The sequence below is a fragment of the Roseovarius sp. PS-C2 genome (genome assembly GCF_018862045.1).
Lineage (GTDB): Bacteria > Pseudomonadota > Alphaproteobacteria > Rhodobacterales > Rhodobacteraceae > Roseovarius.
Window position 1 is genome coordinate 57672 of record NZ_JAHKSQ010000005.1, and the last position, 112960, is coordinate 170631.

The 112960-nt window shown below is 59.7% G+C and carries 111 protein-coding genes and 1 tRNA gene (2 of these 112 only partly in view); 45 read left to right on the top strand and 67 right to left on the bottom strand.

Going from position 1 to position 112960, the window contains the following annotated elements; translation table 11 throughout:
• Nucleotides 1-1049: the 5' portion of an NAD(P)-dependent oxidoreductase gene (locus tag KPG71_RS10535; RefSeq protein ID WP_216338045.1), read on the bottom strand. It extends 385 nt beyond the left edge of the window; only the first 1049 of its 1434 coding nucleotides appear in the window; the start codon lies at nt 1047-1049; its stop codon lies off the left edge, out of view.
• Between the two features lie 220 nt (nt 1050-1269).
• On the opposite strand from KPG71_RS10535, the gene KPG71_RS10540 reads away from it, so the two are divergent.
• The gene (locus tag KPG71_RS10540; RefSeq protein WP_216338046.1) at nt 1270-2073 is read left to right on the top strand and encodes an undecaprenyl-diphosphate phosphatase; all 804 of its coding nucleotides are present in this window, start codon (nt 1270-1272) and stop codon (nt 2071-2073) included.
• Here KPG71_RS10540 and KPG71_RS10545 read toward each other — a convergent pair.
• Nucleotides 2070-3053 (bottom strand): complex I NDUFA9 subunit family protein, encoded by a 984-nt coding sequence (locus KPG71_RS10545; protein WP_216338047.1) that lies wholly within the window; start codon nt 3051-3053, stop codon nt 2070-2072. The two genes, KPG71_RS10540 and KPG71_RS10545, sit on opposite strands and share 4 nt — an antisense overlap.
• A gap of 145 nt (nt 3054-3198) precedes the next feature.
• On the opposite strand from KPG71_RS10545, the gene KPG71_RS10550 reads away from it, so the two are divergent.
• A tRNA-Leu gene (locus KPG71_RS10550) sits at nt 3199-3285 on the top strand.
• Between the two features lie 137 nt (nt 3286-3422).
• On the opposite strand, the gene KPG71_RS10555 is transcribed toward KPG71_RS10550, so the two are convergent.
• Genes KPG71_RS10555 through KPG71_RS10565 form a run of 3 tightly spaced genes read right to left on the bottom strand, consistent with a single transcriptional unit; the run spans nt 3423 to nt 5855 of the window.
• Nucleotides 3423-4334 (bottom strand): U32 family peptidase, encoded by a 912-nt coding sequence (locus tag KPG71_RS10555; protein WP_216338048.1) that lies wholly within the window; start codon nt 4332-4334, stop codon nt 3423-3425.
• 4 nt (nt 4335-4338) lie between these two features.
• Entirely contained in the window at nt 4339-5358 is a 1020-nt protein-coding gene (locus KPG71_RS10560) for a peptidase U32 family protein (RefSeq protein ID WP_216338049.1), read from the bottom strand.
• The gene (locus KPG71_RS10565; protein WP_216338050.1) at nt 5355-5855 is read right to left on the bottom strand and encodes an SCP2 domain-containing protein; all 501 of its coding nucleotides are present in this window, start codon (nt 5853-5855) and stop codon (nt 5355-5357) included. The genes KPG71_RS10560 and KPG71_RS10565 overlap by 4 nt, the downstream gene beginning before the upstream one ends.
• Nucleotides 5856-6065: 210 nt before the next feature.
• Here KPG71_RS10565 and KPG71_RS10570 point away from each other — a divergent pair, with 210 nt between their 5' ends.
• The 10 genes from KPG71_RS10570 to KPG71_RS10615 all read left to right on the top strand — a co-directional run bounded on the left by KPG71_RS10570 (nt 6066) and on the right by KPG71_RS10615 (nt 15616).
• The gene (locus KPG71_RS10570; RefSeq protein WP_216338051.1) at nt 6066-6485 is read left to right on the top strand and encodes an Rrf2 family transcriptional regulator; all 420 of its coding nucleotides are present in this window, start codon (nt 6066-6068) and stop codon (nt 6483-6485) included.
• A gap of 87 nt (nt 6486-6572) precedes the next feature.
• Nucleotides 6573-7181 carry a TetR/AcrR family transcriptional regulator gene (locus KPG71_RS10575; RefSeq protein ID WP_216338052.1) on the top strand — a complete coding sequence of 203 codons (609 nt, stop codon included), beginning with the start codon at nt 6573-6575 and terminating at the stop codon, nt 7179-7181.
• Nucleotides 7178-8485, top strand: coding sequence for an efflux RND transporter periplasmic adaptor subunit (locus KPG71_RS10580; protein ID WP_216338053.1), 1308 nt, complete (start codon nt 7178-7180; stop codon nt 8483-8485). The genes KPG71_RS10575 and KPG71_RS10580 overlap by 4 nt, the downstream gene beginning before the upstream one ends.
• Entirely contained in the window at nt 8482-11571 is a 3090-nt protein-coding gene (locus tag KPG71_RS10585) for an efflux RND transporter permease subunit (protein ID WP_216338054.1), read from the top strand. The genes KPG71_RS10580 and KPG71_RS10585 overlap by 4 nt, the downstream gene beginning before the upstream one ends.
• A gap of 239 nt (nt 11572-11810) precedes the next feature.
• Nucleotides 11811-12422: a ribonuclease D gene (locus KPG71_RS10590; protein ID WP_216338055.1), complete on the top strand. Its 612-nt coding sequence runs from the start codon at nt 11811-11813 to the stop codon at nt 12420-12422.
• Between the two features lie 3 nt (nt 12423-12425).
• A complete protein-coding gene (locus tag KPG71_RS10595; RefSeq protein ID WP_216338056.1) occupies nt 12426-13040 on the top strand; it encodes a hypothetical protein in 615 nt (204 codons plus the stop codon).
• 15 nt (nt 13041-13055) lie between these two features.
• On the top strand, nt 13056-13538 hold the full coding sequence (locus KPG71_RS10600) for an LptA/OstA family protein (RefSeq protein WP_288938874.1): 483 nt from the start codon (nt 13056-13058) through the stop codon (nt 13536-13538).
• Nucleotides 13538-14296 carry an LPS export ABC transporter ATP-binding protein gene (lptB, locus tag KPG71_RS10605; RefSeq protein WP_216338057.1) on the top strand — a complete coding sequence of 253 codons (759 nt, stop codon included), beginning with the start codon at nt 13538-13540 and terminating at the stop codon, nt 14294-14296. The genes KPG71_RS10600 and lptB overlap by 1 nt, the downstream gene beginning before the upstream one ends.
• A 236-nt stretch (nt 14297-14532) precedes the next feature.
• Nucleotides 14533-15096: a ribosome-associated translation inhibitor RaiA gene (raiA, locus tag KPG71_RS10610; protein WP_073035015.1), complete on the top strand. Its 564-nt coding sequence runs from the start codon at nt 14533-14535 to the stop codon at nt 15094-15096.
• 55 nt (nt 15097-15151) lie between these two features.
• Nucleotides 15152-15616 carry a PTS sugar transporter subunit IIA gene (locus KPG71_RS10615; RefSeq protein WP_073035016.1) on the top strand — a complete coding sequence of 155 codons (465 nt, stop codon included), beginning with the start codon at nt 15152-15154 and terminating at the stop codon, nt 15614-15616.
• A gap of 10 nt (nt 15617-15626) precedes the next feature.
• Here KPG71_RS10615 and KPG71_RS10620 read toward each other — a convergent pair whose 3' ends face one another.
• From KPG71_RS10620 to KPG71_RS10645, 6 genes are all read right to left on the bottom strand, one after another.
• The gene (locus tag KPG71_RS10620; RefSeq protein WP_216338058.1) at nt 15627-17054 is read right to left on the bottom strand and encodes a sulfotransferase family 2 domain-containing protein; all 1428 of its coding nucleotides are present in this window, start codon (nt 17052-17054) and stop codon (nt 15627-15629) included.
• 5 nt (nt 17055-17059) lie between these two features.
• Entirely contained in the window at nt 17060-18760 is a 1701-nt protein-coding gene (locus tag KPG71_RS10625) for a beta-1,6-N-acetylglucosaminyltransferase (RefSeq protein WP_216338059.1), read from the bottom strand.
• Nucleotides 18761-18777: 17 nt separating this feature from the next.
• The gene (locus KPG71_RS10630; RefSeq protein ID WP_216338338.1) at nt 18778-19764 is read right to left on the bottom strand and encodes a glycosyltransferase family 2 protein; all 987 of its coding nucleotides are present in this window, start codon (nt 19762-19764) and stop codon (nt 18778-18780) included.
• A 145-nt stretch (nt 19765-19909) separates the two neighbouring features.
• Entirely contained in the window at nt 19910-20932 is a 1023-nt protein-coding gene (locus KPG71_RS10635; protein ID WP_216338339.1) for a glycosyltransferase family 2 protein, read from the bottom strand.
• A gap of 43 nt (nt 20933-20975) precedes the next feature.
• Nucleotides 20976-21959, bottom strand: coding sequence for a UDP-glucose 4-epimerase GalE (gene galE, locus KPG71_RS10640; RefSeq protein WP_216338060.1), 984 nt, complete (start codon nt 21957-21959; stop codon nt 20976-20978).
• A 17-nt stretch (nt 21960-21976) separates the two neighbouring features.
• The gene (locus KPG71_RS10645) at nt 21977-22828 is read right to left on the bottom strand and encodes a UTP--glucose-1-phosphate uridylyltransferase (RefSeq protein WP_253196217.1); all 852 of its coding nucleotides are present in this window, start codon (nt 22826-22828) and stop codon (nt 21977-21979) included.
• Between KPG71_RS10645 and KPG71_RS19770 the strand changes: the two genes are divergently transcribed.
• Nucleotides 22779-22907: a hypothetical protein gene (locus KPG71_RS19770; RefSeq protein WP_301182899.1), complete on the top strand. Its 129-nt coding sequence runs from the start codon at nt 22779-22781 to the stop codon at nt 22905-22907. The genes KPG71_RS10645 and KPG71_RS19770 overlap by 50 nt on opposite strands.
• A 115-nt stretch (nt 22908-23022) precedes the next feature.
• Here KPG71_RS19770 and KPG71_RS10650 read toward each other — a convergent pair whose 3' ends face one another.
• Entirely contained in the window at nt 23023-23823 is an 801-nt protein-coding gene (locus tag KPG71_RS10650) for a manno-octulosonate cytidylyltransferase (protein ID WP_216338062.1), read from the bottom strand.
• Nucleotides 23823-24620 carry a 3'(2'),5'-bisphosphate nucleotidase CysQ gene (gene cysQ, locus KPG71_RS10655; protein WP_216338063.1) on the bottom strand — a complete coding sequence of 266 codons (798 nt, stop codon included), beginning with the start codon at nt 24618-24620 and terminating at the stop codon, nt 23823-23825. Before cysQ ends, KPG71_RS10650 begins: the two co-directional genes overlap by 1 nt.
• A 139-nt stretch (nt 24621-24759) precedes the next feature.
• On the opposite strand from cysQ, the gene KPG71_RS10660 reads away from it, so the two are divergent.
• Nucleotides 24760-25581: an ABC transporter permease gene (locus tag KPG71_RS10660; protein ID WP_216338064.1), complete on the top strand. Its 822-nt coding sequence runs from the start codon at nt 24760-24762 to the stop codon at nt 25579-25581.
• A gap of 5 nt (nt 25582-25586) precedes the next feature.
• Here KPG71_RS10660 and KPG71_RS10665 read toward each other — a convergent pair whose 3' ends face one another.
• Nucleotides 25587-26195, bottom strand: coding sequence for an alpha-ketoglutarate-dependent dioxygenase AlkB (locus tag KPG71_RS10665; RefSeq protein WP_216338065.1), 609 nt, complete (start codon nt 26193-26195; stop codon nt 25587-25589).
• Between the two features lie 219 nt (nt 26196-26414).
• On the opposite strand from KPG71_RS10665, the gene dnaK reads away from it, so the two are divergent.
• The 3 genes from dnaK to radC all read left to right on the top strand — a co-directional run bounded on the left by dnaK (nt 26415) and on the right by radC (nt 30528).
• Nucleotides 26415-28334, top strand: coding sequence for a molecular chaperone DnaK (gene dnaK / locus KPG71_RS10670; RefSeq protein ID WP_216338066.1), 1920 nt, complete (start codon nt 26415-26417; stop codon nt 28332-28334).
• 75 nt (nt 28335-28409) lie between these two features.
• Nucleotides 28410-29573, top strand: a complete 1164-nt coding sequence (gene dnaJ, locus KPG71_RS10675; RefSeq protein ID WP_216338067.1) for a molecular chaperone DnaJ — start codon at nt 28410-28412, stop codon at nt 29571-29573.
• A gap of 190 nt (nt 29574-29763) precedes the next feature.
• Entirely contained in the window at nt 29764-30528 is a 765-nt protein-coding gene (radC, locus tag KPG71_RS10680; RefSeq protein ID WP_216338068.1) for a DNA repair protein RadC, read from the top strand.
• On the opposite strand, the gene KPG71_RS10685 is transcribed toward radC, so the two are convergent.
• The 3 genes from KPG71_RS10685 to secA form a co-directional block, all read right to left on the bottom strand.
• Nucleotides 30525-32084 (bottom strand): substrate-binding domain-containing protein, encoded by a 1560-nt coding sequence (locus tag KPG71_RS10685; RefSeq protein ID WP_216338069.1) that lies wholly within the window; start codon nt 32082-32084, stop codon nt 30525-30527. The genes radC and KPG71_RS10685 overlap by 4 nt on opposite strands.
• A gap of 24 nt (nt 32085-32108) precedes the next feature.
• Nucleotides 32109-33176 carry a hypothetical protein gene (locus KPG71_RS10690; RefSeq protein ID WP_216338070.1) on the bottom strand — a complete coding sequence of 356 codons (1068 nt, stop codon included), beginning with the start codon at nt 33174-33176 and terminating at the stop codon, nt 32109-32111.
• A gap of 110 nt (nt 33177-33286) precedes the next feature.
• A complete protein-coding gene (gene secA / locus KPG71_RS10695) occupies nt 33287-36001 on the bottom strand; it encodes a preprotein translocase subunit SecA (protein WP_216338071.1) in 2715 nt (904 codons plus the stop codon).
• Nucleotides 36002-36190: 189 nt separating this feature from the next.
• Here secA and KPG71_RS10700 point away from each other — a divergent pair, with 189 nt between their 5' ends.
• The 3 genes from KPG71_RS10700 to mutT are packed head-to-tail and all read left to right on the top strand — an operon-like array spanning nt 36191 to nt 38675.
• Nucleotides 36191-37048 (top strand): peptidylprolyl isomerase, encoded by an 858-nt coding sequence (locus KPG71_RS10700; protein ID WP_216338072.1) that lies wholly within the window; start codon nt 36191-36193, stop codon nt 37046-37048.
• Nucleotides 37049-37050: 2 nt separating this feature from the next.
• The gene (gene argJ, locus KPG71_RS10705; protein ID WP_216338073.1) at nt 37051-38280 is read left to right on the top strand and encodes a bifunctional glutamate N-acetyltransferase/amino-acid acetyltransferase ArgJ; all 1230 of its coding nucleotides are present in this window, start codon (nt 37051-37053) and stop codon (nt 38278-38280) included.
• Nucleotides 38277-38675 carry an 8-oxo-dGTP diphosphatase MutT gene (mutT, locus tag KPG71_RS10710; protein WP_216338074.1) on the top strand — a complete coding sequence of 133 codons (399 nt, stop codon included), beginning with the start codon at nt 38277-38279 and terminating at the stop codon, nt 38673-38675. The genes argJ and mutT overlap by 4 nt, the downstream gene beginning before the upstream one ends.
• A 50-nt stretch (nt 38676-38725) precedes the next feature.
• On the opposite strand, the gene infB is transcribed toward mutT, so the two are convergent.
• The 5 genes from infB to pip form a co-directional block, all read right to left on the bottom strand.
• On the bottom strand, nt 38726-41200 hold the full coding sequence (infB, locus tag KPG71_RS10715) for a translation initiation factor IF-2 (RefSeq protein WP_216338075.1): 2475 nt from the start codon (nt 41198-41200) through the stop codon (nt 38726-38728).
• Between the two features lie 5 nt (nt 41201-41205).
• Entirely contained in the window at nt 41206-41829 is a 624-nt protein-coding gene (locus KPG71_RS10720) for an RNA-binding protein (RefSeq protein ID WP_216338076.1), read from the bottom strand.
• Nucleotides 41830-41853: 24 nt separating this feature from the next.
• On the bottom strand, nt 41854-43482 hold the full coding sequence (gene nusA / locus KPG71_RS10725; RefSeq protein WP_216338077.1) for a transcription termination factor NusA: 1629 nt from the start codon (nt 43480-43482) through the stop codon (nt 41854-41856).
• 2 nt (nt 43483-43484) lie between these two features.
• Nucleotides 43485-44057 carry a ribosome maturation factor RimP gene (rimP, locus tag KPG71_RS10730; RefSeq protein WP_216338078.1) on the bottom strand — a complete coding sequence of 191 codons (573 nt, stop codon included), beginning with the start codon at nt 44055-44057 and terminating at the stop codon, nt 43485-43487.
• 256 nt (nt 44058-44313) lie between these two features.
• The gene (gene pip, locus KPG71_RS10735) at nt 44314-45288 is read right to left on the bottom strand and encodes a prolyl aminopeptidase (RefSeq protein WP_216338079.1); all 975 of its coding nucleotides are present in this window, start codon (nt 45286-45288) and stop codon (nt 44314-44316) included.
• A gap of 50 nt (nt 45289-45338) precedes the next feature.
• On the opposite strand from pip, the gene ubiG reads away from it, so the two are divergent.
• A complete protein-coding gene (ubiG, locus tag KPG71_RS10740) occupies nt 45339-46085 on the top strand; it encodes a bifunctional 2-polyprenyl-6-hydroxyphenol methylase/3-demethylubiquinol 3-O-methyltransferase UbiG (RefSeq protein WP_216338080.1) in 747 nt (248 codons plus the stop codon).
• Nucleotides 46086-46088: 3 nt separating this feature from the next.
• Here ubiG and KPG71_RS10745 read toward each other — a convergent pair whose 3' ends face one another.
• The 4 genes from KPG71_RS10745 to KPG71_RS10760 are packed head-to-tail and all read right to left on the bottom strand — an operon-like array spanning nt 46089 to nt 48413.
• Entirely contained in the window at nt 46089-46532 is a 444-nt protein-coding gene (locus KPG71_RS10745) for a MarR family winged helix-turn-helix transcriptional regulator (RefSeq protein ID WP_073035041.1), read from the bottom strand.
• On the bottom strand, nt 46529-47362 hold the full coding sequence (locus KPG71_RS10750) for a carbon-nitrogen hydrolase family protein (RefSeq protein ID WP_216338081.1): 834 nt from the start codon (nt 47360-47362) through the stop codon (nt 46529-46531). Before KPG71_RS10750 ends, KPG71_RS10745 begins: the two co-directional genes overlap by 4 nt.
• Nucleotides 47363-47367: 5 nt before the next feature.
• Nucleotides 47368-47625, bottom strand: a complete 258-nt coding sequence (grxC, locus tag KPG71_RS10755) for a glutaredoxin 3 (protein ID WP_216338082.1) — start codon at nt 47623-47625, stop codon at nt 47368-47370.
• A 35-nt stretch (nt 47626-47660) separates the two neighbouring features.
• Nucleotides 47661-48413, bottom strand: a complete 753-nt coding sequence (locus KPG71_RS10760) for a ComF family protein (protein ID WP_216338083.1) — start codon at nt 48411-48413, stop codon at nt 47661-47663.
• Between KPG71_RS10760 and KPG71_RS10765 the strand changes: the two genes are divergently transcribed.
• Entirely contained in the window at nt 48407-49222 is an 816-nt protein-coding gene (locus KPG71_RS10765) for a methyltransferase domain-containing protein (RefSeq protein WP_216338084.1), read from the top strand. The two genes, KPG71_RS10760 and KPG71_RS10765, sit on opposite strands and share 7 nt — an antisense overlap.
• Nucleotides 49223-49279: 57 nt before the next feature.
• Complete coding sequence (gene hemH / locus KPG71_RS10770; protein ID WP_216338085.1) at nt 49280-50341, top strand: ferrochelatase; 1062 nt, start codon at nt 49280-49282, stop codon at nt 50339-50341.
• Between the two features lie 77 nt (nt 50342-50418).
• On the opposite strand, the gene KPG71_RS10775 is transcribed toward hemH, so the two are convergent.
• Nucleotides 50419-50607 (bottom strand): hypothetical protein, encoded by a 189-nt coding sequence (locus KPG71_RS10775; RefSeq protein ID WP_216338086.1) that lies wholly within the window; start codon nt 50605-50607, stop codon nt 50419-50421.
• A 142-nt stretch (nt 50608-50749) separates the two neighbouring features.
• Nucleotides 50750-51352, bottom strand: a complete 603-nt coding sequence (locus KPG71_RS10780) for a L,D-transpeptidase (RefSeq protein WP_216338087.1) — start codon at nt 51350-51352, stop codon at nt 50750-50752.
• A 169-nt stretch (nt 51353-51521) separates the two neighbouring features.
• Here KPG71_RS10780 and KPG71_RS10785 point away from each other — a divergent pair, with 169 nt between their 5' ends.
• Nucleotides 51522-52034: a CAP domain-containing protein gene (locus KPG71_RS10785; protein WP_216338088.1), complete on the top strand. Its 513-nt coding sequence runs from the start codon at nt 51522-51524 to the stop codon at nt 52032-52034.
• Nucleotides 52035-52046: 12 nt separating this feature from the next.
• On the opposite strand, the gene KPG71_RS10790 is transcribed toward KPG71_RS10785, so the two are convergent.
• The 5 genes from KPG71_RS10790 to KPG71_RS10810 form a co-directional block, all read right to left on the bottom strand.
• Complete coding sequence (locus KPG71_RS10790; RefSeq protein ID WP_216338340.1) at nt 52047-52544, bottom strand: murein L,D-transpeptidase family protein; 498 nt, start codon at nt 52542-52544, stop codon at nt 52047-52049.
• A 76-nt stretch (nt 52545-52620) separates the two neighbouring features.
• Entirely contained in the window at nt 52621-53844 is a 1224-nt protein-coding gene (locus KPG71_RS10795) for a class I SAM-dependent RNA methyltransferase (RefSeq protein ID WP_216338341.1), read from the bottom strand.
• 17 nt (nt 53845-53861) lie between these two features.
• Nucleotides 53862-55010 carry a CCA tRNA nucleotidyltransferase gene (locus KPG71_RS10800; RefSeq protein WP_216338089.1) on the bottom strand — a complete coding sequence of 383 codons (1149 nt, stop codon included), beginning with the start codon at nt 55008-55010 and terminating at the stop codon, nt 53862-53864.
• Nucleotides 55007-55606, bottom strand: coding sequence for a CoA pyrophosphatase (locus KPG71_RS10805; RefSeq protein WP_216338090.1), 600 nt, complete (start codon nt 55604-55606; stop codon nt 55007-55009). Before KPG71_RS10805 ends, KPG71_RS10800 begins: the two co-directional genes overlap by 4 nt.
• On the bottom strand, nt 55599-56594 hold the full coding sequence (locus KPG71_RS10810; protein WP_216338091.1) for an Hsp33 family molecular chaperone HslO: 996 nt from the start codon (nt 56592-56594) through the stop codon (nt 55599-55601). The genes KPG71_RS10805 and KPG71_RS10810 overlap by 8 nt, the downstream gene beginning before the upstream one ends.
• Before the next feature lie 79 nt (nt 56595-56673).
• On the opposite strand from KPG71_RS10810, the gene KPG71_RS10815 reads away from it, so the two are divergent.
• Complete coding sequence (locus KPG71_RS10815) at nt 56674-57117, top strand: NUDIX hydrolase (RefSeq protein WP_216338092.1); 444 nt, start codon at nt 56674-56676, stop codon at nt 57115-57117.
• Here KPG71_RS10815 and KPG71_RS10820 read toward each other — a convergent pair.
• A complete protein-coding gene (locus KPG71_RS10820; protein ID WP_367397344.1) occupies nt 57092-58378 on the bottom strand; it encodes a PP2C family protein-serine/threonine phosphatase in 1287 nt (428 codons plus the stop codon). The two genes, KPG71_RS10815 and KPG71_RS10820, sit on opposite strands and share 26 nt — an antisense overlap.
• 142 nt (nt 58379-58520) lie before the next feature.
• Here KPG71_RS10820 and KPG71_RS10825 point away from each other — a divergent pair, with 142 nt between their 5' ends.
• The gene (locus KPG71_RS10825) at nt 58521-58853 is read left to right on the top strand and encodes an Hpt domain-containing protein (RefSeq protein WP_216338093.1); all 333 of its coding nucleotides are present in this window, start codon (nt 58521-58523) and stop codon (nt 58851-58853) included.
• Here KPG71_RS10825 and ilvA read toward each other — a convergent pair.
• The gene (gene ilvA / locus KPG71_RS10830; RefSeq protein ID WP_216338094.1) at nt 58850-60088 is read right to left on the bottom strand and encodes a threonine ammonia-lyase IlvA; all 1239 of its coding nucleotides are present in this window, start codon (nt 60086-60088) and stop codon (nt 58850-58852) included. The genes KPG71_RS10825 and ilvA overlap by 4 nt on opposite strands.
• Nucleotides 60089-60230: 142 nt before the next feature.
• Between ilvA and KPG71_RS10835 the strand changes: the two genes are divergently transcribed.
• Entirely contained in the window at nt 60231-61457 is a 1227-nt protein-coding gene (locus KPG71_RS10835) for an argininosuccinate synthase (RefSeq protein ID WP_216338095.1), read from the top strand.
• Nucleotides 61458-61546: 89 nt separating this feature from the next.
• Here KPG71_RS10835 and KPG71_RS10840 read toward each other — a convergent pair whose 3' ends face one another.
• Nucleotides 61547-62260: a sulfotransferase gene (locus KPG71_RS10840; RefSeq protein WP_216338096.1), complete on the bottom strand. Its 714-nt coding sequence runs from the start codon at nt 62258-62260 to the stop codon at nt 61547-61549.
• Nucleotides 62261-62298: 38 nt separating this feature from the next.
• A complete protein-coding gene (locus tag KPG71_RS10845) occupies nt 62299-63207 on the bottom strand; it encodes a D-amino acid aminotransferase (protein WP_216338097.1) in 909 nt (302 codons plus the stop codon).
• Between the two features lie 170 nt (nt 63208-63377).
• Between KPG71_RS10845 and msrA the strand changes: the two genes are divergently transcribed.
• A complete protein-coding gene (msrA, locus tag KPG71_RS10850) occupies nt 63378-64037 on the top strand; it encodes a peptide-methionine (S)-S-oxide reductase MsrA (RefSeq protein ID WP_216338098.1) in 660 nt (219 codons plus the stop codon).
• Nucleotides 64038-64074: 37 nt separating this feature from the next.
• On the opposite strand, the gene KPG71_RS10855 is transcribed toward msrA, so the two are convergent.
• On the bottom strand, nt 64075-66330 hold the full coding sequence (locus tag KPG71_RS10855; RefSeq protein ID WP_216338099.1) for an NADP-dependent malic enzyme: 2256 nt from the start codon (nt 66328-66330) through the stop codon (nt 64075-64077).
• Between the two features lie 169 nt (nt 66331-66499).
• Here KPG71_RS10855 and mutS point away from each other — a divergent pair, with 169 nt between their 5' ends.
• Nucleotides 66500-69112 carry a DNA mismatch repair protein MutS gene (gene mutS / locus KPG71_RS10860; RefSeq protein ID WP_216338343.1) on the top strand — a complete coding sequence of 871 codons (2613 nt, stop codon included), beginning with the start codon at nt 66500-66502 and terminating at the stop codon, nt 69110-69112.
• 25 nt (nt 69113-69137) lie between these two features.
• Here mutS and KPG71_RS10865 read toward each other — a convergent pair whose 3' ends face one another.
• The gene (locus KPG71_RS10865; RefSeq protein ID WP_216338100.1) at nt 69138-69698 is read right to left on the bottom strand and encodes a nucleotide exchange factor GrpE; all 561 of its coding nucleotides are present in this window, start codon (nt 69696-69698) and stop codon (nt 69138-69140) included.
• A 9-nt stretch (nt 69699-69707) separates the two neighbouring features.
• Nucleotides 69708-70772, bottom strand: coding sequence for a heat-inducible transcriptional repressor HrcA (gene hrcA, locus KPG71_RS10870; RefSeq protein ID WP_216338101.1), 1065 nt, complete (start codon nt 70770-70772; stop codon nt 69708-69710).
• Between the two features lie 118 nt (nt 70773-70890).
• Here hrcA and rph point away from each other — a divergent pair, with 118 nt between their 5' ends.
• From rph to KPG71_RS10890, 4 genes are read left to right on the top strand one after another with little or no spacing between them, the layout of a single operon-like run.
• Nucleotides 70891-71607 (top strand): ribonuclease PH, encoded by a 717-nt coding sequence (rph, locus tag KPG71_RS10875; RefSeq protein ID WP_216338102.1) that lies wholly within the window; start codon nt 70891-70893, stop codon nt 71605-71607.
• Complete coding sequence (gene rdgB, locus KPG71_RS10880) at nt 71600-72208, top strand: RdgB/HAM1 family non-canonical purine NTP pyrophosphatase (RefSeq protein WP_073035067.1); 609 nt, start codon at nt 71600-71602, stop codon at nt 72206-72208. The genes rph and rdgB overlap by 8 nt, the downstream gene beginning before the upstream one ends.
• Nucleotides 72201-73358: a radical SAM family heme chaperone HemW gene (hemW, locus tag KPG71_RS10885; RefSeq protein ID WP_216338103.1), complete on the top strand. Its 1158-nt coding sequence runs from the start codon at nt 72201-72203 to the stop codon at nt 73356-73358. The genes rdgB and hemW overlap by 8 nt, the downstream gene beginning before the upstream one ends.
• Before the next feature lie 3 nt (nt 73359-73361).
• The gene (locus KPG71_RS10890; RefSeq protein WP_216338104.1) at nt 73362-73715 is read left to right on the top strand and encodes a YbaN family protein; all 354 of its coding nucleotides are present in this window, start codon (nt 73362-73364) and stop codon (nt 73713-73715) included.
• On the opposite strand, the gene KPG71_RS10895 is transcribed toward KPG71_RS10890, so the two are convergent.
• The 7 genes from KPG71_RS10895 to hemJ form a co-directional block, all read right to left on the bottom strand.
• Entirely contained in the window at nt 73699-74610 is a 912-nt protein-coding gene (locus KPG71_RS10895; RefSeq protein ID WP_216338105.1) for a ParB/RepB/Spo0J family partition protein, read from the bottom strand. The two genes, KPG71_RS10890 and KPG71_RS10895, sit on opposite strands and share 17 nt — an antisense overlap.
• A gap of 16 nt (nt 74611-74626) precedes the next feature.
• Entirely contained in the window at nt 74627-75436 is an 810-nt protein-coding gene (locus KPG71_RS10900; protein WP_073035071.1) for a ParA family protein, read from the bottom strand.
• Nucleotides 75429-76040: a 16S rRNA (guanine(527)-N(7))-methyltransferase RsmG gene (rsmG, locus tag KPG71_RS10905; RefSeq protein ID WP_216338106.1), complete on the bottom strand. Its 612-nt coding sequence runs from the start codon at nt 76038-76040 to the stop codon at nt 75429-75431. Before rsmG ends, KPG71_RS10900 begins: the two co-directional genes overlap by 8 nt.
• Nucleotides 76037-77899, bottom strand: coding sequence for a tRNA uridine-5-carboxymethylaminomethyl(34) synthesis enzyme MnmG (mnmG, locus tag KPG71_RS10910; RefSeq protein ID WP_216338107.1), 1863 nt, complete (start codon nt 77897-77899; stop codon nt 76037-76039). The genes rsmG and mnmG overlap by 4 nt, the downstream gene beginning before the upstream one ends.
• Before the next feature lie 12 nt (nt 77900-77911).
• Nucleotides 77912-79198, bottom strand: coding sequence for a tRNA uridine-5-carboxymethylaminomethyl(34) synthesis GTPase MnmE (gene mnmE, locus KPG71_RS10915; protein WP_216338108.1), 1287 nt, complete (start codon nt 79196-79198; stop codon nt 77912-77914).
• 25 nt (nt 79199-79223) lie between these two features.
• Nucleotides 79224-80495, bottom strand: coding sequence for a transcription termination factor Rho (rho, locus tag KPG71_RS10920; RefSeq protein ID WP_216338109.1), 1272 nt, complete (start codon nt 80493-80495; stop codon nt 79224-79226).
• Between the two features lie 133 nt (nt 80496-80628).
• On the bottom strand, nt 80629-81078 hold the full coding sequence (gene hemJ, locus KPG71_RS10925; protein ID WP_216338110.1) for a protoporphyrinogen oxidase HemJ: 450 nt from the start codon (nt 81076-81078) through the stop codon (nt 80629-80631).
• Nucleotides 81079-81493: 415 nt separating this feature from the next.
• Between hemJ and KPG71_RS10930 the strand changes: the two genes are divergently transcribed.
• Genes KPG71_RS10930 through dnaQ form a run of 4 tightly spaced genes read left to right on the top strand, consistent with a single transcriptional unit; the run spans nt 81494 to nt 84240 of the window.
• Nucleotides 81494-82093, top strand: a complete 600-nt coding sequence (locus KPG71_RS10930; protein WP_216338344.1) for a Maf family nucleotide pyrophosphatase — start codon at nt 81494-81496, stop codon at nt 82091-82093.
• Nucleotides 82090-82923 carry a shikimate dehydrogenase gene (locus KPG71_RS10935; protein ID WP_216338111.1) on the top strand — a complete coding sequence of 278 codons (834 nt, stop codon included), beginning with the start codon at nt 82090-82092 and terminating at the stop codon, nt 82921-82923. The genes KPG71_RS10930 and KPG71_RS10935 overlap by 4 nt, the downstream gene beginning before the upstream one ends.
• Entirely contained in the window at nt 82920-83513 is a 594-nt protein-coding gene (gene coaE, locus KPG71_RS10940; protein WP_216338112.1) for a dephospho-CoA kinase, read from the top strand. The genes KPG71_RS10935 and coaE overlap by 4 nt, the downstream gene beginning before the upstream one ends.
• Nucleotides 83506-84240 (top strand): DNA polymerase III subunit epsilon, encoded by a 735-nt coding sequence (gene dnaQ, locus KPG71_RS10945; protein ID WP_216338113.1) that lies wholly within the window; start codon nt 83506-83508, stop codon nt 84238-84240. The genes coaE and dnaQ overlap by 8 nt, the downstream gene beginning before the upstream one ends.
• Nucleotide 84241: 1 nt before the next feature.
• Here dnaQ and secB read toward each other — a convergent pair whose 3' ends face one another.
• Complete coding sequence (gene secB / locus KPG71_RS10950; RefSeq protein WP_216338114.1) at nt 84242-84745, bottom strand: protein-export chaperone SecB; 504 nt, start codon at nt 84743-84745, stop codon at nt 84242-84244.
• Between the two features lie 59 nt (nt 84746-84804).
• Nucleotides 84805-85302 (bottom strand): FxsA family protein, encoded by a 498-nt coding sequence (locus tag KPG71_RS10955; protein ID WP_216338115.1) that lies wholly within the window; start codon nt 85300-85302, stop codon nt 84805-84807.
• A gap of 109 nt (nt 85303-85411) precedes the next feature.
• Between KPG71_RS10955 and KPG71_RS10960 the strand changes: the two genes are divergently transcribed.
• From KPG71_RS10960 to KPG71_RS10970, 3 genes are read left to right on the top strand one after another with little or no spacing between them, the layout of a single operon-like run.
• On the top strand, nt 85412-86074 hold the full coding sequence (locus tag KPG71_RS10960) for a Tim44/TimA family putative adaptor protein (protein WP_216338116.1): 663 nt from the start codon (nt 85412-85414) through the stop codon (nt 86072-86074).
• Nucleotides 86071-87111, top strand: coding sequence for a murein transglycosylase A (locus tag KPG71_RS10965; protein WP_216338117.1), 1041 nt, complete (start codon nt 86071-86073; stop codon nt 87109-87111). Before KPG71_RS10960 ends, KPG71_RS10965 begins: the two co-directional genes overlap by 4 nt.
• Nucleotides 87108-87689: a Smr/MutS family protein gene (locus KPG71_RS10970; protein ID WP_216338118.1), complete on the top strand. Its 582-nt coding sequence runs from the start codon at nt 87108-87110 to the stop codon at nt 87687-87689. Before KPG71_RS10965 ends, KPG71_RS10970 begins: the two co-directional genes overlap by 4 nt.
• Here KPG71_RS10970 and KPG71_RS10975 read toward each other — a convergent pair.
• From KPG71_RS10975 to KPG71_RS10990, 4 genes are all read right to left on the bottom strand, one after another.
• On the bottom strand, nt 87672-88895 hold the full coding sequence (locus KPG71_RS10975; RefSeq protein WP_216338119.1) for an MFS transporter: 1224 nt from the start codon (nt 88893-88895) through the stop codon (nt 87672-87674). The two genes, KPG71_RS10970 and KPG71_RS10975, sit on opposite strands and share 18 nt — an antisense overlap.
• 72 nt (nt 88896-88967) lie before the next feature.
• Nucleotides 88968-89588 (bottom strand): class I SAM-dependent methyltransferase, encoded by a 621-nt coding sequence (locus KPG71_RS10980; protein WP_216338120.1) that lies wholly within the window; start codon nt 89586-89588, stop codon nt 88968-88970.
• 1 nt (nt 89589) lies between these two features.
• Nucleotides 89590-90345 carry a CDP-diacylglycerol--serine O-phosphatidyltransferase gene (gene pssA, locus KPG71_RS10985; RefSeq protein ID WP_216338121.1) on the bottom strand — a complete coding sequence of 252 codons (756 nt, stop codon included), beginning with the start codon at nt 90343-90345 and terminating at the stop codon, nt 89590-89592.
• A gap of 5 nt (nt 90346-90350) precedes the next feature.
• Nucleotides 90351-91031, bottom strand: coding sequence for a phosphatidylserine decarboxylase (locus KPG71_RS10990; protein ID WP_216338122.1), 681 nt, complete (start codon nt 91029-91031; stop codon nt 90351-90353).
• A 399-nt stretch (nt 91032-91430) separates the two neighbouring features.
• Here KPG71_RS10990 and KPG71_RS10995 point away from each other — a divergent pair, with 399 nt between their 5' ends.
• A complete protein-coding gene (locus KPG71_RS10995; protein WP_216338123.1) occupies nt 91431-92918 on the top strand; it encodes an autotransporter domain-containing protein in 1488 nt (495 codons plus the stop codon).
• 76 nt (nt 92919-92994) lie between these two features.
• On the opposite strand, the gene hslU is transcribed toward KPG71_RS10995, so the two are convergent.
• The 11 genes from hslU to regB form a co-directional block, all read right to left on the bottom strand.
• Complete coding sequence (hslU, locus tag KPG71_RS11000; RefSeq protein ID WP_216338124.1) at nt 92995-94302, bottom strand: ATP-dependent protease ATPase subunit HslU; 1308 nt, start codon at nt 94300-94302, stop codon at nt 92995-92997.
• The gene (hslV, locus tag KPG71_RS11005) at nt 94299-94853 is read right to left on the bottom strand and encodes an ATP-dependent protease subunit HslV (protein ID WP_216338125.1); all 555 of its coding nucleotides are present in this window, start codon (nt 94851-94853) and stop codon (nt 94299-94301) included. Before hslV ends, hslU begins: the two co-directional genes overlap by 4 nt.
• 58 nt (nt 94854-94911) lie before the next feature.
• A complete protein-coding gene (locus tag KPG71_RS11010) occupies nt 94912-96060 on the bottom strand; it encodes an amidohydrolase (RefSeq protein ID WP_216338126.1) in 1149 nt (382 codons plus the stop codon).
• A gap of 79 nt (nt 96061-96139) precedes the next feature.
• A complete protein-coding gene (gene trxA / locus KPG71_RS11015) occupies nt 96140-96460 on the bottom strand; it encodes a thioredoxin (RefSeq protein WP_216338127.1) in 321 nt (106 codons plus the stop codon).
• Between the two features lie 59 nt (nt 96461-96519).
• The gene (gene addA / locus KPG71_RS11020; RefSeq protein WP_253196202.1) at nt 96520-99888 is read right to left on the bottom strand and encodes a double-strand break repair helicase AddA; all 3369 of its coding nucleotides are present in this window, start codon (nt 99886-99888) and stop codon (nt 96520-96522) included.
• Nucleotides 99888-102824, bottom strand: coding sequence for a double-strand break repair protein AddB (gene addB / locus KPG71_RS11025; RefSeq protein ID WP_216338128.1), 2937 nt, complete (start codon nt 102822-102824; stop codon nt 99888-99890). The genes addA and addB overlap by 1 nt, the downstream gene beginning before the upstream one ends.
• Nucleotides 102817-103509, bottom strand: coding sequence for a nucleotidyltransferase family protein (locus tag KPG71_RS11030; protein WP_216338129.1), 693 nt, complete (start codon nt 103507-103509; stop codon nt 102817-102819). Before KPG71_RS11030 ends, addB begins: the two co-directional genes overlap by 8 nt.
• Nucleotides 103485-104510, bottom strand: coding sequence for an aminoglycoside phosphotransferase family protein (locus KPG71_RS11035; protein ID WP_216338130.1), 1026 nt, complete (start codon nt 104508-104510; stop codon nt 103485-103487). The genes KPG71_RS11030 and KPG71_RS11035 overlap by 25 nt, the downstream gene beginning before the upstream one ends.
• Nucleotides 104503-104979, bottom strand: coding sequence for a tRNA (adenosine(37)-N6)-threonylcarbamoyltransferase complex ATPase subunit type 1 TsaE (tsaE, locus tag KPG71_RS11040; protein WP_216338131.1), 477 nt, complete (start codon nt 104977-104979; stop codon nt 104503-104505). Before tsaE ends, KPG71_RS11035 begins: the two co-directional genes overlap by 8 nt.
• Before the next feature lie 40 nt (nt 104980-105019).
• Nucleotides 105020-106540 (bottom strand): PAS-domain containing protein, encoded by a 1521-nt coding sequence (locus KPG71_RS11045; RefSeq protein WP_216338132.1) that lies wholly within the window; start codon nt 106538-106540, stop codon nt 105020-105022.
• 88 nt (nt 106541-106628) lie between these two features.
• Nucleotides 106629-108023, bottom strand: coding sequence for a sensor histidine kinase RegB (gene regB / locus KPG71_RS11050; protein WP_216338346.1), 1395 nt, complete (start codon nt 108021-108023; stop codon nt 106629-106631).
• Nucleotides 108024-108113: 90 nt separating this feature from the next.
• Here regB and KPG71_RS11055 point away from each other — a divergent pair, with 90 nt between their 5' ends.
• Both KPG71_RS11055 and KPG71_RS11060 read left to right on the top strand, forming a co-directional pair.
• Nucleotides 108114-108743: an SCO family protein gene (locus KPG71_RS11055; RefSeq protein WP_216338133.1), complete on the top strand. Its 630-nt coding sequence runs from the start codon at nt 108114-108116 to the stop codon at nt 108741-108743.
• An 82-nt stretch (nt 108744-108825) separates the two neighbouring features.
• Nucleotides 108826-109377: an ActR/PrrA/RegA family redox response regulator transcription factor gene (locus KPG71_RS11060; RefSeq protein WP_216338134.1), complete on the top strand. Its 552-nt coding sequence runs from the start codon at nt 108826-108828 to the stop codon at nt 109375-109377.
• 73 nt (nt 109378-109450) lie between these two features.
• On the opposite strand, the gene KPG71_RS11065 is transcribed toward KPG71_RS11060, so the two are convergent.
• A complete protein-coding gene (locus tag KPG71_RS11065; RefSeq protein WP_216338135.1) occupies nt 109451-109936 on the bottom strand; it encodes a GNAT family N-acetyltransferase in 486 nt (161 codons plus the stop codon).
• Nucleotides 109933-110526 (bottom strand): HD domain-containing protein, encoded by a 594-nt coding sequence (locus KPG71_RS11070; RefSeq protein ID WP_216338136.1) that lies wholly within the window; start codon nt 110524-110526, stop codon nt 109933-109935. The genes KPG71_RS11065 and KPG71_RS11070 overlap by 4 nt, the downstream gene beginning before the upstream one ends.
• A 93-nt stretch (nt 110527-110619) precedes the next feature.
• On the opposite strand from KPG71_RS11070, the gene ahcY reads away from it, so the two are divergent.
• Nucleotides 110620-112014, top strand: coding sequence for an adenosylhomocysteinase (ahcY, locus tag KPG71_RS11075; protein WP_216338137.1), 1395 nt, complete (start codon nt 110620-110622; stop codon nt 112012-112014).
• A 196-nt stretch (nt 112015-112210) separates the two neighbouring features.
• Nucleotides 112211-112552, top strand: a complete 342-nt coding sequence (locus KPG71_RS11080; RefSeq protein ID WP_216338138.1) for a DUF2853 family protein — start codon at nt 112211-112213, stop codon at nt 112550-112552.
• A gap of 221 nt (nt 112553-112773) precedes the next feature.
• Here the strand turns inward: KPG71_RS11080 and KPG71_RS11085 are convergent, their stop codons facing one another.
• Nucleotides 112774-112960 carry the end of an EVE domain-containing protein gene (locus tag KPG71_RS11085; RefSeq protein ID WP_216338139.1) on the bottom strand. 233 nt of this gene lie beyond the right edge of the window, so 187 of the gene's 420 nt are visible here — the last part of the coding sequence; its start codon lies beyond the right edge, outside the window; its stop codon occupies nt 112774-112776.

A 112960-nucleotide genomic window follows, 5' to 3' on the forward strand; every position in this document is an offset into this window, starting at 1 on the left:
GCGCTAAGCCATTCAAAAATAACGCCTTCTTCCTCGGCATTCTGCACTTCACGCTGACTGCCCGGCATGTTGTCCCGGTCCCGGCGATACAGACACTTGACCGATTTCGCCCCCTGCCGGATCGCCGTTCGGACACAATCCATAGCGGTATCGCCACCACCGATCACAACAACTTGTTTGCCTTCGGCATTCAACTCACCGCTGTCATACTCCGGCACCGTATCACCAAAGGACAGCCGGTTGCTGGCCGTCAGATAATCAATCGCCCGCACGATCCCCTTGGCACCGGCCCCCGGCCCTTGCAGATCGCGGCTTTTGTAAACACCCGTCGCGATCAGTATCACATTGTGTTTATTACGAATTTCCTCGAATTCGATGTCCTTGCCCACGTCGCAATTCAGCACGAATTCCACGCCGCCCTGCTCCAGTTGCTGGACCCGGCGCAACACCACATCCTTCTCCAGCTTGAAGCCCGGAATACCATAGGTCAGCAACCCGCCACCGCGGTCATAACGATCATAAACCGTCACCTGCACACCCTCGCGCCGCAGCACATCCGCAGCCGCCAGACCACCCGGACCCGCGCCGATTATCCCAACGGATTCAACACGTTCCCGCTTGGGCGTCACCGGCTTGACCCAGCCTTCCTCCCACGCAGTATCGGTGATGTATTTCTCGACCGCGCCAATGGTCACGGTGCCATGGCCCGATTGCTCGATCACGCAGTTGCCTTCGCACAAACGGTCCTGCGGGCAAATCCGGCCACAGATTTCCGGGAAGGTATTGGTCGCCTGACTGACCTCATACGCCTCTTGCAAACGCCCCTGAGCCGTCAGACGCAGCCAATCGGGAATGTTGTTGTGCAGCGGGCAATGCGACTGACAATAAGGCACACCGCACTGACTGCACCGGCTGGCCTGCTCCTTGGCCTTCTCGTCGGCGAACTCGGCGTAGATTTCGTGAAAATCCTCACGACGGTCATCTGCCGCCCGCTTTTCGGGCATGTCCCGCTGGACGGTCACGAATTTCAGCATCGGTTGCTTTGCCACGGCATGGCCTCCGGAATTGTCTTGCACCGCGCTTGTCTACTGGATTGTATGCGCAAAGAAAAGTCACAACGGTTGACCTAATATAAAAATTTTCCTCGCATCCCGATCTGTGCGTTCAGTAATTCTTCATAATTTCGATCCGATCCGGACCTAAATGCGGACTTCCCTCTGAATCTCAATGATTTATAGCTGAAGCACCGTTATTCGCAGGACTTGGCCGATGCCCCTCCTTCATTTGTTTCTTGTTGCCATTGTCCAGGGTCTGACCGAGTTTTTGCCGGTTTCTTCATCCGGTCACCTGATTCTACTACCCAACCTCACCGGCCTGAACGATCAGGGGCAGGTCATCGACGTTGCCGTTCACGTCGGCACCCTTTTCGCTGTCGTTCTGTATTTCTGGCAGGATGTCGGACAGGCCCTGAAGGGGTTGCCGCGTCTTCTGATCGGCCGCACCGATACCCAGGGCGCATGTCTGGCCCTGCTCCTTCTGATCGCTTCGGTTCCGGTGATCGGCTTCGGGCTGATCCTGCATCTGACGGAACTTGATTCCGAGATGCGTTCGATCAAGGTAATCGGCTGGGCCATGCTTATATTCGGGGTCGTTCTGTATTGGGCGGATCAGGTCGGCCCCCGCAAAAAGCAGGACAGCGACTGGAACCTTCAGGACGCCATGGTCATCGGTGTCTGGCAGGCCGTTGCGCTGATCCCCGGCACGTCACGCTCGGGCATCACCATCACCGGCGCGCGCTTCCTTGGCTATACACGGAAGGACGCGGCCAAGGTCTCGATGCTGATGTCGATCCCGACGATCTTTGCCAGCGGCGTCTTCCTGGGAACCGAAGCCGCCATGACGGCAAACATGGCGGCATTGCGCGATGGCCTGATTGCCGCGTTGCTGGCTTTTGTCGCGGCTCTTTTGGCCCTGTGCCTGATGATGCGCCTGCTGCGCAGTGTCAGCTTTACGCCCTATGTGATCTACCGGATCGTCCTCGGTGTGGTTCTGCTGGTGATCGCCTACAGTTAATTGACCCGCAGGTTAGAGGCCGATTCCTTGATCGCCTCGTACTGGCCCGCCGGTCGGAAACGCCACAGGTAATCGGGCATAATCGCCTCCATCGCGACGGGCTTGATACCCAGATCGGCGAACCCCCTGGCGCCTTCGGACGCAACATTGTCCACCCGCAGGCTGCGCACCTGATCGCGCGTGATCTGCGGCGGGATCAACCCCAGGGAAACCGTCTGAACAAGCTCCATCACACCAGCCATGAGGCTGGCAATGCCGAAGGGAATATTCATGATCAGGCGTCGACGACGAATAACGCTCAGCATTTGCTGCATCAGTTCGCGGAAGGTGTTCACATCCGGGCCGCCAAGCTCGTAAATACCCGGCGCGGCCTCACCGGTCACGCCCATTGCCGCAGCATTGGCCACGTCATCCACATAAACCGGCTGAAACTTCGTGTCAGCCCCGACGACAGGCAATACCGGGCTGAATCGGGTCATGCCTGCAAAGCGATTGAAGAACTCGTCCTCGGACCCGAAAATCACGGACGGACGCAGAATCACGGCTGTCGGGAAATGTTCGAGCACCGCAGCTTCGCCCCTGGCCTTGGTTTGCGCATAAATGCTGTCGGAATCGACATTCGCACCGATGGCCGAAATCTGCACCATGCGCTGCACACCCTCTTCGGCAGCGAGTCGCGCAATCCGTTCTGCGCCTTCATTCTGAACGGCGTCGAAGTTGTTCTTGCCCTTACGGTCGAACGTGCCCACACAGTTCACCACCGCATCGGCCCCCTGCATCACGGCACGAACACTGTTGTCGTCACGGATGTTGCAAAAGACCGGCTCGACCTGCCCGACAGCACCATAGGGTTTGACATGCATCGCTTCGTTCGTGCGGCGTACGGCGACACGGATGCGCCAGCCCTCCTTGGCCAGACGTCGCGCGATATAGCGACCGACGAATCCCGATCCGCCGTAGATGGTGACGAGTTTCGACATCTGAGGGTCTCCCGGCTTGAAAATACTGTCTCTTCCTAATCCCCTATGGCGTTTTGAACAAGGTGCTATGAGCAATGCGGCGATTTGACGAAAATCTCCGTTGACACCGCTAGCCGGCAGGTCTAAACGCCCCTCCACGACACCTGCCCAGGTGGCGGAATTGGTAGACGCGCTAGCTTCAGGTGCTAGTGTCCGTATGGACGTGGAGGTTCGAGTCCTCTCCTGGGCACCATTTCTTTTTTGCAGGAAATAAAGTGTCGGGCTTCATCTTGGATCGGGAACGGAATTCCAAACACCGCTTGAGCACATACGTGTTCTGAACGCGCGAGCTCGTGGCACACGCGCATCGATTCTCAGGCAATCTATTGCTCAGGCCGCCACAGCCTTGCGGTTGATATGACGATACCCGGCAACACCGTGCCAGAATCCATTACTGAACGCGGTGCCTGCGCACACTTCCGAAAGGCGAGCTCGGCCGTCATCCGCGTCCAGCCCTGCGTTCAGCACATCGTCGAACACCCGCGCGACGGCAACCATATCCACATCCTGCGGCAGCAGACGGGCATGGGTTATCCCAAGCGCCCTCATCTCGGGCAGTTCTGCCAGCAATTCGATATAACTTTCCGATTGGGTCTGGATTCCATTCACGCGCAGAATCGGCTGATCGTCACGGGTTGCCAATGGCATGCCATCGGGGTCGTCCTCGCAGATGAACTGGCAATTGTCCTTGGTCCTTCCATGTGCCCGCGCGTGATAGCAACGCGCCGATACTGCCAGCGGCGCGCGCCCGAAAACCTGCACTTCCACCCCGAGATCCAAATCGCGTGCCGCCATGGCGGCTATACCGACCGCCTCACCCGGCATTTCGGTGGGCAGGCAAACATGGGTCGCTCCCTGGTCTGCCATCCATGCGATCGTGGCTTCGTTATAGGCGTTCAGGAACGGCCCTACGCGATGCGCCCGGCCATCCCGTGCCAGAAGGCCCGCAGCATTGTTGATCTCAATTTCATGGTCTTCGCTTTCCATCAGATCAGCGGTTGCCTGACGCTCCCGTTTGAGCATCACCTCGGCCAGCGAGCACAACACCACGCGCTTCCCGCCGCGCTGCAACCGGTCGATGACCTGCGGAATCTCGCGCTCGAAGAACGGTGCGCGCTTTGAGCAAATCACCTCGCCCAGGTAGACCGTACCGACCGGCGCCTCATCTGCGATACGCGCATAGAAATCCCGCTTGCGCTCGACGGTCCAGTGATATGCCAGTGGCCCCAGTGTCAGTTCCATTGCCCTATCTCCATTTCTTGGTCTTGAACGCACCCTGCGTTTCCTTCTGCCCCTCGGTCAGCGCCACCAGGTCGGCCAGATCGGGCGTCGCGCCCGCGCGGATTGCATCCACCGCCTCACGGAAACTGCCCACCACCTTGCGGACATAGGATTTCGAGCGCTGCCGCCCTTCGATCTTGAAGGCGTGCACCCCCGCCTCCATCAGATCGGGCAGAAGGCGCGACAGGTTCAGGCTGACGGGCTCTTCAAAGGCATAATATCCTTCAGGCCGATGCGGCGCCGTGTAACGGCCCTTGCATATGGTAGGATAACCCGCCGTTTCACCCGGCGCGAAACTGTCGATAGTGACCCCGCCAAGACACGAGCGCAGCGCACCATCGGAATCTTCTTCATACGTCACCTTGGCCGCCGGAGAGCAGACACCATCCATGTTCGTCGATTCTCCGGTCATCCAGTTGGTCAGGCTGCACCGGCCCTCGACCATCAGGCCATGATTGCCGAAAATGAAGGTTTCGATCTCGCAGGGGATCTCCTGCTTGATCGCGCGAATTTCAGGAATGGTCAGGATGCGCGGTAGCACCACACGTTTGACCCCGAAATTGTGACAGTAGTATCGGATCGCTTCGGGGCTGGAGGCAGCGGCCTGCACCGACAGATGCAACCGCAGGCTTGGATGATTTGTAGCGATATGCTGCGCCACGCCCATATCAGCCACGATACAGGCATCCACTCCGACACGAGCCGCAATCGCCGCCGCATCTCGCCACAGATCGACCTTCCCGGCAGGGGGGTATGTATTGAGCGCCAACAGGACCTTGGCGCCCCGCTGATGTGCATAGGCGACCGAGGCCTCCAACTCTTCCGGGCTGAAATTCAGCCCCGGAAAGTTACGGGCATTCGTGGCATTGCGAAACCCGCAATAGACCGAATCCGCCCCGGCATCGACGGCAGTACGCAAAGCCGCGGGCGTGCCTGCCGGACACACCAACTCACCCGCTTCGGAAAACCGGCCTTCCGTTCTCATGTTCCGCTCCTCCGCCGCAATGCACCCAGAACCGCGCGTCCGGGCGGGCCGAACAGATCGGCTGTTTCCTGTGCAATCGAGCCGTCCACATCGTCCAGCGCATTGCGCAACGACACCACGGCCTCGGTATTGCCCGAGATTACGAGGTCACGCGAAAAGAAGGCTGCGTCGCCATCGTCCTCACCGTCGACAAGATTCAGGAGCAGCATGAACGGCCCCTCGATCTTGGCATCGTGATCAGGCAGCGGGTCACGCGGAACAGCACGGAAAACCGGTTGCTCCGGGTCTGGACGCAGATGCAGCGCAAAGGGGAGTTCACGCGCAACGATCAGGAAATCGGCCTGCTGATAAGGCGCGATGCGCGCGAACATCTCGGGGTGTCGACGGGCGATACGCCTTACGACACGCGCCAGAACCGGCTGTAACAATGCGCGCACCGGCGCAGTTGGAAGTGCCGGCCATCGGCGGGCCGGACGATGAGTCGTCGCATCTGTCATGATGGGGGTTCCGATCCGATTGAAGCAAGGCTGACCTGTCTCGGCACACAAGCGCATCGTATCGCTGTCCGTCCTGACATTGTCCGTCCTTTTATCCGCGCATCAACAGAGCGCATCAGGGCGGTGGAGAACTGCCCCACCGGGATATCCTCTGGCCTATTGCTCTGAATAAGTATTGTAAATACCAATTGAACCGACTAACCAGCGACCATGCGTCTCACCTCTTTTACGGATTTTGGCCTGCGTATGCTTATGCGCATGGCGGCAACCCCGCAGGTGGCCCTGTCCACTGCGGATTTCGCCAATGAATTTGGCCTGTCACGCAATCATCTGGCCAAGATTGTGCAGCACCTTTCCCGCGCAGGGCTGATTGAAACCCGACGGGGAGGCGGCGGCGGAGCCACCCTTGCGCACCCGCCGCAAGAGATATTCCTGGGCGATCTGATCAGGCTTCTGGAAAGAAATCATCCGCTGGTTGAATGCTTTGGGGCCGATGGCGGTGACTGTTCACTTGACGGACGCTGCCGCCTCAAGGCCCGATTTTGCGCAGCCGAAGCGGCGTTCCTGGATGAGCTGAACACCACGACACTGGCGGATATCGCACTCCCCTTTCTGCAAAAGAGAACCTGACCGGCAATTACCGTGCCGCAAGGCATTGCCTGTCTCCCCCAATATGTTAGTAATTAATCACTTACTTATGGTGAAGCAATGTCTAGAATGCGAAAACCCGCTGAGGAACGGCAAGCCGAGATCGTTGAAACTGCACTCCGATTGCTGACACACATACCTGTCGAAAAACTTTCGACAGGTGTGGTCGCACAAGAAGTCGGCATAACACAGGCCGCAATCTTTCGGCATTTCCCGACCAAGGATGCGCTCTGGCAAGCCGTACTTGAGGATATCGAGCGCCGCGCAGTCAATCTATGGAATGATGCCATTGCAAAGGGAACGTCCCCGCTGGAGCGATTGGCAGAACTGATTGCAGCTCAACTTGGCCTTATTGCGGCCTATCCCGCTATCCCCACGCTGATTTTCAACGCCGGCCAGATATCGGCCGAGGATACGCTGCGCCCCATTCACCGGCGTGTCATGTCGGGGTTGCGGCACCGCCTGCTGGTCGAAATCCGAAAGGCCGCACAGACAGGTCATATCCCTCCTGCGCCATCCGCCGAAGACTGCGCCGATCTGTTCCTGGGCCTTGTGCAGGGTACGGTGTTACGCTGGAAATTATCGGATCGCTCATTCGATTTAATTCAAGAGGGTCGACGCATCGCCACAATCCAGATCGGCCTGCTGACAGCCCACAAAGCCGGGGATGACAAATGAAGTTCTGGCGCCCACTCAAGATCCTTCCGCCGCTTGCCATCGGCATCGGCGTTGCCGTCTGGCTGATGTCCGGGGCCGAGCCCCCTCAGCGTAGCGCACAACAGGAACATTCGGTCACCGCCCGTACAATGACCGTAAAATCAACGCCCCTGGCGCCGGTGGTCCGTGGCTTTGGCACGGTGCGCGCCGCGCAAAGCTGGCAAGCGGTCGCCGAGGTATCGGGTGCCATCACGTTTCGGCATCCCGACCTTGAAACCGGAAATGTGATCCCCGCAGGCACCCGTGTTCTGGAGATCGACCCAAGCCGCTATGAAACGGCGCTACAACAGGCAAAGGCCGACCTGAACGCGTTGAAGGCCGAAAACGAACAGATCGACATTGAAGCGGCGAACACCAACAACATTCTCACCATCGAAACCGAACGGCTGGCCTTGGCGACCGCCGACCTGAACCGTGTACGCACCCTGACGGAACAGGGCACCACATCGCAGGCCCGGCTGGATGAGCAGGAGCGCACGACGCTTCAATTGCGCCGCACCGTGCAGGAGTTGGAAAACAATCTGGCCCTCGTCCCGGTTCAGAAGGCGCGGCTGGATGCGCGGATCGCCCGCGCCGAAGCCACGCTCGACCGAGCCGAACGCGATCTGAACATGACAAGTATCGCAACACCGTTCAACCTGCGCGTGGGCGCCGTGCATGTCGAACGATACCAGTTCGTGACAAGTGGCCAGCCCCTGGTTGCCGCCGATGGAATCGCACGGGCAGAGATCACGGCACACTTGCCGATCGAAAGTTTCCCAAGGCTTATGGGCGCAGCAGCAAATGCCGGGGTGCAGTTCGATGCCGACCATCTGCCGCAAGTATTGGAACGGATATCGGCCGAATTGAAACTGGTCTCCAACCCCGGCCAGGTCTGGAACGGCAGGGTTCTTCGAATTGAGAACGCTCTGGACCCACAGGCACGCTCGGTACCGGTGGTGATCGCGGTTGACGACCCCTACAAGGGCGCTCGCCCTCCGGCACACCTGCCGCTTGTCCCGAATATGTATGTCGAAGTGATCCTGACCGCCCCACCGGGAAACCCGAAAATCACCCTGCCCGCGCAGGCGGTTCACCAGGGCGATACCGTGTATATGCGCAATACGGATGGGCGGCTTGAACTACGGAACGTGACACTCGGTTGGCGACAGGCCGACCTGGCCGTAATCGAAGACGGCCTGACCGCCGGCGAGGAAGTGATCATTGACGATATCGTACCGGCTTTACCCGGCCTGCGTATCATTCCCGCGGAGACCAGGGAATGATCGCCTGGTTCGTTCGTCACCCGACTGCAGCCAATCTGCTGCTCATCCTGATCGCGACCGCCGGGATCATGGCGGCTCCAACGCTGAAACGTGAAACCTTCCCGGACTTTCGCAAGACCGAGGCGGAAATTTCAGTCGTGTATCGGGGCGCTACGGCTGGCGATGTCGAAGACGCGATTTGCAGGCGCGTTTGGGACGCGGTCGAAAGCGTGGAATATCTGGATGAGCTGACCTGCACGGCACAGGAAAACGCAGCGCGGGCTGTCGCCACGATGCAAACCGGTGGAAACGTGGGGCAATTTGTCAACGATCTGCGCACCGAGGTGTCCGCCGTTGATGATTTCCCGGTCGAGGCCGATCCACCCGTCGTGCGACAACTCAACCGTTCGGACGCCGTGGTTTCCGTGGCGGTCGCGGGAGATATGCCCCCGGCCTCACTGGAGCATTACGCTTCTGACTTGCAGAACCGTCTCGCCGCCCTTCCCGATGTGGCCAGCGTGACGATAACGGGCTTTGGTGAGCGGCAATACCGCATCACCGTACCCCGTGCAGTTCTGGAACAACACGGGCTGACCGCCGCAGGGCTTGCGGACCGCATCGGCGCCCAAAGCCTCGACCGGCCCCTTGGCAGCCTTGAAACGGATCGGCTCGATATCGCCCTGCGCTTTGCCGACGAACGCCGCACACCCCAAGCCCTTGCGCAGATCGTCATCTTGTCGAAAGCCAACGGTGCCGAACTGACCCTGGGCCAGATCGCGCAGATCGAGGAAACATTCAGCCCGGATGAGAAACTGGCAATCCTCGATGGGCAGCGCGCAGCCTTTTTGCAGGTCAATAAATCTCTCGGGGCCGACGCCCTGCGCGTATTCGACGATGTTCAGACCCTGATTGACACCGAACGCCGCGCCTTGCCCCCGACAATGCGCATCGAACTGGTGCAGGACATGACCAGCATCGTGCGCGATCGTCTTGCCATGCTGGTGCAGAACGGCGTGATCGGCCTGATTCTCGTGATCGCCGTCATGAGCCTGTTCTTCCGGCCCGGCTTTGCCATATGGGCCGCATTGGGGTTGCCCGTGGCCTTTCTGGGGGCGTTCATCGCGATGGCATTGACCGGCCTTTCGCTCAACATGATTACCTTGGTCGCACTTTTGATGGCAATCGGGATCGTGATGGACGATTCCATCGTGATTTCGGACTCGATCGCCGAAGAAGCCGCCCAAGGCGCACCCCGAAGCGATGCCGCCATTGCAGGCACCAAACGGGTGTTGCCCGGCGTCCTGTCGTCCTTTGCGACAACGGTTGCAATCTTCGCTCCCCTGTCATTCCTCGCCGGCGATCTGGGGGCAGTGCTGGAGGTCTTGCCTGTGGTATTGATCGCCGCCCTTGCCGCAAGCCTGCTCGAAGCGTTCTGGATTCTGCCCCATCACCTGTCGCACGGGTTGCATATCTCACGGCGGCCCCCGTCACGGTTCCGCCAAGGATTTGAAAAAGGCTTCGGAAACCTCCGCGACAACGGGCTTGGACGGCTGGTCGATAAAGCCGTCCAATGGCGGTATGCGACCACCGGCCTGACCCTTGCCGCACTGATCATAACTGTGGCGCTGCTGCGCGCGGGATACGTTCAGCGCGAAGCCCTGCCCGAGATTGACGGCGATGTGCTCGAGGCGCGCATCCTGATGCCCCAAGGCACTCCGCTGCATCAGACGACACTGGTCACAAATCGGGTGATCGCGGCGCTTGATGTCGTCAACCAACACCTCTCGCCCAGGCAACCCGATGGTGAAGAGTTGGTGCAAACCGTGCAGACGATCTTTGACCGAAACCTGAGCGCGGGCGAAAATGGCACACATGTCGCGACAGTGTCGGCCGATTTGTTGGGCGCGGAACAACGCACAACAAAACTGGATGAACTGATTGCCGCGTGGCGGGCAGAGATCGGCGAACTACCTGGCGTACTGGCCATAACCCTGACCGAACCGGGGCTAGGCCCTCAAGGTCAGGCCGTCGAAATCCGCTTGTCCGGTCCTGACCTCGACGACCTGCATATGGCGGCCACACGTCTTGTAGCTGAGTTAGAGACATATACAGGCGTCTATAACACCATGCACGATCTTCGGCCCGGTCGGCCCGAATTGCGCCTGACATTGGCAGAGGGTGCGACCGGCCTGGGTCTTACCGGCCGCGATGTGGCCGGGCAGATCGGTGCAGCATTTCTCGGCCGGATCATCACAACCGTGCAGGATGGAGATGTCTCCCATGAAATCGAACTCGAACAAAACCCGGTCGACAGAAACGCATTCGACGACCTGACAACCTTTGAATTGTCGCTACCCGACGGCACCCGCATTCCGCTGACGACGGCAACCACCATCGAGGAAACCCGTGGGTGGGGCCGCATCACTCATGTAGACGGGCAACGTACCGTCACCGTCGCCGCAGATGTCGATGGACGCGTCGGCAACGCCGATGAGATAGTCACCGAACTGAACACCGGATTTTTGTTGGATCTCGTAGAATCCGTTCCCGGCCTTCAAGTCCGTATCGAAGGGCAAAACGCCAACTCGGCCCAAACCATGGGGTCGATCCTGCGTGGCTTCCTGATCGGATTGGTGGGGATTTACGTGATCCTGTCTTTTCAGTTTCGCAGCTATCTGGAACCAATCATCGTGATGATGACAATTCCGCTGGCGCTGGTCGGTGTCGTGCTGGGGCATCTGGCTATGGGGTACAATATTTCGATGCCGTCAATAATGGGGGCGGCTTCACTGGCCGGAATCGTGGTGAACAACGCGATTCTGCTCGTGCAGGCCATTGACGATCACAAATCCAAAGGCGTGGCACCGGCTCAGGCGGTCGGGTCGGCCAGCCGCAACCGGTTCCGTCCCATTGTCGTATCGGTCACAACAACGATCATGGGGATGGCCCCGCTCTTGCTGGAAACCAGCACTCAGGCGCAGACGGTCAAGCCACTGGTGATCTCGGTGGTTTTCGGGCTGCTCTCCGCAACGCTTCTGGTGCTTCTGGTCCTGCCGGCGTTCTATGCCATTCTCGACGACTTTCGCGTTTCCAAAGACCAAGAATGACAGAGTCAGATCACGTCGTACGCGACAAGCATCCGATGCCAGACAGGGCGCGGAATCGCCACTCTTTTCCCTCGGCTATCTCACCAGATTGATCGGGGTTGAACTGGATTCCGTCCCGTCCGATAAGAACCGCTGGATCATATTACGCGTTTGGGGGTTTTGCTTTTGCTGTCCAGACCCCAAATTCAGGGGGAATATTGCCTGTCCGGGGCATCGTTCCTTCAGCAAAAGGAATCGAAATGGCGAACTATCTCTACAAGAACGATCTGCCCGCAGATCTGGATCTGGGCCCGGTTGTTGCAATCGACTGTGAAACCATGGGCCTGAATCCGCACCGCGACCGCCTGTGCGTGATCCAGATGTCGGGCGGAGACGGAAACGCGCATCTCGTTCAAATCGAGAAAGGTCAGCATGAAGCGCCCAATCTGGCAGCCATGCTGGAAAACCCCGATGTGCTCAAGTTGTTCCATTTCGGCCGCTTCGACATTGCCGCAATGTACAATGCCTTTGGTGCGCTTGCCGCTCCGGTTTATTGCACCAAGATCGCCAGCAAACTCGTGCGAACCTATACCGACCGGCACGGTCTCAAGAATTTGCTGCAGGAACTGATCGGCGTCGATATCTCGAAACAGCAACAATCCTCGGATTGGGGGGCGCCGGACCTGACCGACGCGCAACTGGATTATGCCGCTTCGGATGTATTGTACCTGCATCGCCTGCGCGACGAGTTGAACCGCATGCTGGCACGCGAAGGCCGTGTCGAGGTGGCGCAGGCCTGTTTCGATTTTCTACCCACCCGCGCGCGTCTGGATCTGGCCGGCTGGCCCGAGATCGACATCTTCGCGCACTGACCCATGGCCCGGCGCACCAATCTCCGCTCCAAACTGGTAGCATGGATGAAAATCCTTCTGCCACTGGCGGCGTTGGGCCTGTTGTCCACCTTGTTCCTGCTGTCTCGCACCATCGACCCGACCAAATCAATTGCAGTTTCACAAATAGACATTGAAAAACGCGCGCAGGAACAAGGAGCCTCGAACCCGACATTCGCCGGCGTCACCGACAGTGGCGACCAGGTTGTCGTCAGAGCTCAAAGTGCCGTTCCGAACAAGGAGGACATGAGCCTCATGCACGCAAGCGACGTCGACGCCACACTGGCGCTGAAATCAGGTGCCGTGATAGATATCACCGCGCAAGGCGCCGATGTCGACAGCGAGGCATTCAAGGCGCAACTCAACGGGAACGTGCGTGTTGTCACCAGCAACGGTTATGATTTCGGCACCGATATTCTGAATTCGCGCTTTGACATCCTTTATGCCGACACGCCCGGCCCGGTCAGTGGAACCGGCCCCCCCGGAGATCTGGACGCCGGGCGTATGGTCCTGACCAGCGACGAACAGACCGGCGATGCACATTTGCTTTTCACGGATGGCGTCAAGCTGATATACCATCCCCAGAACTCAGAGGATTGACCTGACGTGACCCGTATTGCCCGGCTGACCGCTTTCTTTTTGTTGTTTTGTTCGCCTGTTGCCAGCCTTGCACAAGGTTCACAGGTGGCCTTTGGCAACACCCAGCAGGACAGCAGTTTGCCGGTCGAGGTCACGGCCGAAACACTGGACGTCAATCAAAACGACAACACCGCCATTTTCACCGGAAACGTGATCATCGGTCAGGGGGAAATGCGCCTATCCGCACCGCGCGTTCTGGTGGTCTACAAGGACGATCAAAGCGGCATCAAACGGCTTGAAGCACGAGGCGGCGTCACCATCGTCAGCGGTCAGGACGCGGCGGAAGGCCGCGAAGCGGATTACGACGTCGACAATGGCATGATCGAATTGCGTGGCGACGTTCTGCTTGTGCAGGGTCCGCAAGCGCTGACCTCGGACAAAATGGTTGTCGATACCCGCGCCGGGACCGCGCGCATGACCGGTCAGGTCAAAACCGTATTGCAGCCCGAGGGCGAATAATGGCTGCTCCGAACCTGAAGGTCGCACACGAAAATAACGGGCTCGAAATTCAAAGCCTGCGCAAGAGCTACAAGAAACGCGTGGTGATCCGCGACGTTTCGCTGTCACTGAACCAGGGCGAGGTCGTCGCCCTTCTCGGCCCCAACGGGTCGGGGAAAACCACGACATTCTACGCGATTGCCGGGCTGGTGAACCCCGAAGGCGGTCATGTGCTGATCGACGGGCAGGAAGTAACGAATTTGCCCATGTATCGCCGTGCCAAGATGGGAATCGGTTACCTCCCGCAGGAAATGTCGATTTTTCGTGGCCTCTCGGTCGAAGACAACATCCTCGCCATTCTCGATATCTCTGAACCCGACCGTCACAAACGCCGCGAACGTCTGGAAGAACTGTTGTCGGAATTCTCGATCGAACATTTGCGCCGCGCGCCGGCACTGGCCTTGTCGGGTGGGGAACGTCGCCGGGTCGAAATCGCCCGCTGCCTCGCAGCCCACCCCAAGTACCTGTTGCTGGACGAACCTTTTGCCGGGGTCGATCCGATTTCGGTCGGCGATATCCGTCACTTGGTGGCAGACCTCAAGAAACGCGGCATTGGCGTTCTGATCACCGATCACAACGTGCGCGAAACATTGGAAATCGTTGATCGCGCTTATATTTTGCATGATGGCAAGGTTCTCATGTCGGGTACACCGGGTGAAGTTGTCGAAAACGAAAATGTCCGCCGTGTCTATCTGGGCGACAATTTCAGAATCTCGTGATCTTTCGCCGAAAGCACATCTGCAAATGCGATCTCAGTTGACAACCACCCCTGAAAACGCCTCAAATAAGGTTATGACATTTCAGGCTTCTGTTCGCGCATGCCCTATCGACCCGCTCTGCGGGCAGGGTCTTGGACAAGCCGCTGGAATGTCGATTTCCCGTATCCGGACCTAAGCAACGACACCGCATTCCACGCGTGCCGCACGCCCCCGGATCGTTAAATGAAGGAGTTAAGATGCGCTATCAAATCAGTGGCAAGCAGATCGACATCGGTGACGCACTGCAAACGCATGTCAAAGAAGAACTGGGCACAGCTGTGGCTAAATACGCCGAGCGTCCGACAGACGCTCACGTTGTTTTTTCCAAGAGCGCCAGTGAATTTGTCTGCGAAACCATTGTGCATCTTTCAACCGGCCTAACGGCTCAGGCCAAGGCGCATTCCCACGAGATTTACTCGGCCTTTGACAAGTGCTGCGACAAGATGGAGAAACAGCTCAGACGGTATAAACGCCGCCTGAAAGACCACCACCGCGATCGTTCCGAGCCGGTTGAACTCTCTGGTGCTTCCTCATATATCCTCGCATCTGACAAAGGAGATGAGGATTCGGAGCCGGAAAGCCTTCAGCCGATCATCGTCGCCGAGATGGAAACCAGTATTCCATCGCTCTCGGTTGGCGAAGCGGTCATGCAGATGGAACTTGCGGGGTCTCCGGTGCTTGTCTTCCGAAACGAGGGAAACAAGGGTCTGAATGTCGTGTATCGCCGTGAAGACGGCAACATCGGCTGGATTGATCCGTAAACAGGCACGAGGGCCGGGCGCGCACAGCGTCGCGCCCGGTGGAGCGTCGAAAGCAATGGAAATGTCTATGATCCTCAAGCCAGAGGCCGTGCGCGTGCTATCTGCTGTTTCTAGCAAGAAGCGCCTGATGCATGAGTTGGGCAGCGTTGCTGAATCGGTCTATGGCGTCAATCAGGCGGATACGGTCGAAGCCCTGCAAGAACGCGAAAGCCTCGGACCCACCGGTGTGGGTCACGGCGTTGCCTTGCCCCATGCCCGTCTCGACGGTCTGGATGAGGTTGTCGGTGCGCTTGTGCTTCTGGAAAAGCCGATCGATTTCGATGCGGTTGACCGGCAGCCCGTCGATCTGGCGTTTGCCCTTTTCGCCCCACGCGAAGCCGGGGTCGAGCATCTCAAGGCATTGGCGCTCGTGTCGCGCACCCTGCGTGATCCGGCGGTCTGCGCCAAGCTGCGCGCCAATACCGATCCGGCGACCCTTTACACCATCGTAACCGAAGCTCAGGCCGCGCAAGCGGCCTGATACCCACACGTCAATTCCAGGGCCCGAACCCGAACATCATATAGTCACGCTGGTAGACATCCTTTACCAGCGCTTCGATTTCATCATCGTAGATATCGGACAAATCAAAGGGTTGGTCTGTTGCGGCGGCTTGAGGACGGGGCGGTTTCGTATATCCCACCTGACCCGCCAGTACGGGCAAATACGTGGCCATCTCATCCTCGCGGATCACCATGTCGGGCACGGAAAACTGCGCCATACCCTGAATAACCGCAGCTTGCGTCGCCCAATGGGCATCAATCCTGATATTCGTCTGTCCTGCCAGATTGGCGCGCAGGAATTCTACAAAACTCATGAACGCGGTACGATGAGCCCGGCGGTCATACTCGTTCCCCGGATCGCCTCCGGGAATGGGTAGTTTATGGAAATTCCGAAGCACCTTGCGAATATCGTGATACGTGCCGGGCCCCTGCATCAGGATTTTCGAGCAAAACGCATCGTGAACGCGCGCCACGGGATGGCGCAACACGGTAAAGCTGCGATGACCCTTGTTCCGCCGTTTCCACTGTCGCAAGCTCTTCTGGTTCAAGTGCGTCGGCAGCGTGTCCTCGGGAACCTCGTCCAGTGCCGCCATCCAGGCACGCACCTCATTTTCGGGACCGGACCGAATGGGCATATAAAGTAACGGTGCATGTGCACCGGTTACATATCCCGGCACCGCCGGACCCCGGCGTGGCTCAAAATTCGGGGTGCGCGATAAATTGAACGGGTCCAGCCCCGACAGGCTACGTTCCATTTCGTCATAGTTCGACACCTTGGATTGCAGCGAACTGGGGTTTTGCTTTTTCAGCGAGGTGTCCAACTCGTCCAAGCGTTCATCGCTACCCAGGAATTTGGCAAGTCCGTTGATCACATCGACAGACTGGATGTCCTCGTAATCGACGTAAAATGCCGTTTGACCAGTGGTTTGCAGATGATTCAGCAAAAACACCTGAAATTTCTGAAGTTGCGCCACATGAGTTTCAAATTCGGCAGCGTCGAACCGTATCTTGCTATCCTTGCGACGTTTCACGTTGGTCAGTTTCCACTGCCCGGTCGCCTGTGCGATCTTCCATGAAACGAAACTATCTACCGGGTTTCGTGTCAGGATGACCTTGGCACAACGCGGATCGTCCAGACAAATATCCAGAACCCTCCGGTCGTGATCATGAAAGAACCGGAACCCGCCAAGGCCCTTCGACTGCGTCTTGATCGCTTCGATCAGCCGCGCAGGGTCGGCATCACGCATCGCCTGCGTAACACCCAGAACCTCGGTCCGGTTCGGGTACCCTATGAAATATGGATTGAACACCTCGCCATGACACTCGAAACCGTCAAAGGCATTCAGGTTGTTTTCCAGAAAATTCGATCCGGTGCGCATTTCGGCGAACACCACGAAATAGTCGAATGCATCGGACATACAGCTTACTGCACCAGATAAGGTTTGGGTTTGTCGTGCTGTGGCTCATGCGGGCCATGTGCCACCGGGAAATCACCCATCAGATATGGGTGCATGCCCTGATTTTTCAGATTCTGCAAAAACTGGCCAAATCCGGTCAGATCGGCCATCTTCGGAACCTCGGCCAGGCCGCGTAGATTTTGCTGGCCGATCTCGTCAATGATGGTCTGCAGAGGTTCCATCGGGGCCTCGATGAACTCTGCCATGGTCCAGATGCGGATGCGCGCCTTGGCCCATTGCGAACGCAACACCTCGAGATGTTTGCTTTCGGCCCGTTGCAGACGGGCAGCCTCCTGCCGGATCTCCGAGAAGTTCCTGTTCGATTTGAACAATGGCACGGCCCATGCCCCGGTGATAACCGAAATCTGCGCGTTCGGGTCCTTGGCGATATCCCATTCGATCTTGTTGATGCGGTCACGCGGCCCCATCTGGAAACACTGACGTTCCCCTCGTGTGTTCCAGATCAGGCTGGTCAGAAAGGCGCGCGGATTATAATCGCGCAGCGCTGCACTGTCGCTGAGCGCGCCATTTACCACGCTCTGCCCATCCGAAAATTCGGCGCGTTCCGGCGCAAAAAGATGCCCGTGCACCCGCGTGCCGGTGGCGCGCGCCAGCCATGCCTCGAAATTCTCGAAAAGATCGCCGAAGCCCTCGAACACCGAGTATTGCGCACAGGTCAGGCCATTTTCACGCCCTTCCACCGGAAAACGGCTTTGCATGTAAAGGCCGGGGCGTCCGCGTGTGCGCCGCTCCACCGCTTTCGAAAAAATCCTGTCGATCTTGCCGGGGTTCGGTTCGGTCCGTTTCATGACCCCGGCCTTATCCGACAAAAAGGCATCGTACAGACGATTGGCAAACGGCCAGATCTTGCGCGCGACGAAACAATCCGACCGGCGCAGCAACTGCAGATGATCGTCGTAGAAAATATGCGGCTTACCTTGGTAGTCGAACTTGGACAATGTCAGCGAACGGCTTTCGATCTGGCGCGAATACTGTCGCGACAAGGTCTGGAAATAACTTTCATCGGGAATCCAGACACGCTTGAAATACCGGTCATAAACCTCCCTGTCCGGATCAGACAGAATGGCCGACAAGGTCTGCCGGGTCAGACACCACCACTGGCTGCCCATATGCGGTACGAGACCGTTGGGAATGCAGCGCTTGTAGCCGATCTTGCGCTGCAGGGCGACGTAGCGATCGAACAGAAAGCGCCGCTTGCGCCAGGAAAACGGAAAGCGCAGCGTAAACCGTTCGTGATCCAGTCCGCCAATCGTCCACGGTACATCGGCAGTGGTCGCAGATTCGATAAAATCGGTATGCGGTCGTTCGGCCAGATAGTCCTTGAGTTCCTGCACCGGCCGTAGCGGCAGACACGATCCCGAAGCCAGATAGACGTGGCGCACATCCGGAAATTCTTCCAGCATCAACTCCGCAGCGCTTTGCGTGGCGGCCACCAGGCCCCAGGTCCCCCACTCACAGCGATGGCGTTTGCTGTACCGCACGTCGGGCAAGTCCGACATCGCCATTTTAAATGCCTTGTAAGCATCGCGGGGCACCGACTTGTCGGCATGAATCACCAAAGGGCAACCGGCAGCGGCCCAATGCCGCGCCACCTGTTCGGCCCGATCAAAGGCCGTGTGCACCAACATGATGATACCGACACTCACCCGCTACTGCCCCTTCTTCATGCCCAGTTCCCCTTGGACATCAGTCCAAGGATCTCCAGCTGGCGCCAGTTTATATATTTCTCGGACCATTTGCACCAAAGGTCTGGATTGTCCTGAAGGTTATCATAATAGGACTGATATTCGACACTGGCGGCATAGTGCTGTTTGCGCTGCAACTCTTCTTCGGCCTTGGCCGCAAAGGTATCGAGGAACTTGGCATGCAGCAAAACGCCGCTTGTTTTCTCGCCGCCAAGCGTGTCGTAAGTCTGGTTCAGCCCGCGCGGCAGCAACATATGAGTCGAACTGACATAGGCATAGCGCCGGTCCCATTTGACCAGCGGCACCTTGTTCAATGCCGGCGCTTTCTTGGGCATATCGGCAAAGAACACACGCGCTCTCGGCCCGCCCTGAATCCAGAGATTTCCGAAAGCGTCATTTTTCTGGATCATGTAATTTCCGGGATCGAACCACGCGGCGATTTCCATGGGGTTCTGACCCAGCCGGTAGGGTACGGCGTCCATCCGGCCCTTTGGATACATATCCAGCAACATCGCCCCGAACGAGCGTAGCTGCGAGCCATCCAGCCAGTCGGTCAGCGCCCGGATCGGGCGGGTATCGCAAAACGGATAGACAAAAAACTCGTCCGGATCGACGACCAGCGACCAGTGCTCATGCCCGTATCGACCCTGCAACCAGTTCAGCCAATCGACCCCGAAGCGTGCTTTCTTGTAGCTCGCCTTGGTGGTCCAAAGCGACACATCGGATTGCTCGGCCAGGTATTCGCGCCCGCCATCCTGACTGTCGTTATCCACCATCAGAAAATGCGATACGCCCAGATCGCGGTAATATTTCAGGAAATAAGGCAGGCGCACATATTCATCGCGAAAGGTCGAAAACAGAAGGATATTGCCGGGGCTGATACGGTCAGTCCGATCCGCAACCGGCCTGAGCGCAAAGTGCTTGCGCCACGCCCGAACCTTGGCGCGCCTGCGTTTCAGCCGCATGCGATATGACTGCACCAAGCTCACGCTCTGCCTTCCTGCGCCTCTTGACTCATACTGAATTGTAACTGGCAGACGCTTAACACATTATTTTTCCGAAAAGAAAACAATACTGCGCACAAACGCAACATCGTTTCATATACCCTTTTCAAACCCACCCCCCTTTTGACATCAGGCCCATCGCCTCCAACTGTCGCCAACTGATCAGTTTGGTCGAACCGTCACACCACAGGTCGGGATTCTCCATCAGCCCATCGTAATAGAAGTCATAGAGCGCGCTGTTCGCGAAATGCTCGCGCCGCCGCTTTTCCTCTGCGGACTTGTCGACAACGACATGCAGGAATTTCGTATGAAGCAATATGCCCGACAGCATCTCGCCGCCGTCCTCGGAATAGACCCTGTTCAGGCTTTTGGGCAGCAATGAGTGCGCCGAACTGACATAAGCATAGCGCCAGTGCCACCGTACGAGTGGCATCTTTCCCATGGTCGGTGCGCGGCGCGGCTGGTCGCCAAAAAACACGCGGGCACGCACACCTCCCTGGATCCACAGATTCTCGAGATCCGGTTTCTTGCGGATCATGTAATTGCCGCCATCGAACCAGTTCAGCGCATGAAACGGATCGTCGCCCGCACGATAAGGATGATCCTGCAGCCGGCCCTTGGGGTACATGTCCAGCATCAACGCCCCCATGGACCGTCGACCACTTTGATCCAGCCACCCGGTCAGGGCCGCCAAGGGGCGCGTATCATGATGTGGATAGATCAGGATTTCATCGGCATCCACCGTCAGGCACCAATGCCCGTTGCCATGACGGATTTGCAGCCAGGTCAACCAATCCACCCCGAAACGCGACAGCTTGTAACTATGCGATGTGTGCCAAAGCGAAACATCGGGCTGCCGCGCCAGATAATCGCGCGTGCCGTCTTCGCTGTCGTTATCGACGATCAGGAAATGCGCCACACCCAGGCGGCGGTAATGCTCAAGAAAATAGGGCAGACGCACGATTTCGTTTCGTACCGTCGAAAAAACAAGGATCGCATCCGGTGAAATCTTCGCGGTGCGGTCCGTGACCGGATGCAATTGCCGGCGTTTTCGAACGGCTCGAAACAGCAGACGACGGCGCTTCCAGCGCAGCCGGTATGCCTTTGCCGCTTCGCTCAGCCAGCCCATGCCTGCATGTCCGCTCAATTCCGCTTTCGCGGCAGAATCGGCATTATTTGTCGTAATGTCCAGTTTGATGCCACCGCCAAGCATCCCCGATCATCTGGTCCAGCGTCGAGCGCGCAGGGCTCCAGCCAAGCTCCGCCTCGGCGCGGCTGGAGCCTGAAACCAGCTTGGTGCAATCTCCGGGCCGCCTTGGCCCTTCGTTACGGGGCACCTCCTTGCCGGTGATGCTCTCGGCGTTCTCGATCACCTCCCGCACGGAAAACCCCGTGCCGGTGCCAAGGTTGAACACCCGGCTGCCCTTGCCCTGTTCCAGCCAGTTCAGCCCCAGAACATGCGCGTCCACCAAATCCATCACATGCACGTAATCCCGAATACAGGTTCCATCCGGCGTATCGTAATCGGTGCCGAAAATGGTCAACGCATCCCGTTTGCCTTGGATGGCCTCCAGTATCAGGGGCACCAGATGCGTTTCGGGTTGGTGGAACTCGCCCACTTCCGCTTCGGGGTCGGCACCCGCAACATTGAAGTACCGAAAAACCACGTGCTTCAGGCCATACGCGCCCTCGAAATCGCGCAACATATCCTCGATCGCACGTTTCGAGGCGCCGTAGGCATTGATCGGATACTGTGCGCTGCTTTCGTCCAGCACCACATTGTCCTGGTCGCCATAGGTCGCGCAGGTCGACGAAAACACCACGTTCATACACCCTGCCTGCACCGCAGCCTGAAACAGCGTCAGCGATCCGGCCACGTTATTGTGCCAGTAAAGGCCCGGCTCCCGCATGCTTTCACCGACTTGGCTCAGCGCCGCGAAATGCAGGATGGCGGCGGGCTGATAGGCTGCAAATATCCGGTCCAGCCGCTCCCGGTCGGTAAGATCGCCCTGCTCGAACGGCCCGAACTTCACGGCGTCTTCCCAGCCGGTACTGAGATTATCGTAGGTTACAGGCGTATATCCGGCTGCCTTCAGCACCTTGCAGGCGTGTGAACCGATATAACCCGCGCCACCGGTAACAAGAATATTCGTCACGTCGGCCCCCTGCCCGATTACTGTGCAGCCTTCCGAGCGTGAACGATATCGCTGATATACCGGTACAGATCGTCCCGCAGCTCTTCGCGTGCCAGGGCAAACGAAACCGTCGCCTGAAGGAAGCCCGCTTTCGATCCGCAATCGAAGCGGTCCCCTTCGAAACGATAGCCGTAAACCTCGTCCCCGTCTTCGCGGGCAGCGGCAATCGCGTCGGTCAGCTGGATTTCCCCACCGGCTCCGGTCTTTTTCTTGTTCAGCTTCTGCAAAACCTTGGGTGTCAGGATATACCGTCCGATCACCGCAAGATTCGAAGGCGCATCGCCCAAGGCTGGTTTTTCGACCATACCCTTGGTGGAAACGATACGCCCCATGTCTTCCTTGATATCCAGAACCCCGTATGCCGAGGCCTTGTCCTCCGGCACTTCCATGGCGGCGACGACATTGCCCTGGGTTTCCTCGAATGCCTCGACCATTTGCGCCAGGCAAGGTTTGTCGGCCGCGATCACGTCATCCGGCAGCAAAACCGCAAAGGGCTCGTTCGCGATCAAATGGCGCGCGCACCAGACGGCATGCCCAAGGCCAAGCGGCTTGTGCTGGCGCAGGTACGCAATCTCGCCGCTATCCATGTTTGTGGACTTCAGGATTTGCAGCAACTCGTCCTTGCCCTTCTTGCGCAGTTCCTGCTCCAACTGCGGGGCGAGGTCGAAATAATCTTCCAGCGCGCCCTTGCCGCGAGAGGTCACGAAAATGAACTCTTTGATGCCTGCGGAGCGTGCCTCGTCGATCGCATATTGCACCAAGGGGCGATCAACCAGCGTCATGATCTCTTTCGGAACCGATTTGGTTGCCGGCAAAAACCGGGTTCCCAAACCTGCCACCGGAAAAATGGCTTTCGTGACCTTTTTACGCATCATCACTCCTGACCGCCTCGCACCGAAGGCTAACTAACAGATTAATTGTCCATTTCTGCGATACTGCAGCAATATGTCATTTTCCAGCAACAAATCCGGGGAAATTACGACCAGAAACATACCCGGCATCGTCACCGGAAAAAGTTTGCCCATCAGGCAAGACGCATTTCGCTCATCATAGCCTCGATCCGGTGAACGTCCTCGGGGTTATTCAGTTCCCAGAACTGTCGCCCACGGGCATCTACCTCGACACAACGAACCGGCTTGCCGTTCTCCAGAAACCGCAATTGCTCCAACCCCTCGAGCCGCTCCAGCGGGCCCTCCGGCCAACCCTGATAGTCTTGCAACGCCTGCGCCCGATATGCGTATACGCCAACATGGTGAAATACCGGTGTCGCTTCGCCATCCTCATAACTACGCGATGTAAACGGTATCACTTCTTTCGAGAAATACAGCGCATGACGTGCCGTATCGAACACTGCGGTCGTCCCGCCGACACGTCCGGCGCGACGATCTTCCAGAAACCCGTTCAAGGCCCGGCCATCGCAGCGCAGCACCGGTGTGGCCATGCCCGCATCGGCATCCTGGACCAACTCGTCGATAAGAGCCTCGACGAACCAATGCGGGGTCAGCGGGGCATCTCCCTGCAGGTTGACCACCACCTCATGCGTTCCGCCCAAGGCCGTGTGCGCCTCGGCGCAGCGTTCTGTTCCGTTGCTACACCCTTCCGAGGTCATGACGACCTCCGCGCCAAAGGCTTCGGCAGCCGTGCGAATACGGTCGTCATCCGTGGCCACCACGACACGCGGATCGCCTCCGACCTGTTTGGCGGCCTCCCAACTGCGCTGAATCAGGCTCTTCTTTTCGCCCGTGGCCCCGGTCAGCTCAACCAGCGGTTTACCCGGATACCGGGTCGAAGCATACCGGGCCGGGATGACAATCAGCGGCTGCATCAGGCTTCCTTCAGGTCGACACCCGGCGCATGGGCGATGAAGAACGGATTGGCAAATCCGTCTTTACCATACTTTAGTGGCGCATGGTCATCGAATCGCACCACATGCCCGCCCGCGCCATGCAATACCGCCTGGCCTGCGGCCGTGTCCCACTCCATCGTGCGGCCAATGCGCGGGTACAAATCCGCTTCGCCGGTCGCTACCAGGCAAAATTTCAAAGATGAGCCGGCACTGGTCATGTCCTTGACGCCGTATTTGCCGATATAATCGTCCGTGGCCTGATCACGGTGCGATTTACTGGCCACAATCATCAACCCGCTGTTGTCGGGGTGCGACACCTTTATCCGCCGTACCGTACCGACCGTTTCCTTGTCGAAAGGTCCGTCCTCTTCCACCGATGTACCATCGGCCTGAGTAAAGAACATACGGCCCTTGGCGGGCGCATAAACCACACCCCGCACGGGCACGCCGTTTTCGACATAGGCGATGTTCACCGTGAAATCGCCACGACGATTTATGAATTCCTTGGTTCCGTCCAGCGGATCGACAATCAGGAAGGTCTCGACACTCTGGCTGTGTGAGCCGGATTGCTCTTCGGTCACCAGTGCAACATCGGGAAATGCATCGCGCAACCCTGCGGAGATCAGCGCGTCAGCGGCTTCGTCGGCCTCGGTCACAGGGCTGTCGTCGGATTTGACCTTCACGTCGAAATCATCGGAATTGTAGATTTCCATGATCCGGTCTCCGCCCTCCAGGGCCAGGTGGCGCATGACCTTCACCAACTTTTCGTAATCCAATTTACCGCTCCTGTTTACTCTGCGCACAAAAGGTACGCCTTGTGTTGATCCGTGGCGTGGTGCCCCTTATGATACGCCGGAAACGGATCAGCAAGAAATCCGTACAAGAAATGCAGTTGCATGCCGACAAGGCGAGGCCATGTTTCAAAAAGTCACTCCGAAGAGCAATCTGCAGTCGGCGATTGCCACTATCGAGTTGATCTATCACGCGACCGTGCGCAGCGTTCGAAAAACGCACGGAAACGCCCTGTTTGCGATCATCAACAACATCCTGACAGCCGTGATTTTCGTTCTGGCATTTTACGTGATGTTCTCGATGCTGGGCCTGAAAGGCGCAAAACTGCGCGGCGATTTCCTGCTTTACATGATGTCGGGAATTTTCCTGTTTCTCACGCATGTCAAGGCGCTTGGGGCGGTGGCCGGGGCCGAAGGGCCGTCCTCACCGATGATGCAACACGCGCCGATGAATACGGTAATCTCGGTTGCGGCTGCCGCACTTGGCGCACTTTATATTCAGGTTCTGTCGGTCGCCGTGATCCTGTTTGCCTATCACGTCGCCGTCACACCTTTTGAAATCGCGTATCCCATACCGGCATTCGGAATGATCCTGCTGTCCTGGTTCACCGGGGTTTCCATCGGGCTGGTGTTGCTGGCGATCAAACCGTGGTTTCCGGGTTTTGTCGGGATTTTCACGACCATCTATCAGCGCGCCAACATGATCGCCTCGGGCAAGATGTTCGTTGCCAACTCCCTGCCGTCTTTCATGGTCGCAATGTTCGACTGGAACCCGTTGTTTCACGCCATCGACCAATGCCGGGGCTTTACCTTCATCAATTACTTCCCACGCAATTCCTCGGTGGAGTATCCCCTGATCGTTGGTGTTGTGCTTCTGGTGATCGGAATGATGGGCGAGTTCTACACACGTCAGTACGCATCGAAAAGCTGGGACGCCCGCCGCTAGATGGCCTAATCGACCACGCGCAGCGTCAGGTTGATCCGCCCGCCGCGCGGCAGCAACGTGGACGAGCCAACCCTGATCCTGTCGATCCCGTGATAGATCAACCGCGCTTCGCCACCCATGACCAGAACGTCCCCCGACTCCAGCCATGTTGATTCGGTCCTGCCCCCGCGCGTCGTGTTACCGATGCGAAACAGCGCCGAATCCCCCAACGAAACCGACAGAACCGGCCAGCTGAAATCGCTCTCGTCACGATCCTGGTGCATCCCCATCTTCGCCGAGTCATCGTAGTAATTCACCAGACAGCAATCCGGGCCACGCCGGTCGCCGACCAGATCGGCCCAGATATCGAGCACCGCCTGCGGTATCGCGGGCCAGGGGCTGTCATCGGCCTGACATGGCTCATACCGATAGCCGCTGCGATCCGTCACCCAGCCATAACGCCCTGCCGAGGTCATCCGCACCGACATCCGCCGCCCGCCCGGCGTGACCGGCCGCGCAAAAGGTGCAGCGCGCACAACCGCGCGCAAATCCTCTACCAACCGGGCTTGCGCATCGGGCGCCAGATACCCCCTGTGGATCTCGACCCCTCGTATGTTCAACACCGTTCCGGCCATCTCACCCCCGGCTTTCGCAATCCGCCCGCCAGAAATTATGCATAAAATACCAGATTACACTCCCCGGCGACGCTTGCAGGGCCACAATCGCCTGCCTATATACGCGCAAAGCACGGAACCCGGCCAGTTCTGTCGGGGTCCGTCCAACCATCGGGGGTCTGATGCCATAACGGGTCGGGCGTCCGGAACATCGCCTTGTAATAGAAGGGATCGAAAAACATGTCTAAAGTGATCGGTATCGACCTCGGAACCACCAACAGCTGCGTCGCCATCATGGACGGCAGCCAGGCCCGTGTGATCGAAAACTCGGAAGGTGCGCGCACCACGCCCTCGATCGTGGCTTTTGCCGAAGGTGAACGCCTCGTCGGGCAGCCGGCCAAGCGCCAGGCCGTCACCAACCCCGAAAACACCATCTTTGGCGTCAAGCGCCTGATCGGTCGCCGCGCGGATGACGCGGATCTGGCCAAAGACAAGAAGAACATGCCGTTCAACGTCATCGACGGCGGCAACGGCGACGCCTGGGTCGAAGCCCGCGGCGAAAAATACAGCCCCTCTCAGATTTCCGCCTTCATCCTCGGCAAGATGAAGGAAACCGCCGAAAGCTACCTCGGCGAAGAAGTGACGCAAGCCGTCATCACCGTGCCTGCCTATTTCAACGACGCTCAGCGTCAGGCCACCAAGGACGCCGGCAAGATCGCCGGTCTCGAAGTGCTGCGCATCATCAACGAGCCGACCGCTGCAGCACTGGCCTACGGTCTGGACAAGGAAAACACGCACACCATCGCCGTCTATGACCTTGGCGGCGGTACCTTCGACGTGACCATCCTTGAAATCGACGACGGCCTGTTCGAAGTGAAAGCCACCAATGGCGACACCTTCCTTGGCGGTGAAGATTTCGACATGCGCATCGTCAACTACCTGGCGGACGAGTTCAAAAAGGAACACGGCGTCGACCTGACCAAGGACAAGATGGCCCTTCAACGCCTGAAAGAGGCCGCTGAAAAAGCCAAGATCGAACTGTCCAGCAGCTCGCAAACCGAAATCAACCAGCCCTTCATCTCGATGGGGTCGGACGGCCAGCCGCTGCACATGGTCATCAAGCTGACCCGCGCCAAGCTGGAAAGCCTCGTGGGTGACCTGATCAAGGCCTCGATGAAGCCCTGCGCAGCCGCGCTCAAGGATGCCGGTCTTTCGGCCAACGAAGTCGACGAAATCGTTCTGGTCGGCGGCATGACCCGTATGCCCAAGGTGGTCGAGGAAGTGACCAAGTTCTTCGGCAAGGAGCCCCACAAGGGCGTGAACCCCGACGAAGTGGTCGCCATGGGCGCCGCCATTCAGGCCGGTGTTCTGCAAGGTGACGTCAAGGATGTCGTCCTGCTTGACGTGACGCCGCTCAGCCTGGGTATCGAAACGCTTGGCGGTGTCTTCACCCGCCTGATTGACCGCAACACCACGATCCCGACCAACAAGTCGCAGATCTTCTCGACCGCCGAGGACAACCAGAGCGCCGTGACGATCCGCGTCTTCCAGGGGGAACGTGAAATGGCGGCCGACAACAAGCTGCTCGGTCAGTTCAACCTGGAAAACATCCCGCCGGCACCGCGCGGTATGCCCCAGATTGAAGTGACCTTCGACATCGACGCCAACGGTATCGTCTCTGTTTCGGCCAAGGACAAAGGCACCAACAAGGAACAGAAGATCACCATTCAGGCGTCCGGTGGCCTCAGCGACGAGGACATCGAGAACATGGTCAAGGAAGCCGAGGAAAACGCCGAGGCAGACAAGGCCCGCCGCGAACTGATCGAAGCCAAGAACCAGGCCGAAAGCCTCATCCATTCGACCGAAAAATCGGTGGAAGAGCACAGCGACAAGGTCGACCCGACCACGGTCGAGGCCATCGAACTGGCCATCGCGGCACTGAAAGACGACCTCGAGAAAGAGGATGCGACCGCCGAGAAAATCAAGGCAGGCATCCAGAACGTGACCGAGGCGGCCATGAAACTGGGCGAGGCCATCTACAAGGCGCAAGCCGAAGAAGGCAGCGATGAGCCCACCGCCGCCGATGAGGCCGCCGGTCCGGGCGACGACGACATCGTCGACGCCGACTTCGAGGACCTCGACGACGACAAGCGCTCGTAAGGCGCCTGACGGGACCAGTGGGGCCGGTCCGACCAACGGGCCGGCCCTGCGTGTTCCAGCAAAAGGAGATCCCCGATGGCCAAACGCGACTATTACGAAGTGCTCGGCATATCCAAGGGCGCGTCGGCGGACGAGATCAAAAAGGCCTATCGCAAGAAAGCCAAGGAACTTCACCCCGACCGCAACAAGGACAACCCGGAATCCGAGGCCCAGTTCAAGGAAGCCGGCGAAGCCTATGACGTTCTGAAAGACGCCGAAAAGAAAGCGGCCTATGACCGCTTCGGCCATGCTGCCTTCGAAGGGGGCATGGGTGGTGGTGGCCCGCGTCCGGGCGGCGGATTTGGCGGCGGTGCCGGTCAGGGCGATTTCGCCTCGGCCTTTTCCGACGTGTTCGACGACCTGTTCGGCGATTTCATGGGCGGGGGCCGCGCAGGCGGCGGGCGTCAGCGCGCCGCGCGTGGCTCGGACCTGCGCTATAACCTTCGTGTCACCCTGGAAGAAGCCTTCAACGGCAGCCAGAAAACCATCAACGTGCCGACTTCGGTGCAATGCGATGCCTGTAACGGCTCGGGTGCCGAAGGCGGCGCCGAACCCACCACCTGCCCCACCTGTTCGGGCATGGGCAAGGTGCGCGCACAGCAGGGCTTTTTCACCGTCGAACGCACCTGCCCCACCTGTTCGGGGCTCGGCCAGATCATCAAGAACCCGTGCAACACCTGCCACGGTCAGGGCCGGGTCGAGAAAGAGCGCGCGCTGAACGTCAACATCCCTGCGGGCGTTGAAACCGGCACCCGTATCCGCCTCGCCGGTGAGGGCGAGGCCGGAATGCGCGGCGGTCCTGCCGGTGACCTCTATATCTTTATCGAGGTCGCCAAGCACGACATCTTCGAACGCGAGGACACCAACCTGTTCTGCCGCGTTCCCGTGTCGATGACCACCGCCGCACTTGGCGGCGATATCGAGGTGCCGACAATCGACGGCGGTCGCAGCCGCGTCAAGATTCCGGCAGGCTCACAATCGGGCCGGCAGATGCGCCTGCGCAACAAGGGCATGCCCGCCCTGCGCGGCGGCAGTTCCGGTGACATGTTCATCGAACTGGCTGTCGAAACCCCGGTGAACCTGACCTCGCGGCAAAAGGAACTGCTGCGTGAGTTCGATTCACTGTCCGAAGACAACAACCCCGAAAGCAAAAGCTTCTTTTCGTCGGTCAAAAGTTTCTGGGACGGCATGAAGGGCTGATATCCGCCTCTTGTCCAGCAAAACAGATCACAAGGGCGCACCTTTCAGGTGCGCCCTCTTCTTTTGTTCTGCGGCATTTGGTTAACGCCCACCGTACCGACGCAATACCGACACGATACCGACGTTATACCGATGCCGGTTTCAGGGTCTTGTTAACCTTTCCCTAACCGCTCACCGGCAAGCTGCGGGCATGAGCAAACCCCGCGCATTTTCCGAGATGCCCCTGCCCCTGTTTCAGGCAGACGAAGCCACAGCGCAGCCCCTCCCCCAAGGCGCGCGCCTGCCCTCCTATATCCGGGATCACCGCAAACGCCTGCGGGATCGCTTCCTGTCCGGCGGCCCGGAGGCCCTGCCGGATTACGAGATGCTGGAACTGATCCTGTTTCGTGCCATTCCCCGTCGCGATGTCAAGCCTCTGGCCCGGCAACTTCTTGAAAAATTTGGAGATTTCAACGGCGTTCTATCCGCATCGGCGCAACATCTGGCCGAAGTTTCCGGCGTTGGCGCCGCGGTCATCTGCGAGTTCAAGATCATCGAGGCCGCCGCCCACCGCCTGTCCCGCGCCCGCGTGATGCAGCAGCATGTGATCTCATCCTGGGATGCACTTCTGGACTACTGCCACACCACCATGGCGCATCAGCAGATCGAACAATTTCGCGTGTTTTACCTGAATCGGAAAAACATCCTGATTGCCGATGAGAAACAGGCCAGCGGCACCATTGATCATGTCCCCGTCTACCCGCGCGAAGTGGTCAAACGCGCCCTGCATCTGAACGCCAGCGCCTTGATTTTAGTGCATAATCACCCATCCGGGGATCCCACACCGTCTGAATCCGATATCGCCATGACCCACCAGATTCGCACTGCCGCCGATGCACTTGGAATCGCCCTGCACGACCACATCATCATCGGAAAGTCCTGCGAACTCAGCTTTCGCTCCGAAGGGTATCTTTAACGCACCCAGACCTCGACGCGCCGATTCACCTGCCGCCCCCATTCGCTGTCATCGCACGCCATGGGCATCGCTTCGCCAAAGGCCTCGACCTCCAACGTGATACGGTCCAGATTGGCCGTCTCCGCCGCCACCGACACTGCCTGACGCACGGCTTCGGCACGACGCTTGGCGATGATCTTGTTCGGTCCTGCGGGCCCGTCCCCATCACTGAACCCCACAAACACCAACCGCCGCGCATCGTACAGACCCACCTCCAACGCCCGCGCCAGTTGCTGCACGTTCGAGCGCGATTGAGCATCCAACCGCGCCGATCCGGCCTCGAAACGGAAAGTCGTCGTCAGGCGTCGCAACGGCGACAGCACCGAAACCATTCGCTGCAGTTCTGCCAACGGCACCTCGTCCCCGGCACGCGCGATCGCATTGGCAAACCTGTCCCCCTGCGCGTTGATCGTGATCTCTTCTGGCGCACGGTCGACAAATCCCGCACGCCGGATCACCAACTGCGCCGAGGGATCGCGCAGATAGACGAGGAATTCACGCACCAACTTGGGGAAACGCCGCGCAGGCATGTACAGGAAGAGGGGCGCAGTCAGCGGGTAGTCCTCGGTCTTCACGGCCCGGCGTGTCGCACTGAGCGCAAAGCCACACTGCCCTTTCAACGCCAACGCCCATGTATTTCCCGGCTCTGACCGGCTACTCACACCCAACCCAAACGGATCATCGGCGACCGCAGCTGTCAGGGCCGGTCCGTCCTCATACTGTTTAGCCGTCTCTGTCAACGTCGCGCGCACAGGCCTTAGCAACCTGTCGATTGTCGCCTGCCCCAACCCCGAGGAGCCATCCAGCACATGAACCGTGATCGGTGCATCCGGCCCCCCCAGATCGGACCAATTCTCGATTTCACCGGATAGAACCTGCGCAAGCTGCGGCGTCGTGATCGCCTGCACCGGATTGCTTGGCGCGACCACCGGCACCAGGCCATCAAGCGCTACGATCCTGCTGCGCCCGCGGGCCGACAAATCGCCCATCCCGGCGTCGCGCGCGCGCGACAGCTCGTCTTGCCGGGCTTCCCGCATGGACATCACGATATCCGCCTCGTTGGCCAAAAGGTCGGCAAAACCCTCGTCCGTGTTGGACAGGCGAAAGGTAAATTCACCCAGCAACGAACCATTCTTCGAATCACTGAGCGAGTAAAGAAACCGCTCATGGTCCAGAGCTTTCCGGGTAAGATCATATTGATGACGAATGGCAAAAGCCTCTAGCAGCGCAGGCATCAACACCCGGCCGATGGTCGGCGCTCCGGAAAATCTGACCCGCGCGACATAGTTTTCGAGACTGGGACATCCCGGCCCTTCACATCGCACACCCGAACCATCAACCGTCAATTCGCCATAAACGGTCTGAACACGATAGAATTCCCCGTCAAAACCCAACAGGTTGCCGGAAATCTCGACATCGCCATCGCGCGATGTCAGCGTCACGTCCTGCGCTGCACCCGCATAGGCCTGAGTAAACAAAAAAAGTGCGGCGACCGACGCCGCACGCACGAATGTCATTCCATGACCCCCGGATACTGCGGATTACTTCCGCGCGATCTTCAGGTCATTGAGCATGTTTTTCAACACCAGAAAATCACCCGTCGCATCGCAGGCTGGCATGGCCAATTCAAGGTCCCGCGCTCTAAGGGTTCCGCCGTTACGAACCTCAAGCGACTGCGCGGTGATGTCACGGCCACAATTCGCTGATGTGATCTCGGCCTCGACGCTCAGGTGAATATCTCCCGGCTCTTGCGCCGCTCCGGACGGGAAAGTGTAAACCTCGGCGAGCCGCCCATTTGGAACGTCCCTTGCTCCAAGGCGCGTCAGAACCCCTCTGTCTCCCCTGGCCATCTGCTCAAAATCACCCGCTGCCTCTGCCCACACATGGCCGGGATCGTCATATCCGGCCCCATACTCCAACGCATGAAGCTGCAATCCGCTATCACCCTGCCACTGGATGACGGCACGCTCATAGAACTCCAGCGCATCGAGGCTGACACTGGCCATTGCCGCCTCGCCATTGGGAAACGACGCCATGAAAACCGCATTTGGCGAAAGCCCCGGTACGGTCATGCGGCTATTGCCCTTGCTGTCGGTGACCTCGGTGAACATCATTCCGCTGTGGTGCAGGGTAAATCTCTCGTTTACCAGGCAAGGCGCATTCACGGTGATTTCCGCCATGGCTGCGGCAAGGGGCGTGGCGTTCATGGTGATGTCGCACGAGAATGCCGGAGCCGGCTCCTCGAGCGGCAGCTTCAAGATCGTTTGGTCGGTCAATGCCGCCTTTGCGATCTGCGCACCATCGACCGGGTTTGCCGGCAACCGCTTGGGTTGCGGCCCCATCTTCGGAGGGGTCGGAATGCTGGCCGACGTCAACGTGATACCGGTCAATTTACCCGTGAACTCTTGTTCAGGGGTTTGCCCGGAGCCCTCGGACATTTGTGTGAAATTGTCTTCCACCACCTGAACCGGCGTGGCGGCAATTATCCCGCCCATGCTCACTTCGGTTGCAACCGGTTCGGAGGAAGCCGCATTTTGCATGATGAAACCGACGCCGAGCGCACAGGCAAAGGTGCCGCCAGCGGTCAGGATGCGCCTTGGATTGATCATGGCCGATTCTCCCACTCCAATCTCGGGGTGGCTTAACCATGATCAACGAAATAGGCGTCCGTGTGGCATCCCCAAGGAGGAAGTACGGCCAACGCCGAGCGTCACCTAACTCAGGCCAGACGCCCGTGGCAGTGCTTGAACTTCTGACCGGAACCGCACGGGCATGGCTGGTTTCGGCCAGGATTGCCCCAGGTCGACGGATCGTTTTCGTCGAATCCTTCCACCGCCCCAGCAGAGGCAGCGGCCCCGGCGGCCGCCGCACCGGCGTGTTTCGCTTTGGCCGCGTCTTCCATCGCAGACCGTTGATCGGCGATTTCCTGCATCATCGCCTTTTGTTCTTCCTCGGTCATCGGCCGAATCTGCGCCAGCTTCTGCGTCACATCCTGACGCAAGCTGTCCAGCATCGTCTCGAACAGCTGGAAGGCTTCGTTCTTGTATTCATTGAGCGGATCACGTTGCGCATACCCACGGAAACCGACGACACTGCGCAGGTGTTCCAGCGTCAACAGATGCTCTCGCCACTTGGCGTCAATGGTTTGCAGCAAAATCTGCTTTTCGATGGCGCGCATGTTTTCAGGGCCGAAGGCCTCGGTTTTTTGCTCCATCATCTCATCGGCAGCCTTGTCCAGGCGGTCCACGATTTCATCGTCGTCGACGCCCTCTTCCTCAGCCCAAGCCATGACAGGAAGGTCCATATTCAACTGCTCGATCACCGCCGCATACAACCCTTCGGTATCCCATTGATCGGCATAGGTCTTGGGCGGCATGTAGGTGTCGATCAGATCGTCGATCACCTCACCGCGCATATCCCGCACGATCTCGGAAAGGTCATCGGCCTTCATGATGTCGAGACGTTGCTTGAAGATGACCTTGCGCTGCTCGTTCATCACGTCGTCGAATTTCAGCAACTGCTTGCGGATATCGAAGTTACGGCCTTCGACCTTGGCCTGCGCCCGCTCAAGCGACTTGTTCACCCACGGGTGAATGATCGCCTCGCCTTCTTTCATGCCAAGCGTCGACAGGACCTTTTCCAACCGTTCCGAACCGAAAATACGCATCAGGTCATCTTCGAGGCTCAGGAAAAACGAGGATCGTCCCGGATCGCCCTGACGGCCCGACCGGCCCCGCAACTGATTGTCGATCCGTCGGCTTTCATGCCGTTCGGTCGCCAGAACGAACAGACCACCGGCCTGTTTCACGGCCTCTTCATCGGCGGCGTGTTCCGCTTCGATCTTCTCGCGGATTTCTTCCGGATCGGCGTCGGGACTGGCTTCCAGCGCTTCCATGATCTTGAAATCGACATTGCCGCCCAGCTTGATGTCGGTGCCGCGCCCGGCCATGTTGGTCGCGATGGTCACGGCATTCAGCTTACCGGCGTCGGCCACGATCTGGGCTTCCTGCTCGTGCTGGCGGGCGTTCAGGACGTTGTGCTTGATCCCCGCTTGGGTCAGCAACTGGCTGAGAAGTTCGGATTTTTCAATCGAAGTGGTGCCCACAAGGATCGGTTGGCCCTTTTCGTGGGCTTCGTTGATCGTTTCGACAATGGCGTCGAATTTTTCCTTCGTGGTGCGGTAAACAGCGTCATCTTCATCCAGACGCGCAATCGGCTTGTTGGTGGGAACTTCAACAACGCCAAGACCATAGATTTCGGCAAATTCCTCGGCTTCGGTCGCGGCTGTCCCGGTCATGCCGGACAGCTTGTCATAGAGCCGGAAATAGTTCTGGAAGGTCACGCTGGCCAGGGTGACGTTCTCGGGCTGAATGTTGCAGCCTTCCTTGGCCTCGATCGCCTGATGCAGGCCATCCGACAGACGACGGCCCGGCATCATCCGCCCGGTGAATTCGTCAATCAGGACAACTTCAGCATCGCGGACGATGTAATCCTTGTCCTTCTGAAACAGCTTGTGTGCACGCAGACCCTGATTGACGTGGTGCACGATGGTGGTGCTTTCAGGGTCATAGAGCGATTGCCCCTCTTCCAGCAGGCCCCGCGAATGCAGCAGTTCCTCGAGAAACTCGTTCCCGTCGTCGGTAAAGGTCACGTTGCGGGTTTTCTCATCCAGCGAATAGTGATCTTCGTTCAATTCCGGGATCAGCTTGTCGATACCAACATAGAGATCGCTGCGATCCTGCGCCGGCCCCGAGATGATCAACGGCGTACGTGCCTCGTCGATCAGGATGCTGTCCACCTCGTCGACAATGGCAAAGTAATGCTCGCGCTGGCTCATCTCCTCCAGCGAAGATTTCATGTTGTCGCGCAGGTAATCGAAACCCAGTTCGTTGTTGGTGGCATAGGTCACGTCAGAGCCATAAGCCGCCTTCTTTTCATCCTCGGGCTGCTGCGGATACACCACGCCGGTGGTCATGCCGAGAGCGCCGTAAACCTTGCTCATCCACTCGGCGTCACGGCGGGCCAGGTAATCGTTCACTGTCACGATATGAACGCCTTTGCCGGTCAACGCGTTCAGATAGGCTGGGAAGGTCGCGACCAGCGTCTTGCCTTCACCCGTCTTCATTTCCGAAATATTGCCCTGATGCAGGAAAATCCCGCCCATCAACTGCACGTCAAAGGCTCGCAATCCAAGCGCGCGGCGCGCGCCCTCGCGACAGTTGGCAAACGCTTCGGGCAGGAGCGAGTCCAGACTCTCGCCCTCTTCGATCCGCTTTTTGAATTCCTGGGTCTTTTCGATCAAGCCCTCATCGCTCAGCGCTTCGAATTCGGGCTCAAGTGTGTTGATCTTTTCGACCAGCGGGCGGGTCGCCTTGATCTTGCGGTCATTGGGAGTGCCGAAGATCTTCTTGGCGACAGTTCCGATACCCAGCATATTCTATCCGTTCCGGTGTTTGTGCTTATCCGTGACAGGCAATTGCTTGCCCCGCCTCCCGCACCACCCTAGAACGGGCACAAGATGGCGGTTTTATTGGTCCAAAGCCGATGTAAGGGGCCGCCGATAGAGTGTCAACGTCGCGCAGCCGCACGACCTCCTGATGCAGTAATGCAAGAAAGGTAAACCATGTCCATTCGCCAACGGTTTCTTCCAGCAATCGCCCTGACTTCGATGCTTGTCCTGCCGCTCTCGGCACAGGCGGAGGATACGGTCGACACCAACACCGTGATGGCCACTGTAAACGGAACCGAAATCACGCTTGGCCACATGATTGCCCTGCGCGCCAGCCTCCCGGCCCAGTACGGCCAGCTGCCCGCCGAACTTCTGTTCAATGGAATTCTGGATCAGTTGGTTCAGCAAACCCTGTTGATGCAGGATCATACCGGTGACCTTTCGCAGCGCAACACCCTGATCCTTGAGAACGAACGTCGCGGCATCGTCGCCAGCGAGGTGATCGACCGGGTCATGAACGCCGATCTCAGCGACGAGAAAATTCAGGCCGCCTATGACAGGGATTATGCAGGTGCCGAGGCGGAAACCGAATACAAGGCGGCCCACATTCTTGTCGAAACCGAGGACGATGCCAAAGCTATCGTTCAGGAACTGGCCGATGGCGCGGATTTCGCGGAAACCGCCGCAGAAAAATCCACAGGCCCCTCTGGCCCCAATGGCGGGGATCTGGGCTGGTTCGGCGCCGGTGTCATGGTGGAACCGTTCTTTCAGGCCGTGACTGCGCTCGAGCCCGGCCAGGTTTCCGACCCGGTACAGACGCAATTCGGCTGGCATGTCATCAAACTGAACGAAACCCGTGTCAAAGATACCCCCAAGCTGGAAGACGTGCGCACGGAAATCGAAGAATCACTGCGTCAGGCAGCCTTCGACGCGCATATTGAAACCCTGACCGGCAAGGCAGATATCGACCGCACCGACAGCTCGGGAATCGATCCCGAAATCGTCAATAACCTTGATCTTCTGGAGAACTGATCATGGGCGCTCCTCTTCCACGTTCCCCGCTTGCACCCGCGTCATTTCCCGACCTGCCCGCCATTCGCGGGGTCCGGTTTGCCACAACGCAGGCGGGCGTTCGTTACGAGGGGCGCGATGACGTGATGCTGGCCGTTCTGTCGCCGGGCGCAACCATTGCCGGTGCCTTCACCCGGTCGGCCACCCGGTCAGCGGCGGTTCTGGATTGTCAGGAAAAGAACGGCCAGATCAGCGATCAGGGCGCAGCGATCCTTGTCAATTCCGGCAACGCCAACGCCTTCACCGGTCGCCACGGCCGGGAGTCCGTCAAGGCGGTAACCGAAGCAGCAGCACAGGCTCTGAACCTGCCGGAATCGCGGATTTTCACCTCATCCACCGGGGTCATCGGCGAACCGCTGCCGCATGACAAGATCACCGCGAAGCTGGACGAGTTGACCGTCAATCTATCCCCTGAGGGGATCGAAGACGCCGCAAACGCCATCATGACGACCGACACCTTCCCAAAAGGGTCCGGCACCATCGTGCATATTGATGGACAGCCCGTGCACATCGCGGGCATCGCCAAAGGCTCGGGCATGATTGCGCCGGACATGGCAACGATGCTGGTCTATATCTTCACCGATGCGGTGGTGGATCAGCCCGTCCTGCAATCCATGGTCTCGGCTTTGAACGAAAAGACCTTCAACTGCATTACCGTCGATAGCGATACCTCGACCTCCGACACCCTGATTGTCGGGGCCACAGGGGCATCGGGCATCCGCGTGACCGAAAATTCTGTCGGGTTCATGGAAGGTCTGCGTCAGGTCATGCTGGATTTGGCGCATCAGGTCGTACGTGACGGCGAAGGCGCGACGAAGTTCGTGGAGATTTCTGTGACCGGGGCTTCCAGCGATGCGGATGCTCGCACTCATGCCATGGCCATCGCAAATTCACCACTGGTCAAAACCGCTATTGCCGGGGAAGACGCCAACTGGGGCCGGGTTGTCATGGCCATCGGCAAGTCCGGTGCCCCGGCAGACCGGGATACGCTTTCAATCTGGTTTGGCGATATTCGGGTCGCACATGAAGGTTGGGTTGACCCCGAATACAGTGAAACCGCCGCGTCTGCTTACATGAAACAGCAGGAACTGGCGATTCACGTCGATCTGGGGTTGGGCGGCGGGACCGCCGTTGTCTGGACCTGTGATCTGACTCATGGCTACATCGACATCAACGCCGATTACCGCTCATGAAAACCGTTCTTGTTTCGGCGGTCGCGCTGATCGACATAGATGGTCGCATCCTGCTGACCCAACGGCCCGAAGGCAAATCCATGGCTGGCCTGTGGGAATTTCCAGGCGGCAAGGTCGAACCGGGGGAAACGCCCGAACACGCATTGATCCGCGAACTGGAAGAAGAACTGGGCATCAATACATGGGCCAGTTGCCTCGCACCGCTGACCTTTGCCAGCCACAGCTATGATGATTTTCATCTGCTCATGCCGCTGTTTGCCTGTCGCAAATGGGAGGGCACTCCGCAGGGCCGTGAAGGTCAGGCGTTGAAATGGGTCCGGTCCAACGCCCTGCGTGACTATCCCATGCCGCTTGCCGACATTCCGCTGATCCCGATCCTGCGTGATTGGCTTTGATAAACAAAAAAAAAGGGGCTGCCGAAGCAGCCCCTTTTGTTTCATGCCGATCAGTCCAGTTTGCGCTCGACTTCTTCGCGCTCGAAAATCTCGATCACATCGTTGGGGCGGATGTCTTCGTAATTTTCAAAGGCCATACCGCATTCCTGACCCGATTGGACCTCGGCCACTTCATCCTTGAAACGCTTGAGCGTCTTCAAGGTGCCTTCGTGGATCACGACATCGTCGCGCAGCAGGCGCACGCCAGCTGAACGGCGCGCAACGCCTTCGGTAACTAGGCAGCCCGCCACTTTGCCGACGCCGGAAACCTTGAAGACCTCTTTGATCTGCGCATAGCCGATGAATTTTTCGCGTACTTCCGCACCCAAAAGACCCTCGGCCGCCGCTTTCACGTCATCGACCAGATCGTAGATCACGCTGTAATAGCGAATCTCGACGCCCTTCTGGTTGGCGCTGTTGCGGGCCGGAGCATTCGCCCGGACGTTAAAGCCCAGAACCGGCGCACCCGATGCTTCGGCAAGACCGATATCGGATTCGGTGATGGCACCAACGCCCGAGTGCAATACGCGCACCCGCACCTCCTCGTTGCCGATTTTTTCCATCGCCTGAATGATCGCTTCGGCGCTGCCCTGCACATCGGCCTTGACCAGAACCGGCAACTCCTTGACGTTCTCGTCTTCCTTGGCTTTGGCCAGCAACTGCTCCAGCGACGTACCGGCACCGGCTGCCGCGCGTTTTTCTTTGGCCGCCTGCTCACGATATTCGGCAATCTCGCGCGCCTGCGCTTCGGTTTCGACCACGTTCAGAACGTCGCCCGCTTCGGGCGTACCGTTCAGGCCCAGAACCTCGACAGGAACCGATGGCCCGGCCTTTTTCACCCGGTCGCCCCGGTCGTTGATCAGCGCACGAACCTTACCCCACTGCTCACCGACGACAAAAATATCGCCCTGCGTCAGGGTCCCTTTCTGCACCAGAACCGTGGCGACAGGACCGCGGCCAACATCAAGCTGCGCTTCGATCACCGCACCTTCGGCAGCTCGATTCGGGTTCGCCGTCAGTTCGAGAATCTCCGACTGCAGCGCAATCGCCTCCAGAAGCTCATCAAGCCCCTGGCCGGTTTGCGCGGAGACTTCGACGTCCTGCACATCACCCGACATCGCCTCGACGATCACCTCGTGCTGCAACAGGTCGGTACGCACCTTGTCGGGGTTCGCCTCGGGCTTGTCGCACTTGTTGATCGCCACGATGATCGGCACCTCGGCCGCCTTGGCGTGGTTGATGGCTTCGACCGTCTGCGGCATCACCGCGTCATCCGCAGCCACCACCAGAACGACGATATCCGTCACCTGCGCACCACGGGCGCGCATGCTGGTGAATGCGGCGTGACCCGGCGTATCGAGGAAGGTCAGAACCTGACCGCCATCGGTCGTTACCTGGTAGGCACCGATATGCTGTGTGATCCCGCCCGCTTCGCCGGACACGACCTTGGCGTTGCGGATCGCATCCAGAAGCGAGGTCTTGCCGTGGTCCACATGGCCCATCACGGTGATAACCGGCGGGCGTGCTTCCATATCTTCGGGCTTGTCTTCGACCTGGTCGATCACGTCCTCGACATCGGCATCACTGACCCGCACCACACGGTGGCCGAATTCCTCGATGATCAACTCGGCGGTATCGGCATCGATCGTCTGGTTCTGCGTAACCATCATGCCGTTGTTCATCAACGCCTTGATAACATCGCCCACTCGCTCGGCCATACGATTGGCAAGCTCGGAAACCACAATGGTCTCGGGCAGTTGCACGTCACGCACGACCTTTTCACGCTCCTGATGACCACCCATGGCCTTCTGGCGCGCCCGTTCCTGCTTGCGCTTCATGGCAGCCAAAGATTTCTGACGGCCACCTTCGCCACCCGAAAGTGCCTGATTCAGCGTCAGCTTGCCCGCACGACGCCCGCCGTCGTCGCGACCTTTGCCACGACCACGAGTCGTCTGATCGCGTTCCTTTTCGACCTTGCGGACGGGTTGCTGCTTGGCGGGGGCACGCGGCTCTTCGGGGGGCGGCGGCGGTGCTGCAGCGGCTTGCTCTGCCTCAAGGCGCTTGCGCTCTTCTTCCTCGGCCTTGGCGCGGGCGCGCTCTTCGGCCTCGCGCTGTTCGCGCTCCTTGGCCTCGGCCTCTTCCCGGCGACGTTGCCGTTCTTCCTCGCGCTCTTTCTCCTCGGCCTCGCGGCGTGCAGCCTCTTCGGCTTCACGCGCCTGCGCAGCCTGAAGCGCCTTCATCCGGCGCTCCATTTCCGAGTCCGAAATACCGGCCGGACGCTTCGAAGAACCGCCTGCGGACCCCTGCGCCTTGCCGCCGCCAGCCGCGCCCGGCGCTCCTGCACCCGGCTTTGGCTTGACGACGCGCTTGCGCTTGGTTTCCACCACGACGTTCTTGGTCCGGCCATGGCTGAAGCTCTGCTTCACGTTCCCCGAACGGGGACCGCCACGAACACCCAAAGTCTTTTTTCCGTCGTTGTCGCTCATATGGTTCAACTTCCTTTCCGGCGGGTCTGCCCGCCGTTCGAAACGCGCAGGCCCTTCAACCTTGCCGCTTCATCTACAACACGTTGGGACAAACCGCCAGCACCCAGTGCCGCATGCACTGTGGTTTGTCGCCCAAAGGCGCGCCCCAGCTCTTCGGCGGTCAGCCAGCCGATGAATGTCCCGCCCTGGGGCGTGCTTAGCTTCGATTTTCCACGCTCCGATCCGTCACTGGCCTGAATCAGAACGGTGGCTTCTTCCCTGGACAGCCAATCCTTGACTTTTTCATACCCGGTAACGGCACCACCGCCCTTTCGGGCAAGGCTGATAAGGTTCACGATACGCGCCACCAACTGACCTTCAACCAAAGACACAAAGTCATCGGGAACGATCACAGCCTGACGCGCGGCACGGGCAAACAGCCCCTTTTTCACCGCCTTTTCAAGCGCCGCCCTATCGGACAACACCCAAATGCCACGGCCCGGCAACTTGCCTGCGATATCCGGCGCAATCTGCCCGTCGGGCGCAACGACGAAACGGATCAACCCATGACGCGGATGCACCTCACCCGTAGCAATACATTTGCGTTCGGGACCGTCCTGGCGATCCTTGGGTTGCCCACCGCGACCCATCAGCAGCCTCCGAGGCCTGACGGATCAGGCCTCGGCCTCCTGTTCTTCGCCCTCGACTTCGGCCTCGGCCTCGTCGTCAGCTTCGGGCTCAAGGTCCGCAGGATCCACCCAGCCCAGCATGACTCGCGCGGTCATGACCATGTTTTGGGCTTCGTCCAGCGACACGTCGAACGGTTCCAGAATCCCGTCATCCTTGACGCGCTCACCATCCACCGTGGTCCAGCCGCCGGCCAATTCCCAATCGGCACAGGTGGCGAAATCTTCCAGGGTCTTCACGCCATCCTGGGCCAGCGCAACGATCATTTGGGGGGTCAGGCCTTCGAATTCAATAAGGCTGTCCTCAGCCCCCAACGCGCGGGCTTTCTCCATCGCCTCCCGCGCCTGTGCTTCCAGAACGTCACGGGCACGCGCCTGCAATTCATTGGCCGTGTCCTCGTCCACCCCGTCGATCACCAGCAACTCGTCCAGTTCGACATAGGCGACCTCTTCGAGATTGGTGAACCCTTCGGACACCAGAAGCTGTGCAAAGAACTCGTCCAGGTCCAGGTTGTCCATGAACAGTTTCGTGCGCTCCTCGAACTCTTTCTGGCGGCGTTCGGAATCCTCGGCCTCCGTCATGATGTCGATGTCCAGATTGGTCAGCTGGCTGGCCAGACGCACGTTCTGACCGCGACGACCGATAGCCAGAGAGAGCTGATCTTCGGGTACGACCACTTCGATCCGCTCGGCCTCTTCGTCCAGAACCACCTTGGAAACCTCGGCAGGCTGCAACGCGTTCACAAGGAAGGTCGGCTGATCTTCGTTCCACGGAATGATGTCGATCTTTTCGCCCTGAAGCTCGTTCACGACCGCCTGAACACGGCTCCCGCGCATACCCACACAGGCACCGACCGGATCAATCGACCCGTCATAGGAAATCACGGCGATCTTGGCCCGGCTGCCCGGATCGCGGGCAACGGCCTTGATCTCGATAATACCGTCATAGATTTCCGGCACTTCCATCTTGAACAGCTCGGCCATGAATTCGGGCGCGGTGCGGCTCAGGAAAATCTGCGGGCCACGGGCCTCGCGGCGCACATCCTTGATATAGGCGCGCACACGATCGCCGTTGCGATAGCTTTCGCGCCCGATCTTGTCGTTGCGGCGCAGGATCGCTTCACCCCGGCCGACATCGACGATGACGTTGCCGTACTCCTCGCGCTTGACCACACCGTTGATGATGGTGCCGGCACGATCCTTGAATTCCTCGTACTGGCGATCACGTTCGGCTTCGCGGACCTTTTGCAGAATCACCTGCTTGGCCGACTGCGCGGCAATCCGGCCCATATCGACCGGCGGAATTTCCTCGATGAACTGGTCGCCCACCTTGGGATCGTCCAGATACTGCTTGGCCTGTTCGACGGTCATCTCGGCCTGGTAGTTTTCCAGTTCTTCATCCTCGACCACGGTGCGCACACGGGTAAAGGTCGCCTTGCCGGTCTTGCGGTCGATGCTGACCCGGATATCCATTTCGGCGCCGTAACGGCTCTTGGCCGCCCGCGCGAGGCTTTCTTCCATCGCCTCGACCACCAGGCCGGGGTCGATCATCTTTTCGCGGGCCACGGCCTCGGCGGTTTGCAACAGCTCAAGCTGGTTGGCAGAGGTAATTGCCATTTTCAGTCCTCCTCAGACCCTTCGGTCTCGATCTCGTCAAAAGCATCTTCATTAAGCGAGCCTGCAGCCTTGCGGGCCTTCAGCATTTCCTTGATCAACTCGTCGGTCAGCACCAGCTTGGCATCGGCCAGCCAATCGAATTTCAAACCCACGGTGCCTTCCTCGATATTGATCAGCACCTCGTCATCCTCGATCCCGGCCAGAACACCCTTGAAGCGTTTGCGCCCGTCGATCAGTTCGGACGTTTCCAGCTTGGCTTCGTAACCCTCGAAGTCCTCGAAATCCTTGAGCCGCGTCAGCGGGCGGTCGATGCCTGGGCTGGACACCTCCAGCGTATAGGCGTCCAAAATAGGATCTTCGACATCCAGAACCGCACTGACGGCATTCGATATCTCGGCACAATCGTCCACTTCGATCCCACCGTCAGGCTTCTCGGCCATGATCTGCAATGTCGACGTCTTGCCACTCATCAAGCGCACGCGCACAAGCTCATACCCCATATCCTCGATGACGGGGGTAATGATCTCGGCCAATCGGCGGTCAATCGCAGCTTTCGCAATCAGATCGTTGCTCATCGGTCTTTCACGCACAAAAAAACGGGCGCGCGGCCCGTTATAATTTCCCGGTGGAGCCATCCGGTGAAACCCGACGACGCCGCTGTTGAGGGGGATATACGCCTCTTATCCCGAGTCTGCAAGGGCAAGCGAAAAATTCATACGTTCGCCCTATTAATAATACTGCTCAATCCGCAAACCATGCATCGTCACCGACGCTTCACCGACAAAATACCGACGTGATACCGACACCGGCGTCGATGCAATCGAGGCACCGTTAACGCGCCTGCGCCAACAGGTTCATCACCTTGACCAACTCCGCGCTGATCCCTGGCTCGGACAGGGCGTGCCCGGCCACCGGAATCATGCGCAGATCGGCTTTTGGCCACGCTTTGGCCAGCTTGTAGGCCGACACCGGCGGGCAGATCATGTCATAGCGCCCCTGCACGATAACGCCGGGAATATGAGATATTTTATCAATCTGATCAATGATTTGCCCGTCATACTCCAGAAATCCGCCATTGATGAAATAGTGGTTTTCCAGACGTGCAAAAGCTCGTGCATATTCCGCGGGGCTGTCCGCCCCGCTACCGCTGGAGTTCACCGTCGCCAACGCGTTTTCCCACGCCGACCACGCCCGCGCATGATGGACTTCCTCAACGCGATCCCCGGAAAACAACCGGCGATGATAGGCCCCGATCATATCGTGCCGCTCGTCTTCGGGTATAAGATCTTGAAATCGCTTCCATGTTTCCGGCCAGAACATACCGGCTCCGCCACCATAGAACCAATCCAGCTCGGCCTTGGTCATGGTAAACACACCACGCAAAATCAGATGGCGCACCCGTGCCGGATGAGTCTGCGCGTAAATCAACGCCAATGTCGCGCCCCAACTCCCCCCGAAAACGATCCAGTCATCTATCGTTAACTCCTGGCGAATACGCTCGATATCCGCCACGAGATGCCAGGTGGTGTTGGCCTCGGTGCTGGCATGTGGGCGTGATCGCCCGCAACCGCGTTGATCGAACAGGATGATCCGATAAATCTTCGGGTCGAAATATCGCCGCATGGCGGGGCTGCTGCCTCCGCCCGGACCGCCGTGAAAGACAACCACGGGCAAGCCCTCGGGATTGCCCGATTGCTCGACATAAATTTCATGCCCATCCCCGACATTCATCATTTTTCGATCAAACGGCTCGATCGGACGATAGAGGTACTGGACTGCGCTCTTTTGGCCTGAGAATTTATCCATGACCGTCCTATATAAGAGGGTTGAACCCAAAAGAGCACATGGAGAGCAGAATGCAAGCCGCTCAGACCACGATCGATCCTGCCGAGGTCGCCAAGTTCGAGGCAATGGCCGCCGAATGGTGGGACCCGAACGGTAAGTTCAAGCCCCTGCATATGCTTAACCCGTGTCGGTTGGATTACGTCACGGCGCAGATCGCCGCCGAGTTTGATCGCGACCTGAACGCAGACGCTCCGTTTTCAGGGCTACGCATTCTGGATATCGGATGTGGCGGCGGCCTGCTGTCGGAACCCATGGCGCGCTTGGGCGCAACCGTGGTGGGCGCCGACGCTGCCGAGCGCAACATCCCCGTCGCGCAAGTTCACGCCGAACAGTCCGGCCTGACCATTGATTATCGAAATACAACAGCCGAAGCCATAGCGGCGGCGGGCGAACAGTTCGATATCGTGCTGAACATGGAGGTGGTCGAACATGTTGCCGATCCGTTGGCTTATTTGACGGCCTGTCAAACGCTGCTGAAACCGGGTGGACTTCATATTTGCTCGACCATCAACCGTAATGCCAAAAGCTTTGCCATGGCCATCGTCGGGGCCGAATACGTCATGCGCTGGCTTCCTAAGGGTACGCATGAGTGGAACAAGTTCATCACCCCAGACGAACTGTTCGACCTGCTTGAAAAGGCCGGTCTGTCGCCGGTGGATCGCAAGGGGTTCGTGTTCAACCCTGTCAGTTGGCAATGGTCCCTATCGGCAAAAGACCTGAGCGTGAATTATGTGACCGCCAGCGTGAAACCGAAATAAGCGTCATTCGCTTTCCAGCTTTGCCCGCAATTCACGCAATACGGGCAGGGTGGCGCGCACGTTTTCATCGCCAAGTTCGCCCACAAGCTCGGAGATCATGGGCGCGATCGCAGCAATCGCCGCATCCCGCGCCTGACGTCCGGCCGGGCTGATCGCCACCATCTTGCGCCGGGCATCGTCCCAATCCGGGCGAATATGCACATACCCGGCCCACTCCAGCTTGCTCAGCGTGTTGGTCATCGCGCCGCGCGTAACATGAAAGCTCTTCGCCAGTTGCGCGGGGCTTCGCTCCCCTCCGGATCGGGCCAGATGATTGAGTACGGAAAAGTGGCTGATTTCCATTCCCTTGGGCAGCACACGGCTCAGCCGGTTCCGAATCAACTGATCATTGGTCAGAATTTCACTGAAAAGAGCGACGGCCAGTGAATTGCTGCTGTTCTCGTTCATTCCGGGTTGCCATATTCGGGCGCCGCATGAAGCGACGGGATGCGATGACGTGCTTTTGCCACCTCGGACATGTTCAAATCAACGTATATGATACCCGGTTCGGCTCCGGCATCCGCCAAAACATCGCCCCACGGGCCGACAGCCATTGAATGCCCATAGGTTTCACGTGGCTTGCCACGGCTTGCACGATGCAGCCCGGTCTGCGCCGGGGCCAGCACGTAACTGCCCGTTTCAATTGCCCGCGCGCGCATCAATACCTCCCAATGCGCCTGACCTGTGACTTTGGAAAATGCCGAGGGTATTGTCAGGATCTCGGCCCCCGCCTGTGCCAACCGTCGAAACAGGTACGGAAAGCGGACGTCGTAGCAGACCGTCATTCCTACCGAACCGAATTCAGGTCGCGCCAGCACGCTGCGAGTTCCAGGGCGATATCCGGCTGATTCGCGATAGGTTTCAACCTCGGACACCTGCACATCGAACATATGGATTTTGTCATACCACGCCGCTATTTCGCCATCCGGATTGATCAGAAAGGACCGGTTCGCGAACCGGCCGCCCGGATCATCGGTTTTCAGCGCGAGAGAGCCGATCAGAAGCCATATATTCAATTGATCGGCCTGCTCACGCAATGCGGCAAGGGTCGGATCGTCGTCTTGGGTCTGCAAAACCTCGATTTGATGGGCGCGGCTGCCTGAAACACAGTTTGTAACCTCGGGCGTCAGGACAAATCCCGCACCATGCCCTGCGGCCTCGCGAATGAATGCCTGCGTTACAGGCAGATTGGCCTCCGGATCGTCGCTGCTATTTAGCTGTATCAGTGCCGCTTTCATCGCACTCAACCAGCCAACAAGGCGTCCAGTTTTCCGGCGCGCTCCAGGGCATACAGCTCATCGCACCCCCCGACATGGGTATCGCCGACAAAAATCTGCGGAACGGTTCGCTTTCCGTTCGCGCGCTGAATCATCTCCGGTTTGCGCGATGGATCGGTAAAGACATCCACTTCGGAGAAATTGACTCCCTTCTGCTTCAACAAGCGCTTGGCCGCATGACAAAACCCGCAAAGGGGCGAGGAATAGATTTCAACAGGCTGCATCTGCATTATTTCCGTAAGTTGGGGTCGATCGCAACTTAGGCATCCTTGGCGGCGCGCGCCAGTGTCACGACACGCACATCAGCGGACCCGCCCCTGAAACAAGCCTGCGCCGCCGCCGAAAGTGTCGCACCCGATGTCATCACATCATCCACCAGAAGAACCGAACGGCCCATCATGTGCTGACGACGACGCCGGTGCGGTTCGATCATACCTTGCAGGGTCTCGAATCGCGCATCGCGGCCTAACCCATCCAACGACCGTGTGCGTTTAGGACGCACAAGAAGATCGGGACACCATGACAAGTCCAGTTTCCGGGCCACGCCCCGAGCCAAAAGAGCAGACTGATTGAACCGCCGCCGGATCATGCGTGTCCAGTGCAGTGGAACAGGCGCCACAATCATCTGGTCGTCGACCAATGGCCGAGCGGCACTGGCCATCCACAACGCAGCGGGTCGCACAATGTCATGCCGGTCCCCGTGTTTCAGCGCCAGAACCAGATTCCGCCCGTTGTCGCGATATATCAGCGCTGCACGCCCCTTGCTCCACGGTCGCGCGATTGTCAGACAGTCGTCGCAGAATTCGGAAGTTCCGGCGTCGTCACCCGGCAACGGCACTCCGCAAGCATCACAACACAGGCCCGAGATAAAAGGCGTGTCGCGCCAGCAGGGACCGCAAAGGCCGAACTCGCTTTCCACCTGCGTTCCGCACAATGTGCAACGTGGAGGATAAACAAGCCGCAAGGCCGTTTGAAAAGCAGTGTACACGCCACTATCCTTTACCCATGACATCGCAACTCACAGACCGCGCGGCACTAATCCGCAATCGCCAACGCGCCTTGCATGATCCGGCTCTTTTTCTGCACGAAATGGCGGCAGACGACATTCAGGATCGGCTATCTCTGGTTAACAAGACGTTTACGGATAAAGCCGTAATCACCGGATTTCCCGATTTCTGGCGCAACCGCTTTCCTGATGCGGCCTGCATTGAAGATACCGAACAATTGCAACTTGCCGAACACAGTCAGGATCTCGTGATCCATGCCATGTGCCTGCACTGGGCCAGTGACCCTGTCGGACAACTGGTTCAATCGCGCCGGGCGCTACGGCCTGACGGCCTGTTTCTCGGTATCTTTTTTGGCGGCGAAACACTGCACGAGCTTCGCCGCAGCTTGGCCCAGGCCGAAGCCGACATCACCGGCGGTCTCTCGCAGCGGGTCGTACCCATGGGCGAAATACGTGATCTCGGCGCTCTGCTTCAGCGCGCAGGCTTTGCCTTGCCTGTCGCGGACAGCCTGCCGTTGAGTGTCACCTATGCCTCTGCACTGGACCTGATGCATGACTTGCGCGCCATGGGGGAAAGCAACGCTCTTGACGGGAGACAGAGAAAGATATCCCGACGCGACGTGCTGATGCGGGCATGCACAATATATGCCGAGAATTTCGCCGATGACGAAGGCCGTATTCCGGCAATGTTCGAGTTGATGGTTCTGACGGGGTGGTCCCCCGACGAAAGCCAACCCAAGCCACTGCGCCCCGGATCGGCCGCAGCGCGACTTGCCGACGCACTTGGCACAAAAGAAACAGCGCTCAAAGATTGACGCGGGTATGTAACCCGTTATCTCCACCTGAAACCCGCGCTGAAAAAGGGACTGGATATGCTTGACGCAAGCAACACCGCTTCACGACCGGATCATGCCCCGGCCGATCACCCGGCCATTCCAAAGTACAAAACGGGCGTCCTGCTGGCCAATTTGGGCACACCCGATCATTACAGCTACTGGCCAATGCGCCGCTATCTGAGCGAATTCCTGTCTGACCGCCGGGTTATCGATTACAGTCCGTGGAAATGGCAGCCCTTGCTGCAACTGATCATCCTGACCAAGCGCCCCTTCTCCAGTGGCGAAGCCTACAAATCCATCTGGAACGAGGAAAAGGGCGAAAGCCCGCTGATGACGATCACCCGTGATCAAACCTCAAAACTGGCCGAATCCCTTCATGAACGCTACGGCGATCAGGTGATGGTGGATTACTGCATGCGTTACGGGAATCCATCGACCAAATCCAAGGTTCGCGAAATGGTCAAGGCGGGCTGCACCCGTATCCTGTTTTTTCCGCTCTATCCGCATTATGCCGGAGCCACCTCGGCCACGGCCAACGATCAGTTCTTTCGCGCGCTGATGGACGAAACCTGGCAACCCACGGCTCGCGTTGTCGAACCATATTTCGAGAACACACAGTATATCGAAGCCTTGGCGCAATCGGTCGAAGCTGCCTATGCAAAAATCGAAGACCGGCCCGATATTTTGGTCGTCTCCTATCACGGTATGCCCAAGCGCTATCTGATGCAGGGCGATCCGTATCACTGCCAATGCCAGAAAACCACGCGCCTCTTGAAAGAGCGTTTAGGGTGGGACGATACCGAAATCACAACGACCTTCCAGTCGGTCTTTGGCCCCGAGGAATGGCTGAAGCCCTATACGGTGGATCACGTCGCCGAACTGGCAAAACAGGGTAAAAAGAAAATTGCCGTTATGGCGCCCGCGTTTTCTGCGGACTGCATCGAGACACTCGAAGAAATCAACGAAGAGATTCGCGAAAGTTTCGAAGAAGCCGGTGGCGAACAGTTTTCCTATATCCCCTGCCTCAATGACGATGACGCCCACATTCAGGCGCTCAGCGGAATTATCCAGGACAACCTGAAAGGTTGGCTGGAGTGAATAAGATCACACCGTCATGGAAAAGAAAAAAGGCAGTGGAAAACCACTGCCTTTTTCCTATTGATATGTCGCCTGACTTAGTCAGCGGCAACAGCGGCTGCGATGATCGCCAGAACAACCAGCGGAATCCAGACGCCAGCGGCCGAAGAGCTTGCGGCAGTTTCTTCGACAACCACGGGAGCTTCCATGACGGGCTCTGCCATGTTACCGGCAAAAGCAGTCGAAGCGGCGGCAGTCAGTGCAGCGGCGAGAACGAGTTTCTTCATAGTATCCTCCAGATATAGGCCCATCGCCAGCATACCGGCGACAAGCACCCAAGACTTACCTCGTAAGAGATTTCTAAGCAGCAAAATTTGCAGATTGCAAATGCAACTTAGAACTTTAGCCGATTAAAGGGCCGGTTTTTCGTCAAATTAGCAACACTTGTGTGCCAATTTTGGTCATTCCGAAAAGCTCGGCAATGTGCTGATTGTAAAGGCCAATACAACCGTTCGATGATCTGCGGCCAATTTTACGTGTGTCGTGGGTCCCGTGGATTCGATAATAAGTCCATCCCAAATACAACGCATGAGTACCAAGCGGATTGTCCGGCCCCGGCCCCACATAAGCCGGCCACTCCGGGTTTCGCTTGAGCATCGACGGGGTCGGGCGCCAGCTTGGGCCCTCGACCTTTTTGATAACGCTGGTACGCCCACGGCGCGTCAAATCCTCGGTCAATGGCACACTGGAGGGATAAAGCCGGTATGTTTGACCATCCGCCGCCCAGAAATGCAGAGCGCGAGACGTTATATCGACAAGAATTGCGCCATTGTTCAAATTCGAGAAATACGGTCGCCAGTCCAATGCGCGAAAACTTGAAATATTGCGCCGCGTTGCTGGCGTGACATCACTTTCCATCTCGGTTGTGGCGCTGCTGTTCAGGTCTTGAGCAAAAGCCGGTGCACCGATGGTAGCCACGGTTCCGGCCAAAAAATTTCTTCGGCTCAATCCATTTACGAATTTCGAGGCCATTTTCCCAACTCCAGTTGATCGGCGGATACAGGCCATTAATATATGGCGGGAAAGCCGCAGTCGCAAATCAAAGAGTCGCCAATCGGCTACACGATGCGCAACCGGGTTTGAAAGACAGCGTCAGCCACGATAGAGCTTGCAAGATGAAATCTAATTGGCGGTGACACACATGGCTCGTTTACTCGGACTGATTTTCTCGGCTCTGCTCGCATTGTCGGCTTGCGCCGCTCCGCCCGAGCCGCAAATAGGTCCAGATGGCAAGCCACTGCCCAAAGTCTATCGTATTCGTGCCGGTCAAACCGCAGAAATCCAGTACCGTATGCTGGATTCGGTTAACGCACTGCGCCAAGCCGCAGGCAAGCCACCGGTTCAGTTGAATTCACGCCTGAATGCGGCTGCAGCCACGCATTCTCGCGATATGTCGATTCAGAATCGCCCATGGCATTTCGGATCAGACGGATCGTCACCGATCGACCGGGTGAACCGCGTGGGCTATGAGCGCTCCCTGATTGGTGAGAATATCTCGGAAACCTATGAAACCGAGCTTGAAACCCTAGCGGCCTGGATGGACAAACCATCGACACGCAATGTCATCCTGTCTTCACAAGCCAAGGATATGGGCTTTTCCTGGCTTCAGGAAAACAACGGCAAAATCTGGTGGACGCTGGTCATGGGTGGCTGATGTCACCCAGAATCACGGGCTGACATAGATAGGCGTACCATCCTTGACCATGGCATAGATCTCTTCGATTTCGCGATTCGTGACCGCGATACATCCCGCCGTCCAATCCCGCCGACTGCCGAGCCTTCGCTTGGATTCACCATGGATGAAAATATCGCCACCCGGCTCGCGCCCGATCATCGCGGCACGGGTCACGTCGTTGGTGTTCGGGTAGGAAATTCCGACCGATAAGTGAAATTCGCTGTTCGGATTACGCCGGTCGATCAGATAGGCGCCTTCCGGCGTTTTGCCGTCACCTTCGAATTGCTTATGCCCATCAGGCGCAAAGCCCAAGTCGATATCGTAGGACTTCAAAACCTGATCGTGATGCAACAAATGCATCCGCCGCTGCCCCTTGTTGACCACAACCTGGGTCACCTCAGGCCCGTTATAGGTACGAAACTTCGACGCGCTGCAGCCCGTCAGGCCAACAAACAACGCGACACTTAGCAAAACTCCGATTGCCCGCATGGTATTTTTACCTGTTTTCTGCTCTCGTCGGGTTTTAACCTGCTCTTCGCAAAATTCAAAAATTTCTTTTGCACGATTAGGCAGGTGCGCGCACAAATTCTGCCACGAGCTCGACATGAGCGGACCAGCGGAACTGATCGACAACCCGCAACCGCACCAATTCAAAACCATTGTCGACCAAATTTCGCGCATCCCGAGCAAAACTGACCGGGTTGCACGACACGTAAGCGATCAGGGGAATGTCCGATTTGGCCAGCTCATTGATCTGCGCCGAAGCCCCTGCACGGGGCGGATCAATCACGGCGGCATCGAAGCGCGTCAGCTCATCCGGCATCAAGGGACGGCGAAACAAATCGCGCGCTTCATGTGTCACTGCCTTGAGGCCCGATGCCTTGCGCCAAGCGGCGTCCAACGCGGCAATCATCGCCGCATCCCCTTCGACAGCATGAACCATGGCATTGCGCGCCAAAGGCAGCGCGAAGGTTCCACATCCGGCAAAAAGATCGACAATCTGCGTAGATGGTCCAACGATTCGCCGAACATCCTCGCGCAGGACATTTTCGCCCTCTTGCGTGGCCTGCAAAAACGCACCTGGCGGCGTGATCACAGAAACTTCTCCGAAAATCTGTTCGGGTGGTAAGCGGGTTGCGATCACCTCGTCATCCCAAGCCAGCCGCGCCAGATCATACCGCTCGGCCAAACGGGCCAATTCCAGCCGCAGCGGACCATTCAGCGGCTTTCCGTTCGTCACACTGATATCCAATCCGCTTCGCGACAGCGTCGCCGCAACGGAAATACTGTGCTTGCGACTGGCCCCAATCAGAGCCAAGGCTTTAGCCACCGGCAGTGCAGACATCAGATCAGGATGTAAAAGCTGGCAATCGGGAATTTCCACCAGAACGTCCGAAGCGCGAGCGTGAAATCCAACCATCGCCCCCTTTTTCGTGCGGCGTGCCGCAAACGTCGCCCGACGGCGGGATCGGGGCGGCGAAACCGCTATCGGCAGAAACTCGGCCTCAAGCCCATTCGCAGCTAGTGCCGCCTTGACCACGTCCTGTTTCCATTCCGCCAGAAACTCATCCGAGGCGTGCTGCAACTGACACCCGCCACAGGACTTGAAATGCCGACAAGGAGGGCTGACCCGGCTGGACGACGGTTCAACAATACGGATATCGCTCAGGTGCTTGCCATCGGATTGCGCATGTACCACCTCGCCCGGCAAGGTCAGCGGCGCGAACAAGGGGCCTTCTGCAATCCCGTCACCATGGTGACCCAGTCGGGTAATCTGAAACGTGTCCATCTCCGCCACTTGCTGTCTCAGTCCAAAAGGTCATCGCGGGTAAGGGTGAAACCCGAAGCGATCCATCGCTGCTCCAACTCATCCAGTCGCGCGCCAAGGGCGGGGCCTGTATAGTTTGGCATCAAATCGCGGGCCACGAGGGGAAAGCTGGCCATTGCGCCCCGTTCCACCAATTGACGCTGCGACGGATCATAAACGCGTTCAATGGCCGCATCCCGAAGCAACAGAATGTCTACCGCCGCCTCGGCACCATACCGGTATCCCAGTTCAGCCGCTGGAGTCATCTCTCTCATCTCGGCACGCAACAGCGCCAAACGTTTGGACTGCGCCTTACTTAATCGCAAGCGTATCGCGACATCCTCACCGCCGAGTGCGGCAAGCCGGCGCATGGGGCAGGGATCAATCCCGGCATCGGACTCGGAATGAACCAAGAGAGCCAGCATACGATCATCGGCTCCGGGCAAAACCGCGTTCAGAACACCTGTCGCTCGCATCGCTGCAACAGAAGGTGCGGGATCGGGCGCCGCAAGAAGTTTGACCATTTCAGCACCGACACGCTCACGGGAAAGCCCCGCCAAACCCTCGACATGGGCAGCAACTGCGGCCAATCCTTCGGCGTCCAGCCCTTGGCCGGGGTCACCATATAACGCGTGAAACCGGAAAAAGCGCAGAATACGCAAATAGTCCTCGCGGATACGCTGATCCGGGTCGTCGATAAACCGCACATGCCTGTTCTCAAGATCAGGCAGCCCATCCAACGGGTCTACAACCACCCCATCCCGCCTTGCATAGAGCGCATTCATGGTGAAATCGCGCCGCCGGGCGTCCTGCGCGACATCGCTGGAATAAGCGACGACAGCATGACGGCCAAAGGTTTCCACATCCTGACGAAACGTCGTTACCTCGTGTGGAATGTGACCCGAGATCACGGTGACGGTCCCGTGTTCGATACCCGTCGGCACGGATTTCAAGCCAGCGGCCTTCGCCATTTCTATGACGTGTTGGGGGAGGGCATCGGTGGCAATATCAATATCGTGCACAGGCACACCCAGTAGGGCGTTCCTCACGCATCCCCCGACGAAATACGCCTGATACCCGCTTGCCTCGATCATACGGCAAACGGTTTGCGTCTCTTCACGGTCGATCCAATTCCCTTCGATTCTCATTCTGTTTCCGCCGCGTCTGCCAACGCCCGCAGGATACGCGCGGTTGCACCCCAGATGTAATAGGGTCCGAACGGTACGGTGTAATAGTGGCGCATGCGCCCTTGCCAACGCCGGGATTGAACGCTGAACCGGGCCGCATCCAGCAGATGATCCAGCGGCACACTGAATACTTCTTCTACTTCACCGGCCTCGGGGCGTGGCCGAAAGGGAGCACGAACGCGGGCGACGACCGGGGTCACCCTGAAAGCTGTAACCGTTTCGTGCGCGGGCATAAGCCCCAGAACTTCGACATTTTCAGGCTTCAGACCGATTTCTTCATGCGCCTCGCGCAATGCTGCCGCAGTGATGTCGGCATCGCTTTCGTCTTGCTTACCACCAGGAAAGGCAATCTGCCCCGGATGATGCTTCAAAGCCGAAGATCGTTTGGTCAGATAAACGCTGGCGGTCGATCCCTGATACAGGATCGGCACCAGCACCCCCGCCGGGCGCAGCTTTCGGTCCGGCGGCAAAACGACGTCGGGATTCAGATCGAAATCCGACGACGCCTGCCCCTGACCGGCCAGCGCGACACGAATCCTGTCCAGCGGATCAGCCATTGTCTCCAGGACTATTTTCAGCCTCGAATCCCAATGTTTTGGGATCCAGGCGGTAGTGCGCGCCACAGAACTGGCAGTCGGCGGTCACGATACCCTCGTCAGTGGTCATCTTCTCGATATCCTTGGCCGAGTAGATCGACAGGCTGTTGCGCACCCGATCTTCCGAACAAGTGCAGCCGAAACGAACCGGTTGTACATCGAAAACCCGCGGCATTTCCTCGTGAAACAGACGAACCAGCAGATCACTGGGCGCCACCGATGGACCGATCATTTCCAGATCTTCCGCCGTATCCAGCAACATATTGGCACGGTTCCAGTTTTCCCTGTCTTCGTCATCGACAATATCCGAGGCAACCAAAAGTCCACCCTCACCAGAGCCACCGCCCTGCGCAAACGGCGAAGCCTTGGGCAAATGTTGCAACATGACGCCGCCAGCGCGCCAATGTTCGACACCACCTTTCTCGGTCGACTTGCCGAAGGACAAGTTGAACCGTGTCGGAAGCTGCTCGGACTGTGCGAAATAGGCTTCGGCACATGCGCTGAGACTGCCTGCGGCAATCGGGGTGATGCCCTGATAGGGTTCCGTTCCTTTGCCCTGATCAATCAGCACGGCGAAATACCCCTCTCCAAGCTGATCAAAAGGCGCGCTGTCGCTGATCCGGTCGGGATCAAAGCTGGCATAGGCACGAATGCGGGCCGGGGCGCCCTCGCTTTCGGGTGCGTAATAGTCGGTGGCGATCATCCTTACCGCGCCTTTGGTCTGGACCTGCAATGACAGCTTCCAGCGCAGCTTGATCGTTTGCCCGACCAATGCCGTCAGCAACGCCATTTCGGCGACCAATGCCTCTACCGGCGCGGGGTACGCATGCTGTTTCAGGATTCCGTCGAGAACCCCGTCAAGACGCGCGACACGTCCACGGATATCTGCGTTGTCCAACTGGAATGGCAGGATCGTGTCGTCCCAGGCGAATTTCTGTCCAAGTGTCATGGGGTTTCCTTGTGTGCCGGAAGTTGGCATATCGCGTCTATATAATCAGGACAACACATGGTCCAAGGGGGCAGAGGGCATGATCCGGCGGTTCGGCGAAAACCCAAGACATGATATACGCTATACCCGTCGCGTAGGTGCCTATGCTATCCTGCCACGCGATGGACAGCTATTGCTGACCCATCAGGCCGAGCCTATTCCCGAACTCCAGCTGCCCGGCGGCGGAATCGACCCTGGCGAATCGCCCTTGCAGGCCTTGCACCGCGAGGTGTTCGAGGAAACGGGGTGGAAAATTGCGCAGGCGCATCGTCTCGGCGCATTTCGCCGATTCACCTACATGCCTGAATATGACCTTTGGGCAGAAAAGATCTGCCACATCTATCGCGCCTTTCCGGTCCGCCCGCTTGGCCCTCCAAGCGAGGCAGGGCACCGCGCCGTATGGACCAGTTGGGAGGCAGCCGCCCAGCAGTTGGGAAATGCTGGTGACAGACATTTTGTCAGCCATCTATTGGCGAAGGCTTGAACTCCAACAGCGCGGCAGAAATATCGTCGGAAAATTCATCGGTGCCCGCAAACTCGGAGAGTTTCCAGATCAACGATTCCAGGCCCGCCATGCCCCGTGTTTGCCGCAGGTCGCGCAATATGCGCACCAGCCCGTCATCGGCCAAAAGGGCGCCGTCAGGATCGGCACATTCAACCACGCCATCGGAGCAGACCAGCAACCTGTCACCGGGACGCATCGTGATAGTGAGCTGATCGTACTTGGCCTCCTCGATCAAACCCACTGGCAATCCGCCTTGCCCGATCATCTCGATGCATCCATCGGCCCGCTGAAGCACAGGGTAGGGGTGGCCGGCCTGGGCCATTGTCACCTGCCCGGTCGACAAGTCCGCGATGGCCAGCAACATCGTGAAATAGTGCTCGGTTTCCATTTCCCCCAGGATCAGACGATTGAGAATTTCCAGCGTTTCTGCAGGCGCGCGCGGCGCATAGCCCTCGCCGCGCAACTGATAGAGTGCAAGGTTCTGCTCGGGAGCGGTGGCCGAAAGATACCCGGCCAGACGCGCCGTCATCAGGGCCGAACTCACACCATGCCCCGACACGTCAATACCGTAAAGACCGACGCAATCGGGCCCGGCCTGAAACATGCCGACCAGATCGCCACCGACATGACCGCTGGACCGGAGCAAAAGCGAAACATCCGCAGATCCGAAATCGCGATATCGCTCGCTCACCAACGATTGTTGCAGCTTTTTCGCCTCGATCAGATCGTTGTCGAGCGAGTCATAGACCGCCTGCAACTCATCCAGCGTGGATTTGACCAGACGATTCTTTTCCGTCAGCTCCCGCTCCATCCGCAGAATTCGATCCCCGGCAGCAATCCGCGCGCGTAGCTCCGCGGCATTGACGGGCTTGGTCAGGAAATCGTCCGCGCCTGCATCAAGGCCATGGGCGATCTCGGCCTTTTCGGATTTGGAGGTCAGCAGTATGAAATAGCCATAGCTATCACGCGGCATCGCACGGAAGGCGCGGCAGAATTCCACCCCGTTCATGCCCGGCATCATCCAATCGCTCAGTACCAGATCCGGCTGCACATCTTTGCAGAGTCGCAGCGCCTCGATACCCGACTCCGCCTCATGCACCTCCAGCCCCCATTTTTTGAGGGAACTTGCCAATATTCGGCGTTGCAGGCGGCTGTCATCAACCACCAGCACCGTGCGAATTGCCTGACCTTCGGTCTGGATTGATCGAAACGATTTCTGATCCCTGAATACCTGTTGCACTTTCCACCCCCTTTGGAGCGGGCATAGAGCCCCCGGCTTAACAGGTGGTGAATGTTAAAATTGCGCCTGTTTTTTCACCAGGGCTTGAGCATTTCTAAATGCATCCCTGCAAGTGTACCCACACAAGCAAAACGGGCAGATCATGATCGACTGGAACAGAGTACATGAACTTCGCGATGAAATCGGCGCAGACGAATTTGCCGATGTCGTCGACCTGTTTCTCGAAGAGGTCGAATCCGAAATCTCAGCATTACGCGAACGGGACAGGCCCGATCGGATTGAGGCGCGGTTGCATTTTCTCAAGGGCAGCGCGCTGAACCTTGGCTTCGAAGACTTTGCAGCACTGTGCCAAACCGGCGAACGGATGGCGAGCCAAGGCCATGCGAATAAGGTCGATATCACAGAAATCATTGAAATTTATGACCAATCCCGCGCCGCTTTCATTGTGGGCCTGCGACAATCAGACGATATCTAAATCAGGAACTCAGCCAGAACTTCGTCATTGGTAATGTCGCGATACTCGAATCCGGCGGCATCCAGCTTGTGCTCGATATGACTGAAATTTTCGGAATGCGTGGTTTCGATCCCGATCAGAACCGAGCCGAAGTTGCGCGCGGATTTCTTCAGGTATTCGAACCGGGCGATATCGTCGTCCGGCCCCAGGATGCTAAGAAAATCCTTCAATGCGCCGGGCCGCTGCGGCATGCGCAGGACGAAATATTTCTTGATCCCGGAATAGCGCTGCGCGCGCTCCTTGACCTCGGGCAGGCGTTCGAAATCGAAATTGCCACCCGATGTCACGCAAACAACGGTTTTACCCCGGATTGCATCGCCCATGTCCTTGAGCGCATCGACGGCCAAAGCTCCGGCAGGCTCAAGGACGATCCCTTCGACGTTCAGCATTTCCAGCATGGTGGTGCACAGCCGGTCCTCGCTGATGGCCAGAACATCGGATGGATCGACCATGCGCAGCCGCTCGAACGTCCTGGCCCCGATCTGGGCCACGGCAGCGCCATCGGCAAAGGTGTTCACATGAGGCAGCCGCGTGGGCTGTCCGGCTTGCAATGCGGCTGCCAGACATGCTCCACCCGAGGGTTCGACCAGAGTGATTGCCGTATGATCCCCGACATAGCTGCGAACACCCGAGGACAGCCCGCCGCCGCCCACGGGCATGATGATCCGGTCGGGCAAGCCGCCGAGTTGCTGTTCGATCTCGACCCCGACTGAGGCCTGACCTTCAATCACATCCTCATCATCGAAGGGTGACAGAAAATGCCCTTTGATTTCAGAGCAATACGCTTGTGCCGCAGCCAGAGTATCGTCGAAGTAATCGCCCGTCAGCCGGATCGAAACGGCATCCCCCCCGAACTTTTCGGTCTTGCCGATTTTCTGCTGCGGGGTCGTCACCGGCATGAAGATCACGCCCTTGACCCCGAAATGCCGGCACATGAATGCCACCCCCTGCGCATGGTTGCCCGCGCTGGCGCAGACGAATTGCGTGATATCGGGATCACGTTCCAGCACCTTGCGCATGGCGTTGAACGCGCCGCGCAGTTTGTAGGAGCGCACGGGTGACAGATCTTCGCGCTTGAGCAGGATATTGGCCCTGTAGCGTTCGGAAAGATGATCGTTGCGCAAGAGCGGCGTGGGATCGAACACGTCGCGCATTGCGGTTTCGGCGGCTTGGGCAAGGGTGCGAAAGTCGGTCATAACGTCTTGATTGAACGAAGTTTCACACGCTGGCAAGGGCAGGGGGCAAAGCATACCGAAGAATACTGCGGAGCCGGGCATCTTGCCCCGCACGTCAAAACCCGGTATCGCCCGGTCGGATATTTGACGGAAGGGAAAAACGATGTCCGCGCCGAAGAAAGTCGTGCTGGCCTATTCCGGGGGGCTTGATACCTCGATCATCCTGAAGTGGCTGCAAACCGAATATGGTTGCGAGGTGGTGACCTTTACCGCCGATCTGGGCCAGGGGGAGGAACTGGACCCCGCGCGCAAGAAGGCGGAACTTCTTGGAATCAAACCGGAAAATATCTTCATCGAAGATATCCGGGAAGAGTTCGTGCGCGATTTCGTATTCCCGATGTTCCGCGCCAATGCGGTGTATGAGGGGCTGTACCTTCTGGGCACCTCGATTGCCAGGCCATTGATTTCAAAGCGTCTTGTCGAGATCGCCGAGGAAACCGGTGCGGACGCGGTGGCGCATGGGGCGACGGGCAAGGGCAACGATCAGGTTCGCTTCGAATTGGCCGCTTATGCGCTGAACCCGGATATCAAGGTGATCGCGCCGTGGCGGGAATGGGATCTGACCAGCCGGACGAAACTGCTTGATTTCGCTGAGAAAAACCAGATTCCGATTGCCAAGGACAAGCGCGGCGAAGCGCCGTTTTCGGTGGATGCGAACCTGTTGCACACCTCGTCCGAGGGCAAGGTTCTGGAAGACCCGGCGGTGGATGCGCCCGACTATGTATATCAACGAACCGTTAACCCGGAGGACGCCCCGAACGAGCCGGAATTCATCGAGATCGGTTTCGAAAAAGGCGATGCCGTCAGCATCAACGGCGAGGCGCTGAGCCCTGCTAACTTGTTGACAAAACTGAATGAATTGGGCGGCAAGCACGGGATCGGGCGGCTGGACCTGGTGGAAGGCCGATTCGTGGGCATGAAATCCCGAGGAATTTATGAAACCCCCGGTGGCACCGTTCTGCTGGAAGCGCATCGCGGAATCGAGCAGATCACGCTGGACCGTGGCGCCGCACACCTGAAAGACGAGCTGATGCCGCGCTATGCCGAGCTGGTCTATAACGGGTTCTGGTTCAGCCCTGAACGCGAGATGTTGCAGGCGGCGATTGACAAATCGCAATATCATGTGACCGGAACCGTGCGCCTGAAACTTTACAAAGGGTCGGCCCGGACGGTTGCGCGCTGGTCGGATCACAGCCTGTATTCCGAAGCGCATGTGACGTTCGAGGACGATGCGGGCGCTTACGATCAGAAGGACGCGGCTGGCTTCATCCAATTGAACGCGCTGCGCCTGAAACTGCTGGCCGCGCGGGACCGTCGCCTGAAGGGCTGAGTTTCGTACGTTTTGTACGAAGTGTACGCGCGTTTCGTACGAAAATCGGCCCTAAAGCCAAAAGTTGCGTCCATTGTGGACGCAACACCTCAGATCGCCAGCGCCCTGAGCACCTCGTAAGACGGCATCGCGGCGCGCGCCAGATCGGCGCGCGGGCCGTCGAGGTCGGGCAACGGACCCTCGGGACCGGCGAACCCGGTGGAGGCATGGACCGAGCCATACCAATGCGCCGCCCAGACCCCGTCGGATTTATGGCCCCCGGCGGGCCAGGACAGCATCGCCGGATCCCACTCCAGCCCGACGACATCGCACAACCGCCGCAACATGGTTTCGGGGTCTTCGCGGATGTCGTGTGAGTCGATCACCACGGGACGAGCGCCCGCTGCGTTAAGCTGATCGTAAAGGTCCACCTGTTGAGTGAAGCCTATCTCGGGCAGGGTCGGGTTTTCGTATTTGGCCGAGAAACTGGCAGCGACACGAGCGGGGTGACGTATGAGAAAGACATTGACGACATCGGTAATCCAGTCACCCGGAATGCCCGGAATCATGTGTTGTGACATATGTTTCTGGTAGAAATGCGGCTTGCCGTCCGGGATGGGACCAAGAAGCCCATCGACCACCTTCGCCGGATCGGTGGGCTGCGAGGCGATGATTGCATCCCCCATCGGGTGATCGAGGCCCGTCAGGGCCAGATAGGCGGCATAAAACGGTTCATCGACAACGGCAAAATCCGGCCGCGCGCCAAAGGAATACATCATGGCGGTCGACAGGTTGCGGGGGCCGGACCACATGGCGATACGCATTTTACGGGGCTCCTTTACGAAAAGCTGACGGCAGACATTCAGGCGGTTTCGCGCTGAATCAGAGCCTTATAGAGGTCCTGAATCCGCTTGGTAACAGGGCCCAGCGCGCCATCGCCAATGGGGCGGCCATCAATTTCGCCCACCGGGGTCTGCGCGCCGAACGTGCCGGTCAGAAACGCCTCGTCCGCGCCGTAGGTATCGACAAGGGAATAATTACGCTCGAACACCGGGATATCGTTATCGCGGCACAGGTCGATCACCTTTTGCCGGGTGATGCCGTTCATGCAGTAATCACCCGTCGAGGTCCAAACCTGCCCCTTGCGGACTATGAAGAAATTGCAGGCGTTGGTGGTGTTCACAAAGCCGTTCACGTCCAGCATCAAACCTTCGTCGGCACCGGCCTTTTCGGCGGCAATACAGGCGAGGATGCAGTTCAGCTTGGAATGGGAATTCAGCTTGGGGTCCTGCGTCATGGGCAGGCCGCGGATATGCGGCACGGTGGCAAGGCGGATGGGCCGCCCGATCTGTGGTTTGGAATGCTCCATGATGATGGTCACGGTCGGCCCCTGTTGCGACAACGACGGATGCTGAAAGGGGCGGGTTTTCACGCCGCGCGTCACCATCAGGCGGGCATGGGCATCGGTTGTCATGCCATTGGCCTTTTGTGTCTCTAACACGGCCTGAAACACCTGTTCGCGGCTCATACCGATATCGAGGTCGATGGCCTTGGCGGCCTCGAACAGGCGATCGAGATGTTCGTCGATAAAGGCCCATGTGCCGTTATAGAGGCGCAGCCCCTCCCACACGCCGTCGCCCAGCATGAAACCGCTGTCGTAAACGCTGACTTTGGCCTGATCCTTGGGAACGATATCGCCGTTCAGCCAGATCTTGATCTGTTCGTTGCGTGCGTCTTCTTCGGCCTGGTGGGTGGTCTGGTGATCAGTCATGGGGGCCCCTTGCATCTGTCGGATGGGGGGGACGCTAGGGCGCGCGGCGGGCAGTGCCAAGCGGTAAATTCGGATCACCAAGCCGTGAAAACACGCGGGCGTGAATTGGCCCGTCTCTGGCGATGCGGCACACTATGCCCAAACGGAGGGCTGATACCATGAGTCATCGGATGGGAAGGATGGGAACGATAAAAGCCGGATTACTGGCGGTGCTGATCGTGATCGGACTGGGAATCCAACATGGCAAGGCACATGCCGCCGGAACCGAGATTCTGACCGTTGCGGGTGGGTGTTTCTGGTGCGTCGAGGCCGATTTCGAGAAGGTCGGCGGTGTGCGGGACGTGGTATCGGGCTATACCGGCGGGACGGTCGACAACCCCACCTACAAGCAGGTCACCGCTGGCGGCACCGGCCATTACGAAGCGGTGCAGATCATGTACGATCCCGCCCGGATTTCTGCACGCGAGCTGTACGACCTGTTTTTCCGCTCGGTCGATCCGACCGATGCGGGCGGGCAGTTCTGCGATCGCGGGAACAGCTATCGCACGGCGATTTTCGTCTCTGATCCGGCCCAGAAGGCAGCGGCAGAGGCCGCCAGGGCCGATGCGGCCAAGGCCTTGGGGCGCAAGATCGTGACGCCTGTTCTGAATGCCGGGCCGTTCTATGAGGCCGAGGCGTATCATCAGGATTACTACAAGGGCAGCAAGCTGGTGCTGACGCGGTTCGGCCCCAAGAAACAATCCTCGGCCTACAAGCGCTATCGCAAGGCCTGTGGCCGCGATCAGCGGATTCGCGAATTGTGGGGCAATGCCGCGCCGTTCGTGAATTAACCGGCGCGGATTTCCCCGAGCTCCGCCCGTTCGGTCCTCAGCCGACCTTGCAGGCCGCCAGAACGGCCATGTTCAGGATGTCGCTGGCCGTCGAGGTGGACGAGCATATCTGAATCGACTTGTCGATGCCCGCGAGGATCGGGCCGATCACCGTGGCACCAGCCATTTCCTGCATCAGCTTGACCGAAATCGAGGCCGAGTGCCGCGCCGGAACCACGAGGATATTCGCCGGGCCGGTCAGGCGCTGGAACGGATAGGCGTCCTGCGCACGGGTGTTGAGGGCCACATCGACGGTCATCTCGCCTTCGTATTCGAAATCGACGCCCCGCCGCTCGAGCACGCTGGGGGCAAGGTGCATCTTTTCGGCGCGTTCGGATTTGGGGTAGCCAAAGGTCGAAAAGCTGACGAAGGCGACACGCGGCTCAAGCCCCAGATGGCGGGCCACACCGGCGGCGCGGGTGGCGATATTGGCGAGGTCTTCCTCGTCGGGCCATTCATGCACCAGCGTATCGGCGATCAGGACGATCCGGCCCTTGTGCAACAGGGCCGTCACACCGGCAACACCGTTTTCGGCATTGGCGTCGAAAACATGGTTGATGCGTTCCATCACATGGGCGGATTTGCGGGTGGCCCCGGTGACAAGCCCGTCGCCATGCCCGTGCGCCAGCATCAGGGCCGCAAAAACGTGCCGGTCACGCGCCGCCATGCGGTGAATGTCGTGCCGGTCGTGGCCCTTGCGTTGCAGGCGCTGGTAGAGGAATTCCTTGTAATCGGCCAGGCGATCGGTTTTCGCGGCGTTCACCACTTCGAGTTCGCGAACGGCATCGCCCAGACCGGCCGCCTCGAGCTTTTGTTTCACGTCGTCGTCACGGCCCACGACGATCGCCTTGCCCAAACCGGCGCGCTGATATTGCACGGCGGCACGCAGAACGCGGGGATCGTCGCCCTCGGCAAAGATCATGCGGGCCTGCGCGTTGCGGGCGCGGGCGTTGATCGAGCGCAGGATGCTGGCCGTCGGGTCCATCCGGGCGGCCAGCGATTGTTGATACCCTTCCATGTCCACGATGGGCCGCCGCGCCGCGCCGGTATCCATGCAGGCGCGCGCCACGGCAGGGGGCACGGTGTGGATCAGGCGCGGATCGAACGGGGTGGGAATGATGTAATCCCGCCCGAAGGCCAGTTTGCGGCCATAGGCCATCGCGACCTCATCGGGCACATCGGCGCGGGCAAGGCTGGCCAGCGCCTCGGCGCAGGCGATCTTCATCTCGTCATTGATTGCACGGGCATGCACATCGAGCGCGCCGCGGAACAGGTAGGGAAAACCCAGCACGTTGTTGACCTGGTTGGGATAGTCGCTGCGCCCGGTGGCGACGATGGCGTCGGGGCGAACCTCGTGCGCCTCTTCGGGGGTGATTTCGGGGTCAGGGTTGGCCATCGCGAAGATCACCGGATTGTCGGCCATCGAGGCGACCATATCCTGCGTCACCGCACCCTTGACCGACACGCCAAGGAACACATCGGCGTCTTTCATCGCCTCGTCCAGCGTGCGCAGGTCGGTCTTGATGGCGTGGGCCGATTTCCACTGATTCATGCCTTCGGTGCGGCCCTGATAGATCACGCCCTTGGTGTCGCAAACGATGCAGTTGTCATGCCGTGCGCCCATCGCCTTGAGCAGTTCGATACAGGCGATGCCCGCGGCCCCCGCGCCGTTGAGCACGATCTTGCAATCCTCGATCTTCTTGCCCGACAGGTGCAGCGCGTTGATCAGGCCGGCGGCACAGATCACGGCGGTGCCGTGCTGATCGTCGTGGAACACCGGGATGTCCATCTGTTCCTTGAGCGTCTGTTCGATGATGAAACACTCGGGCGCCTTGATGTCTTCGAGGTTGATGCCACCAAAGGTGGGGCCCATCAGCCTGACGGCGTTGATAATGGCCTCGGGGTCTTCGGTATCGAGTTCGATGTCGATCGAGTTCACGTCGGCAAAGCGCTTGAAGAGCACCGACTTGCCCTCCATCACCGGCTTGGAGCCCAGCGCGCCCAGGTTGCCGAGGCCCAGAACGGCAGTCCCGTTCGAAATCACCGCAACAAGGTTGCCCTTATTGGTATAGTCATAGGCCAGTTCGGGATTTGCGGCGATTTCCTCGCACGGGACCGCAACGCCGGGGGAATAGGCCAGCGACAGGTCGCGTTGCGTGGTCATCGGCACGGTGGCCGTGATCTCGAACTTGCCGGGGGTGGGCTCGAGATGGAAGGCAAGCGCCTCTTCACGGGTGAACTTGGGTTTGGACATGTCGCGGCCTTGTGTCGTTGCGTCGGTTTTGCCTCTCAATAGCGAGGGTTTGCCGTCGCCTCAACTGCGCATCGGTTTTCGGGTTTTCCGCCGCGTCCTGGCTTTGTAAGGTTCGCGTCAACCAAGCCGGGGGGCCAAAGTGACATCCGCGAAATCCGCCGTTACGCCGATGATGGCGCAATACCTTGAAATCAAGGCCGAGTATCCGGGCGCGATGCTGTTTTACCGAATGGGCGATTTCTATGAGTTGTTTTTCGACGATGCCGTGGCCGCATCCGAGGCCCTGGACATTGCGCTGACGAAGCGCGGCAAGCATCTGGGCGAGGATATTCCCATGTGCGGTGTGCCGGTGCATTCGGCGGAAAACTATCTGCTGACGCTGATCCGCAAGGGATTTCGCGTGGCGGTGTGCGAACAGATGGAAAGCCCGGAAGAGGCGAAAAAGCGCGGCTCGAAATCCGTGGTGAAACGCGGGGTCGTGCGGCTGGTGACGCCCGGCACATTGACCGAAGAAAGCCTGCTGGACGCGCGGCGGCACAATTACCTGGCCAGTTTCGCACGGGTGCGGGGCGACGGCGCGCTGGCCTGGGTGGATATCTCTACCGGCAGTTTCCATGTCATGCCGCTGGCCGAGGTGCGGCTGGGCCCGGAACTGGCGCGGCTGGCGCCGTCCGAGGTGGTGCTGGCCGAGGGGGATGAGGCCCATCTGGGTGGAATCGTAACTGAATCTGGCGCGTCCAGCACAGAACTGGGGCGCGCGGCCTTTGACAGTTCGGGGGGCGAGCAGCGCCTGTGCGATCTGTTCAAGGTGGGCGCGCTGGACGCCTATGGGCAGTTCAGCCGCGCGGAACTGGCGGCGATGGGCGCGATCGTGGAATATCTGGAGATCACGCAAAAGGGCAAACTGCCGCTGCTGCGCCCGCCCCAGCGCGAGGCGCAAGCGCGCGTGATGCAGATCGACGCCGCCACGCGGCGCAATCTGGAAATCACCCAATCGCTGAGCGGCGGCAGGGCCGGATCGTTGCTGTCGGTGGTGGACCGGACGGTGACGGCCGGCGGGGGCCGGTTGCTGGAGCGTCGCCTGTCCAGCCCCAGCCGGGTGGTGGACGTGGTGCAGGATCGGCTGGATGCCGTTGCATTTGCGGTGGAACAGGCTCGATTCAGCGATGCCATGCGCGCTGCGCTGCGCAAGGTGCCCGATCTGGACCGGGCGCTGTCGCGATTGGGCTTGGACCGGGGCGGCCCACGCGATCTGGCCGCGATCCGCAACGGGCTGACGCAGGCCGCCGAGATTTCCACGCTGGTCGGAGGGCAGGACATGCCCCGACTGCTGACCGAAGCGGCGGGCGATCTGACCGGGCATGACGATCTGTTGGACCTGTTGGATCAGGCGCTGGTGGCGGAACCGCCGCTGCTGGCGCGCGATGGCGGGTTCATCGCGCCGGGCTATGACGGTGAACTGGACGAGGCACGGCAGCTGCGCGACGAGGGGCGTGGCGTGATTGCGGGAATGCAGAGCGAATACCAGGAACTGACCGGGATTCAGAGCCTGAAGGTCAAGCATAACAACGTGCTGGGCTATTTCGTCGAGGTGACGGCGACCCATGCCGACAAGATGCTGTCGGCCCCGTTGAACGAAACCTTCAAACACCGTCAGACCACAGCCAATCAGGTGCGCTTTACCACCGTTCCGTTGAGCGAGATGGAAACCAAAATCCTGAATGCGGGCGGTCGGGCGCTGGAGATTGAAAAGCGGCTCTATGACAGCCTGAAAGGCGCAATTCTAGGGGAGTCGGCAGGCGTATCGCAGGCCGCGCGGGCGCTGGCCGAACTGGACCTGACGACAGCGCTGGCAGATCTGGCGCGCGGCGAAAACTGGTGCAGGCCCCGTGTGGACGAAAGCCGCGCTCTGGACATTCAGGGCGGGCGGCATCCGGTGGTGGAACAGGCGCTGCGCAAGGATGGCGAGCCGTTCATCGCCAATGACTGCGAACTGGGGCAGGGGAGCGATATCTGGCTGCTGACAGGGCCGAACATGGCGGGCAAATCGACGTTTCTGCGGCAGAATGCGCTGATCGCGTTGCTGGCGCAGGCGGGCAGCTTCGTGCCTGCGACATCGGCCCATGTGGGGATGGTCAGCCAGTTGTTCAGCCGCGTCGGCGCCAGCGACGATCTGGCGCGCGGGCGGTCGACCTTCATGGTGGAAATGGTGGAAACCGCAGCGATCCTGAATCAGGCGGACGATCATGCGCTGGTGATTCTGGACGAAATCGGGCGCGGCACGGCCACTTATGACGGGCTGTCGATTGCCTGGGCCACGCTGGAACATCTGCATGACGTGAACGGAAGCCGGGCGTTGTTCGCCACGCATTATCACGAGATGACGAACCTCAGCGACAAGCTTGACCGGGTGGAAAACGCCACGGTCAGCGTCAAGGAACATGACGGCGAGGTGATTTTCCTGCACGAGGTGCGGCGCGGTGCGGCGGACCGGAGTTACGGGGTGCAGGTCGCGAAACTGGCCGGGCTTCCCGATGCGGTGGTGGAGCGTGCCCGCGTGGTTCTGGATGCGCTGGAAAAGGGCGAACGCGAGGGCGGAACGGCGCAAAAGGCGCTGATCGACGATTTGCCGCTGTTTGCCGCCACGCCACCGCCCGCCCCGGCGCCGGTGCGCGACTCGGAACTGGACAAGCGCATGGCCGAGGTTCTGCCCGACGAGCTGACGCCGCGGCAGGCGCTGGACCTGATCTATGAACTGAAGGGGCTGGCGGAGGGCCGATAGGCCGGGCCGGGGCCCGGTCCTCGCGTTATCCCTTGTTCGACGAAACGCCGACCTGCGCCGGGCGCAGGATACGATCGTGCAGCATGAAGCCCTCGGCGGAAATCTGGATGATCTCGCCCGCCCTGGTGCCGGGCACCGGGGCCTCGAACATCGCTTCGTGCTGTTGCGGATCGAATTTTTCACCCACTTCGGGCGATATGCGCGTGATGCCGTGCTTGGAGAACACGTTGAGCAGTTCGCGCATGGTCAGCTGAACGCCCTCGATCAGCGCGGCGGAGATTTCCTTTTGCTCGTCCGTTGCCGCCTCGACCGCGCGTTTCATGTTGTCGTAGACCGGCAGCATGTCGCGGGCGAGCTTGGACCCGCCGTAGTTTTCAGCCTCACGGCGGTCTTTCTCGCTGCGCTTGCGGGCGTTTTCAGCATCCGCAAGGGCGCGCATGAATTTGTCCTGCAACGCATCGCGTTCGACGCGAAGCGCTTCGATGTCGGCATCGGAGTCGAGGATTTCCTCCTCGGCAATGGCCTGTTCTTCGGCCTCGGCCTGTTCGATGTCGTCCAGAAACTCTTCGTTCTTCGGCTCTGCCATGTGTCACCTCTAACTTCGGTCGGCGATCAGTTTGCCAACCAGCTGTGCCGTGTAATCCACGATCGGAACAATCCGCCCGTAGTTCAGGCGCGTGGGGCCGATCACCCCGACCGCGCCGATGATCTTTCGGTCAGCGTTCATATAAGGAGACACCACCAGAGAGGAACCCGAAAGTGAGAAAAGTTTGTTCTCGGAGCCAATAAAAATGCGCACGCCTTCGCCTTCATCGGCGAGTTCGAGGAATTCGGCGATGTCGCGCTTGCGTTCGAGGTCGTCAAACAGGCTGCGGATGCGTTCGAGATCCTCTTCCTGGGCCTCGTCGCCCAACAGATTCGCACGGCCCCGGACGATCAGGCGCTCGTAGCTGTCGCCATCGTCATCCCATACGGCAAGGCCGCTCTTGACCAGTTCCTGCGCCAGCCTGTCGATCTCTTGCCGCCGTTCGCTGATCTGGCGGGAGATGACGGTTTGCAGCTCGGACAATGTGCGGCCTTCGGCCAGGGCATTGAGAAAATTCGCCGCTTCGCGCATCGAACTGGGCGTCTGGCCGGGCGGTGGGGTGAATATGCGGTTTTCCACATGCCCGTCACCGAACACCAGCACCACAAGCGCGCGGTCATTGGCGAGGCTGACGAACTCGATATGCTTGATCGGGGCCTCGTGCTTGGGCGCAAGAACCAGCGATGCGCCTTGCGTGGCCCCCGACAAGGCCGATCCGATCCGGTCGAGAATGCCCGACACGTCCTGCGAATTACTGCCCAGGGTGGCGTCGATCTTTTGCCGGTCGTCGCTTTGGAGATCGCCGACTTCGAGCAGGCCATCGACGAACATACGCAGCCCGTCCTGCGTGGGAACGCGGCCCGCGCTGACATGGGGGCTTTGAAGGAGGCCCAGATATTCCAGATCCTGCATCACGTTGCGGATGGTGGCCGGGCTGATCTTTTCGCTGAAGTCGCGGGTCAGGGTGCGCGAGCCGACGGGTGCGCCGGACACAAGATAGGATTCGACCACGCGGCGGAACACCTCGCGCGAGCGGTCGTTCATCTCTTCCAGAATCTTGCCTGTATCGGTCATGTCTTTGGCTTGTTCGCTTTACCGTCATTAAAGACGGGATGTGGAAAAGGTCAATCGGGGTTGCTATCCGAGGCGGGCGGGCTGTATCCCCGACACAGAGTTTGAGAGGGGAAATATCATGCGGCCTTCGGGTAGAGATTTAAGCGAAATGCGCCCGGTTTCAATCGAGACCGATGTCACGAAACACGCCGAAGGGTCCTGCATGATCCGGGTGGGCGATACGCATGTGTTGTGCACGGCCAGTCTTGAGCCGCGTGTGCCCCCGTTTTTGAAGGGTGCCGGGCTGGGCTGGGTCACGGCGGAATACGGGATGTTGCCGCGCTCGACCTCGTCGCGGATGCGGCGCGAGGCGACCGCCGGCAAGCAGGGCGGGCGCACCGTGGAAATCCAGCGGCTGATCGGGCGCAGCCTGCGCGCGGGCGTTGACCGCGTGGCCCTGGGCGAGCGGCAGATCACGGTGGATTGCGACGTGATCCAGGCCGATGGCGGAACCCGCTGCGCGGCGATCACCGGCGGCTGGGTGGCCTTGCGTCTGGCGGTGAACAAGCTGATGAAAGCGGGCGATATCGTCAGCGATCCTCTGGTCGAGCCGGTGGCGGCGGTTTCCTGCGGAATTTATGCCGGTCAGCCAGTGCTGGATCTGGATTATCCCGAAGACAGCGAAGCGGGGGTCGATGGCAATTTCATCATGACCGGCAACATGCAGTTGATCGAAGTTCAGATGAGCGCCGAGGGCGCGACATACAGCCGTGACCAGATGAACCAGCTGATGGATCTGGCCGAAAAGGGCGTATCCGAACTGATGGCAGCGCAGAAGGCGGCGATTGATGCGTAAATTCGACGGCGATACCCTGCTGGTGGCGACGCATAACGCGGGCAAACTGGAAGAAATCGCCAACCTGCTGGAACCTTTCGGTGTGCGCGTCGTGGGCGCGGCGGAAAAGGGCCTGTCGGAACCCGAGGAAACCGAGACCAGTTTTGTCGGCAACGCCCGGATCAAGGCCCATGCCGCCGCCAGGGCCACGGGGCTGCCTGCCTTGTCCGACGATTCGGGGATCGAGATTGACGCGCTTGACGGTGCGCCGGGCGTGTTTACCGCGAATTGGGCCGAAACAGAGAAGGGGCGCGATTTCATCATGGCCATGGGCAAGACCCATGACCGCCTGCGCGAAACCGGCAAACCCAGGCCCTGGACGGCACGGTTTTGCTGCACGCTTGTTCTGGCCTGGCCCGATGGTCATGACGAGGTGTTTCCCGGCACGGTCGAGGGGCAGATCGTCTGGCCGATGCGTGGGGATGAGGGCCACGGGTATGACCCGATTTTCCAGCCCGACGGGTATGACATCACCTTTGGCGAAATGGATCGTTGGGAAAAGAACAAGATCAGCCACCGCGCGGATGCCTTCGCCAAGCTGGTGAAGGGCTGTTTTGGCTGAGGATTGGCAAAACGGGGGCTTTGGCCTGTATCTTCATTGGCCGTTCTGCGAGGCCAAATGCCCCTATTGCGATTTCAACAGCCATGTTGCTCGTGAAATCGACCAATCCCGCTGGCTTGGGGCCTATTTATCCGAGATCGACCGCTATGCAGAAGAGTTGCCGAACCGGGTTTTGAATTCGGTCTTTTTTGGTGGCGGGACGCCCAGCCTGATGGACCCGGACGTGGTGGCGACGATCCTCGAACGGATTCGCCGGACATGGCCCATTGCCAACGATCTGGAGGTCACGCTGGAGGCCAATCCCGGATCGGTCGAGGCGGGCCGCTTTCGTGCCTATGCCCAGGGCGGCGTTTCACGTGTGTCTATGGGCATTCAAGCCTTGAATGACGATGATCTGCGCCGCCTAGGGCGCATTCATACTGTTGCAGAGGCAAGCCAAGCCCTTGATATTGCAAGAAAAAACTTTGATCGGGTAAGCTTTGACCTGATTTATGCGCGCCAACATCAAAACGTCGGTGATTGGCGGGCCGAGTTGCGTGAGGCGCTGAGCATGGCGGTGGATCACCTTTCGCTTTACCAACTGACGATCGAAGCCGGCACCGCCTTTGGCGACCGGTATGCCAAGGGCGGATTGCGCGGATTGCCCGAGGAAGACCTGGCCGCAGATATGTATGAGGCCACGCAGGAGATTTGCGAAGCGGCCGGGATGGCGGCGTATGAAGTTTCGAATCACGCCAAATCCGGCGCGGAATCGCGGCATAACCTGATTTATTGGCGCTATGGCGATTATGCCGGGATCGGACCGGGTGCGCATGGGCGTATCACCCTGAACGGACAGCGTTATGCCACCGAAGCCTGGTCGAACCCGGATCGTTGGCTGGCGGCGGCGGAGTCTGGTTCGGGCGAAAAGCTGCGCGACGCTATCGCGCATGGCGATCAGGCGGATGAATACCTGATGATGGGATTGCGGCTGCGCGACGGAATCGACCGGCGCAGGTATACGGCACTGGCAGGGCATGACCTGCCGCCCGAGGCGTTTATGGAATTGCAGGATCTGGGCATGATCGAGACGGGCCAGACATACCTTCGGGCGACACGGCGAGGGCGCACGATCCTGAATTCGATCCTGCGAGAACTGATCGGGAGCTAGGCAATGCGCGTCATCTGGGCCGGGCTCGGGATAATTTGCGTCATTCTGGGCATGATTGGTGTCGTTTTGCCGCTTTTGCCGACCGTGCCTTTCATGCTGTTGGCGGCGTTCTGTTTTGCCCGATCTTCGGAACGGCTGCATAACTGGCTGCTGACGCATCCCAGATTCGGCCCCGCCGTGGCGGACTGGCAGGACCGCGGCGCGATAAACGCGCGGGTCAAACGCATTTCGACGGTTACGATTGCCGGGGTTTTCCTGCTGTCGCTGATCATGGGGCTGCGCCCGCTGATCCTGATGATTCAGGGCGGCGTTCTGATCTGCGTTCTGGTGTTTATCTGGACTAGGCCGGACTACTAGAGCTGAGAATACGGCACAACGTATCCAGTTCATCCAGCGAATCGTAAGCGATCGTGAGCTGGCCCTTTTCCTGCCCCGGCTTGTGATTGAGCGAAACCTTCATCCCCAGGTTTGCGCTCAGATCCCCTTCGAGCGCCTTGGTGTCGGCGTCTTTTGCAGGTGCCTTGCTGGTTTTCGTCTTGCCGTCATCCGAAAAGATGTTTGTTGCGGCTTTTTTGGCGAGCCTTTCGGTTTCGCGAACGGACAGGTTTTTCTTGATCACCTCGCGGGCCAGGGCAACGGGATCATCCGCCGTGATCAGGGCGCGGGCATGACCGGAGGACAGTTTACCATCGCGCAGGTATTCCTGCACCTCGCCGGGCAGGGTCAGAAGACGCACGGCATTGGCGATGTAGCTGCGGCTTTTCCCCAGAACTTCGGACAGTTTTTCCTGAGTATGGCCGAACTTTTCCATCAACTGGCTGTATCCGGCGGCCTCTTCCACCGGGTTCAGGTCAGCACGCTGGATGTTTTCGATAATCGCGACCTCAAGCACCTCGGTATCGTCGAAATCGCGCACGAGGATCGGAATTTGATGCAGCTTAGCGATCTGTGCCGCGCGCCAGCGGCGTTCACCGGCGACGATTTCAAATTCCCCGTCCTTGCCGGGCCTGGGGCGGACGATAAGCGGCTGGATGATGCCCTTTTCCTTGACCGACGCGGCCAGATCGTCGAGCGCCTCCTTGTCAAAGCTGCGCCGGGGCTGATCCGGGTTGGGGCTGATCTTCTCGATCGGCACAACGCGATCCGCCGATTTGGGGGTGTCGCCCGTTTGCGCGGAATCTTCATTCACATCGGCCATAAGAGCAGACAGACCGCGGCCCAGACCGCGTTGCTTGGTTTTTTTATCGGCCATGATCCGGCTCCTTCGATTATGCGGCGGCGCGCGTCTGGTTTGACATCAATTCGCGTGCAAGATCGCGATAGGCTTGTGCACCTTTGGATGCGGTATCGTATTGCAAAACGGGCTGCGCATAGGAGGGCGCTTCGCTGACGCGAACATTTCGCGGAATCCGCGTTTGGAAGACCAGATCGCCCAGATTGTCGCGCGCATCCTGTTCGACCTGAGACGAGAGGTTGTTGCGCGCATCGAACATGGTCAGGACGATCCCTTCGATCCTGAGATTCGGATTGGCCGATTGCCTGACCTCGCGAATCGTCAACATCAGCTGCGAAAGCCCCTCGAGCGCGAAAAACTCGCTTTGCAGCGGGACCAGAACGGAATGCGCGGCAACCATCGCGTTGACGGTCAGCAAGTTCAAAGACGGCGGACAGTCGATCAGGATGTAATCGAGCCCGTAACTGTCCATCGCCGTCTGACGCAGGGCATCATGCAACAGGAAGCTGCGTTTTTCGTTTGAAATCAACTCGATATCCGCCGAACTCAAGTCAACGGTGGCCGGTACGATCTTGAGATTGTCGATCTCGGTGTCCTGCACGACCTGCGAAAGTTCGATTTCTTCCAGCAAAAGCTCGTAGGTCGTGTATTCCCGTTCGTCCGCTTCGATTCCCAAGCCGGTAGAGGCGTTCCCCTGCGGATCGAGATCGACGATCAAAACACGCTGTCCCGCCTCGGCCAAGGCCGATCCCAGGTTGATTGTCGTCGTTGTCTTGCCAACGCCCCCTTTTTGATTGGCGATTGCGATAATCTTGGGGCCGCGAGGGCGAGTGGGGTCAGGCACGGGCGACTCCTGTAAAGGTCAGAATGACGGGGCCGGTTTCAGTTTTGCTTTTAGCAACTCGATGGCTGAAACTCCACGCTCTTTCGGCATCCGACAGCTCTTTTGCCCAGGATTCGCCCTTTGGGAATATGGCCATGCCGGTTTTGCTCAGATGCCGGTCAGCAAAGCCCAGAAGCGTGGTCAAATCCGCAAGGGCGCGCGCCGAAAGAACGTCGGCTTGCAACGGATCAATGTTTTCGATGCGGTCATTGATAACCTTGGCCTGTGCGCCGGTTTCCCGAATCACGGTGCGCAAAAATGTGCACTTTCTGGTATCGCTTTCAACGAGGGTCACAGCAGCGGGGGAGTCGGCCTCCATGCCCATGATTGCCACCACGAGGCCGGGAAATCCGCCGCCCGACCCTAGGTCAACCCAGTGCGCCACCGGATGTGGGGCCAGATGATATATTTGCGCGGAATCCAGAATATGCCGTTTCCATGCGCTGTCCAAAGTCGAGCGCGCAACAAGATTTATGCGTGGATTCCACTTGTGAAGAAGGGATTCGTAAATCTTCAGTCGCTCAAATGTTTCACGTGAAACATTCAGGCCGTCAAAGGCGCTCATGCGGATTTTTCCCGCTTTTCCATGCGCAGGCGGGCCAGAAGCAAGGTCAACGCCGCAGGCGTCATGCCATCGATACGTCCGGCTTGCGCCAGATTAGCCGGGCGGGCAGCGCTAAGCTTTGATCGCAATTCGTTGGACAGGCCATCAATTGCACCGAAGTCGAAATCGCCGGGGATTTCCTGTGACTCATCGCGCTTCATCATCTCAACGTCACGCTTCTGGCGCTCGATATAGTTGGCGTAAAGCGCATCTTTCTCAAGTTGCCGACGCGACTCATCGTCGATATCCGCCAAAGAACTGTCCAGCGCGATCAGTTGATCAAACCCGATGTCCGGAAACGCCAAAAGCTGAAAGCCGGTGCGGCGCGTGCCATCCTGATTGACCTTGAGGTCGATATCGGCAAGCTGCCGTGGAGTATAGCTCTGCTGTTCAATGCGCCCTTGGGCTGCGGTCAGTCGGGTCATTTTATCCTCGAACACCCTGCGCCGATGATCCCCGACGCATCCGAGCGCGATTCCAAGCGGGGTCAGCCGTTGGTCGGCATTGTCCGCTCGCAGCGAAAGCCGGAATTCGGCGCGTGAGGTGAACATGCGATAGGGTTCGCTGACGCCACGGGTGATAAGATCGTCGATCATCACGCCGATATAACTGTCAGAGCGGCTGAAAATCGCAGGGTCACGGCGCTTGACCGACAGCGCGGCATTCAAGCCGGCGACCAGACCTTGAGCTGCTGCCTCCTCATATCCTGTGGTTCCATTGATCTGTCCCGCAAGATATAGGCCCGGCACGGACTTGACCGCCAGCGTCGCATCCAGCGCGCGCGGATCGACATAATCATATTCAATCGCATAGCCCGGTTGCAAGATTACCGCGTTCTCAAGCCCCTTGATCGAACGGACATAGCTTTCCTGAACATCCTGGGGCAGGGAGGTCGAAATCCCGTTCGGGTAGATCACGCTGTCAGACAGGCTTTCGGGCTCAAGGAAAATCTGGTGGGAATCCTTGTCGGCAAAACGCACGATCTTGTCCTCGATGGACGGACAGTATCGCGGGCCGACGCCATCAATATGCCCCCCATACATCGCCGAGCGATCCAGGTTATCGCGAATGATCTGGTGGGTTTTCTCGTTCGTATGCGTGATCCCACAGGATATCTGACGTGCAGAGGGCGCGTCGGACAGGAAAGAAAACAAAACCGGATCGTCATCGCCGGGCTGTTCACCAAGGCCATCCCAATTGATCGTTGTCCCGTCAAGGCGCGGGGGCGTGCCAGTTTTCAAACGTCCAAGGCTAAGGTCGAAGCTGTCGATTCGCTCAGCCAGACGGATTGACGGTTTGTCGCCCATACGACCACCCGGTCGCGATACATCCCCGATATGGATGACCCCGCGAAGAAAAGTTCCGGTGGTCAACACAACCGCGCCTGCCTGAATTTCACTGCCATCGGCCAGAATGACACCGGTCACGCGATCGCCTTGCATCAGGAAATCAGCAGCTTCGCCTTCGATAATCTCCAGGTTTTCCTGTGCTTCAGTCTCAGCCAGCATGGATTCGCGATAAATCTTGCGGTCTGCCTGTGCGCGAGGCCCTTGCACAGCGGGGCCTTTGCGGCGGTTGAGCAAGCGAAACTGGATGCCCGCCTTGTCCGCGACACGACCCATCACGCCATCCAGCGCGTCGATCTCGCGCACAAGGTGGCCCTTGCCAAGACCACCGATCGCCGGGTTGCAGGACATGACGCCGATGCCGGATTTTTTCAATGTCACAAGGGCCGTCGATGCCCCTGTGCGCGCCGCCGCATGCGCGGCATCCGTGCCCGCGTGCCCTCCGCCGATAACAATGACGTCAAAATGTTTCACGTGAAACACTCCTCATTTCCCAAGGCAGAAGCTTGCGAAAATTTCATCCAGAACGTTTTCGATATCTATGCGTCCTACCAGAGAATCAAGGGCGCGGATAGCAGTGCGCAATTCTTCGGCGGCGATATCGGCCTGATCTTCACCTTGCGGTAAAAGAACAAGCGCAGCCTCCAGCGACGTCAGGCCTCGCTCCATTGCCTGCTTGTGCCGCAGGCGCGTCGCGATACCGACACCCGAGGCCCGGGATTTCAGGGTATCCGTGAGCCGGTCAACCAACTGAGCGATTCCCGCTCCGGTCTTTCCCGAGATCGCTCCTGTGGCTTCCCCAAGAAGATCGGCCTTGGCCCGTAAAACGATGTCATCCTCTTCGGGCGCCAAATCCGGGGCGGCATCGCCTTCTACCAGAAACACCCGCAGATCGGCCATCTGCGCCCTTTGCCGCGCGCGATCTATCCCGATGGATTCCACCGCATCCTCGGTTTCACGAAGTCCGGCAGTGTCCAGAAGGGTTACGGGCAGGCCGGAAAGGTCCATCCGAACCTCGATCACGTCGCGGGTAGTTCCGGCATATTCCGATGTGATCGCCGCGTCGCGCCCCGCCAGGGCATTCAACAGGGTTGATTTACCGACATTTGGCGCGCCAACAATGGCCACCTCGAACCCCGAGCGAATACGTTCCGCGGTGCTGACGCCGGAAATTTCCTTTCGCAGGCTGGCAACGACGGACTCGACAAGATCGGTAACTTCGGGCGACACATCGACGGGAACCTCTTCATCCGCGAAATCAATCGTCGCTTCAAGCAAGGCGGCCGCACGGATCAGGTTTTTTCGCCAGTCTTCGGCGCGCTGGCCCAGATCACCGGACAATACGCGCAGGGCCTGGCGGCGCTGTGCCTCTGTCTCGGCTTCGATCAGATCGGCAAGGCCTTCGACCTGAGCCAGATCGAGCTGGCCATTTTCCATTGCCCGGCGGGTGAACTCACCCGGATCAGCGGGCCGCAATCCGTCGATATCGGATAGTGCTTCAAGAACGGCGGCCACAACGGCGGTGCTACCGTGAACCTGAAACTCAACGGTTTCTTCGCCTGTAAAACTGTGATCTTCGGCAAAGGTCAGAACCAAGGCCTCGTCCAGACGAACCCCGTCACGGTCTTTCAATACGCGCAACGATGCCTTGCGCGGCTGCGGTACATCTCCAGCCAGAGCCTTGACGGCAGCAAACGCTCGCGTGCCGGACACGCGGATTACTGCGACGCCGGCTTTGCCTTGCGCCGTTGAAAGAGCATAGATCGTATCCATAGGGTTGCCCCGGTGACGGCCCGCGTCAGGTGTTCATAGAATCGAAGAACTCGGTATTCGTCTTGGTCTGTTTAAGCTTGGACAGAAGGAATTCGATGGCATCCGTGGTGCCCATCGGATTGAGAATCCGCCGCAGAACAAAGGTTTTCTGCAGGTCCACCTTGTTGATCAACAGATCCTCTTTCCGGGTGCCGGATTTCAGAATGTCGATGGCCGGGAATACGCGCTTATCCGCAATCTTGCGGTCCAGGACGATTTCCGAGTTACCGGTGCCTTTGAATTCCTCGAAGATCACTTCGTCCATCCGGCTGCCGGTGTCGATCAGCGCGGTCGAGATAATTGTGAGCGATCCGCCTTCTTCAATATTCCGGGCGGCACCAAAGAACCTCTTGGGCCGTTGCAGGGCGTTGGCGTCCACACCACCGGTCAAAACCTTACCGGAGGAGGGGACCACGGTGTTATAAGCCCTACCAAGTCTTGTGATCGAGTCGAGAAGAATAACAACATCTCGTTTATGCTCGACCAGTCGCTTGGCCTTTTCGATAACCATTTCAGCCACGGCCACGTGCCGCCCGGCCGGTTCGTCAAAGGTCGAACTGATGACCTCGCCCTTGACCGAGCGCTGCATGTCGGTCACCTCTTCGGGGCGTTCGTCGATCAGCAGGACGATCAGGTAGCATTCCGGATGGTTCTTTTCGATGCTGCTGGCGATATTCTGCAGCAACACCGTCTTACCCGTCCGCGGCGGCGCCACGATCAGGGACCGCTGGCCTTTGCCGATAGGCGCGACAAGGTCGATCACCCGCGCGGAGCGATCCTTGACCGTCGGATCGTCGACTTCCATCTTGAGGCGTTCATCCGGGTAAAGCGGCGTCAGGTTGTCGAATGCGATCTTGTGGCGGGCACGCTCGGGCTCTTCGAAGTTGATTTGCTCGACGCTGGTCAGCGCGAAATACCGCTCGTTCTCTTCGGGAGCGCGAATTTCACCTTCGATCGTGTCCCCGGTCCGCAGCGAATACTGACGGATGGTTTCAGGCGATACATAGATATCGTCGGGGCCCGGCAGATAGTTCGCCTCGGGCGAGCGCAGGAACCCGAACCCGTCCTGCAACACTTCCAGAACCCCATCGCCATAGACTGTCCAGCCCTCATCCGCGCGTTCGCGCAGGATCTGGAACATCATTTCGCCCTTGCGCATGGTCGATGCGTTTTCGATCTCGAGCTCTTCTGCCATCGCGAGCAGGTCTTTGGCGGCGTGGGCCTTGAGATCGGACAGGTTAAGGCGGTCGTCGGACATGTTGGAAATCCTTTTGACACGAACTGTGCGCAGGCGTGACGCTGCGTGGTGTCATTCTCTGGTCTGGAAAGTCGGCCACCCGGACGGGCGCTGAGCGATTACATAAGCGTCAGCAACGGCGGAGTCAACGACGCTAGAAGCGCACGACAACCGCCACCACGATCAGCACCATCAGAACGGTCGGAACCTCGTTCATCATGCGATACTGACGCCCGGAGAGGGTATTGCGGCCCGCTACGAAATCTTCGCTCCGCAAACCGAGCCAGTAGTGAAACCCGGTCATGCCCAGAACACTGGCACCTTTGACATAGGGCCAGACGGCGCCCCAATCGACGATACCGGGTGTCATGACCATCATCAGCCCGGCCAGCCAGGACGCGAACATTGCCGGAGTCATGATCACGCGAAACAGTTTGTCTTCCATGATCTGGAATACCTCGTCGCGGCTATCGCCGGGGCTGGACTGCTCGGTATGATAGACAAACAGGCGAGGTAAATAGAACAGGCCCGCCATCCATGAGATGACAGCCATGATATGGAACGCCTTGACCCAGGGGTAGAGCGTTATCAGAAGATCACTCATCTCATCGCCTTCTTTGTCTGCCCCTCTTTATAAATAAATAAATAGATAAGAAAGATGATGTTCTTTGTAGGAGGGCGATTGACTGTGGATTATGCAATTGTCCACGTGTTTTCGACAGGATTTCGGATCTGTGGATAACGATGTAGAGAATTATGGAATTTCTGAGGGAAATTTAATAAATGATTTATTTTCAAATGGATAAGAAATTATCACCTGCGATTTCAAGGTGATGAAATCGCGGATGGTTGATGGATTTCACCGCCTATTCAGGATAGGTCGTTTTCCAAATCCACACGGGAAGAACAGTTTGGAAACGCCGTGAAACTTGTCCTTTGAACGAGGATCGAAGGAACGGTGTGGAATTATGCCCCAACAGTTCTTAAACAGCCGTTAAATTATCCAAGAGGTTGTCCACATCATGCGGCAGATCATCCTGGCATCGGGCTCTGACATCCGGGCGACGCTGTTGCGCAATGCCGGGGTTGTGTTCGATGTCGTGCCCGCCCGCGTGGACGAAGAGGCGCTGCGCGATGCGATGCTTGCGGAGGATGCGGGCGCGCGGGACATCGCCGATGCGCTGGCCGAGATGAAAGCGCAAAAGATCAGTGCCAAGCACCCGGAGGCTTTGGTCATCGGGTGCGATCAGGTCCTGAACCTTCAGGGGCAGCTGTTGACGAAACCCGAAAGCCCGGAAACGGCCAGAACACAGTTGATAGCGATGCGGGGCAAACGGCATGAATTGCTGTCTGCTGCGGTGATCTGTGAAAACGGCAAACCGGTTTGGCGGCATGTGGGTCTGGTGCGCCTGCTGATGCGGCAGTTTTCCGACGCCTATATGGACGACTATATTGCACGGAACTGGGACAGCATTCGCCATTCGGTCGGAGCCTATAAACTGGAAGAAGAAGGCGTGCGCCTTTTCTCTCAGGTGCAGGGCGATTACTTTACCGTTCTGGGGCTGCCGTTGCTTGAACTGCTGTCTTATCTGACGCTGAGGGGGGATCTGGAAGGATGAGTCAGGAGCGAATACCGTTGGCGGGTGTGATCGGCTCGCCCATAGCGCATTCCAAATCGCCGCAACTGCATGGCCATTGGCTGAAGGTGAATGGGCTGAAGGGGTTTTATATCCCGATGGATGTGGCCGCTGACGATCTGGAACAGGTGCTGCGGACACTGCCAAAGATGGGTTTTGTCGGCGTCAATGTCACGGTGCCGCACAAGGAAAAGGTCATGGAACTGGCGGATCTGGTTACGGATCGGGCCACGTTGATCGGTGCGGCGAATACACTGATTTTTCGCAAGGACGGCAAGATTCACGCGGATAATACGGACGGGTATGGATTCATTCAGAACCTGCGTGAGAACGCGCCCGGCTGGGCTCCGGCGGCCGGACCGGCGGCGGTGCTTGGGGCCGGGGGCGCGGCGCGGGCGATTGTGGCGTCACTGCTGGATGCGGGCGTTCCTGAGATCCTGATTTCCAATCGGACGCGGGTGCGTGCCGAAGCGTTGCAGGCGGATTTCGGCAAGCGCCTGAGTGTCGTGGATTGGGTCCAGGCGGGCAACATGCTGGAAGATGCGCTGACCGTGGTGAATACCACCTCGCTTGGCATGATGGGCAAACCGCCGTTGCGTGTGCCGCTGGATGGGTTGCGCAAGGATGCCGTGGTGACCGATCTGGTCTATGCGCCGCTCAAGACGCGCTTGTTACTGGAAGCCGAAAAGATGGGCTGCACCACGGTGGATGGGTTGGGAATGTTGTTGTATCAGGCCGTTCCGGGGTTTGAACGCTGGTTCGGAATGCGCCCGACCGTCGATAGCGCCACGCGCGCCGCGGTTCTGCGATGAGCTTTCTTCTGGGGCTGACCGGCTCGATCGGAATGGGCAAATCCACGACCGCCCGGATGTTTGCCGAGGAAGGCTGTGCGCTGTGGGATGCGGATGCGGCTGTTCACCGTCTTTATGCCAAAGGTGGCGCGGCGGTTGGCCCGATACGTGATGTTTTCCCCGAGGCTGTTATTGATGGTGCGGTCTCGCGTGATCAGTTGAAAGCGATTATCGCGCAGGATGAAACGGCCCTGGAGAGGATCGAGAAGATCGTGCATCCGCTTGTCGCCAGGGACCGCGCGGATTTCATCCATGAAAGTACGGCGGATATCGTGGTTCTGGATATTCCATTGCTGTTTGAAACGGGCGCAGACAAAGGAATGGACGCGACTGCCTGTGTCACTGTTTCACCAGAACTACAGCGTGAGAGGGTTCTGGCGCGGGGCACGATGAGCGAGGCGCAGTTTGAAATCATCCGCGCCAAGCAGATGCCGAACGACGAAAAATGCCGCCGTGCGGATTTCGTGATCGAAACCGATACGCTTGAGCATGCGGGTCAACAGGTTCAGGATGTCGTCAGGCAAATCAGGGACAGGCTGAAACATGCGTGAAATCGTTCTCGATACCGAAACCACGGGATTTGATCCTCACCAGGGGGACCGGATCGTCGAAATCGGTGCGATCGAGCTTTATAACCACATGCCGACGGGCCGGACCTTTCACGAATATATCAACCCGCAACGCGACATGCCCAACGAAGCGTTCGAGGTACATGGCATCGGCCCCGACCTGTTGATCGAACCGCGCCCGCCGCGCGATGGTGAGGTGACGCTGAAGGACAAACCGTTGTTCGCGCATGTGGGCCATAAATTCATTGAATTCGTCGCCGACGCCAAGCTAGTGATTCACAATGCGGCGTTCGACATGAAGTTCCTGAATGCCGAACTGGGCTGGATGAACCTGCCGCAGCTGCCGTGGGAACAGGCGATTGATACGCTGGATATGGCGCGCAAGCGCTTTCCCGGCTCGCCTGCATCGCTTGATGCGCTGTGCCGGCGGTTCAGTATCGACAACTCGTCGCGCACCTTGCACGGCGCATTGCTGGACTCGGAAATTCTGGCCGAAGTGTATCTGGAACTGATCGGCGGCCGGCAACCGGATTTCGGATTGTCGACCGGGTCGGCGGGCAGCGGGGGCAGCGCCGGGGCGGAGTCTGATTGGCGTCCGCAGCCGCGCCCGCAACCCTTGCCTTCGCGTCTGAGCGAAAAAGAAGCCGCCGCCCATGCGGCCTTTGTCGATGGCCTGGGCGACGGCGCGCTTTGGAAAAAACTGAATTAGATCAGCTGACGGGCTGATCTTTCTGTTCTGCCTGGGCCTCGGCCTGACGGCGGGAGATTTCGTTGCGGTAAAGCTGAACGAAGTCGATGTTTTCCAGGTTCAGCGGCGGGAAGCCGCCATCACGGGTCACATCGCTGATGATGCGGCGAATGAACGGGAACAGCATCCGCGGGCATTCGATCATCAGGAACGGATGCATCTGTTCTTCCGGCACGCCTTCGATATGGAAAACACCGGCATATTCCATTTCCAAGACGAACAGGACCTGATCACTGCCCTTGTTCTTGGAGTCGACGCGAAGTTTGACGATCACTTCATACTGATTTTCAGCCGAGCGCTTCTTGGCGTCCAGATTGACGGCCACCTGCATCTCGGGATTGACATCGCCACCGGTGCCGCGTTGCGACAGGACGTTTTCGAACGAAAGATCGCGAACGAATTGCGTCAGGGTGCTCATGCGGACTTGGGGCTGTTGTTCTGCTGCGCCGGTTTCCTGTTCGGCCATGGGTCATCTCCGGTATGAAAATTTGTTGGCAGAACGCTTAGCAGGATGGCCGATCGGCCTCAATGCCTAGTCGTCCAGCCTGAATTGCCTTGAGAGGGGCGATTGGCCGGGTCGACCTCGTGATATTCGGTTTCTATCACATCGGGGTTACGTCCCGTGCGAGGATCGTGATGCCGCTGTGGCCCGTTCGGGCCCATATCGAAACGCTGAACATGAACCCGTTTGCGGATATAGTTGAAGGCCGCGTGCCGGACAGGCGGTATCAACAGGGCAAAGCCCACGGCATCGGTGAAAAACCCCGGAGTCAGCAACAAGGCCCCCGCGAACAGGATCATTGCGCCATGCGCCAGCGGTTCGGACGGATCGTCGAGTTCGGAAAGCGACCGGCGCAATTGTCCCATCGCCATCGCGCCCTGTGTGCGCACCAGCCAGGTGCCCATGATGGCGGTGATGATGACGATCCCCAGGGTCGGCCACAGACCGATTGCGCCGCCAATCTGAATGAACAGCGCGATCTCGATCAGGGGAACCGCCAGAAAGGCCAGAAAAAGCCACATCGCTGAAACTCCGTTTTCATGACCGCGTGCAAGGTGGACTTGCCCGCAAGTGTCACCTACATAAGTGCGAGCAACGCACGATACCATGCCTGCATGACAAGAGGTGTCCATGAATTCCCCCCTTCTACAGCTTCTGGTGCTGGCCGGAATCGCCATTTTCCTGATTTTGCGCCTGAAAAGCGTTCTGGGCACCCGCGATGGGTTTGAAGATCCCGCGCGCAGGCAGCAGGCTACCGACAATACGCAGCGCCGTGAAAACTTCGAAGTGATCGAGGGCGGGCCGGATTACGATATCCTGGATAACGTGCCGGAAGGCTCGGACGCCGCCGATGCGCTGGCCCAGATGAAACGGGTGGAGCCGTCATTTGGCGTGGGTGAATTCCTTCAAGGCGCGCGCGGCGCTTATGAAATGATCCTGATGGCGTTCGAGCGTGGCACATTGGAAGATGTGACGCCGTTCCTGTCCGAAGATGTCTACGAGGCTTTTGCCCAGGTCGTCGATTCCCGTCAGGAGCAGGGCCTGAGCGTCGAAGCCGAATTTCTGGGCGTGCGTGAAACCCGCCTGGCCGCTGCGACATTCGATCAGCAAACCAACAGCGCCGAGATCACCGTGCGTTTCGTAGGTGAACTGACCTCGGTTGTGCGCGACGCCAATGGCGAAATCATCGAAGGCAATGCAACGCAGCCCAAGCGCCAGAAAGACAGCTGGACGTTCGAGCGAATCATGGGCTCGGGCGATCCGAACTGGCGGCTTGTTGCCACGGGCGAATGATCCGGGGGCTGTGGGCCGCAGTGGTGTTCTGGCTGTCCTGCGCGGGCAGCCTTGCCGCCCTTGACGAGACGACCCACAAGATCGTCGAATTTGACGACCTGGACGGCTGGGAGGAGGACAACCACGCGCGGGCGCTGGACGTTTTCCTGAACACCTGCCCCGATATGAAAGACCCCGACTGGCAGGCCCTTTGTGCATTGGCCCAGCAAAAGCCGGACCCCAAGCCATTCTTCGAATTGTTCTTTCGTCCTGTCATGATCGAGAATGGCAAGAGTGCCCTGTTCACCGGCTATTTCGAGCCGGAACTGAACGGCGCTTTGCAGCCGAGCGAACGCTATCGTTATCCGGTCTATCGTGTGCCGCCCGAATCCCGTGTGATGAGCCCCTGGTTGACCCGCCGCGAGATCGAATCCGGCGATATCATGCATGGCCGGGGGCTGGAGATTGTGTGGGTGGATGACCCTGTCGAGCTGTTCTTTCTGCAAATTCAGGGCTCGGGCCGGGTTCGGCTGCCGGATGGCCGGGTGATCCGCGTGGGCTATGGCGGAAAGAATGGCCACAACTACCGCTCGGTCGGCGCCGAACTGGTGCGGCGCGGTGTTTACAAGGCCCATCAGGTTTCGGCAGAGGTGATCAAGAACTGGGTCAGGCGCAATCCCGTCAAGGGGCGCGAATTGCTGTTTCACAATCCTTCCTATGTGTTTTTCAGGCGGATCGACTCGGTTCCAGCCGGGGAGGGGCCGCTCGGTGCGATGAACCGTTCGGTGACCGCGGGGCGAACGATAGCGGTGGACCCGGACTATGTGCCGCTTGGCGCGCCCGTCTGGATCGAGAAAGCGGGCAAAGACCCCATTCATCGCCTGATGGTGGCGCAGGATACCGGATCGGCGATCAAGGGACCGCAGCGCGCCGATATTTTCTTTGGCACTGGCGATGCCGCCGGGCGCGCGGCCGGAAAGCTGCGCGATCCGGGGCGGATGGTGGTCTTGATGCCGATCCAGCGCGCCTTTGCCATGCTGACCGAGCTGCTGCCGTGACACGCCGCCGGTTGAAGCCCGAAGAACTGGAATTGTGGCGCAAGGTCGCCAAGACGACCGAGCGATTGCACCCCGAACGGAAGCGCAGCGAACAGCCCTTGCCCAAACCGTCGCCCGCCAAATTGCCCAAGGCGCGGATCGAAGGGTTTGAACTGGGTCAGAAGGCTGCGCCGTCACGGCACGGGCATGACATCGCGCCGGATATTTCGCACAGCATCGCGGCACAGCCGGTTCGGATGGATCGCAAGACTTATGGCAAGCTCAAGCGCGGCAAGGTCGTGCCCGAGGGCAAGCTGGATTTGCATGGCATGACGATGGATCAGGCGCATCCGGCGCTGATGCGGTTTATCCTGCGGGCGCATGAAAACGGCAAGCGCATGGTTCTGGTGATCACCGGCAAGGGCAAATCGCGCGATGAGGGCGGGCCGATCCCGGTGCGGCGCGGCGTGTTGCGCCATAACGTGCCTCAGTGGTTGTCGACGCCGCCGCTTGCGGCGGTGGTTCTGCAGGTGACCGAGGCACACCTGAAACATGGCGGCGGCGGCGCTTATTACGTTTATCTAAGGCGTCAGCGATAGCAGGGGTCGCGCGCGGGCAATCCCGATGGCCATCATCGCGCTGGCAAACACGAAGTAGCCCGCGACCCACAGGTATTGCGCCTCGAGCCCCAGGCCCAGATCAATCCCCATTCCGGTGATCCCCGGCCCGATGGCCGATCCCAGAACCATGATCGCGGCGGCCATGGCCTTGATCGCCCCGAGGTGGCGGGTGCCATAGAATTCTGCCCAGAAGGCATTGGGCAGAGTCGTGTTCGCCCCGGTGGTGAGCGCCATGAAAAACAGGCCGAGGAAGATGGTCAGCAGGCCATCGGCCAGTGCGAACAATACGAAACCCGCGATCATGGGCAATTGCATGAAAGGTATCAAGCGGGCGGTGCCGACCCGATCCAGCGCCCAACCGGAAAGTACCATCGCGCCGATGGAGGCCGTTGTGAAAAAGGGAAACATGGCAACCAGTTCCACATGAGCGATGCCCTTGATGTCGGCGAAATGAACCTGATGAAAAAAGAACGCGGTGTTGAACGCCGCCGGGCCCAGCAATGCGGGCACCATGAACCAGAACAGGAAATGGTGCAGGGTCTGGCGGCGGGTCCAGTGCTTGCCCTTCATCCCGCTGGACTGGCTGAGATGCGCCATGGATTGCGGGGTGCGTTCCTGCCGCAGCAGAAGCAACAGCACCGGGATTCCGCATACGGCGATCAGCCCCGCCAGCACCCAGAGCAACCGCCAGTCATAGTGGATCATCAGCGCCACGAAAATCAGCGGCAACAGCGCCTCGCCCGCTGCGAAGCCGAGTGTGGCGACGGACAGCGCCTTGCCCCGCGTGGCGATGAACCAGCGTGACATGGCCACGACGGCGATATGACTGGTCATGCCCTGACCGGTAAAACGCAAGGCAAAGATCACCAGGGGCAGCAACCACCAGACGGGATTGACCGCCATGAACAGGCACGCCGCCATCAACATCAGCAATATCACGGTGCCTAGAGCGCGCACGCGAAAGCGGTCGGTCAGCCCGCCCGCCCAGACCATGAGCGCCGCCGACGCACCGGTGCCGAGCGTGTAAATGCCTCCCCACTGACCATGCGACAGCTGAAACGCTTCACGGATTTCCCCGGCGAAAACCGAGATAAAGAATGTCTGGCCAAAACTGCTGAGAAAGGTCAGCAAAACCCCGGCGGACAGCCAGCGGGCATTGTCACGAAGAAAGGCGAAAATCTGCATGACCTTTCGTCCGATGAAATGGGACCAAAGGAAAGGGGCATTCGAACGCGACCTGCATTGCGACGTGATGCGTCAGGAGGCGCGCGGCTTCTCCATCACCAGGAACGTCATCATCCCGATGGGCGGCAATTTTCCCTGCTGAGTGACGTGCAGATCATCGCGCAGAACGGTGTCGATCCGGAAATCCGAATGCCATCCCAGCACGTTTGCAAATGGCGCGGTCACCCGCTCAAGGAACGCCATGAAGCCGCGTTCGCGCACGAAATGATTGGTGATCACCACGCGACCGCCCGGCTTGCAGACGCGGGCGATCTCGGCCATGACGCGCTCGGGTTCGGGAACGACCGAAAGAACATGCATCGCGGCGATGGTATCAAAGCTGTTATCGGGAAAATCGAGGTGACGCGCATCCATCTGGCGCAGGTCTTCGACATGGGTCAGATCGCGTTCGATCACCTTGTCGCGGGCCTTGGCCAGCATCTTTTCACTGAAGTCGATCCCCGTGACCCGGCAGGCCGGATCGTACAGCGGCAGCGACAGCCCGGTGCCGACGCCGACCTCAAGAATACGACCGGGGTGCTGGTTGATCAGGCTCACCGCCCGGCGCCTGCCCACATTGGTGATATTGCCGAATGTCGCGTCGTAAATCGGTGCCCATCGGGCATAGGATGTTTCAATGGCTTTGAGATCCATGTCAGGATGGGGTCCTGTCTGTTTTGGAAATTTCGGTAATCAGAGAACGGATAACAGTGGCAAGGTACAGGGCGCACATTGCCAACAGGGTGATCCACTCGAACACAAAAAGGGCGACCAGCAAAAGCACGAAACAAACCACGATAACCGGCAACCCATCGCGTGAAAGCCGCAGGGATTTGTGCGAGATCGTGGGAATGCGGCTGGTCATCAACAGGCCGATGATCAGCAGGTAAAAGCTCAAGGCCAGGCCCGGCAGGGCGGGGCGGTCGGCAAAGGCGAAAGACAGAAACATCGGCGCCAGCGCCAACAGGGCCCCGGCGGGTGCCGGGACGCCGGTGAAATGGGGGCCGGATGTGGTTGGGTCGGGGTTGCGGGCACTGACGTTGAACCGGGCCAGCCGCAGTACACAGCAGACGGCGAAGGCCAGGACCGTAGTCCAGCCGAAACTGCCCATGTCCTGCAGCCCCCAGAAATACAGGATCAACGCAGGGGCGACGCCGAAGTTCAGGAAATCGGCCAGTGAATCCAGCTCGGCCCCGAATTCGCTGTCGCTTCCGACCAGCCGGGCGACCCGTCCGTCAAGCCCGTCCAGAATGGCGGCGAGGATGATCAGGTGAACCGCCCCGACGTAATTTTCCATCATTGTCAGGCGGATAGCGGTCAACCCGGCGCAGATGGCCGCGAGGGTCATGAGGTTCGGCAGCAGCCGAACCATGGTCATGTCTGTGATCGACTTTTCGGGCCGTTGTGGCATGTGGCTTAGGCCTGTTTGGGTTCCTGCGGGTCGGTTCGGGCCAGTACGGTTTCGCCGGCGATCATCGTCTGGCCTACGCGCACATGGGGGTGGACCCCCTGGGGCAGGTAGACATCGAGACGCGAGCCGAAGCGGATCAGCCCGAACCTTTCGCCCGACCCTACACGATCACCGGGTTTTACGAAACAGACAATCCGGCGGGCCACCAATCCGGCGATCTGGACGACCGCAAGATCTTGTCCGTCGTCCATGCGGATCAACAAGCTGTTGCGTTCGTTGTCCTTGCTGGCCTTGTCGAGGGAGGCGTTGAAAAATTTGCCGGGGCGGTAGGAGACGGCGGTGATTTCGCCGGGGGCGGGGGCGCGGTTGATGTGGCAGTTGAACACCGACATGAAGACGCTGACGCGGGTCAGGGCGACATCGGGCAGGCCCAGTTCGGACGGGGGAACGGCGGGTTCGATCAGCGAAACGATGCCGTCCGCGGGGCTGAGGATCAGGCCGGGGCGCTGCGGAGAATACCGCTCGGGGTCGCGGAAAAAGTAGTAACACCAGATGGTTAGTCCAACCCCGACCCAGCCCAGAACATCCCAGATCAGGAACAGGACAAGGGTGATCGCGGCAAAGATCGCCACGAACTTGCGCCCCTCGGGATGCATGGGTTTGACGAAGGTGGATAGCATGTTCATAGGCGGCCCCGCTGACTTGGATCAGCCGGAAATACGCCAATTCCACCCCCTTGCCTAGCCCGCGCGTTTCGTACGTTTTGTACGATGTGTACGCGCGTTTTGTACGAAACATGGAGGGGGTCGGGAGGGGTGCGTCCATGATGGACGCAAGTGGGGTGGTTGGGGGGTGAGGCGCACAGAGGCGGCATTCTTTCCGGGTCACGGCATAGCCAAAGTTTAGCATTCGGGGCGCAGGTACTACTTATTGGCGTAAGTCCTTGATACGTTGGCACTTTTGTGACGAAGAAGGCACAGATGCACAAGAAAGCGGCCCAATCCTCAATGATAAATTGTTCGAAGACACTTTTGCGATAGTTTGAGAGGAATAAAGAGATACCAAGCGACATTAGAGGTTAAGCTATGCGTGATACGAAATTTGGAGCCGCAGTGGCATTGATGGCATCCGTCTCCACCATCAGCGCAGCCCAAGCCCAAAACCTGATTGTAAATGGCGACTTTGAAAGTGGTAATTTGTCAGGGTGGAACACAAGCATCAACAACGGACAGGCTAATGCCACCACGAGTACCGCTAACTCCGGCTCATATTCGATGGTTATCTATGACAATAGCGGGCCGGGGACAGTTTCACAGGCCGTAAATGTAAGTGCGGGGACCTACACGCTTAGTTTTGCGATTCGTCCTACGGCAGACACATCACCAGCGAATTCCGTCAGTGTGCTCTTCGATGGGCAAACGGTTCTTACCTTCGGCGGTCAGAGCCCGAACGCCTGGAGGACCGAAACCTTTACGGTTACGGTCGCCGATGGAACCAAAACTCTGGAATTCGACGTAGCAACTTGTGGCGGTTGTGGTGCATTCTACTTTGATGATGTCAGCCTCGTCCTCGTGTCTGCTGCGCCTTCCGGCCCCATCATCACGGATGCGCAGATTTTGGCGGAACTCAAGCTTCAGGCGGCACAGCAGGGTGTCATTCTGACGGATGCCCAAAACCGGGCTGTCCTAACACAGCTTCGCCAGCGCATGTCTTCGGTCTTCACTGATCAGGTGTCGCGCAATGCGACAGGAGGCACGAATGCCGCAACGTCTGCTTCCGTCCTGAGCTTCTCCACTTCGAATAGGGGGGTTTCCCGAAACGGTCGTTGGGCGATGTGGTTCGATACCAGTGCGGATCAACTGGAGGCCGACTGGAACCCCGATGTTTCCGGCTTTCAGGCCCGCCAGCAATTCGGCGTTGACTATAGCTTTGACAATGGCTGGGTCGGCGGCATCAGTGCCGGTATCGGAACCTTCGATAACGACTTTGCCAATGGTGGCTCGCTATCCGGTGATTCTTACTGGATTGCCCCTTATCTCGGGGCAAATGTCGGCGGATGGCTGATGACCGTTCAGGCCGCCTATACCTACACCGACTATGACAGCTTCAACACCGGGCTTGGAATTGTCGACAGCACCTCCGGGCAGCGTTACAGCGCCTCGGCTTCGCTCTCGCGCGAATTCGCTTTGGGCAGTGGCTATCGCATCACGCCCGAGGCTGCGGTGTCAGTTGGCCAGGAGGACATCTCGCGACTGGCGGCCTTGCCTTTCGCAGCAGTGGACGACCCGTATTTTTTCAACGCGCGGATGGGTGGCGAGCTGAGCTATGATCTGGCCTCGGGCGGGCGTGTCTACGGACAGGCTTTCGCAGAGTATACCGATACGAACGGTGACGGCTCTGCCACTTACCTTTCGACCGGATACGAGGCTGAAGAGTGGTCTGCGACCATCGGTGGCGGCTTTGATATACCGGTGGGCGAACGCGGGCGTCTTGGCCTCGATGGCCGGGTCCGTGGCCTTGGCTCGGACACGCATGTCTATGGCTTGAGCGCAAGCTATTCCGTCAGCTTCTGAAGCAACGCAGCGGGACGGTTGTGTTGCATGACTTGCATGCGGCATAAACCGCCCCGCGACCGCTTAGTCCTGTTTGCTACAGCACATACCTCGACAAATCCGCCGATCTCATCAGTTCGCCCAGGTTTTCCTCGACGAAGGCGGCGTTGACGGTGACCTTGTCGCCCGAGCGGTCGGGGGCGGTGAAGCTGAGCTCTTCGAACACGCGTTCCATGACGGTATAGAGCCGTCTTGCGCCGATGTTTTCGACCGTCTGGTTCACTTCGGCGGCGATGCGGGCGAGGGCGGCGATGCCGTCTTCGGTGAAGTCTACCGTCACCTCCTCGGTGCCCATGAGGGCGGTATACTGGCGGGTGAGGGCGTTGTCGGTTTCGGTCAGGATGCGGACGAAATCGCCCTCGGTCAGCGCGCGCAGTTCGACCCGGATGGGCAGGCGGCCCTGCAATTCGGGCAGAAGGTCGGACGGTTTGGCGATGTGAAAGGCGCCCGAGGCGATGAACAGGATATGATCGGTTTTGACCGGGCCGTGCTTGGTGGATACGGTGGTGCCCTCGATCAGCGGCAGCAGGTCGCGCTGTACGCCCTCGCGCGACACGTCGCCGCCGCGGGTTTCGGACTTGGCGCAGACCTTGTCGATCTCGTCGAGAAAGACGATGCCGTTCTGTTCGACGGCCTCGAGCGCGGTCTTGTTGACGGTTTCATCATCGAGCAGCTTGTCGGCCTCTTCCCCGATCAACACCTGGTAACTGTCGGCAACGGTCATTTTCTTGCGGACGGTGCGCCCGCCGAACGCCTTGCCGAAGATATCGCCCAGGTTCATCATGCCCATCTGGCTGCCGGGTTGGCCGGGAATGTCCATCATGCCCATCGGGTTGGACTGATCGGTGAGGTCCAGTTCGATCTCGGTATCGTCAAGCAGCCCGTCGCGCAGTTTCTTGCGGAACATCTCGCGGGTGGCCTCGCGGGCGTCCTCCCCGGCGATGGCGGAAATGACGCGATCCTCGGCCAGTTCATGGGCACGGGTTTTGACATCCTCGCGCATCCAGTCGCGCGTCTGGGCGATGGCGCTGTCCACCAGATCGCGGATGATCTGTTCGACATCGCGCCCGACATAGCCGACCTCGGTGAACTTGGTGGCCTCGACCTTGATGAAGGGGGCGCGGGCCAGTTTGGCGAGGCGGCGGGAGATCTCGGTTTTGCCGACGCCGGTGGGGCCGATCATCAGGATGTTCTTGGGGTAGACTTCTTCGCGCAGGTCGTCGGGCAGTTGCTTGCGCCGCCAGCGGTTGCGCAGGGCGACGGCGGTGGCGCGCTTGGCGTCCTTCTGGCCGATGATGAAACGGTCGAGTTCGCTGACGATTTCGCGCGGGGTCAGGTCGGTCATTTGGAGATGCTTTCTACGGTCAGGTTGCCGTTGGTGTAGACGCAGATATCGGCGGCGATGGCCATTGCATCGCGGGCGATCTGTTCGGCGGTGCGGTCGCTGTCCATCATGCCGCGCGCGGCGGCGAGGGCATAGTTCCCGCCCGAGCCGATGGCGGTGCAATCGTGTTCGGGCTCAAGAACGTCGCCCGCGCCGGTGATGACGTAGATCTGATCGCCATCGGTGACGATCAGCATCGCTTCGAGCTTTTGCAGGTATTTGTCGGTGCGCCAGTCCTTGGCCAGTTCCACGCTGGCGCGCTGAAGCTGGCCGGGGGTGGCTTCGAGCTTGGATTCGAGCCGTTCGAGCAGGGTGAAGGCATCGGCGGTAGAGCCGGCAAAGCCCACCAGCACGTCATAGCCGCCGGGCGAGATGCGGCGGACCTTGCGGGCGGTGCCCTTGATGACGGTCTGGCCAAGGCTGACCTGTCCGTCGCCGGCGATCACGACCTGACCGCCCTTTTTCACGCCGATGATCGTGGTGCCGTGCCAGCCGGGAAATTCGTTGCTCATGGGGCCTCCGTTCGGTTCGTGTCTATATGGAAGGGCGGGGCGCGGGGTGCAAGGGTGGCTATCCCAGCAGGTCCCGCGCGATGCGGTGAAAAATGCCCGTGCCGATTGGAATCAGGTCATCGGGGAAATCGTAATCGGGGTTGTGCAGGGCGGCGTGATCGCTGCCCGCGCCAAGGAACAGCATGGCGGATTTCGCGGTATGGCCGAAACGCCCGAAATCTTCGGACGGGCGCCAGGGCAAGCCGCTGGCGTCATGCGGGATGCCGAGGGTGTCCAGTGCGGCAGTGCAGAGTTCCGTGGCCTCGGCGTTGTTTTCGCTGTGCAGGAACACGTCGTGGAAATCGTGGGTAAAGCCGAGGTTTTGGGCAGAACAAGACGTTTTCAGCAGGGTCAGAGCCTGTTCACACAGATCATCCATGCGATTATCTGTCAGCGTTCGAAGTGTTGCGAACAGCGTGGCATCGCCGGGTGCGATGCCGAAAGCGGGTTCGCCCATTTGAACATGCGTCACGGTGACAAGTGCGAAATCAGGGTCTTGTGTACTGCCGTGGCTGAGCGCGGTCAGGGCGGGCATCACATTGGCCAGTGCCTCCATGGGGGAAGTCCCGGTTTCCGGCTGCGAGGCGTGGGCGGAGCGGCCGGTGAACCGAACCTCAAGCCCGCGAGAGGCACAGGTGATTGGCCCTGACGTGATGGCCACATGACCCAAAGGCAAGCCTGGCGTGTTATGCAGGGCAAAGGCGTAATCGGGTTGAACAGGGTCGAATTTCAGATCGTCCAGCACCGCCCTGGCCCCGGCGCCGGTTTCTTCGGCGGGTTGGAACAGCAGCACCACGCGCCCCCGCGCGGGCCGTTGCCGGGACAACAGCCGCGCAAGGCCCATGAGGATCGTCATGTGCCCGTCATGCCCGCAAAGATGCCCGACCCCGTCGATCAGCGAACGATGCTCGGGCGTTCCGGTTTCGAAAATCGGCAGCGCGTCGAGTTCGCAGCGAAACAGAACCGTCGGGCCGGGCGCGGCCCCGTTATACACGGCGGCCACCCCATGCCCGCCAAGGCCGGTGATCAGGTCATCGGGCACGAGGGGCGCGAATTCCTGCACGATGCGCTGGGATGTCTGCGCCTCGTCGCCCGATATTTCGGGATGGCGGTGCAGATCGTGGCGCAGCGCAACAAGGTCGATGATGTCGGTGTTCGTCAGGGTCATGAGGATGTTTTCACCCCAATGACGGCAAAAGAAAAGGGCCGCGCGATGGCGGCCCTTCTATCCCGTGATTTCGGGGGACTCAGATGCTGTCTTCGATCCAGCTTTGCAGGGCGGCCTTTGGGGCGGCGCCTGCGCGGTTCGAGATCACCTGACCGTCCTTGAAGATGAACAGCGCGGGAATGCCGCGCACGCCCATGGCGGCGGCGGCGTTCGGGTTGTTATCAACGTCGACCTTGGCGATTTTCACCTTGCCGTCCATTTCGGCGGCCAGCTCTTCCAAAGCGGGGCCAATCTGTTTGCACGGGCCGCACCATTCGGCCCAGAAATCCACCACAACGGGGATGTCGGAATTTTTCACTTCGGCGTCGAAGGTCGCGTCGGTAACGGCAACTGTGCCCATGGTCATGTCTCCTGACAGGAATTGAGTTGGCCTGAACCTAGGTATGCCCGGCGGGGGCGTCAAGCGCCGGGGGTGTCGCAGAGCGCCCGGGTCACAAGATCGTGCGGCAGGGGCATAAGGCTGGCGGCGCGCGTCCAGAGCAGCGCGGTTTCGATCTGCCGGTCCGGATAAATCTGCGCAAGCGCGTGGGCATAGGCCCCCATCTGCCGCAAAAGGCCCTCGGGGCAGGTTTCGGGGCGGTCGGGAATGGCGGCGTTGGTCTTGAAATCGACGGCCAGAACGCGATGCGGTTCGACGATCAAGCGGTCGATGGTGCCGTGAATACGCCTGTTTTGAAGGGCATCAAGCGTGGCGGTCACGGACACCTCGGTCAGGGCGTTGGGCGTGAACAGCGGCGCGAGCGACGGTTTTGTCAGAACCTTTTCAACCTCGGCCAACAAAAGGGCGTGTTCATCGGCGGTGGCGGTATCGGGACCGGTGGACAGAAGCCTTGCGGCGGTTGTAGGCCAGTCGGGTTGCGGAACCTGCGGCAGGAATTCCAGCAGGCGGTGAATGAGGCGGCCCCGGCGCTTGGCGGCGTCTTCGTCAAGCCCGCGTTCGTCCGGCAGGGCCTTGGCCCCGCCAAGATCGGTCGAGGGGCTGAGCGTTTTCGGCGCGGCGGGGCGTTCGGGCGCAGGGGAGAGGAAAAATTTGGGAAGCGGGGTTGGGCCAGGCTTGGTTTCAGGCGCAGTATCAGTCCCTGTTCCGGCCCAATCGCCATGTTCCAGCCGCAAGCCCGGCCCACCGGCAAAATCATGCCCGACCGCCCCGGCGCGCTGCAATCCGGCCTCAACCTTTTCATACCAGGTTTCGCCCTGTTTCCCCAGATCGCCCGCCGCAGCGACGATCAGCCATTTTTCGGCCCGCGTCATGGCGACGTAAAGCAGGCGGTCACGTTCGGCGCGTTCGGCCTGTTTGGCGGCATCGTTGGCCTGCGTGACGGCGCGCGGAGAGTCGTTGGAGCCGGTGCGCCAGATCGGCGTATCCCCGGCCAGCGCGATCTGATCCCGCAGGCGGATATCGCGCTTGCCCGTATCGGGGAGGATGACCAGCGGCGATTCCAGCCCCTTGGCGCCATGCACCGTCATCACGCGGATACGATCCCCGGCGCTGTCCATCTGGCGCTTGATTTCCAGATCGTCGGTTTCCATCCAGACTAGAAAGCCCGTCAGGCTGTCGACGGCGCGTTGCTCATAGGCCATCGCCTGCGACAACAGGGCGTCGATGCCGTCTTCGGCCTCGGTGCCGAGGCGGGCGAGCAATTTGCGGCGCCCGTCATGGCGGGTCAAAATGCGTTCGATCAGGTCATAGGGGCGCAGGTAATCAGCCTGCGCGCGCAGGTCTTTCAGGACGGTCATGGTTTCGGGATGCTTTTCGGCCTGATCGCGCAGCGCGGCCCACAGGTGTTTCTGTGTGCGCCCGTGGGCGAGGGCGTAAAGATCGGACTCGGACCAGCCGAACAGCGGCGAGCGCAGGGCGATGGCCAGCGACAGGCTGTCTTCGGGCGTGGCCAGGAAGGACAGGAGCGCTGCAAGATCCTTGACCGCCAGTTCGGCCCCGACCTTGAGCCGGTCGGCCCCGGCGATGGGCAGGTTCAGGGCTTTGCATTCGCGGATGATTTCATGAAACAGGTCCGAGCGGCGCTGCACGAGGATCATGACATCGCCGGGCCGGACCGGGCGCATCCCGGCGGTTTCGTCCGGGATAAGCTGTTTTTCAACCACCATGCGGCGGATCGTCCGGGCCACCTGTTGCGCCAACAGCGTCGCCGGATCGTTGGCGGCCTTCACATCGACGGGCGAGTACCATTCGGGGTCGTCGTCCTGTTCGGGCTTTTCGATCAGCGGCCACAGATCGACCCGGCCGGGCAGGTCGGCTTTGAACGTCTTGTGACCCTGAGTCGGCGTAAAGCCGCTATCCTGACTGTTGGCAAAGGTGTGATCGACAAGGCTCAGGATCGCGTGGGAGGAGCGGAAGGAATATTCCATCTCCATGTCCTGAAGCGGCTGGCCGGTGGCCTGAAGGCGCGCTGCGAAATCGGTCTTCATCCGGTCGAATTCACGCGGGTCGGCGCCCTGAAAGGAATAGATCGACTGTTTCTTGTCGCCGACCACGAAAATCGTGCGGGTGACATCGGGGCGCGCGCCCTGGCCGCTGGTGAATTCCTGCGCCAGCCGTTCGATAACCTGCCATTGCACGGGGCTGGTATCCTGCGCCTCGTCCACGAGGATATGATCGATTCCGCCGTCGAGCCGGAACAGAACCCACGCCGCCACCGCCGGATCGGTCAGCAATTGCCGGGCGCGCAGGATCAGGTCGTCGAAATCCAGCCAGCCGCGCAGGGCCTTGGCCGCATCGTAGGCGGGCAGGAACACGGCGGCGAAGTCGTGCAGCGCGCGGGATTTCTGAATGGCCATGGCCGCAAGCCGCGCTTCGCGGGCGTCCTCGACGCGGGCCATGAACTGTTCGATCTGCGTCATGGCCGCGCCAAGGGTTTTCTGGCAGGGCTTGGTCGGGAAAGAGCCGATCTTGGCGGTAAACGGCTCTTTCGCGCCCGAGCCGGTGAGGAATACGTTTTCCAGTACGGGCAGGGCGGAGGCATCCAGTTGCGTGATCGTGCGCAGCCTGGCGGCGGCTTTCCGGTCGTTGGTGCCGCTGGCGTCGAGCGCCGGGATCAGCTGATCGAGAAGCGCCTGTTCGCTGCCAAGGAAGACCTGCGCGGCGACGGTTGCCAGCGACACATCGGCAGGTTGCCCGAAGGCTGCGGCCAGATCGTCCTGCGTGGCAGGGGTCTGGAAGTGGCTGCGGTGGCGGACGATCTCGGCGGTGATGTCAGTCAGGTCTTCGCCGCCATGGTGGCGGGCAAGGGTATAAACTGTCTCTGATCCGGCCCCGGAGGCGATTTCTTCGACGATCTCGCTGCGCAGCAGGGTGGCGGTGCGGTCTTCCATTTCGGTGAACTGGGGACTGACCCCGGCCTCGAGCGGGAAGCGGCGCAGCAAGCCGGCGCAGAACGAGTGGATCGTCTGGATCTTCAGCCCCCCCGGCGCTTCGATGGCACGGGCGAACAGGCGGCGGGCGTTACGCAGGGCGTCGTCATTTATGACCCCTTCGAAGCCCAGCGCATCCAGCGCCGCGCGCAGGTCGGCATCGGCCAGCATCGCCCATTCGCCCAGACGGCGGAACAGGCGGTTCTGCATCTCGCTGGCGGCGGCCTTGGTGTAGGTCAGGCACAGGATGTGCTGCGGATCGACCCCGTCCAGCAACAGGCGCGCGACGCGGTCGGTCAGCACGCGGGTTTTGCCCGATCCGGCATTGGCCGACAGCCATGTGGAACGATCCGGGCGGGCGGCGTCGATCTGGCGCTGGGAGGCGTCGTCGCGGGGCATTATCCGACCTCCTGCGTGTCGGGGGTATCGGTGATGTCCCACTCGCCGAACCGGGCCAGCTGATCGTAATCGCCCTTGTCGGTTTTTTTCTGCATCGCCCGGCGCGAGGCAAAACCCCGGTCGGGTTCAAGATAGGCGCGCATCAGGGCCTCGAATTCTTTCCAGACCTTTTCGGGCGGTTCGGTGTCCAGCGGGGCGTTCACGATCTTGGGGTTGCTGCCCAAACCGATAAAGGCGGCTTGGGCCACTTTTGACGGGGTGATGTCGCCAAAGCCCGCCTGTTCGGCAATCGCGGCCTCGAGGAGCAGCTGTTTGTCAAAGAATTCCTGTTCGCTGGCCGAGGGCGGCGTGCCGGTCTTGTAATCATAGATGTAAAGCGCGCCGCGCGTGTCCATGTCGATCCGGTCGGCCTGCGCCTTGAGGGTGACGCCAAGGTCGGGAAGGGTGGCCTTGCCTCGTGCCTCCAGCGCGCTGGGCCGGGCAAGGTCACGGCGGGCGAATTCACCCTCGATGAACCAGTCGGCCACCCGCTCCATCCGGGCGCGCCAGACCGCGCGCGCCTCGGCCCAGGGGACGTTTTCCGCCAGAATGGTCTCGGTTTTTGCCAAAAGCGCCTCGCGCGTGCACTGGCCGGGATCGTCGAGCGTATCTCTGATGAACTGCTCAAGACTTTCGTGCAGGACGATGCCGCGCAGCAGGGCGTCGGGCAGTTTCATCAACGGATCAAGCGGGCGCAGGCCCAGAACATGCCTCGCGTAGATCGCGTAAGGATCGCGGATCAGGCGCTTGATTTCCGTCACCGACAGATCGCGCGGCCGTGCCGCCACAGGGGGACAGGGCGCGGGACGGGTTGCAGCCGGAACGCTTCCTGGCTCTTCCAGCGCCTGAACGCGATGCAGCCATGCCGCACCGCGGTCTGCCATATCGGCCAGTGCCTTGGGGCCGTTCTGATCGGGGAGGCCCGCCAGCAGGTTCTTGATGCGGTTCAGCCAGCGCGACGGCACGGTTTCGGCGTCGTCCGAGCGGATCGAGCGGGTGAACCAGACCTCGGGCGCACTCGCGGCCTGTTGGAAGTCATGGGCCGACAGGCCGATGCGCCGCTCGGGCAGCAACAGCCCGGCCTGATTGCGCAGCGCGCGGTTGAGCCACGGATCGGGGTTGGGGGCCTCGGGCCAGCTTGCTTCGTTCAGACCGGCCAGGATCAGCAGATCGGCCCCCTGAACGCGGGCTTCCAGCGTGCCCCAGATCAGGATATCGGGGTGCGGGGTGTCGGGGTTCCGAACCTCGCCCGCCGACAGGACGGCATGGAACAGGCTGGTGTAATCGGCGGCGTTGATCCGCCCGCCGTGTTCCGCTTGGTCTTGCAGGTTGGAAACGGTTTTCCATGCCTCCTGCCCGGCATCATTTTGCCAAAGCCGCCCGCCATCGCCCGTGTCGGGCCCGCTGGCGATACGCGTGGCAAGGTCGATATGATGGTCGACAAGATCGGTCAGCGGCAGGTCGCCAGCGACCTCTTTTGCGGTGATACAGTCACTGATCCATTGCGCCCAGGGCAGGGCAAGCGGGTCTTTCTGTTTATCGGCCCATGCCATCAGGTCGGCGGGTTGCGGATAGGGCGGGCCGTGGCGGCGCAGGTGCAGTTCCAGCTCGCGCGTGAGGCGCAGATGCGGGCCGCGATCGCTGCCGGAATGGGTCAGCGGGTGCTTGAGCAGGGTCAGCAGCAGTTCCGCCGTCAGCCTGTCGCGGAACAGATCGCCCACATGGCGCAGGAACCGGCCCGGCGGCGACAGGTGAAGCGGCATGCCCGCGCTGTCATCGGGGAGGATGGCCCAGCGGTCCAGCGCGGCGGTGACCTGCCGGGTCAGGGTGCGGTCCGGGGTGATCAGCGCGGCGGTTTGCCCGTCCTCGGCGGCCTGACGCAGACGCATGGCGATGGCCAGCGCCTCTGACCGGGTGGATTGCGCCTCGACCAGTGTGATTCCGGTGGTGGCCCTGTCCAGATCGGCGAGCGACGGGCCGTCCTGCAACCATTGATCGGTCACCGGGGCGGGGCGCAGGGCCAGCGACAGCAGCCGATTGCGCGCCGGGCTGGCGGGGGTGGTATCGGTCCAGTGCATGATCTGGCCGGGGGACAGGCCCAGATTGGTTATCAGGTGGGCAAAGCGGTATTGCGGATGATCCTCGGACAGCAGGGCATCGTCCAGCGTGGCCCAGACATCGGCAGGCATGTCGAAATCGACGCCGGGCAGCACGACCGCGCCCTGCGGCAGCTTTGCGACCGCTTGCATCAAAAGCTGCGTCGCCCCGCGAGAGCCGGTCGACCCGGCAATGATGACCGGATGATCGGGGGGGGAATCCTGCCATGTCCGGGTGACGTGTTCGATCACCAGCCGCTGGCGGGTTTCGACATCGGGGTGTTCGGTTCCGGTTTCAAAATAGTGTCTGACAATGCCCAAAAACGCCTTGATCCGGTCCCAGTGGCCGGATTGGTCGGAAATATCCAGATCTTCGATGCGGTCGGGTGAAACACCCTCGCCGTGCATTTCGTCCATCAGGGCGGCAAGGCTGTCGGCCAGCGCATAAAGCGACGAGCGCGGGGCGATATCGGGCTCGGCCTGTAGCAGCGAGGAGACCAGTTGAGTCAGCTCCAGCCGCCGGCGCAGGGGTGGAACCGGGTCGGGGATATGGGCCAGGTCCCAGCTCTCGCCCAGATCGGTGAGCAGGCTGATCCGGGGCAAGAGCAGCGCAGGCCCCTGATCGAACAGGCTGCGGATGCGCCGCGCCATGCGCCGGGTGTTGACGATCAGGTGAACCCTGGCCAGCGCCTCGGGCGGGTGCGTGGCGTGGCGGCTCATCAGCCCGTCAACCAGCGCGCGGGGGAAATCCACGCCAAGGGGTGTGCCGAAAACGCGGGGGCTGTCCGTGGGATCAAACATCGCGTGCCTTCAGCATGTTTTCGGCCAGGGCGATGCCCTCGGGGCGGCCCACATCGCACCATTTGCCCGGATAGGGAATGGCGAACAGACGGTTGTCGGCCAGCATGCGATCCCACAGCAGGTTCAGCGAAAAGGCGGTTTCGGAGATGTCGTGCAGCAGGTCGGTTTTCAGGATTTGCAGACCCGAATACACCAGCCCCGGCCCGCGCGTGGCCAGCCCGCCCGTGCCGGGTATGAAATCGCCGGGCCCGGTATGGCCGATGGCGTTTTCGCGCGGCAGGCAGAGCAGCAGGGCATCCATGCGGTCGGGCGCCCATGCCCCGGCAAGCAGAGTCAGCGGGTTGGGCCCAGACCAGACGGCATCGGTGTTCATCGTGAAAACCGGGCCTTCGCCCAGATGCGGCAGTGCCGCCCGCAGCCCGCCGCCGGTTTCCAGAATATCGGGGGTTTCATGGGACAGGATCACCTCGCTGCCGGCAAGGTGGTCGATCAGGGGCTGGGGTTTGTAGTGGAGATTGGCCACGATCCGGTCGGGGCCGAACGCACGCACCAGATCGAGCGCATGGTCGATCAGCGGGCGGCCCGCGACGGGGATCATCGGCTTGGGTTGCGCGGCGGTCAGGGCGCCCATGCGCGTCCCGAACCCGGCGGCAAACAGCATTACCGAGCGGGGCTGGTCGCGCATTGGTCTTTCACCTTTTGCAGAATGGACGGGGTGGGGGGCGGAAGGGTGTTTTGGACGATTTGCGCGACATCGGTCAACGCCGGATGCTCCAGATCGCGCATCAGGTGGTTCCAGACCCGCGGGATCAGATCGACATAGTGCGCCTTGCCGTCGCGGAGGCACAGGCGGGCGAACACACCAAGGATGCGCAGATTCCGCTGCGCCCCCAACACGGCATAGGCGGTGCGGAATGTTTCGGGAGCGGCGTGGGTTTCGGCGATGTAGTGGCCGATCATCGCGTCTTCGATGGCGGGCGGAACATCGCGGCGGGCGTCCTGCAACAGCGAGACCAGATCATAGGCGCGATGGCCCAGCATGGCATCCTGAAAATCCAGAAGGCCCACGCGCGCCACTCCGGTGCGGTCGGGCAGCCAAAGCAGGTTTTGCGCGTGATAGTCGCGCTGAATCAGCACATCGGCCGTTTCGGCGTGATGGCTGAGGGCGCTTAGCATGGCCGCAAGGAACCGTTCCCGCGCGGCAGGGTCGGTATTGCCCGTGGCGGGCAAGTACCAGTCGAAGGCCAGCGCGGCCAGATCGGCCATCAACGCGGGCGAATAGCTGTCCAGCCCGTCGGGCGTATCGTGGTCATGCAGCGTGACCAACAGGTCTGTTGCGGTGGAATAGAGCCTGTTTTCAATCTCGGGCCGGTCCGGGATCACCGAGGCGAACAGATCGTCGCCCAGGTCTTCGAGCAACAGGAACCCGGCCTGAGTGTCGCGCGCCAGAATATGCGGCGCGCTGAGGCCGGTGCCGGTCAGGTATTCCGAGATATGAATGAAGGGGCGCACATCCTCGCCGCGCTCGGGCGGGGCGTCCATCAGCACGGCGGATTGGCCGCTGACCGGGTGGGTCAGGCGCAGATAGCGGCGGTTCGAGGCATCTCCGGCCAGTGGCGCGGTGGCCGCCCCGGCCCAATCGGTGCTGTCGATAAAGGCGCGGATCGCCCCGGTGCGGTCAGTCATTGCAGATATCTTTCAGCTTGGCGTCCCAATCCTGCGCGTTCCATTCAAGGCGCATCGTCCGGGTATCATCCTGATCCGGGGATTCCAGTGCAATCCGCAGAGCGGTTTCGGGGGCCAGTTCGTGCAGGCGGTCGGGCCATTCGACAAGGCAGATGGCATCCTCGAACGCCTCGATCAGGCCCAGCTCTTCGATCTCTCCGACATCGGTCAGGCGGTACAGGTCCGCATGCCAGATCTCTCCGCTGCGGCCCGGATAGGTTTGTACCAGCGTGTAGGTGGGCGAGGGGACATCCTCGGGGGCGTCGAGAAGGGCGAGGATCAGGCAGCGCGCAAAGTGCGATTTGCCCGCGCCGACAGGCCCCGACAACAGGATCACGTCGCCCGCCGCCAGATGCGGCGCAAGCGCCTGTGCAACGGCGCAAGTCCGGTCGGGGGAATTCAGGTGAAGTGTGCGGGCCCGCTCTGACATGGGCCGAGACTACACGGCCCGCGACCGCCTGCAAGCGCGATCAGCCCGCGTCGGACAGTGAGTGGGATGCCGGAGTCCAGCCGGGGTTGATCTTGCCGATGGTCAGCATCGACGCCCCGCCGGGAAGCGGTGTGATCCGGCAGGTCAGCGCCTCGTCGTCCGATGAGGTCAGCCCGGCCTGGATCGGCTCCGACAGACGCCGAGCGTCGAGCCGGGATTCGACACGGGACCAGAAGGCCGGATCGGGGATGCGCTCGTTGCAGATGCGGGTCAGGTCACGCAGGCTCAGTTCGGCAAAGCAACTGTCCGGGTCGATCCCGAGCAGGCGCGAACACACGTCGTTGCACAGCAACAGCGTGTTCGTCGGCGACAGGACGGCGACGGCATCGGACAGGTTGTCCAGAACCGCCTGCCGCAGATCGACCTGCGAGCGGAACCGCCGGGTCAGCGAAATTTCGTCCGTGATATCCTCGAACAGAAAGGCGATGGCCCCGTCGGGGTGCGGTCGCCCGGTCACCCGGTAGGTCAGCCCCGAGGGCAGGCTCCAGGTTTCGCGATAGAGCCCGTCCGACGCGGCTTCGATCATTTGCAGGATCTGCGACCGCCAGTCGGCATAGCTGCGCGGTTCGGGCAGGACGTGATTGTCGCGCAGCTTGTCGAAAAAGCTCATGAGGTTGGGCTGTGCACTCAGGAACTCGGGGCCAAGGCTGGTCAGGTCCAGAAGGGCGGGGTTGAACAGGGCCAGTTGCTTGTCCCGATCGAACACGGCCAGCCCGGTGGTGAGATTGGCGAATGTCTTGGTCAGGGTCTGGACGAATTCACGCCGGACGGTTTCGGCGGTGACGATTTCCGTGACGTTGGAAATATAGTGAATGATGTTGTCTTCGGCGCGGATCGTGCGGGTTTCGAACCAGCGGCTGTTTGTGCCGTCGTCAAGGCGGTGACGCCCGGTTTTCGTTTCCCCGGCGGTGGGCAGATCCCCGGCATCGGGAAACAGGGCCGTTGCATCGCGAATGCCATGCGCCGCGAACGCGGTGTTCGTCCACAGAATCCGCCCGGTATCGCTTGTCACCACGATGCCGCATGACGCGTTGTTGAGGCATCTGCCCCATTTCCGCTGACGAACCGTCAGTCGCATACGCTCCTGTCGCTCGGCAGCATCGCCCGTTGCCGGATCGGTCAGCGTCAGGCGCGTGATGATACCCTGCCTGACGATCCTCAGCCGGGCGTCGTCCGTGCCCTCTGCGGCGGACAATACCGTTTCCCCATCGGGCAGGTCCCGTGTGCTTTTCGGGAGGTCGGGAAAGCGGTATTTCAGCCAGTCGTGAATGCCGGGCCAGTTGTTCGGGCTGCACGAGGTGATTTCGATGCGCAGGTCGTGATCGGCCAGGTCGTCATGCTCGAACAGGAAATGCACGCCGCCGGAGGAGGGGCCCTGCGTCTGCGCCGTTCGGGAAAGGCCACGTCCGGGCAGCGCGGAAATCAACCAGACGACACCCAGAGCGATCAACATGGACACAAGGGGCACGACAGCCCAGGCCCATAGCGGTAAACCAGCCATTTACAGAACCATCCTTTCACTGCGGCCAAGTCAAGGCATGACAGCTCTTGGTTAACGTAGGGTTAACCAAAGTGAACACAGCCTGATTTCAAGCGCTGAAAGGTTGGTTCTGTCCCGTGGGCAAACGGCTTTCGGGGTTTTCGGCTTCGATCTGCTTGCGCGGCCATATGACCTCGACAACGGCGCCGATATGGTGAGCCGGGTTTCTGCCCGGATCGGTCGCGTCGCTGCCATTGGCGAAACTCAGGGTGGCGCCGGATCGTTCCAGCAGCGTCTTGGCGATGAAAAGCCCAAGGCCCATCCCCTCGTATTCCGGGCGGCGCGGGTCGGCGCCGATGCTGCGGCGGCGCATGAAGGGTTCGCCGATCCGGCCCAGAACATGCGTGGAATATCCGCGCCCGTCATCCATGATGCGCAATGTCAGGGTCTTGTCGTTCCAGCCGCTTTCGATCCACACGTTTTCGGCGGCGAAATCCACGGCGTTCTGCACCAGGTTGCGCAGCCCGTGGATGATCTCCGGGCGGCGATAGATCGTCGGTTGCGTATCGATCGCGCCCGAATCGTGCCCGTGGTCGAAATGGATCGTCTTGCCGCGATCCAGATGGGGCTCGGCGGCTTCTTCCAGAACGGCGGTCAGGGGGGCCTTGCGCAGGTGCAGGTCGTCCTTGCCCGCCCGCCCCATCGAACGCAGGATATCGCGGCACCGATCCGCCTGTTCGCGGATCAACAGGGCGTCGTCGCGCAGGTCCTCGTGCTCTTCCAGCTCCTCGGCCAGTTCCGAACTGGCCAGCTTGATCGTGGCCAGGGGCGTGCCCAGCTCATGCGCCGCCGCCGCCACGACGCCGCCCAGATCGGTCAGCTTCTGTTCGCGGGCCAGGGCCATTTGCGTGGCCTGCAGCGCGTTCGACATCGCATCCATTTCCGAGACGATCCAGCGGGAATACACCCCCAGAAACACCACCGCGATCACGATGGCGGCCCAGTTGCCGAACAGGAAAATATGCGGCATTCGCAGGACAAACCCCATATCGGTGCGCAGCGGCAGGTGAAACTTGGCCAGCACCGAAACGATCAGGATCGCCGTAAGGCCCAGAAACACCGTCGAACGCGACGAGATCGCCGAGGCCGACACGGTGACCGGCCCGACGATCAGGATCGAGAACGGGTTGTTCAGCCCGCCGGTCAGATACAGCATCAGTCCCAGTTGCAGCATGTCGAACAGGACCACCAGCAGGGTTTCGCGTTCCGACAGGCGCTTGTTTTCGGGGTAGATGAACGTGGCCACGAGGTTCGAGATCACCGACACGCCGACCACCAGATAGCACAGCCCGATTTCGAGATTGAGGTCATACAGCCGCTGCGCCACCACCAGCGCCGAAATCTGCCCGGCAATCGCCCACCATCGCAACAGGATCAGGGTGCGCAGCCTGATCCAGTTGCCGCGGCTGCGTGATTTGAAAACGCCTGGCGAGATATCCGTCATCTGCGCGCTCTGGTCCCGTTGCAAGTTCGTGTTCCGGTGCTAGATGTGCCATAGCACGAAAAACATGCCCAGAAGAATGAGGATATACCCATGACACGGACAATAGCGATTGCTGCTGCGGGGTCTTTGGCGGCGGCGTTGATTCTGGTCTATGTCATGACCTTGGGATCGGGGGGCGACGACAGGTTCGCCCAGTGCCGGGCAGGTCAGGTAGCCGGTGGCATGTCGCAGATCGGCGGGCCGTTCACGCTGATCAGTGAAACCGGCGAAACGGTGACCGACAAGGACGTGATCGACCAGCCGGCGCTGATCTATTTCGGTTATACCTTCTGCCCGGATGTGTGCCCGCTGGATACCTCGCGCAATGCCGTTGCCGTCGAAATCCTGGAAGAGCGCGGCACGATGGTGAAACCCGTCTTCATTTCGATCGACCCCGAGCGCGATACGCCCGAGGTTGTGGCGGATTTCACCGAAAACCTGCATCCGCGTATGCTGGGGCTGACCGGCTCGGCCGAACAGGTCAAGGCCGCCAGCAAGGCCTATCGCACCTATTACCAGAAACAGGAGCCGACAGCGGGCAACGAGGACTATTACCTGGTCGACCATTCGACCAGCACCTACCTGACATTGCCCGAATATGGCTTTGTCGAATTCTTCCGCCGTGATACCAGCCCCGAGGAAATGGCCGATCGGGTACAGTGCTTCGTGGATGCGATGTAAGGCGCTGCGCCTGTTTGACGCACCGAATGGCGCAAGCTAGGTTTATCGCATACGAATGTGCGCGTTTGGGAAGGACTTCGAAATGGCCGTGACTCCGCAGGATATAGGAAACGACAGGTCGCTTCTGCTGGTCGACGACGACGAGCCGTTTCTGCGCCGTCTTGCCAAGGCCATGGAAAAGCGCGGTTTCGAGGTGGAAACGGCCGGCTCCGTCGCCGCAGGCAAGGCGATCGCCATGGCCCGCCCGCCCGCCTATGCGGTCTGCGACCTGCGTCTGGAGGATGGCAACGGGTTGGATGTGGTCGAAACCATCCGCGAAAAGCGGCCCGACAGCCGGATCGTCGTTCTGACCGGATATGGCGCTATCGCCACCGCTGTTGCCGCGGTCAAGATCGGCGCGACCGATTACCTGTCCAAGCCCGCGGATGCGACGGACATCACCAGCGCGCTTCTGGCGGGCGATGACGAATTGCCGCCGCCCCCGGAAAATCCGATGAGCGCGGACCGCGTGCGCTGGGAACATATTCAGCGGGTGTACGAACTGTGCGATCGCAATGTCAGCGAAACCGCGCGCCGCCTGAACATGCACCGCCGCACGCTTCAGCGCATTCTGGCCAAACGCAGCCCCCGGTAATGGGCGTCTGCGCCCCTGGCGCCGTCGGATGCCTCCGGCGGGGATATTTGGGGCAGGAAGAAGGGTGGGGGCGTCAAAGCCTGTAGCGTTTCGAAATCCTGTCGACGCCCTGTCCGTTTGCAAGGCGCTGGTCGGGGTGACGGGCACAGGTTTCGAAGCCGCGGCTTTGATAATAGGCCAGCCCACCGGCGTTGTCGGCGCGGATGGTGGCGTTTATCCAGAGATAGCCAAGATCGCAGGCGGCTCGCCTGCTTGCTTCGAAAAGCCTTGAGCCGATTCCGATCCCGGTCGTGCCGGACTTGACGAAGGTCGCGATATCGCAGGCCTCGGGCGGCAGGTCGGGGTGCGGTTCGATAAGCTGGACTCCGAGAATGTCGCCTCTGTCGGCCTCGGCGACATGCCAGGCGGATCGCTCCGGCGCGTGGTCGATCCAGCCAAGCATCGCCTCGCGGTCGAGTTCCCGTGTGAGCGCCGTGGTGCCGCCCTTGCGGATGATGGCGTTGAGCAGGTCTGCCAGGTCGCGGGCGTCGAGCCTCGCGGCGCGCCGGATTCCGATCATCCCATATCGTCCAGAAGCGCCGAATGCCGTGCCGTATATTCGGCGCGGGCCTCCATGGGCGGGCGCAAGAGGATCGACAGGCCGTCGATCAATGCCGGGTCGGGATGGCCGAAGAACTTGTCGGCTTCCTGCTGTGAGAATCCGGCGATCTGCGTGGCCTCCATCCAGGCGCTGATCCTGTCGGCCTTCTTGATCTGCCGCTTGACCTGCGCCGGGATCGCGGCGGGCAGGCCGAAGCGGATGTGAATGGCCGCGGCCAGCCGCTTGTCCAGCTCATCGTATCCCGGCCCGACCGCCGCCTTGACCGGCGAGATCATGTCTCCGATCACGTATTCCGGTGCGTCGTGCAAAAGCGCTGCCAGCTTCCATTTTGCCGGGGCGCCGGGTGTCAGGCGTGTATAGAGCCGTTCCACCAGCAGCGAGTGCTCGGCCACGGAATAAGCGTAGTCGCCTTCGGTCTGCCCGTTCCAGCGCGCCACGAAGGCGAGGCCATGGGCGATATCCCCGATCTCGATATCGACGGGTGTCGGGTCGAGCAGATCGAGACGGCGGCCCGATAGCATTTTTTGCCAGGCGCGGGGTTGTTTCATCAAAGCCTCGTTGTGGCGCGGGGCGGACGTTGCCCAAAGGCGGGACCAGTGCTATCTGCAACCCAAAGCACCGAATTGCAAGGAGCCACCCGGATGGCGAAGGACTATATCATCAAGGATATCACCCTGGCGGCGTTCGGCCGCAAGGAGCTGGATATCGCCGAAACCGAGATGCCCGGCCTGATGGCCCTGCGCGAGGAGTATGGCGCAAGCCAACCGCTGAAAGGCGCGCGTATCGCGGGCAGCCTGCACATGACGATCCAGACCGCCGTTCTGATCGAAACGCTGGTCGCACTGGGCGCGCAGGTGCGCTGGGCCTCGTGCAACATCTTTTCCACGCAGGATCACGCCGCCGCCGCGATTGCCGAGGGCGGCACGCCGGTATTCGCCATCAAGGGCGAGACGCTGGAGGAATACTGGGATTACGCCGACCGGATTTTCCAGTTCGAAGACGGCGGCGCCAATATGATCCTGGACGATGGCGGCGATGCGACCCTCTATATCCTGATGGGCGCGCGCGTCGAGGAGGGCGAGGAAGACCTGATCGCCAACCCCACCAGCGAAGAGGAAGAAGCCCTGTTCGCCCAGATCCGCAAGCGCATGGCCGAAAGCCCCGGCTGGTTCGTGCGTCAGCGCCACATGATCAAGGGCGTGTCCGAGGAAACCACCACCGGCGTGCATCGTCTCTACAAGATGATGGAAAAGGGCCACCTGCCCTTCCCGGCGATCAACGTGAACGACAGCGTGACCAAGTCGAAATTCGACAACAAATACGGTTGCAAGGAAAGCCTGGTCGACGGTATTCGCCGCGCCACCGATACGATGATGGCCGGTAAGGTCGCCGTCGTCTGCGGCTATGGCGATGTGGGCAAGGGCAGCGCCGCATCGCTGCGCGGGGCCGGTGCGCGCGTGAAAGTGACCGAAGTCGATCCGATCTGCGCCCTTCAGGCTGCGATGGACGGATTCGAGGTGACCACGCTGGAAGATCAGGTTGCCAGCGCCGACATCTTCATCACCACCACCGGCAACAAGGACGTGATCCGCATCGAACACATGCGCGAGATGAAGGACATGGCCATCGTCGGCAATATCGGTCACTTCGATAACGAAATTCAGGTCGCCAGCCTGAAGAACCACAAATGGACCAACATCAAGGATCAGGTGGACATGATCGAGATGCCCTCGGGCAGCCGTATCATCCTTCTGTCCGAAGGCCGCCTGCTGAACCTTGGCAACGCCACGGGGCATCCCAGCTTCGTGATGTCGGCCAGCTTTACCAATCAGGTGCTGGCCCAGATCGAACTGTGGCAAAGCGGCGAAAAATACGACAACGAGGTCTATATCCTGCCCAAGCATCTGGATGAAAAGGTCGCCCGCCTGCATCTGGACCGGATCGGCGTGAAGCTGACCCGGCTCAGCCCGGAACAGGCCGATTATATCGGGGTCAAACCCGAAGGCCCGTTCAAGCCGGAGCATTATCGTTACTGACGCAGAGTCAGGCGACTTGCCATGAAAGCCCCGGTTTGGCGACCGGGGCTTTTTCTTTGCGCGGTCCGGGGAGAAGGCCCCAAGTTTTCCCTTTGTGCCCCGCTGATCTGCCGTTATCGTGACAATCAGCGCCATTCGGGGCTGATGTATCAACACGGAAAACCGGCGGATTGGCCGGACAGGTGGGAGAGACAGTATGGGAAAGCGTGACGAGCTGATTGCTCAATATGCCGATGATCTTCGCAACAAATGCGGCATGACGCCGGATATGGACCTTTTGACAAAGGTGACCATCGGCTGCGGGCCGGCGATCTACAATGCGGATGCATCTACGGTGGCCGCAACCCAGGAAGCCGAACTTGAAACCGTCAAGAACAACTTCCTGGTCAAGAAGCTGGGCCTTGCGGATGGCCCGCAACTGATGGATGCGATCAATCAGGCTCTCGACACCTATGGCCGGTCCGAGCGCAACAAATACCGCGCCGTGGTCTATTACATGCTGACCAAGCATTTCGGCAAAGAGTCGGTCTACGGCTGACACTGCCCAACGTATCGTGAAGCGCCCGCCTTTGCGCGGGCGTTTTCCATTTGAAGGGTATTCTAGGTATTCGGCGTTTGGTTCACGGCGCGCTTTGCCGTAATGTCATTCCAAAGGCCAGTATGGCCGGGACCTGATCCAGAGACACGTGTGGTGAGTAGGGAGCACGTGGGGTAGCGGAGGGTGTCGGCGATATATGGCCCGGCGCCCTCCGTTCATATTCAGGCTTTCACACCGGCCATGTCGCACACGATGCGCCATTCGTCTTCGGTGACGGGCTGAACGGACAGACGTGAATTCTTCACCAGCACCATGTCGGACAGCCGTTCATCGGCCTTGATCATGTCCAGTGTGACCGGCGTTTCAACCGGGGCGATGGCCTTGATATCCACGCAGTCCCAACGCGCG

What these genes read in the sequence shown, in the direction of transcription:
- KPG71_RS10745 (WP_073035041.1), bottom strand. Translation starts at nt 46,532, where the DNA reads ATGAACGAGAACAGCAGCAATTCACTGGCCGTCGCTCTTTTCAGTGAA.
- lptB (WP_216338057.1), top strand. Translation starts at nt 13,538, where the DNA reads ATGGCTGCTCCGAACCTGAAGGTCGCACACGAAAATAACGGGCTCGAA.
- dnaJ (WP_216338067.1), top strand. Translation starts at nt 28,410, where the DNA reads ATGGCCAAACGCGACTATTACGAAGTGCTCGGCATATCCAAGGGCGCG.
- raiA (WP_073035015.1), top strand. Translation starts at nt 14,533, where the DNA reads ATGCGCTATCAAATCAGTGGCAAGCAGATCGACATCGGTGACGCACTG.
- KPG71_RS11010 (WP_216338126.1), bottom strand. Translation starts at nt 96,060, where the DNA reads ATGACCCTGACGAACACCGACATCATCGACCTTGTTGCGCTGCGCCAC.
- KPG71_RS10815 (WP_216338092.1), top strand. Translation starts at nt 56,674, where the DNA reads ATGATCCGGCGGTTCGGCGAAAACCCAAGACATGATATACGCTATACC.
- KPG71_RS11030 (WP_216338129.1), bottom strand. Translation starts at nt 103,509, where the DNA reads ATGCGCGACCAGCCCCGCTCGGTAATGCTGTTTGCCGCCGGGTTCGGG.
- KPG71_RS10790 (WP_216338340.1), bottom strand. Translation starts at nt 52,544, where the DNA reads ATGCGGGCAATCGGAGTTTTGCTAAGTGTCGCGTTGTTTGTTGGCCTG.
- KPG71_RS10780 (WP_216338087.1), bottom strand. Translation starts at nt 51,352, where the DNA reads ATGGCCTCGAAATTCGTAAATGGATTGAGCCGAAGAAATTTTTTGGCC.
- KPG71_RS10795 (WP_216338341.1), bottom strand. Translation starts at nt 53,844, where the DNA reads ATGGACACGTTTCAGATTACCCGACTGGGTCACCATGGTGACGGGATT.
- secB (WP_216338114.1), bottom strand. Translation starts at nt 84,745, where the DNA reads ATGGCCGAACAGGAAACCGGCGCAGCAGAACAACAGCCCCAAGTCCGC.
- pssA (WP_216338121.1), bottom strand. Translation starts at nt 90,345, where the DNA reads ATGCCACAACGGCCCGAAAAGTCGATCACAGACATGACCATGGTTCGG.
- mutS (WP_216338343.1), top strand. Translation starts at nt 66,500, where the DNA reads ATGATGGCGCAATACCTTGAAATCAAGGCCGAGTATCCGGGCGCGATG.
- KPG71_RS10590 (WP_216338055.1), top strand. Translation starts at nt 11,811, where the DNA reads ATGGCGAACTATCTCTACAAGAACGATCTGCCCGCAGATCTGGATCTG.
- mutT (WP_216338074.1), top strand. Translation starts at nt 38,277, where the DNA reads ATGAAAACCGTTCTTGTTTCGGCGGTCGCGCTGATCGACATAGATGGT.
- KPG71_RS11055 (WP_216338133.1), top strand. Translation starts at nt 108,114, where the DNA reads ATGACACGGACAATAGCGATTGCTGCTGCGGGGTCTTTGGCGGCGGCG.
- KPG71_RS10750 (WP_216338081.1), bottom strand. Translation starts at nt 47,362, where the DNA reads ATGAAAGCGGCACTGATACAGCTAAATAGCAGCGACGATCCGGAGGCC.
- KPG71_RS10685 (WP_216338069.1), bottom strand. Translation starts at nt 32,084, where the DNA reads ATGACATTCGTGCGTGCGGCGTCGGTCGCCGCACTTTTTTTGTTTACT.
- trxA (WP_216338127.1), bottom strand. Translation starts at nt 96,460, where the DNA reads ATGGGCACAGTTGCCGTTACCGACGCGACCTTCGACGCCGAAGTGAAA.
- dnaK (WP_216338066.1), top strand. Translation starts at nt 26,415, where the DNA reads ATGTCTAAAGTGATCGGTATCGACCTCGGAACCACCAACAGCTGCGTC.
- rsmG (WP_216338106.1), bottom strand. Translation starts at nt 76,040, where the DNA reads ATGAGCGCCTTTGACGGCCTGAATGTTTCACGTGAAACATTTGAGCGA.
- KPG71_RS10865 (WP_216338100.1), bottom strand. Translation starts at nt 69,698, where the DNA reads ATGGCAGAGCCGAAGAACGAAGAGTTTCTGGACGACATCGAACAGGCC.
- rph (WP_216338102.1), top strand. Translation starts at nt 70,891, where the DNA reads ATGCGGCCTTCGGGTAGAGATTTAAGCGAAATGCGCCCGGTTTCAATC.
- KPG71_RS10805 (WP_216338090.1), bottom strand. Translation starts at nt 55,606, where the DNA reads ATGGCTGATCCGCTGGACAGGATTCGTGTCGCGCTGGCCGGTCAGGGG.
- hemH (WP_216338085.1), top strand. Translation starts at nt 49,280, where the DNA reads ATGCTTGACGCAAGCAACACCGCTTCACGACCGGATCATGCCCCGGCC.
- KPG71_RS10975 (WP_216338119.1), bottom strand. Translation starts at nt 88,895, where the DNA reads ATGCAGATTTTCGCCTTTCTTCGTGACAATGCCCGCTGGCTGTCCGCC.
- addB (WP_216338128.1), bottom strand. Translation starts at nt 102,824, where the DNA reads ATGTTTGATCCCACGGACAGCCCCCGCGTTTTCGGCACACCCCTTGGC.
- KPG71_RS10560 (WP_216338049.1), bottom strand. Translation starts at nt 5,358, where the DNA reads ATGAGAACGGAAGGCCGGTTTTCCGAAGCGGGTGAGTTGGTGTGTCCG.
- KPG71_RS11070 (WP_216338136.1), bottom strand. Translation starts at nt 110,526, where the DNA reads ATGAAACAACCCCGCGCCTGGCAAAAAATGCTATCGGGCCGCCGTCTC.
- grxC (WP_216338082.1), bottom strand. Translation starts at nt 47,625, where the DNA reads ATGCAGCCTGTTGAAATCTATTCCTCGCCCCTTTGCGGGTTTTGTCAT.
- KPG71_RS10895 (WP_216338105.1), bottom strand. Translation starts at nt 74,610, where the DNA reads ATGGCCGATAAAAAAACCAAGCAACGCGGTCTGGGCCGCGGTCTGTCT.
- KPG71_RS10540 (WP_216338046.1), top strand. Translation starts at nt 1,270, where the DNA reads ATGCCCCTCCTTCATTTGTTTCTTGTTGCCATTGTCCAGGGTCTGACC.
- KPG71_RS10760 (WP_216338083.1), bottom strand. Translation starts at nt 48,413, where the DNA reads ATGTCATGGGTAAAGGATAGTGGCGTGTACACTGCTTTTCAAACGGCC.
- KPG71_RS10840 (WP_216338096.1), bottom strand. Translation starts at nt 62,260, where the DNA reads ATGCGTATCGCCATGTGGTCCGGCCCCCGCAACCTGTCGACCGCCATG.
- msrA (WP_216338098.1), top strand. Translation starts at nt 63,378, where the DNA reads ATGGGAAGGATGGGAACGATAAAAGCCGGATTACTGGCGGTGCTGATC.
- radC (WP_216338068.1), top strand. Translation starts at nt 29,764, where the DNA reads ATGAGCAAACCCCGCGCATTTTCCGAGATGCCCCTGCCCCTGTTTCAG.
- KPG71_RS10855 (WP_216338099.1), bottom strand. Translation starts at nt 66,330, where the DNA reads ATGTCCAAACCCAAGTTCACCCGTGAAGAGGCGCTTGCCTTCCATCTC.
- KPG71_RS10965 (WP_216338117.1), top strand. Translation starts at nt 86,071, where the DNA reads ATGATCCGGGGGCTGTGGGCCGCAGTGGTGTTCTGGCTGTCCTGCGCG.
- hemJ (WP_216338110.1), bottom strand. Translation starts at nt 81,078, where the DNA reads ATGAGTGATCTTCTGATAACGCTCTACCCCTGGGTCAAGGCGTTCCAT.
- KPG71_RS10765 (WP_216338084.1), top strand. Translation starts at nt 48,407, where the DNA reads ATGACATCGCAACTCACAGACCGCGCGGCACTAATCCGCAATCGCCAA.
- hslV (WP_216338125.1), bottom strand. Translation starts at nt 94,853, where the DNA reads ATGAGCAACGAATTTCCCGGCTGGCACGGCACCACGATCATCGGCGTG.
- KPG71_RS10960 (WP_216338116.1), top strand. Translation starts at nt 85,412, where the DNA reads ATGAATTCCCCCCTTCTACAGCTTCTGGTGCTGGCCGGAATCGCCATT.
- pip (WP_216338079.1), bottom strand. Translation starts at nt 45,288, where the DNA reads ATGGATAAATTCTCAGGCCAAAAGAGCGCAGTCCAGTACCTCTATCGT.
- KPG71_RS10580 (WP_216338053.1), top strand. Translation starts at nt 7,178, where the DNA reads ATGAAGTTCTGGCGCCCACTCAAGATCCTTCCGCCGCTTGCCATCGGC.
- KPG71_RS10955 (WP_216338115.1), bottom strand. Translation starts at nt 85,302, where the DNA reads ATGTGGCTTTTTCTGGCCTTTCTGGCGGTTCCCCTGATCGAGATCGCG.
- KPG71_RS10720 (WP_216338076.1), bottom strand. Translation starts at nt 41,829, where the DNA reads ATGGGTCGCGGTGGGCAACCCAAGGATCGCCAGGACGGTCCCGAACGC.
- KPG71_RS11035 (WP_216338130.1), bottom strand. Translation starts at nt 104,510, where the DNA reads ATGACTGACCGCACCGGGGCGATCCGCGCCTTTATCGACAGCACCGAT.
- KPG71_RS10700 (WP_216338072.1), top strand. Translation starts at nt 36,191, where the DNA reads ATGTCCATTCGCCAACGGTTTCTTCCAGCAATCGCCCTGACTTCGATG.
- KPG71_RS10980 (WP_216338120.1), bottom strand. Translation starts at nt 89,588, where the DNA reads ATGGATCTCAAAGCCATTGAAACATCCTATGCCCGATGGGCACCGATT.
- KPG71_RS10595 (WP_216338056.1), top strand. Translation starts at nt 12,426, where the DNA reads ATGGCCCGGCGCACCAATCTCCGCTCCAAACTGGTAGCATGGATGAAA.
- KPG71_RS11045 (WP_216338132.1), bottom strand. Translation starts at nt 106,540, where the DNA reads ATGGCTGGTTTACCGCTATGGGCCTGGGCTGTCGTGCCCCTTGTGTCC.
- infB (WP_216338075.1), bottom strand. Translation starts at nt 41,200, where the DNA reads ATGAGCGACAACGACGGAAAAAAGACTTTGGGTGTTCGTGGCGGTCCC.
- KPG71_RS10775 (WP_216338086.1), bottom strand. Translation starts at nt 50,607, where the DNA reads ATGAAGAAACTCGTTCTCGCCGCTGCACTGACTGCCGCCGCTTCGACT.
- nusA (WP_216338077.1), bottom strand. Translation starts at nt 43,482, where the DNA reads ATGGCAATTACCTCTGCCAACCAGCTTGAGCTGTTGCAAACCGCCGAG.
- KPG71_RS10585 (WP_216338054.1), top strand. Translation starts at nt 8,482, where the DNA reads ATGATCGCCTGGTTCGTTCGTCACCCGACTGCAGCCAATCTGCTGCTC.
- KPG71_RS10665 (WP_216338065.1), bottom strand. Translation starts at nt 26,195, where the DNA reads ATGGCCGGAACGGTGTTGAACATACGAGGGGTCGAGATCCACAGGGGG.
- coaE (WP_216338112.1), top strand. Translation starts at nt 82,920, where the DNA reads ATGAGCTTTCTTCTGGGGCTGACCGGCTCGATCGGAATGGGCAAATCC.
- KPG71_RS10565 (WP_216338050.1), bottom strand. Translation starts at nt 5,855, where the DNA reads ATGACAGATGCGACGACTCATCGTCCGGCCCGCCGATGGCCGGCACTT.
- hslU (WP_216338124.1), bottom strand. Translation starts at nt 94,302, where the DNA reads ATGACCGACCTGACCCCGCGCGAAATCGTCAGCGAACTCGACCGTTTC.
- KPG71_RS11060 (WP_216338134.1), top strand. Translation starts at nt 108,826, where the DNA reads ATGGCCGTGACTCCGCAGGATATAGGAAACGACAGGTCGCTTCTGCTG.
- KPG71_RS10660 (WP_216338064.1), top strand. Translation starts at nt 24,760, where the DNA reads ATGTTTCAAAAAGTCACTCCGAAGAGCAATCTGCAGTCGGCGATTGCC.
- KPG71_RS10800 (WP_216338089.1), bottom strand. Translation starts at nt 55,010, where the DNA reads ATGAGAATCGAAGGGAATTGGATCGACCGTGAAGAGACGCAAACCGTT.
- secA (WP_216338071.1), bottom strand. Translation starts at nt 36,001, where the DNA reads ATGCTGGGTATCGGAACTGTCGCCAAGAAGATCTTCGGCACTCCCAAT.
- KPG71_RS10630 (WP_216338338.1), bottom strand. Translation starts at nt 19,764, where the DNA reads ATGCGGCTGAAACGCAGGCGCGCCAAGGTTCGGGCGTGGCGCAAGCAC.
- KPG71_RS10635 (WP_216338339.1), bottom strand. Translation starts at nt 20,932, where the DNA reads ATGGGCTGGCTGAGCGAAGCGGCAAAGGCATACCGGCTGCGCTGGAAG.
- KPG71_RS10555 (WP_216338048.1), bottom strand. Translation starts at nt 4,334, where the DNA reads ATGGAACTGACACTGGGGCCACTGGCATATCACTGGACCGTCGAGCGC.
- KPG71_RS10575 (WP_216338052.1), top strand. Translation starts at nt 6,573, where the DNA reads ATGCGAAAACCCGCTGAGGAACGGCAAGCCGAGATCGTTGAAACTGCA.
- KPG71_RS10545 (WP_216338047.1), bottom strand. Translation starts at nt 3,053, where the DNA reads ATGTCGAAACTCGTCACCATCTACGGCGGATCGGGATTCGTCGGTCGC.
- rdgB (WP_073035067.1), top strand. Translation starts at nt 71,600, where the DNA reads ATGCGTAAATTCGACGGCGATACCCTGCTGGTGGCGACGCATAACGCG.
- KPG71_RS11080 (WP_216338138.1), top strand. Translation starts at nt 112,211, where the DNA reads ATGGGAAAGCGTGACGAGCTGATTGCTCAATATGCCGATGATCTTCGC.
- ahcY (WP_216338137.1), top strand. Translation starts at nt 110,620, where the DNA reads ATGGCGAAGGACTATATCATCAAGGATATCACCCTGGCGGCGTTCGGC.
- KPG71_RS10890 (WP_216338104.1), top strand. Translation starts at nt 73,362, where the DNA reads ATGCGCGTCATCTGGGCCGGGCTCGGGATAATTTGCGTCATTCTGGGC.
- ilvA (WP_216338094.1), bottom strand. Translation starts at nt 60,088, where the DNA reads ATGACCGACTTTCGCACCCTTGCCCAAGCCGCCGAAACCGCAATGCGC.
- KPG71_RS11065 (WP_216338135.1), bottom strand. Translation starts at nt 109,936, where the DNA reads ATGATCGGAATCCGGCGCGCCGCGAGGCTCGACGCCCGCGACCTGGCA.
- mnmE (WP_216338108.1), bottom strand. Translation starts at nt 79,198, where the DNA reads ATGGATACGATCTATGCTCTTTCAACGGCGCAAGGCAAAGCCGGCGTC.
- KPG71_RS10570 (WP_216338051.1), top strand. Translation starts at nt 6,066, where the DNA reads ATGCGTCTCACCTCTTTTACGGATTTTGGCCTGCGTATGCTTATGCGC.
- KPG71_RS10825 (WP_216338093.1), top strand. Translation starts at nt 58,521, where the DNA reads ATGATCGACTGGAACAGAGTACATGAACTTCGCGATGAAATCGGCGCA.
- ubiG (WP_216338080.1), top strand. Translation starts at nt 45,339, where the DNA reads ATGCAAGCCGCTCAGACCACGATCGATCCTGCCGAGGTCGCCAAGTTC.
- KPG71_RS19770 (WP_301182899.1), top strand. Translation starts at nt 22,779, where the DNA reads ATGATCTCTTTCGGAACCGATTTGGTTGCCGGCAAAAACCGGGTTCCC.
- KPG71_RS10615 (WP_073035016.1), top strand. Translation starts at nt 15,152, where the DNA reads ATGGAAATGTCTATGATCCTCAAGCCAGAGGCCGTGCGCGTGCTATCT.
- argJ (WP_216338073.1), top strand. Translation starts at nt 37,051, where the DNA reads ATGGGCGCTCCTCTTCCACGTTCCCCGCTTGCACCCGCGTCATTTCCC.
- KPG71_RS10990 (WP_216338122.1), bottom strand. Translation starts at nt 91,031, where the DNA reads ATGAACATGCTATCCACCTTCGTCAAACCCATGCATCCCGAGGGGCGC.
- KPG71_RS10835 (WP_216338095.1), top strand. Translation starts at nt 60,231, where the DNA reads ATGTCCGCGCCGAAGAAAGTCGTGCTGGCCTATTCCGGGGGGCTTGAT.
- rho (WP_216338109.1), bottom strand. Translation starts at nt 80,495, where the DNA reads ATGTCCGACGACCGCCTTAACCTGTCCGATCTCAAGGCCCACGCCGCC.
- KPG71_RS10650 (WP_216338062.1), bottom strand. Translation starts at nt 23,823, where the DNA reads ATGCAGCCGCTGATTGTCATCCCGGCCCGGTATGCTTCGACCCGGTAT.
- tsaE (WP_216338131.1), bottom strand. Translation starts at nt 104,979, where the DNA reads ATGTCAGAGCGGGCCCGCACACTTCACCTGAATTCCCCCGACCGGACT.
- addA (WP_253196202.1), bottom strand. Translation starts at nt 99,888, where the DNA reads ATGCCCCGCGACGACGCCTCCCAGCGCCAGATCGACGCCGCCCGCCCG.
- KPG71_RS10845 (WP_216338097.1), bottom strand. Translation starts at nt 63,207, where the DNA reads ATGACTGATCACCAGACCACCCACCAGGCCGAAGAAGACGCACGCAAC.
- regB (WP_216338346.1), bottom strand. Translation starts at nt 108,023, where the DNA reads ATGACGGATATCTCGCCAGGCGTTTTCAAATCACGCAGCCGCGGCAAC.
- KPG71_RS10785 (WP_216338088.1), top strand. Translation starts at nt 51,522, where the DNA reads ATGGCTCGTTTACTCGGACTGATTTTCTCGGCTCTGCTCGCATTGTCG.
- KPG71_RS10620 (WP_216338058.1), bottom strand. Translation starts at nt 17,054, where the DNA reads ATGTCCGATGCATTCGACTATTTCGTGGTGTTCGCCGAAATGCGCACC.
- dnaQ (WP_216338113.1), top strand. Translation starts at nt 83,506, where the DNA reads ATGCGTGAAATCGTTCTCGATACCGAAACCACGGGATTTGATCCTCAC.
- hrcA (WP_216338101.1), bottom strand. Translation starts at nt 70,772, where the DNA reads ATGACCGATACAGGCAAGATTCTGGAAGAGATGAACGACCGCTCGCGC.
- KPG71_RS10935 (WP_216338111.1), top strand. Translation starts at nt 82,090, where the DNA reads ATGAGTCAGGAGCGAATACCGTTGGCGGGTGTGATCGGCTCGCCCATA.
- KPG71_RS10690 (WP_216338070.1), bottom strand. Translation starts at nt 33,176, where the DNA reads ATGATCAATCCAAGGCGCATCCTGACCGCTGGCGGCACCTTTGCCTGT.
- KPG71_RS10810 (WP_216338091.1), bottom strand. Translation starts at nt 56,594, where the DNA reads ATGACACTTGGACAGAAATTCGCCTGGGACGACACGATCCTGCCATTC.
- rimP (WP_216338078.1), bottom strand. Translation starts at nt 44,057, where the DNA reads ATGAGCAACGATCTGATTGCGAAAGCTGCGATTGACCGCCGATTGGCC.
- KPG71_RS10995 (WP_216338123.1), top strand. Translation starts at nt 91,431, where the DNA reads ATGCGTGATACGAAATTTGGAGCCGCAGTGGCATTGATGGCATCCGTC.